The 114,875-nt window shown below is 63.4% G+C and carries 99 protein-coding genes and 2 pseudogenes (2 of these 101 only partly in view); 56 read left to right on the top strand and 45 right to left on the bottom strand.

Going from position 1 to position 114,875, the window contains the following annotated elements; all coding sequences use genetic code 11:
- The 4 genes from NKI96_RS07720 to NKI96_RS07705 all read right to left on the bottom strand — a co-directional run.
- Window positions 1-751, bottom strand: the 5' portion of a protein-coding gene (locus tag NKI96_RS07720) for an ATP-binding cassette domain-containing protein (protein WP_023712088.1). The gene continues 86 nt to the left of window position 1, outside the view; the window shows 751 of its 837 coding nt (coding positions 1-751); its start codon is at window positions 749-751; the stop codon falls past the left edge of the window.
- Window positions 748-1,863: an ABC transporter permease gene (locus tag NKI96_RS07715; protein WP_352803791.1), complete on the bottom strand. Its 1,116-nt coding sequence runs from the start codon at window positions 1,861-1,863 to the stop codon at window positions 748-750. The genes NKI96_RS07720 and NKI96_RS07715 overlap by 4 nt, the downstream gene beginning before the upstream one ends.
- 157 nt (window positions 1,864-2,020) lie before the next feature.
- Entirely contained in the window at window positions 2,021-2,989 is a 969-nt protein-coding gene (locus NKI96_RS07710) for a rhizopine catabolism ABC transporter substrate-binding protein (protein WP_352803615.1), read from the bottom strand.
- 63 nt (window positions 2,990-3,052) lie between these two features.
- A complete protein-coding gene (locus tag NKI96_RS07705; RefSeq protein ID WP_352803612.1) occupies window positions 3,053-3,964 on the bottom strand; it encodes a polysaccharide deacetylase family protein in 912 nt (303 codons plus the stop codon).
- A gap of 360 nt (window positions 3,965-4,324) precedes the next feature.
- Here NKI96_RS07705 and NKI96_RS07700 point away from each other — a divergent pair, with 360 nt between their 5' ends.
- A complete protein-coding gene (locus tag NKI96_RS07700; RefSeq protein ID WP_023690794.1) occupies window positions 4,325-5,569 on the top strand; it encodes a DegT/DnrJ/EryC1/StrS family aminotransferase in 1,245 nt (414 codons plus the stop codon).
- A gap of 19 nt (window positions 5,570-5,588) precedes the next feature.
- On the opposite strand, the gene mocR is transcribed toward NKI96_RS07700, so the two are convergent.
- From mocR to NKI96_RS07680, 4 genes are all read right to left on the bottom strand, one after another.
- Window positions 5,589-7,055 (bottom strand): rhizopine catabolism transcriptional regulator MocR, encoded by a 1,467-nt coding sequence (gene mocR, locus NKI96_RS07695; RefSeq protein WP_352803609.1) that lies wholly within the window; start codon window positions 7,053-7,055, stop codon window positions 5,589-5,591.
- A gap of 1 nt (window position 7,056) precedes the next feature.
- The gene (locus NKI96_RS07690; protein WP_023673063.1) at window positions 7,057-7,263 is read right to left on the bottom strand and encodes a LacI family DNA-binding transcriptional regulator; all 207 of its coding nucleotides are present in this window, start codon (window positions 7,261-7,263) and stop codon (window positions 7,057-7,059) included.
- 214 nt (window positions 7,264-7,477) lie between these two features.
- Window positions 7,478-8,389, bottom strand: a complete 912-nt coding sequence (gene iolE / locus NKI96_RS07685; RefSeq protein ID WP_023699662.1) for a myo-inosose-2 dehydratase — start codon at window positions 8,387-8,389, stop codon at window positions 7,478-7,480.
- A 216-nt stretch (window positions 8,390-8,605) separates the two neighbouring features.
- Entirely contained in the window at window positions 8,606-8,893 is a 288-nt protein-coding gene (locus NKI96_RS07680; RefSeq protein WP_352803606.1) for a DUF3175 domain-containing protein, read from the bottom strand.
- A gap of 231 nt (window positions 8,894-9,124) precedes the next feature.
- Between NKI96_RS07680 and NKI96_RS07675 the strand changes: the two genes are divergently transcribed.
- The 7 genes from NKI96_RS07675 (at window position 9,125) to NKI96_RS07645 (ending at window position 17,132) form a co-directional block, all read left to right on the top strand.
- On the top strand, window positions 9,125-10,297 hold the full coding sequence (locus NKI96_RS07675) for an MFS transporter (RefSeq protein WP_050588883.1): 1,173 nt from the start codon (window positions 9,125-9,127) through the stop codon (window positions 10,295-10,297).
- A 155-nt stretch (window positions 10,298-10,452) separates the two neighbouring features.
- Window positions 10,453-11,481 carry an HTH-type transcriptional regulator GntR gene (gntR, locus tag NKI96_RS07670; protein WP_023746968.1) on the top strand — a complete coding sequence of 343 codons (1,029 nt, stop codon included), beginning with the start codon at window positions 10,453-10,455 and terminating at the stop codon, window positions 11,479-11,481.
- A 349-nt stretch (window positions 11,482-11,830) separates the two neighbouring features.
- Window positions 11,831-12,955: a sugar ABC transporter substrate-binding protein gene (locus tag NKI96_RS07665; protein WP_023682221.1), complete on the top strand. Its 1,125-nt coding sequence runs from the start codon at window positions 11,831-11,833 to the stop codon at window positions 12,953-12,955.
- 94 nt (window positions 12,956-13,049) lie between these two features.
- A complete protein-coding gene (locus NKI96_RS07660; RefSeq protein ID WP_352803604.1) occupies window positions 13,050-14,615 on the top strand; it encodes a sugar ABC transporter ATP-binding protein in 1,566 nt (521 codons plus the stop codon).
- The gene (locus NKI96_RS07655) at window positions 14,612-15,592 is read left to right on the top strand and encodes an ABC transporter permease (protein WP_023725417.1); all 981 of its coding nucleotides are present in this window, start codon (window positions 14,612-14,614) and stop codon (window positions 15,590-15,592) included. Before NKI96_RS07660 ends, NKI96_RS07655 begins: the two co-directional genes overlap by 4 nt.
- The gene (locus NKI96_RS07650; RefSeq protein ID WP_023673071.1) at window positions 15,589-16,575 is read left to right on the top strand and encodes an ABC transporter permease; all 987 of its coding nucleotides are present in this window, start codon (window positions 15,589-15,591) and stop codon (window positions 16,573-16,575) included. The genes NKI96_RS07655 and NKI96_RS07650 overlap by 4 nt, the downstream gene beginning before the upstream one ends.
- 2 nt (window positions 16,576-16,577) lie before the next feature.
- Window positions 16,578-17,132 (top strand): gluconokinase, encoded by a 555-nt coding sequence (locus tag NKI96_RS07645; RefSeq protein WP_023673072.1) that lies wholly within the window; start codon window positions 16,578-16,580, stop codon window positions 17,130-17,132.
- Here NKI96_RS07645 and NKI96_RS07640 read toward each other — a convergent pair.
- Window positions 17,127-18,272: a hypothetical protein gene (locus NKI96_RS07640; RefSeq protein WP_023821809.1), complete on the bottom strand. Its 1,146-nt coding sequence runs from the start codon at window positions 18,270-18,272 to the stop codon at window positions 17,127-17,129. The genes NKI96_RS07645 and NKI96_RS07640 overlap by 6 nt on opposite strands.
- 113 nt (window positions 18,273-18,385) lie before the next feature.
- Between NKI96_RS07640 and NKI96_RS07635 the strand changes: the two genes are divergently transcribed.
- Entirely contained in the window at window positions 18,386-19,927 is a 1,542-nt protein-coding gene (locus NKI96_RS07635) for an acyl--CoA ligase (protein WP_352803600.1), read from the top strand.
- A gap of 62 nt (window positions 19,928-19,989) precedes the next feature.
- On the opposite strand, the gene NKI96_RS07630 is transcribed toward NKI96_RS07635, so the two are convergent.
- Together NKI96_RS07630 and NKI96_RS07625 are read right to left on the bottom strand one after the other, a co-directional pair.
- Window positions 19,990-20,439 carry an RrF2 family transcriptional regulator gene (locus tag NKI96_RS07630; protein WP_023673075.1) on the bottom strand — a complete coding sequence of 150 codons (450 nt, stop codon included), beginning with the start codon at window positions 20,437-20,439 and terminating at the stop codon, window positions 19,990-19,992.
- A gap of 260 nt (window positions 20,440-20,699) precedes the next feature.
- A complete protein-coding gene (locus tag NKI96_RS07625; protein ID WP_023690805.1) occupies window positions 20,700-21,686 on the bottom strand; it encodes a sulfate ABC transporter substrate-binding protein in 987 nt (328 codons plus the stop codon).
- A gap of 240 nt (window positions 21,687-21,926) precedes the next feature.
- On the opposite strand from NKI96_RS07625, the gene NKI96_RS07620 reads away from it, so the two are divergent.
- Both NKI96_RS07620 and NKI96_RS07615 read left to right on the top strand, forming a co-directional pair.
- Complete coding sequence (locus NKI96_RS07620) at window positions 21,927-22,199, top strand: AbrB/MazE/SpoVT family DNA-binding domain-containing protein (RefSeq protein ID WP_023690806.1); 273 nt, start codon at window positions 21,927-21,929, stop codon at window positions 22,197-22,199.
- Window positions 22,199-22,597, top strand: coding sequence for a type II toxin-antitoxin system VapC family toxin (locus tag NKI96_RS07615; protein ID WP_023690807.1), 399 nt, complete (start codon window positions 22,199-22,201; stop codon window positions 22,595-22,597). The genes NKI96_RS07620 and NKI96_RS07615 overlap by 1 nt, the downstream gene beginning before the upstream one ends.
- A gap of 14 nt (window positions 22,598-22,611) precedes the next feature.
- On the opposite strand, the gene NKI96_RS07610 is transcribed toward NKI96_RS07615, so the two are convergent.
- From NKI96_RS07610 to NKI96_RS07580, 7 genes are all read right to left on the bottom strand, one after another.
- Entirely contained in the window at window positions 22,612-23,652 is a 1,041-nt protein-coding gene (locus NKI96_RS07610; protein ID WP_023673079.1) for a sulfate/molybdate ABC transporter ATP-binding protein, read from the bottom strand.
- 69 nt (window positions 23,653-23,721) lie between these two features.
- Window positions 23,722-24,606: a sulfate ABC transporter permease subunit CysW gene (cysW, locus tag NKI96_RS07605; protein ID WP_023690809.1), complete on the bottom strand. Its 885-nt coding sequence runs from the start codon at window positions 24,604-24,606 to the stop codon at window positions 23,722-23,724.
- Window positions 24,599-25,450 carry a sulfate ABC transporter permease subunit CysT gene (gene cysT / locus NKI96_RS07600; RefSeq protein ID WP_023687973.1) on the bottom strand — a complete coding sequence of 284 codons (852 nt, stop codon included), beginning with the start codon at window positions 25,448-25,450 and terminating at the stop codon, window positions 24,599-24,601. Before cysT ends, cysW begins: the two co-directional genes overlap by 8 nt.
- A gap of 18 nt (window positions 25,451-25,468) precedes the next feature.
- Window positions 25,469-26,497 carry a sulfate ABC transporter substrate-binding protein gene (locus NKI96_RS07595; RefSeq protein WP_023673082.1) on the bottom strand — a complete coding sequence of 343 codons (1,029 nt, stop codon included), beginning with the start codon at window positions 26,495-26,497 and terminating at the stop codon, window positions 25,469-25,471.
- A 230-nt stretch (window positions 26,498-26,727) separates the two neighbouring features.
- Window positions 26,728-27,411 carry a M15 family metallopeptidase gene (locus NKI96_RS07590; RefSeq protein WP_023735998.1) on the bottom strand — a complete coding sequence of 228 codons (684 nt, stop codon included), beginning with the start codon at window positions 27,409-27,411 and terminating at the stop codon, window positions 26,728-26,730.
- Window positions 27,412-27,664: 253 nt separating this feature from the next.
- Complete coding sequence (gene pbpC / locus NKI96_RS07585; protein ID WP_031249190.1) at window positions 27,665-29,770, bottom strand: penicillin-binding protein 1C; 2,106 nt, start codon at window positions 29,768-29,770, stop codon at window positions 27,665-27,667.
- Between the two features lie 83 nt (window positions 29,771-29,853).
- Window positions 29,854-35,340, bottom strand: coding sequence for an alpha-2-macroglobulin family protein (locus tag NKI96_RS07580; protein ID WP_352803595.1), 5,487 nt, complete (start codon window positions 35,338-35,340; stop codon window positions 29,854-29,856).
- Window positions 35,341-35,617: 277 nt separating this feature from the next.
- On the opposite strand from NKI96_RS07580, the gene NKI96_RS07575 reads away from it, so the two are divergent.
- From NKI96_RS07575 to NKI96_RS07540, 8 genes are all read left to right on the top strand, one after another.
- Window positions 35,618-37,546, top strand: a complete 1,929-nt coding sequence (locus NKI96_RS07575; protein ID WP_023725409.1) for an autotransporter assembly complex protein TamA — start codon at window positions 35,618-35,620, stop codon at window positions 37,544-37,546.
- 2 nt (window positions 37,547-37,548) lie between these two features.
- Complete coding sequence (locus tag NKI96_RS07570) at window positions 37,549-43,596, top strand: translocation/assembly module TamB domain-containing protein (RefSeq protein WP_352803593.1); 6,048 nt, start codon at window positions 37,549-37,551, stop codon at window positions 43,594-43,596.
- A 252-nt stretch (window positions 43,597-43,848) separates the two neighbouring features.
- Complete coding sequence (locus NKI96_RS07565) at window positions 43,849-45,501, top strand: ABC transporter substrate-binding protein (protein ID WP_352803591.1); 1,653 nt, start codon at window positions 43,849-43,851, stop codon at window positions 45,499-45,501.
- Between the two features lie 223 nt (window positions 45,502-45,724).
- On the top strand, window positions 45,725-46,759 hold the full coding sequence (locus NKI96_RS07560) for an ABC transporter permease (protein ID WP_023668188.1): 1,035 nt from the start codon (window positions 45,725-45,727) through the stop codon (window positions 46,757-46,759).
- A 13-nt stretch (window positions 46,760-46,772) separates the two neighbouring features.
- Window positions 46,773-47,930: an ABC transporter permease gene (locus tag NKI96_RS07555; protein ID WP_352803588.1), complete on the top strand. Its 1,158-nt coding sequence runs from the start codon at window positions 46,773-46,775 to the stop codon at window positions 47,928-47,930.
- A 45-nt stretch (window positions 47,931-47,975) separates the two neighbouring features.
- The gene (locus NKI96_RS07550) at window positions 47,976-50,192 is read left to right on the top strand and encodes a dipeptide ABC transporter ATP-binding protein (RefSeq protein ID WP_023804942.1); all 2,217 of its coding nucleotides are present in this window, start codon (window positions 47,976-47,978) and stop codon (window positions 50,190-50,192) included.
- A 142-nt stretch (window positions 50,193-50,334) separates the two neighbouring features.
- A complete protein-coding gene (locus NKI96_RS07545) occupies window positions 50,335-50,562 on the top strand; it encodes a hypothetical protein (RefSeq protein WP_023668191.1) in 228 nt (75 codons plus the stop codon).
- The gene (locus tag NKI96_RS07540; RefSeq protein ID WP_023682204.1) at window positions 50,559-50,996 is read left to right on the top strand and encodes a TA system VapC family ribonuclease toxin; all 438 of its coding nucleotides are present in this window, start codon (window positions 50,559-50,561) and stop codon (window positions 50,994-50,996) included. Before NKI96_RS07545 ends, NKI96_RS07540 begins: the two co-directional genes overlap by 4 nt.
- Before the next feature lie 56 nt (window positions 50,997-51,052).
- On the opposite strand, the gene NKI96_RS07535 is transcribed toward NKI96_RS07540, so the two are convergent.
- On the bottom strand, window positions 51,053-51,643 hold the full coding sequence (locus NKI96_RS07535; protein ID WP_023707714.1) for a transglycosylase SLT domain-containing protein: 591 nt from the start codon (window positions 51,641-51,643) through the stop codon (window positions 51,053-51,055).
- 217 nt (window positions 51,644-51,860) lie between these two features.
- Between NKI96_RS07535 and NKI96_RS07530 the strand changes: the two genes are divergently transcribed.
- Window positions 51,861-53,399, top strand: coding sequence for a trimethylamine methyltransferase family protein (locus tag NKI96_RS07530; RefSeq protein WP_023707716.1), 1,539 nt, complete (start codon window positions 51,861-51,863; stop codon window positions 53,397-53,399).
- Between the two features lie 78 nt (window positions 53,400-53,477).
- Entirely contained in the window at window positions 53,478-55,919 is a 2,442-nt protein-coding gene (locus NKI96_RS07525) for a GcvT family protein (RefSeq protein WP_352803585.1), read from the top strand.
- Between the two features lie 92 nt (window positions 55,920-56,011).
- On the opposite strand, the gene NKI96_RS07520 is transcribed toward NKI96_RS07525, so the two are convergent.
- On the bottom strand, window positions 56,012-56,404 hold the full coding sequence (locus NKI96_RS07520) for a DoxX family protein (protein ID WP_023687981.1): 393 nt from the start codon (window positions 56,402-56,404) through the stop codon (window positions 56,012-56,014).
- Window positions 56,405-56,611: 207 nt separating this feature from the next.
- On the opposite strand from NKI96_RS07520, the gene NKI96_RS07515 reads away from it, so the two are divergent.
- Window positions 56,612-57,100 (top strand): hypothetical protein, encoded by a 489-nt coding sequence (locus NKI96_RS07515; RefSeq protein ID WP_023753560.1) that lies wholly within the window; start codon window positions 56,612-56,614, stop codon window positions 57,098-57,100.
- A gap of 75 nt (window positions 57,101-57,175) precedes the next feature.
- Here NKI96_RS07515 and NKI96_RS07510 read toward each other — a convergent pair whose 3' ends face one another.
- Window positions 57,176-57,952 carry a VOC family protein gene (locus NKI96_RS07510; protein ID WP_352803582.1) on the bottom strand — a complete coding sequence of 259 codons (777 nt, stop codon included), beginning with the start codon at window positions 57,950-57,952 and terminating at the stop codon, window positions 57,176-57,178.
- Window positions 57,953-58,145: 193 nt separating this feature from the next.
- Between NKI96_RS07510 and NKI96_RS07505 the strand changes: the two genes are divergently transcribed.
- The 7 genes from NKI96_RS07505 to NKI96_RS07475 all read left to right on the top strand — a co-directional run bounded on the left by NKI96_RS07505 (window position 58,146) and on the right by NKI96_RS07475 (window position 63,627).
- Entirely contained in the window at window positions 58,146-58,862 is a 717-nt protein-coding gene (locus NKI96_RS07505) for a gamma-glutamylcyclotransferase (RefSeq protein WP_352803580.1), read from the top strand.
- 127 nt (window positions 58,863-58,989) lie between these two features.
- On the top strand, window positions 58,990-60,339 hold the full coding sequence (locus tag NKI96_RS07500) for an NAD(P)-dependent oxidoreductase (RefSeq protein WP_352803579.1): 1,350 nt from the start codon (window positions 58,990-58,992) through the stop codon (window positions 60,337-60,339).
- Window positions 60,336-60,689: a hypothetical protein gene (locus tag NKI96_RS07495; protein WP_352803577.1), complete on the top strand. Its 354-nt coding sequence runs from the start codon at window positions 60,336-60,338 to the stop codon at window positions 60,687-60,689. Before NKI96_RS07500 ends, NKI96_RS07495 begins: the two co-directional genes overlap by 4 nt.
- Window positions 60,690-60,748: 59 nt before the next feature.
- Entirely contained in the window at window positions 60,749-62,062 is a 1,314-nt protein-coding gene (gene preA, locus NKI96_RS07490; protein ID WP_023699020.1) for an NAD-dependent dihydropyrimidine dehydrogenase subunit PreA, read from the top strand.
- A 109-nt stretch (window positions 62,063-62,171) separates the two neighbouring features.
- The gene (locus NKI96_RS07485; RefSeq protein WP_352803574.1) at window positions 62,172-62,690 is read left to right on the top strand and encodes an RrF2 family transcriptional regulator; all 519 of its coding nucleotides are present in this window, start codon (window positions 62,172-62,174) and stop codon (window positions 62,688-62,690) included.
- 31 nt (window positions 62,691-62,721) lie between these two features.
- Complete coding sequence (locus tag NKI96_RS07480; RefSeq protein ID WP_023668206.1) at window positions 62,722-63,180, top strand: carboxymuconolactone decarboxylase family protein; 459 nt, start codon at window positions 62,722-62,724, stop codon at window positions 63,178-63,180.
- A gap of 69 nt (window positions 63,181-63,249) precedes the next feature.
- Window positions 63,250-63,627, top strand: coding sequence for a DoxX family protein (locus NKI96_RS07475; protein WP_352803572.1), 378 nt, complete (start codon window positions 63,250-63,252; stop codon window positions 63,625-63,627).
- Between the two features lie 2 nt (window positions 63,628-63,629).
- On the opposite strand, the gene NKI96_RS07470 is transcribed toward NKI96_RS07475, so the two are convergent.
- Both NKI96_RS07470 and NKI96_RS07465 read right to left on the bottom strand, forming a co-directional pair.
- Window positions 63,630-64,352, bottom strand: a complete 723-nt coding sequence (locus NKI96_RS07470) for an SDR family oxidoreductase (RefSeq protein ID WP_352803570.1) — start codon at window positions 64,350-64,352, stop codon at window positions 63,630-63,632.
- Window positions 64,349-65,188 carry an SDR family oxidoreductase gene (locus tag NKI96_RS07465; RefSeq protein ID WP_352758091.1) on the bottom strand — a complete coding sequence of 280 codons (840 nt, stop codon included), beginning with the start codon at window positions 65,186-65,188 and terminating at the stop codon, window positions 64,349-64,351. The genes NKI96_RS07470 and NKI96_RS07465 overlap by 4 nt, the downstream gene beginning before the upstream one ends.
- A gap of 100 nt (window positions 65,189-65,288) precedes the next feature.
- Here NKI96_RS07465 and NKI96_RS07460 point away from each other — a divergent pair, with 100 nt between their 5' ends.
- Window positions 65,289-66,161, top strand: a complete 873-nt coding sequence (locus tag NKI96_RS07460; protein ID WP_023729382.1) for a helix-turn-helix transcriptional regulator — start codon at window positions 65,289-65,291, stop codon at window positions 66,159-66,161.
- Between the two features lie 9 nt (window positions 66,162-66,170).
- Here NKI96_RS07460 and NKI96_RS07455 read toward each other — a convergent pair whose 3' ends face one another.
- Window positions 66,171-66,800: a TetR family transcriptional regulator C-terminal domain-containing protein gene (locus NKI96_RS07455; protein WP_023697053.1), complete on the bottom strand. Its 630-nt coding sequence runs from the start codon at window positions 66,798-66,800 to the stop codon at window positions 66,171-66,173.
- A 255-nt stretch (window positions 66,801-67,055) separates the two neighbouring features.
- Between NKI96_RS07455 and aptA the strand changes: the two genes are divergently transcribed.
- The 5 genes from aptA (at window position 67,056) to NKI96_RS07430 (ending at window position 71,992) form a co-directional block, all read left to right on the top strand.
- On the top strand, window positions 67,056-68,384 hold the full coding sequence (gene aptA, locus NKI96_RS07450) for an omega-aminotransferase AptA (protein ID WP_352803567.1): 1,329 nt from the start codon (window positions 67,056-67,058) through the stop codon (window positions 68,382-68,384).
- Between the two features lie 69 nt (window positions 68,385-68,453).
- Window positions 68,454-69,704, top strand: coding sequence for a Zn-dependent hydrolase (locus NKI96_RS07445; RefSeq protein WP_023687995.1), 1,251 nt, complete (start codon window positions 68,454-68,456; stop codon window positions 69,702-69,704).
- A 62-nt stretch (window positions 69,705-69,766) separates the two neighbouring features.
- Window positions 69,767-71,218: a dihydropyrimidinase gene (gene hydA / locus NKI96_RS07440; protein ID WP_023712057.1), complete on the top strand. Its 1,452-nt coding sequence runs from the start codon at window positions 69,767-69,769 to the stop codon at window positions 71,216-71,218.
- A complete protein-coding gene (locus tag NKI96_RS07435; RefSeq protein WP_023668216.1) occupies window positions 71,215-71,592 on the top strand; it encodes a hypothetical protein in 378 nt (125 codons plus the stop codon). The genes hydA and NKI96_RS07435 overlap by 4 nt, the downstream gene beginning before the upstream one ends.
- Before the next feature lie 16 nt (window positions 71,593-71,608).
- Window positions 71,609-71,992 carry a hypothetical protein gene (locus tag NKI96_RS07430; protein ID WP_352803564.1) on the top strand — a complete coding sequence of 128 codons (384 nt, stop codon included), beginning with the start codon at window positions 71,609-71,611 and terminating at the stop codon, window positions 71,990-71,992.
- 17 nt (window positions 71,993-72,009) lie between these two features.
- On the opposite strand, the gene NKI96_RS07425 is transcribed toward NKI96_RS07430, so the two are convergent.
- Window positions 72,010-72,414, bottom strand: coding sequence for a cupin domain-containing protein (locus NKI96_RS07425; RefSeq protein WP_031193071.1), 405 nt, complete (start codon window positions 72,412-72,414; stop codon window positions 72,010-72,012).
- 110 nt (window positions 72,415-72,524) lie between these two features.
- Here NKI96_RS07425 and NKI96_RS07420 point away from each other — a divergent pair, with 110 nt between their 5' ends.
- The 4 genes from NKI96_RS07420 to NKI96_RS07405 all read left to right on the top strand — a co-directional run bounded on the left by NKI96_RS07420 (window position 72,525) and on the right by NKI96_RS07405 (window position 76,696).
- Window positions 72,525-73,316, top strand: coding sequence for an ABC transporter ATP-binding protein (locus NKI96_RS07420; RefSeq protein WP_352803562.1), 792 nt, complete (start codon window positions 72,525-72,527; stop codon window positions 73,314-73,316).
- A gap of 340 nt (window positions 73,317-73,656) precedes the next feature.
- The gene (locus NKI96_RS07415) at window positions 73,657-74,535 is read left to right on the top strand and encodes an ABC transporter permease (RefSeq protein ID WP_352803559.1); all 879 of its coding nucleotides are present in this window, start codon (window positions 73,657-73,659) and stop codon (window positions 74,533-74,535) included.
- On the top strand, window positions 74,532-75,686 hold the full coding sequence (locus NKI96_RS07410; protein WP_352803556.1) for an ABC transporter permease: 1,155 nt from the start codon (window positions 74,532-74,534) through the stop codon (window positions 75,684-75,686). Before NKI96_RS07415 ends, NKI96_RS07410 begins: the two co-directional genes overlap by 4 nt.
- A 38-nt stretch (window positions 75,687-75,724) precedes the next feature.
- The gene (locus NKI96_RS07405) at window positions 75,725-76,696 is read left to right on the top strand and encodes an ABC transporter substrate-binding protein (protein ID WP_023682178.1); all 972 of its coding nucleotides are present in this window, start codon (window positions 75,725-75,727) and stop codon (window positions 76,694-76,696) included.
- Window positions 76,697-76,744: 48 nt separating this feature from the next.
- On the opposite strand, the gene NKI96_RS07400 is transcribed toward NKI96_RS07405, so the two are convergent.
- Entirely contained in the window at window positions 76,745-77,203 is a 459-nt protein-coding gene (locus NKI96_RS07400) for an Lrp/AsnC family transcriptional regulator (RefSeq protein WP_023668224.1), read from the bottom strand.
- Window positions 77,204-77,325: 122 nt separating this feature from the next.
- Here NKI96_RS07400 and NKI96_RS07395 point away from each other — a divergent pair, with 122 nt between their 5' ends.
- Window positions 77,326-78,609 carry a cystathionine gamma-synthase family protein gene (locus NKI96_RS07395; RefSeq protein ID WP_023739888.1) on the top strand — a complete coding sequence of 428 codons (1,284 nt, stop codon included), beginning with the start codon at window positions 77,326-77,328 and terminating at the stop codon, window positions 78,607-78,609.
- 246 nt (window positions 78,610-78,855) lie between these two features.
- Here the strand turns inward: NKI96_RS07395 and NKI96_RS07390 are convergent, their stop codons facing one another.
- From NKI96_RS07390 to NKI96_RS07380, 3 genes are all read right to left on the bottom strand, one after another.
- Window positions 78,856-80,505, bottom strand: coding sequence for a thiamine pyrophosphate-binding protein (locus NKI96_RS07390; RefSeq protein WP_023714796.1), 1,650 nt, complete (start codon window positions 80,503-80,505; stop codon window positions 78,856-78,858).
- Entirely contained in the window at window positions 80,502-81,677 is a 1,176-nt protein-coding gene (locus NKI96_RS07385) for a CaiB/BaiF CoA transferase family protein (protein ID WP_352537765.1), read from the bottom strand. The genes NKI96_RS07390 and NKI96_RS07385 overlap by 4 nt, the downstream gene beginning before the upstream one ends.
- Before the next feature lie 82 nt (window positions 81,678-81,759).
- Entirely contained in the window at window positions 81,760-82,692 is a 933-nt protein-coding gene (locus NKI96_RS07380) for an alpha/beta fold hydrolase (protein WP_023739884.1), read from the bottom strand.
- 141 nt (window positions 82,693-82,833) lie between these two features.
- Here NKI96_RS07380 and NKI96_RS07375 point away from each other — a divergent pair, with 141 nt between their 5' ends.
- The 4 genes from NKI96_RS07375 to NKI96_RS07360 all read left to right on the top strand — a co-directional run bounded on the left by NKI96_RS07375 (window position 82,834) and on the right by NKI96_RS07360 (window position 85,958).
- On the top strand, window positions 82,834-83,715 hold the full coding sequence (locus NKI96_RS07375) for an alpha/beta fold hydrolase (protein WP_196814066.1): 882 nt from the start codon (window positions 82,834-82,836) through the stop codon (window positions 83,713-83,715).
- A gap of 23 nt (window positions 83,716-83,738) precedes the next feature.
- Entirely contained in the window at window positions 83,739-84,161 is a 423-nt protein-coding gene (locus tag NKI96_RS07370) for a MarR family winged helix-turn-helix transcriptional regulator (protein ID WP_245267064.1), read from the top strand.
- 98 nt (window positions 84,162-84,259) lie between these two features.
- Window positions 84,260-85,273 (top strand): ribonuclease T2 family protein, encoded by a 1,014-nt coding sequence (locus NKI96_RS07365; RefSeq protein ID WP_352803551.1) that lies wholly within the window; start codon window positions 84,260-84,262, stop codon window positions 85,271-85,273.
- 70 nt (window positions 85,274-85,343) lie between these two features.
- Window positions 85,344-85,958, top strand: coding sequence for a hypothetical protein (locus tag NKI96_RS07360; protein ID WP_155927127.1), 615 nt, complete (start codon window positions 85,344-85,346; stop codon window positions 85,956-85,958).
- Between the two features lie 5 nt (window positions 85,959-85,963).
- On the opposite strand, the gene NKI96_RS07355 is transcribed toward NKI96_RS07360, so the two are convergent.
- Window positions 85,964-87,250 carry a GGDEF domain-containing protein gene (locus tag NKI96_RS07355; RefSeq protein WP_023690848.1) on the bottom strand — a complete coding sequence of 429 codons (1,287 nt, stop codon included), beginning with the start codon at window positions 87,248-87,250 and terminating at the stop codon, window positions 85,964-85,966.
- Window positions 87,251-87,485: 235 nt separating this feature from the next.
- Between NKI96_RS07355 and ettA the strand changes: the two genes are divergently transcribed.
- The 3 genes from ettA (at window position 87,486) to NKI96_RS07340 (ending at window position 91,205) form a co-directional block, all read left to right on the top strand.
- Complete coding sequence (gene ettA / locus NKI96_RS07350) at window positions 87,486-89,135, top strand: energy-dependent translational throttle protein EttA (RefSeq protein WP_023688009.1); 1,650 nt, start codon at window positions 87,486-87,488, stop codon at window positions 89,133-89,135.
- 49 nt (window positions 89,136-89,184) lie between these two features.
- The gene (gene tam, locus NKI96_RS07345) at window positions 89,185-89,955 is read left to right on the top strand and encodes a trans-aconitate 2-methyltransferase (protein WP_352803547.1); all 771 of its coding nucleotides are present in this window, start codon (window positions 89,185-89,187) and stop codon (window positions 89,953-89,955) included.
- Window positions 89,956-90,083: 128 nt separating this feature from the next.
- Window positions 90,084-91,205 (top strand): beta-ketoacyl-ACP synthase III, encoded by a 1,122-nt coding sequence (locus NKI96_RS07340; protein ID WP_352803789.1) that lies wholly within the window; start codon window positions 90,084-90,086, stop codon window positions 91,203-91,205.
- On the opposite strand, the gene NKI96_RS07335 is transcribed toward NKI96_RS07340, so the two are convergent.
- The 3 genes from NKI96_RS07335 to NKI96_RS07325 form a co-directional block, all read right to left on the bottom strand.
- A complete protein-coding gene (locus NKI96_RS07335; RefSeq protein WP_352803544.1) occupies window positions 91,206-91,772 on the bottom strand; it encodes a methyltransferase family protein in 567 nt (188 codons plus the stop codon).
- Window positions 91,773-91,878: 106 nt separating this feature from the next.
- Window positions 91,879-92,271, bottom strand: coding sequence for a VOC family protein (locus NKI96_RS07330; RefSeq protein WP_352803541.1), 393 nt, complete (start codon window positions 92,269-92,271; stop codon window positions 91,879-91,881).
- A gap of 32 nt (window positions 92,272-92,303) precedes the next feature.
- On the bottom strand, window positions 92,304-92,726 hold the full coding sequence (locus NKI96_RS07325) for a tautomerase family protein (RefSeq protein ID WP_352803538.1): 423 nt from the start codon (window positions 92,724-92,726) through the stop codon (window positions 92,304-92,306).
- 112 nt (window positions 92,727-92,838) lie between these two features.
- Here NKI96_RS07325 and NKI96_RS07320 point away from each other — a divergent pair, with 112 nt between their 5' ends.
- Together NKI96_RS07320 and NKI96_RS07315 are read left to right on the top strand one after the other, a co-directional pair.
- Window positions 92,839-93,510 (top strand): TetR/AcrR family transcriptional regulator, encoded by a 672-nt coding sequence (locus NKI96_RS07320; RefSeq protein ID WP_352803535.1) that lies wholly within the window; start codon window positions 92,839-92,841, stop codon window positions 93,508-93,510.
- A pseudogene (locus tag NKI96_RS07315) lies at window positions 93,464-93,676 on the top strand (MOSC domain-containing protein); the annotation flags it as partial. The gene NKI96_RS07320 and the pseudogene NKI96_RS07315, both read left to right, overlap by 47 nt.
- An 894-nt stretch (window positions 93,677-94,570) precedes the next feature.
- Here NKI96_RS07315 and NKI96_RS07310 read toward each other — a convergent pair.
- Entirely contained in the window at window positions 94,571-95,155 is a 585-nt protein-coding gene (locus tag NKI96_RS07310; protein ID WP_023712417.1) for a hypothetical protein, read from the bottom strand.
- A gap of 273 nt (window positions 95,156-95,428) precedes the next feature.
- On the opposite strand from NKI96_RS07310, the gene NKI96_RS07305 reads away from it, so the two are divergent.
- On the top strand, window positions 95,429-96,046 hold the full coding sequence (locus NKI96_RS07305; RefSeq protein WP_023712418.1) for an MOSC domain-containing protein: 618 nt from the start codon (window positions 95,429-95,431) through the stop codon (window positions 96,044-96,046).
- 59 nt (window positions 96,047-96,105) lie between these two features.
- On the opposite strand, the gene NKI96_RS07300 is transcribed toward NKI96_RS07305, so the two are convergent.
- The gene (locus NKI96_RS07300; protein ID WP_352803532.1) at window positions 96,106-96,948 is read right to left on the bottom strand and encodes an SDR family oxidoreductase; all 843 of its coding nucleotides are present in this window, start codon (window positions 96,946-96,948) and stop codon (window positions 96,106-96,108) included.
- Between the two features lie 145 nt (window positions 96,949-97,093).
- Entirely contained in the window at window positions 97,094-98,056 is a 963-nt protein-coding gene (locus NKI96_RS07295; RefSeq protein ID WP_023668243.1) for a D-amino acid aminotransferase, read from the bottom strand.
- A 152-nt stretch (window positions 98,057-98,208) separates the two neighbouring features.
- Here NKI96_RS07295 and NKI96_RS07290 point away from each other — a divergent pair, with 152 nt between their 5' ends.
- Window positions 98,209-98,715 (top strand): hypothetical protein, encoded by a 507-nt coding sequence (locus NKI96_RS07290; RefSeq protein ID WP_352803530.1) that lies wholly within the window; start codon window positions 98,209-98,211, stop codon window positions 98,713-98,715.
- Between the two features lie 6 nt (window positions 98,716-98,721).
- Here NKI96_RS07290 and NKI96_RS07285 read toward each other — a convergent pair whose 3' ends face one another.
- Window positions 98,722-99,036, bottom strand: a complete 315-nt coding sequence (locus NKI96_RS07285) for a DUF2293 domain-containing protein (protein ID WP_023668245.1) — start codon at window positions 99,034-99,036, stop codon at window positions 98,722-98,724.
- Window positions 99,033-99,539, bottom strand: coding sequence for a tRNA (N6-threonylcarbamoyladenosine(37)-N6)-methyltransferase TrmO (tsaA, locus tag NKI96_RS07280; protein ID WP_027050634.1), 507 nt, complete (start codon window positions 99,537-99,539; stop codon window positions 99,033-99,035). Before tsaA ends, NKI96_RS07285 begins: the two co-directional genes overlap by 4 nt.
- 167 nt (window positions 99,540-99,706) lie before the next feature.
- Here tsaA and NKI96_RS07275 point away from each other — a divergent pair, with 167 nt between their 5' ends.
- Both NKI96_RS07275 and metF read left to right on the top strand, forming a co-directional pair.
- Window positions 99,707-100,729 carry an ArsR/SmtB family transcription factor gene (locus NKI96_RS07275; protein WP_023682157.1) on the top strand — a complete coding sequence of 341 codons (1,023 nt, stop codon included), beginning with the start codon at window positions 99,707-99,709 and terminating at the stop codon, window positions 100,727-100,729.
- On the top strand, window positions 100,729-101,646 hold the full coding sequence (metF, locus tag NKI96_RS07270) for a methylenetetrahydrofolate reductase [NAD(P)H] (RefSeq protein ID WP_023682156.1): 918 nt from the start codon (window positions 100,729-100,731) through the stop codon (window positions 101,644-101,646). Before NKI96_RS07275 ends, metF begins: the two co-directional genes overlap by 1 nt.
- A gap of 449 nt (window positions 101,647-102,095) precedes the next feature.
- On the opposite strand, the gene NKI96_RS07265 is transcribed toward metF, so the two are convergent.
- A complete protein-coding gene (locus tag NKI96_RS07265; RefSeq protein ID WP_352803528.1) occupies window positions 102,096-103,013 on the bottom strand; it encodes a DMT family transporter in 918 nt (305 codons plus the stop codon).
- A 209-nt stretch (window positions 103,014-103,222) separates the two neighbouring features.
- Here NKI96_RS07265 and NKI96_RS07260 point away from each other — a divergent pair, with 209 nt between their 5' ends.
- A complete protein-coding gene (locus NKI96_RS07260) occupies window positions 103,223-104,443 on the top strand; it encodes an alanine racemase (protein ID WP_023668250.1) in 1,221 nt (406 codons plus the stop codon).
- Here NKI96_RS07260 and NKI96_RS07255 read toward each other — a convergent pair.
- Window positions 104,440-105,171: an SDR family oxidoreductase gene (locus NKI96_RS07255; RefSeq protein WP_352595297.1), complete on the bottom strand. Its 732-nt coding sequence runs from the start codon at window positions 105,169-105,171 to the stop codon at window positions 104,440-104,442. The genes NKI96_RS07260 and NKI96_RS07255 overlap by 4 nt on opposite strands.
- Before the next feature lie 131 nt (window positions 105,172-105,302).
- Between NKI96_RS07255 and NKI96_RS07250 the strand changes: the two genes are divergently transcribed.
- The gene (locus NKI96_RS07250; protein WP_352595299.1) at window positions 105,303-106,202 is read left to right on the top strand and encodes a LysR family transcriptional regulator; all 900 of its coding nucleotides are present in this window, start codon (window positions 105,303-105,305) and stop codon (window positions 106,200-106,202) included.
- A gap of 53 nt (window positions 106,203-106,255) precedes the next feature.
- On the opposite strand, the gene NKI96_RS07245 is transcribed toward NKI96_RS07250, so the two are convergent.
- Complete coding sequence (locus tag NKI96_RS07245; protein WP_352803526.1) at window positions 106,256-107,485, bottom strand: lytic murein transglycosylase; 1,230 nt, start codon at window positions 107,483-107,485, stop codon at window positions 106,256-106,258.
- A gap of 32 nt (window positions 107,486-107,517) precedes the next feature.
- Window positions 107,518-108,315 (bottom strand): glycoside hydrolase family 25 protein, encoded by a 798-nt coding sequence (locus tag NKI96_RS07240; protein WP_023712425.1) that lies wholly within the window; start codon window positions 108,313-108,315, stop codon window positions 107,518-107,520.
- A gap of 283 nt (window positions 108,316-108,598) precedes the next feature.
- Here NKI96_RS07240 and NKI96_RS07235 point away from each other — a divergent pair, with 283 nt between their 5' ends.
- On the top strand, window positions 108,599-109,978 hold the full coding sequence (locus NKI96_RS07235; protein ID WP_352803523.1) for a serine hydrolase domain-containing protein: 1,380 nt from the start codon (window positions 108,599-108,601) through the stop codon (window positions 109,976-109,978).
- 112 nt (window positions 109,979-110,090) lie between these two features.
- On the opposite strand, the pseudogene NKI96_RS07230 reads toward NKI96_RS07235, so the two are convergent.
- The 3 genes and pseudogenes from NKI96_RS07230 to NKI96_RS07220 form a co-directional block, all read right to left on the bottom strand.
- Window positions 110,091-110,747 (bottom strand): annotated as a pseudogene (locus NKI96_RS07230) (class I SAM-dependent methyltransferase); the annotation flags it as partial.
- Window positions 110,744-112,042: a BtaA family protein gene (locus NKI96_RS07225; protein WP_352803520.1), complete on the bottom strand. Its 1,299-nt coding sequence runs from the start codon at window positions 112,040-112,042 to the stop codon at window positions 110,744-110,746. The pseudogene NKI96_RS07230 and the gene NKI96_RS07225, both read right to left, overlap by 4 nt.
- A gap of 31 nt (window positions 112,043-112,073) precedes the next feature.
- On the bottom strand, window positions 112,074-114,875 hold the 3' portion of the coding sequence (locus NKI96_RS07220) for a hydantoinase B/oxoprolinase family protein (RefSeq protein WP_352803518.1). 1,158 nt of this gene lie beyond the right edge of the window; only the last 2,802 of its 3,960 coding nucleotides appear in the window; its start codon lies off the right edge, out of view; it ends in the stop codon at window positions 112,074-112,076.

Here is a 114,875-nt window from a genome sequence, read left to right as displayed (position 1 = left end):
ACATGATGGAAATCACCTCGTCGCGCGAGATCTCGGACTTTGCGTATGTGCCGCGATTGCGGCCGCGGTTGAGCAGCGTGAAAGTGTCACCGACAGGGTAGGCGTGGTGGATGTTGTGGCTGATGAAGATCACCGCCAGCCCGCGCATGCGCGCCTCGATGATGAATTTCAGCACCATGGCCGCCTGATGCACGCCGAGCGCCGAGGTCGGCTCGTCAAGGATCAGCACCTTTGCGCCGAAGTGGACTGCGCGCGCGATTGCCACCGATTGGCGCTCGCCGCCCGACAGCGTGCCGACTGCCTGTGTCGGGTCGCGCACGTCGATGCCGATATCGGCCATCGCCTGGCGGGCAATTGTGTTGGCGCGCTCCTTGTCGAAGCGCGAGAAGGGCAGGCGGCTTCTGGTCGGCTCGCGGCCGAGGAAGAAGTTGCGCGTGATCGACATCAGCGAGATCATGCCGAGGTCCTGGAAGACCGTCGCGACGCCGAGGTCCTGCGCGTCGCGCGGGCTGCGGAACGTGACGGGCTTGCCGTCGACGAAAATCTCGCCCTTGGTCGGCCGGTGCACGCCCGACAGAACCTTGATCAGCGTCGACTTGCCGGCGCCGTTGTCGCCCAGCAAACAGTGCACCTCGCCGGGATAGACCTTGATGTCGATATCTTGGAGCGCGCGTACCGAGCCGAAATTGACCGACACACCACGCAATTCCATGGCTGGCTGGATGGCCGGGGACGGGTTTGGGTAGGTCATTTGCCGCCTCCGCGTCCGAGCGCCTTGAGGCGGATGTAGTTGTTGACCAGCACGGCCATCAAAATGACGATGCCGAGGAAGACCTTGAACCAGTCGGTGTCGATGCCGGTGTAGAAGATGCCCATCTGCACCAGGCCGAAGATCAGCGCGCCGAACAGCACGCCATAGACGGTGCCATAGCCGCCGGTGAGCAGCACGCCGCCGATGACCGCGGCGATAATTGCCTCGAATTCCTTGAGCAGGCCGCGCGTGGTGTCGGCGGAGCCGGCCTCCATCACCTGGATGGTGGCAAGCAAGGTCGCGGCACAGGCGGTGTAGATGAAGAGTGCGATCTTAACCCGGTCGACCGGCACGCCGACATTGCGGGCGGCATTGAGGTCGCCGCCGGTGGCGAATATCCAGTTGCCGTATTTGGTCTGGGTCAAGACATAGCCGGCAAGCGCTGTCAGGCCGAGCCACCAGACGATCGACATCGGAATGCCGACGACGAAGGGAATGCCGTCGGTGCGGGTGGCGATCCAGCCTTGAGTGCCCATCCATTGGAAGAAGCCGGTCAGGAGATGGCCGTTGAACAGGCTCGCGGTTGCCGGGTCCGGCGCGCCGTCGAGGATGTAGGGGATCTGCGTGCGGCCGGTGACGGCGCGGGTGATGCCGATCGACAGGCCGCGCAGGATGTAGAGCGACGCCAGCGTCACGATGAAGGACGGCAGGCGGGTCTTCACAACGATCAGGCCGTTGACGTAGCCGGTGAGGATGGCGACAGCGAAGGCGCAGGCGATGCCGCCCCACAGCGGCAGGTCCCAATATTTCACCGTCAGTCCGATGACGACGCCGGCGAAGCCGACCATCGAGCCGACGGAGAGATCGAACTCGCCGGCGATGATGAGAAGGGCTGCGGCCGTGGCGATGATGCCGAGTTCGGCCGCCAGCGTCAGGAAGGTCATCGACCCCTGCAGCGAATAGAGGTTCGACGCACCCGGCAGCAGGGCGAAGATGATGATGGTGGCGATGAGGCCGCCGGCGGCACCGGCTTCGGGCCGGCGCAGCCATTGAGTCAGCCGGCCGGTGCTGGCCAGCCGCTCGTCAGCACCGGCCGCCCGTTTCGACATCATGCCGAAACGGTCCTTGCCCAGTACCCCGGGGGCCGGCGCTTCTGGAGGTATCGCCTTGTCTTCCACAACAGCCATTAGGCTCCCCAATCGCTCACTTCGCAATCTCGACCAGAGACGGGGAGCGCATGGCGGCTCCCCGATCCGTTTTGGTCTTGCCTTAGCGGATGCCGTCCTTGGCGAGCGCCAGGATCGCCTTGGCCTTGTCGGGCGAGTCGATGAAGAGCGGGCCGGTGTAGGCGTTGTTCTGCGGCCAGAAGCCATGTGTGGCATGCTCGACCAGATAGATCACCGGCAGGTATCCCATCAGATATTGCTGGGCGTCCATGCCGAAGCCCATTTCGCCGGCGACGACGGAATCCAGGACTTCGGGGCTGATGTCGAAGGTGTAGAGCTTGATCTTGCCGAACAATTCCTTCTGCCGGAAGAACGGGATCAGCGGATTGGCGGCGGTGGCGCCGAGCGCAAACACCGCCTGGGTGTCGGGATGCGCCGACAGATAGGCCTCGGTGCGGCGCTGGATGTCGGCCGGATCGGGCGACACGGTAAGCACCTCGGTGCCGCCGCCTGACGGCTTCAGCCCGTCATTCAACCCCTGGCAGCGCTGGTCGAGGCTGACATTGCCGACCTCGTGGTTGATGCAGACGACTTTGAGCGTGCCTTCCTTGGCCAGCCGCTGGCCGGCCTTCTTGCCGGAATCATATTCGGAGACGGTGCCGACATAGAGAGAGGTGCCGAGTTCGGCGCCTTCCTTCTCGCCGGAATCCAGCACGACCATCGGAATGTTGGCGGCAAGTCCGGCCTTGACCGATTTGCCGAGCGCATTGGCGTCGGCAATGGAGACGGCGATGCCGTCGGGATTGGTGGCGATGGCCGCGTCGAGCAGGCGGGCCTGCTCGACCACGTCGAACACTTGCGGCGCATAATATTCGACCTTGGCGCCGGTGAGCGCCGCCGCATCGTCGACGCCGCGCTTGACCACCGACCAGTAGGGATCGGAGGCCGAGCCATGCACCACGAAGGTGATGCGGACATCCTTCGGGTCCTTCAGGCCCGCGGCTTGCACGACACCCGCCAGCATACTCATCGAGACAAGCGCGCCGAGCGCCAGTTTCAGAACAGTCTTCATGTCATTCTCCCATTGTCGTTGCAGTTCCAATTCCCTCTTTGCGCCTCGGCCGACCGGATCGGCTTACGGTGCTGCCCGGGTGGCCGCTTTGCGGGCCTTTGCCGGTGTCGATGCCCCGAGCCGTGCACGAAGCTCCTCGCGCAGCGGCTTCATGCCGATGATGTCGATGTCCTGCACGCCGAGCCAGTCGCGAAAACCCTGGTCCCGGAAGAGTTCATATTCCTCGGTGCGGACATAGGCGGAGCGCGGCTCGATCAGTTCGAGCTCGCCCGGCGCGTTGAAGTGCAGGCAAAAGAAGGTCAGGCCTTCGCGCACCCCTTCGACCAATGCCTTGTAGGCGGGCTCTATCGGCTTGGAGCGTGGACGGCCCCAGGTCGTCTGAATGGCGGCGTCGAAGATGACAAAGCCCTTAGCGCGGGCTTCAGTGACGCCGCGCTGGAACGCCGCTTCGGTGACGCCGACGAGATTGTCATTGGGCGAATAGGCCGACAGCGTTTTGGTCAACAGCACCGGCAGCCGATATTCCAGGCCGAGCTTGATGTAGACGTCGCAAAACTCGGGCGACAGCGCTGCCCCCATATGGGCGTCAAGATGAGTGACGTCGATGCCGGCGCGGTAGGCGGTGTCGATCTGCGCGCGAAGCTCGGTTTCCACCGCTTGCGGTGCTGCCTTGCGGCGGGTGGTCGCGACATCGGGCCAGAAATAGCCGAACTCGTCCGTCAGGCCGGCCGCGCGCGACGGCGACGTCAGCGGCCGCCATTTGTAGTGCTGCTTTTCGCTGTTCAGCGTCAGGTGGACGCCGAGATCGAGCCGGGGATCGGCGGCTGCCGCTTCGGCCATCTCAGGGAACCATGGACACGGCACCATCACGGCGCCGGAGCTGCAGGCGCCCAGTGCGGTCAGTTCGAGGAAGGCGCTGTTGGCGCCATGGCACATGCCGACATCGTCTTCGTGCAGGACGAGCTGTCGCGTCATGGACGGCCACCGTTTTGCCGGCCACCATCTTGCCGGCCACCATCTTGCCGGCAGGCCGGTTTCGAGGGTCTTCCAAAGTGTGTCCCGTGCTGCATGGAACCGACCGTTTGCCCAACTGGACGCGATGGAACGCCCAACGCGGGCTTTCCGACAGGGCCACTTCAGCGAATTCGGATGGGTACGATTTTTCCGCGGGCCTGCATTCTGGAATTTCGATTTCATCCGATATGCCCACAGTCGGCGCTAAACGCCGCTCCGACGTGAGCAGGATGGCTTGGTCCGATCGCAGCGGAGTGGTTCTTTCAAACAGCGGCCGCAGGCGTACTGCTTTCACACCATCAAGCGATGTGGAGACTTGCCATGTACACCGCCGGCGAAGAAGAGATCGAAGCCATTGCCAGGGTGATCCGCTCGGGCGCGCTGTTTCGCTATGGCGAGAACAGCGAGTGCAACCGCTTCGAGGCGCGCTATGCAAGGCATCTCGGCGTCGAGCATTTCGCGCTTGCCGCCAGCGGCACCTATGGGCTCGCCGCCGGCCTGATCGGCCTCGGCATCGGCCCGGGCGATGAGGTGCTGGTGCCGGCGCACACCTATATGGCGACCGCCACAGCAGTGCTGTCGGTCGGCGCCATTCCGGTCATTGTCGACGTCGACGAGAGCCTGACCATCGACCCGGCCGCTCTGCGCGACGCCGTCGGCCCGCGCACCAAGGCGGTCATCCCGGTACATATGTGGGGTGCGGCCTGCAACATGAACGCCATCATGGACATCGCTAAAAAACGCGGTCTGCTCGTGCTGGAAGATGTCTGCCAGGGCATTGGCGGCGGCTATGAGGGCAAGAAGCTCGGCTCCATCGGCCATGCCGGCGCCTACTCCTTCAACTACTTCAAGAACATGACGTCGGGCGAGGGCGGCGGCATCGCCACCAGCGATCCGAAAGTGGCGGAGCGGGCGCGCTGCGCCATCGACCCCTGCCACTTCTACTGGCAGGGCCGCAGCGACAGCATCAAGCCGTTCGCCGGCATCGGCGCGCGCGCCTCGGAATTAATGGGCGCGATGCTCAATGTCCAACTCGACCGTCTGGACGGCATCATCGAGGCGATGCGGGCGGAGAAGAAGAAGGTGCTGGCCGGCACGCGCCATCTCGGCAATCTCGGCCTGACGCCGTCGCCGATGAACAGCCCCAACGACGATTGCGCGGCACAGGTAATGTATCTGCTGCCCAGCGAACAGGCGGCGCAGACTTTTTCGAAGACCATTCCGAGCGTCATTGCCGGCAAGACCGGCCGCCACAATTTCACCCAGTGGGACCAGGTGCTGATGCATGAGGGCGCGCATCATCCGGCGCTCAATCCGTACACGCTGCCGGAAAACAAGGGCCTGCGGCTGACCTATGCCGACGACCTCGGCAAGGGTTCTCTCGACATCCTCAACCGCACGGTGATGATCGCGATGAATCCGGCGCATGGCGACGCCGACATCGACGACATGATCCATAACATCGATGCGGCGGCCCGTGTGGCGCTGGAGAATGCCTCGCTGGACGATGTCGAGGTGCGCAACGCAGCACCGGTGGACCTGCAGAAATTCGACAGCGTGAATTGAAGAGCCGCGTTGGACCGGCTTATTGCCGGTCCAGCCGCATAAAGGCGGCGCGCAGCGCCAGCACTGCGCGCAGGATCTGGCGTTCGTCCATCGCGGCATAGCCGAGCAGCAGGCCGTGTTCCGGCTCGCTCGAATGGTAGTTGATCGAGATGCCCTGCACGTCGAGGCCCTCCTTGACGGCAGCGGCGACGACTTCACTGTCCTTGTAGGGTCGGATAAAACTGGCCAGCAGCTGCATGCCGGAATCGTTCTCGGTCACAGTCAGCCATTCGGCCAGATGCTCCTGGCACAGTTTTACGAAATTGGCCTGCCGGCGCGCATAGAGCCGGCGCATACGCTTCAGATGCGTGGCGAAATAGCCTTGCGTGATGAAGTCGTTGACCGTCGCCTGCAGGATCAGCGGCGCGAACTGGCCGGTGATCGAGACGGCGCGGTCGAAGGGGACCGACAGTTCGCGCGGCACGATGAGATAGCCGATGCGGAGCGCCGGGATCAGCGTCTTGCCGAAGGAGCCGATATAGACGACCCGGTCGGCGTGATCGAGGCCGCGCAGCGCCGGCACCGGCCGGCCGCGATAACGATATTCGCCGTCATAATCGTCCTCGACGATCCAGGCGCCGTGGCGTTCCGCGATGTCAAGCAGCTGCAGTCGTTCCTCGATGCGCATGATGGTGCCGAACGGCCACTGGCAGGATGGCGTCACATAGATCAGGCGCGGCGGCGGCAGCTCTGGGTCTGCGAGATGCCATCCAAGGCGATCGACCTTCAAGGGCGCAAGCTGCGCGCCGCTGGCGAGAAAGGCGCTCTTGGCGCCGAGATAGCCGGGCTCCTCCATCCAGACATGGTCGCCTTCGTCCATCAGCACGCGCGAAGCGAGGTCGAGTGCTGCCTGCGCGCCGGTGACGATGATGACCTGGTCGGCGGTGCAATTGATGCCGCGCGACAGGCTTATGGTCGAGGCGATGGCCTGGCGCAGGCCGGGATGGCCGGCAAAGGAGATATAGCCGAGCAAATTCTCATCCCGGCTGCGCGCATTGCGCACCAGAAGGCTCGACCAGATGGTGAAGGGAAAGGATGCCGATTCCGGCACGCCCGGATGGAAGTTGATGACGCCGGCATTGCGTGGCGGCTGCGGGCCGTTGACGATGGTCTGACCGCGCCGCGAGAGTTTTTGCGGGGCGGCGAGGCCGGCGCGCAGCGCGGCCGGCGGGCGTTTCTGCTGGATCGGCGCCACCCAGGTGCCGGACCCGGCGCGCGCCTCTATAAACCCTTCGGCGAGCAGCTGGTCGTAGGCGGCGATCACCGTGTTGCGGCCGACCTTGAGATCCTCGGCCAGCGAGCGTGTCGAAGGAAGCAGCGTGTTCTGCTGGATCTGGCCGTCGAGGATGAAGCGCCGCAGGGCGCCGTAGATCTGCCGGTGCATCGGTTCGTCCGAGCCGCGGTCGACCGACATGATGTCGAGGGAAAGGCGCATATGGTCGGCCAAGCTAGTCTCCGACCAACCTGGCGGCGCGGGCGATCTTCTCTTCGTTAAGCAGGCAGACAGTCTCCAGCACCAGCCGTCTGGTTTCGGGACGGACCTCGCGGCTGTTCTTCAGCGCGCGGTGAACGGTTGCCGCGCCGAGTTCCGCCTTCTCGGCGATCTCACGGATGGTGCAAAGCCGTTCCATGCCGAGTGCCGCCTCGAATGCCATGTCGCTCCTCCATCTGCATCAAGGCATGCCTCGTCCCCAGCCTCAAGCTGGAAACGCCGGGCCGGCAACTCGGGGGCAAAAATTTCGATGCCAAGAACTGTGCGATCCGCGCCGCCAAGGGAGGGCGGCGGCGCGGATCGCCGGGCGCTTTCGCGTCGCTACCCCTACCGAGGCGCGCGCCCAACCGGCCCAACCACCAGCCCCCCGGCGGTGGTCAGGCCATGTCTCGTATTGCCACGTCGAACCCGGCCGCGCAGGCCGTTTTGAGAAGCGAAGCGTAACCTTTCGTGGCATAGGTCAAGGGGTGTGCCTTGGCCGGATCCTGCTCGGCCTCGACGACGATCCAGCCTTCGAATCCATGGCTGGCCAGAGGCTGCAGCAGCGACAGGAAATCGACGGAGCCATCGCCGGGCACGGTGAAGATTCCTTCCATCACTGCCGCCATGAAACTCATGTCCTCGCGCCGTGCCTTCTCCAGCACGGCCGCGCGGACGTCCTTGCAATGGAAATGCACGATGCGGTCGAGATGCCGGTTCAGGAGGGAGGCCGGGTCGCCGCCTGAGAACAGACAATGGCCGGTATCGAACAGCAGGCCGACGCTCTTGCCGGTTGCGGCCATCAGCCTGTCGACCTCGTCATCGCTCTCGACGATCGTGCCCATATGGTGATGGAAAGCCATGCCGACGCCGAAGGCAGCCATGCGGTCGGCGAGTTCGGTCAGCTTCTCGCCATAGGCGGTCCATTCGCCGTCAGCGAGGCGCGGACGCTGTGAGATCGGCGCGAAAATGCCGTCATGACGGCCGCGCGAGGTGTCGGCATAGACGACGACCTTGGCGCCGAGGTCGCGCAGCAGGGTCAGATGCGAGGTGATGGCGGCGAATTCCTCGTCGACCGTGCGGTCCAGAATGCGGCCGTCATACCAGCCGGAGACGAGCTCCAGTCCGTAAGAAGACAGGATCGGTCCAAGCTCGTCGCTTCGCCTGGGGAATTTGCCGCCGAGTTCGGTGCCGCGATAGCCGGCCTGCCTGGTTTCCGACAGGCATGTCGCGAGCGGCGTATCGCCGCCGAGTGCGGGAACATCGTCATTGCTCCAGGTGATGGGATTGATGCCGATCTTGACCGTCATGCCGCTACTTCAAAGGGCTCGGGGAAACACAAAGCCGAGGCCGGCAAACTGAGGGGAAAGAGGACCTGTCACTAGGTCCAGTTGAGGTGAATTTGGCAGAGCCAATCGGGAGCGCTAAAGCGCGTCCCGTTTGAACGGACTAAGTCGACGCGCTTTATGTCTTCGTTTTATGCATGTCGTTGTCTCAAAACCGGCGCCACTTTTGAGCGACATGCATTAATCCTGCTGCGGCCTTCCGAAGGCCGCGCGCAGTTCGTCCTTGGCGTCCTCGAGCACTTTCCGGCGCGCCTGCGGCAGGTTCTTGCCGGCGCGGTTGATGTAGAAATTCAGCATCGACATGGCCGACTGAAACGGCTCGGCCTTGCGGCGGTCGCTGTGCTCGGCCGAGCGCTTGAGCGAGGCCGCGATCTTCCTGGCGTCGTCGGCTTCGAAGATGTGGTCCTCGAGGTCCATCGCATCGCTGTACTCGGTCACCTCGGCCGACCATTTCTTTTTCGCGGTCATGACAAACTCCTTCCTGTCGCAAAAACTCGGGCAGGCCGCCGCCGGTTCCCGAGAAAGTCGCCGGGCCGCTGGAGCCACCGATCATGGCCCTGTGGCGCTGCCCGTCGCGGTGAATGCGCCGATAGTGGCGACACAACGGTCGACTTCCCAGGACCGTAGACAGGAAACGCCTTGACCCCGATCGTCGCCAATCAGGCGGATAGCCCCGGCATCGACAGCAGCTACGCCTGGATGCGGCTTGCCATCTCCATGCTGCTGGCGACGATCGGTGCGGTCGGCATGTGGGCCGTCGTCGTCGTGCTGCCGGCCGTGCAGGCCGAGTTCGGCGTTGACCGCGCCGCGGCATCGATGCCCTACACCGCAACCATGGTCGGCTTCGCCGCCGGCAATGTGCTGGTTGGCCGCGCGGTCGATCGCATGGGGTATTGGATCCCGGCACTGCTATCCTCGGTGGCTCTCGCCGCCGGCCTGCTGCTCGCCGCGCTGTCGACCTCTATCCTGCAATTCACCCTTGCCCAGGGCGTGCTGATTGGTGTCGGCACATCGGTGATCTTCGGGCCGCTGATCGCCGACATCTCGCACTGGTTCAACCGTCGGCGCGGCGTCGCCGTCACGGCGGCGGCTGCTGGCAACTATCTCGCCGGAGCGCTCTGGCCAACCATCATGCCGACGCTGATCAAGGCGGAGGGCTGGCGCTTCACCTATGCCGGCATCGGTGTCTTCTGCCTGGTCACCATGGTGCCACTGGTGCTGTTGTTGCGGCGCGCTGCTCCGGCGGCGGCTGCCGCCGGTTCACCCGGAAGCCGGACAGTGCAGTCGATTTCGCTGTCTCCGGCGGCGTTGCAGGTGCTGCTGATCGTTGCCGGTCTCGGCTGCTGCGTGGCGATGTCGATGCCGCAGGTGCACATCGTCGCCTATTGCATGGATCTTGGCTACGGCATTGCGCATGGCGCCGACATGCTGTCGATCATGATGGCGGCGGGCGTCGTCAGCCGGCTCGCCTCCGGCTTTGTCGCCGACCGCATCGGCGGCGTGAAAACCCTGCTTATCGGTTCCGTGCTGCAATGCCTGTCGCTTTTGTTTTACATCCCGTTCGACGGGCTTGCCTCGCTCTATGTCGTGTCGCTGGTGTTCGGCCTGTCGCAAGGCGGCATCGTGCCTTGCTATGCCATCATCGTGCGCGAATACCTGCCCGCCAGGGAGGCCGGCCAGCGTATCGGCATCGTCATGATGGCGACCATCTTCGGCATGGCGATCGGTGGCTGGATGTCGGGCTGGATCTACGACCTGACCGGCTCCTACGCCGCCGCGTTCCTCAACGGGATCGCGTGGAACTTGCTGAACATAGTGGCGATCGGGCTGCTGCTGTGGAAAGCAAAACGCAGTGCTGCCCTGATGGCTTAGGAAGGCAGGATTGCCCTGTTGCTTGACAAGGGCGATTGGCTGCGCGACGCCAGCAGGCGAGTGGGTGCGGCAGCAGCCGGCATGGTGGCAGTGGAAAAGCTGAACATGGTTTCGCAAGGGCGCAGCGGCCGGGGCCCGGCACGTGGAGGATGTCCATGACCAAGCCGCGCTCGCGTCGCGGCGGCGGCCGCCCGACCCTATCAGATGTGGCGCGCAAGGCCGGCGTCGGCGCCATCACCGTGTCGCGGGCGCTGCGCGAACCGGAACGCGTCAGCCAGGATCTGCGGCGCCAGATCCAGGCCGCCGTCGACGAACTCGGTTATGTCCCGGATCCCAATGCACGGGCGCTGGCCTCGGCGCGCGCCGATGTGTTCGGCGTGCTGGTGCCGTCGCTGACCAACAACGTCTTCGCCGAAGTGGTGCGCGGCATCTATGACAGCCTGTCCGACGGCCCGTTCCGCGTCCAGCTCGGCAACACCCATTATTCCGGCCTCGAGGAGGAGCGCCTGCTGCAGGTGTTCGCACCGCAGCGCCCGGCGGCGCTGATCGTGGCCGGCATCGACCAGACGCCGACCTCGCGAAAACTGCTGGAGAGCGCGGGCTGCCCGGTGGTGCAGGTGATGGAGACCGGGTCCGATCCGGTCGACATGCTGGTCGGCTTCTCGCATTTCGACGGCGGCCGCACCGCGACCGAGCATCTGATCGAGGCCGGCTACCGGCGGATCGGCTTCATCGGCGCACGCATGGACCCGCGCTCGCAGCGGCGGCTTGCCGGCTATCGCGCGGCAATGGAGAAGGCCGGCCTGTTCGACCCGCGGCTGGTCACCACCACGCCGCTACTGTCCAGCGTGACGCTCGGCCGCGAGCTGCTTCGCGATGCGTTGGCCAAGATGCCGGCGCTCGACGGCGTCTTCTGCAACAATGACGACATCGCGCTCGGCGTTTTGTTCGAATGCCATAGCGCCGCGCTCAACGTGCCGAAAACAATCGGCATTGTCGGCTTCAACGACCTCGAAATGATGCAGGCGGCGTTCCCGCCGCTCACCAGTATCCGCACCCCTCGCTATGAAATCGGCCGTCGGTCTGTCGCCATGGCGCTGGCGGCGATCGCAGGACGAAGGCCTGAGCAGCGGGTCGTCGATCTCGGTTTCGAACTCAAGCCCCGCGAGAGCACCGCACGCTGAACACGCTTTGGCTGCCTCAACAAATGGTGCTTTACACAACGTCATGGTAGCGCTACCATTTTCGTCGGGCAGACGTTTTGATGAAAGGCCGCCCCTGTTTATTATACATAAGCAACAGCTCATGCTTGTTTATTATGTATAATATGCTAGTTTCGTTTCTCGCCTGTGAAGCGGCGAGGGGGGAGGGGATCGGGCCGGCTTCGGGCCCTTGAGACGTGGCGCCGGCCAGGCTGGAGGGCCTTCGGCAGGCGTGGAAAACACACCACGACAAACAGCATCAAATTAACACGACAAACAGCATCAAATTAATAAGCAGCAGCAAATAAAACTACAACTGGGAGGAATATCGATGATCAAGTCACTTGTTGGTGGCATCGTTGCCGCCACTGCATTCGTCATGCTGAGTTCGTCGGCCATGGCCGACCCGGAAGTTGTCAAGGGCCCGTCGGCTGAGCCGGATTGCTTTGCGCCCTGGGCGGCCGATACGCAGTTCTTCAAGTTCCCCAAGAAAGACGGCCCATACCGCATCGCGCTCGCCAATGGCTATATCGCCAACACCTGGCGCATCCAGATGGTGCAGACCGCCAAGGCCTATGCGGCCCAGCCGGAGGTCGCCGCGAAACTGAAGGAATTCAAGGTCGTCTCGACCGGCGAGGACGTGCCGGCTCAGATTTCGGCGATCAACAACTTCATCGATTCCGGCTATGACGCGATCGTCGTCAACGCCCAGAACCCGACCGCTTTCGGGCCGGTCATCAAGCGCGCCAAGGAAGCTGGCGTCATCCTCGTCGCCTTCGACAATATTCTCGATACCAAGGACGCCATCAACGTCAATGTCGACCAGAAGGGCCTTGGCGAATTGTGGGGCAAATGGCTGGTCGGGCATGTGCCGAATGGCGGCAAGGTGCTCGAAGTGCGCGGCGTTGCCGGGACTTCCGTCGACACCGACCGTCACAACGGAATCCATGAAGCGCTCGATGCCTCCGGCAAGAAATGGGACGTCACCGAGGTGGTCGGCAAATGGGACGACGGCGTGGCGCAGAAAGCCACGGCCGACGCCATTGCCACCAACGGCCCATTCGACGGCATCACCGGGCAAGGCGGCGACACCGGCATCGTGCAGGCGATGATCGATGCCAAGCATGCTTTCGTGCCGTTCGGCGGCGAGACCGAGAACGGTTTCCGCAAGTTCTGCGCGGCACATGCCGGTGACGGGCTGAAATGCTCATCGGCTGGCACCGGTCCGGCGCAGGTCGCGGTCGCCATCAAGACGGCGATTGCCGCGCTCGAAGGCAACGTCGTGCCGCAGGCGGTGAAACTGCCGCTGGCGATCGTCGAGGATCCAAACTTCAAGGCCGGTCAGGATTTCTTCCCCGACCAGTCCGACAATTTCTTCGTCGGCAATTCCTTCCCGACCTGCGGCATCAATTTCACCGCGCAGGAAATTATGGGCCAGACCAAAGCTGACCAATAGGGGCTGACCAATAGGCGGCATATCCGGCGCCGCGGGATCTCCGCGGCGCCGGCCACTCGATATCCCTTGAAGTCAAACTGCCTCGGGAGGGCCGATGGACGGTGCGGTTCCGCTCTTCCGGATGGAAGGCATATCCAAGCGCTATGGTGGTGTGCGGGCGCTGGAAAAGGCCGAGCTTTCGGTCTCGTCCGGTAGCATCCACGCCATTCTCGGCGAAAACGGCGCCGGCAAATCGACGCTGATCAAGGTCATGGCGGGCGTCGTCGCGCCCGACGAAGGCCGCATGATGCTGAACGGCGGCGAGGTGACGTTCGCTTCGCCTGCTGCTGCAAACAAGTCCGGCATCGTCTGCATCTTCCAGGAGCTGTCGCTGGTTCCCGAACTCAGCGTTGCCGACAACATCGTCATCTCCGATCCGCCGAAGCGTTTCGGCATGATCGACCGCAAGGCGCAGCGCCGCATTGCCGAGGATGCGCTGGCACGCGCAGGTGCGGCCGATATCCATCCATTGGCGCTGGTCAAGGATCTTCCGCTTTCAAGAAGACAGATGGTCGAGATTGCCAAGGCATTGGCCAGGAAGCCGCGCATCCTGATCCTCGACGAGGCGACCTCGGCGCTGACCGCGGCGGACGTCGCCAGAATATTCAGCGTGCTCAAGCGGTTGCGCTCGGAAGGGCTGGCGCTGCTTTACATTTCGCACCGCATGAACGAGATCGCCGAGCTTGCCGACCACTGCACGGTGTTTCGCAACGGCCGCAATGTCGCCAGCTACAAGGCAGGCACAAAGAGCGACAACGAAGTCGTCGAACTGATGATCGGGCGCGAATACAGCCATATTTTCCCGCCGAAACCCGCGCGCGCTGCCGCCGCCGCCGTTCCTGTGCTGGAGGCGCGCAAGCTGTCCTGGACGGACCGGCTGGACGATGTCTCGCTGACGGTCGGGGCAGGCGAGGTCGTCGGCCTTGGCGGCCTGGACGGCCAGGGCCAGCGCGAATTGCTGCTTGCCTTTTTCGGTGTGCTGCGCGGTCTCGGCGGCCAGATCCTTATCGACGGCAAGCCGGTTTCGATTGCCAGCCCGCAAGCGGCGCGCGACGACCGCATCGGCATGGCGCTGATCCCGGAGGACCGCAAGACCGAAGGCCTGATGCTGCCGATGACGGTGCGCGAGAACCTCTCCTTTGCCGCCCTAGACCGGCTGTCCAAGGCCGGCATCATCGACCGCGCCGCCGAACAGCGGCTGATCGACGACATGGTCGGGCTGCTGGCGATCAAGACGGCCGGCCTCGACATTCCGGTCGGTGCGCTGTCGGGGGGCAACCAGCAGAAGGTGGTCATCGCCAAATGGCTGATGCGCCAGCCGCGCATCATCCTGCTCAACGATCCGACGCGCGGCATCGACGTCGGCACCAAGCAGGAACTCTATCAACTGATGCGCAAGCTGGCGGATGCGGGGGCGGCGATCCTGTTCTATTCGACCGACTATGACGAACTGATCGGCTGCTGCGACCGCGTGCTGGTGCTCTATGACGGCGCGGTCAAGCGCGAGCTGGTCGGGGCCGAGATCACCGAGCGGGCGCTCATTGCAAGCGCGCTCAACATTCACGGCGATGACGGCGGCGCGAGAGACGATGCCGGCGCAAGACAGGGAGCGGACGCGTGAAAGAGTGGCGCTACTGGCTGGCCGAGCAGCGCGGAACACTGATGGCACTCGGCATATTCATTGTCATGTTCGTCATCTACACCTCGAACCATCCGGCGGGCTTCACCGCCAATGTCGTGCAGACGGCGTCCAACAAGGGCGTGCTGCTCGCCTTCGTCGCCATGGCGCAGACACTGGTCGTGATCACCGCCGGCATCGACCTCTCCGTCGGCATGATCTTCACGCTGACCAATTGCCTCGCCTCCTGGCTGGTCATCGGCACCGGCCTCGAGACCGCTTTCGGCGTCATCGCCGTGCTCGGCACCGGGCTCCTGTGCGGGGCGATCAACGGCGCCATCGTCATCTACGGCCGCCTGCAGCCGATCGTCGCCACGATCGCCACGGGTGCGGTCTATTTCGGCATCGCGCTGCTGCTCAGGCCGTTTCCCGGCGGTTCGGTCAACGAAGGTCTCGCCGACGCGCTGACCGGACGCCTGTTCGGCGTGATGCCGGCGAGCCTGGTCGTGCTGCTCGCCGTCGTGCTCGTGGTCTGGGTACCGTTCAGCCGCTCGGTGCTCGGGCGGGCGGCCTATGCGGCCGGCTCGTCGGAGACGGCGGCCTACATGTCCGGTGTGCCGATAAGGCGCGGCAAGTTCGCTGCCTACGCGCTCGCAGGCCTGTTGGCCGCGATCGGCGGACTGTTCCTGACCTTCTTCACCTATACCGGCGATGCAGCCTATGCCAGCGGCAACGCCTATACGCTGTTTTCGATTGCCGCCGTGGTGCTGGGCGGCGTCTCGCTGTTTGGCGGCAAGGGCAGCGCCATCGGCGCCATCTTCGGCGCGCTGGCCTTCCGCACCATCGGCGACCTGTTGTTCGTTTTCGATTTCGATCCGCTATGGCAGCCGCTGTTCCAGGGCGTTATCCTGCTGGTCGCGGTCAGCCTTGGCGCCTTTGCGCTGTTTCGGGTCCGCAACCGGCTGGAGTGGTTCCTGTGAGCGAAACGACATTGGGCGGTATCGCCGGCCGCATGCCGAAATTCATCCGCCGCGCCGATCCGGCGGTGCTGACGGCCTTCGCCTGCATCGTGCTGTTGCTGTTCCTAGGCAGCCTCTATTCCAGGAGCTTTCTGTCGCCTGAATATCTCTTGCAGCAGCTCAAGGTGGCCTCGTTCCTCGGCGTCATCGCCACAGGCATGATGCTGGTCATCCTGCTAGGCCAGATCGACCTGTCGGTGCCGTGGGCGGTGGCGGCGGGCGCGATGATGGCGTGTGCGGCCGCGGCCTATGGCCCGATCGGTGTGGCGCTGGCCATCCCGTTCGGCATCTTCTGCGGGGTGCTGATCGGCATCGTCAACGGCTTTGGCGTCGCCTATTTGCGCATACCCTCGATGATCATCACGCTCGCCACCAACGCTGTCGCGCAAGGGCTCATGGTCGTTTATACCGGCGGCTACTCGCCACAGGATTCGGCCACCGGCGCCATGCGCTATCTTGCGACAGGTTTTACCATTCCTGGCGTGCCTAACGCCGTCATCATCTGGGCGCTGATTGGTGCCGCGATGGTGTTCGTGCTGTCCCGCACCAGCTTCGGCCGCACCGTCTACGGCATCGGCAACCGCGAGCGTGCCGCCTATCTCTCCGGCATCGATACAAGGCGCGTGGTGATGATCGCCTTCGCTATCTCAGGCGGGCTGTCCGCCTTTGGCGGAGTGCTTCTCGCCGGCTATGCCTCCAAGGCGGCGCAATCGATGGGCGATGCCTATCTCCTGCCGTCGATCGCCGCCGTGGTTCTGGGCGGCACCTCGATCCTGGGTGGCCGCGGCTCCTATCTCGGTACCGTCGCCGGTGTCATCCTGATCACGCTCCTGCAGTCCATCCTTTCGGTCATGCAGATGCCGGAGGCGGGGCGGCAGATCGTCTATGGCCTGGTCATCGTTGCCATGCTCCTGCTCTACGGCCGCGCGCCGGCAAGCCGCTGACCGTGGACGAAAAGACCGCAAAGGCGCCAATGGGCGCTACCGGCTCAGTGCCTCGGGCCATTGTGGTGATGGGCGTCGCCGGCTGCGGAAAATCGGCTGTCGGCAAAGCATTGGCAGCAGAGGAAGGGGCCGTCTTTGTCGAAGGCGACAGGCTGCACCCACCCGAAAACGTCGCCCGCATGGCGAGCGGTGAGCCGCTCACAGATCAACTGCGTGAGGGCTGGCTCGATGCCATTGGCGAGCGGATCGCGGACCTGACCGGCAGCGGCCAAAGCGTGGTTGCCGCCTGCTCGGCGCTGAAGCGCAGCTACCGCGATCGTCTGCGTGGCTTCCGCCGGGATATCGATTTCATCTATCTGAAGATCGATCCCGCAACCGCCAAGCAGCGTGTCGCCAACCGCAAGGGCCATTTCATGCCGGCAAGCCTGGTCGAAAGCCAGTTCGCCATCCTTGAGCCGCCTGGCGCCGACGAGCGGGCGCTGACGGCCGACGCCACACTTCCAGTGGCTGAAATCGTCACCGCCGTTGCCAGCCTGCTGGCCGGCGCAAAATCATGAACCACCCTCGTCGGGCAAGGCGGTTTCCGGCCGTTCGGTGAACCGGTCGGCGCCGGACCAGACCATCATTTGCTCGGGATAGAGTTTCAGCGCCTCCAGCAAGCGGTCGCGCTTGAGCAATATGTACTCGGCCTGCAGCGCCATGTTCTTGGCGCCGGCTCTGGCCGCGCGCTCGCCGGCCTCTGCCGGGGCCGGCACCAGTTCGGGACTTAGGACGGCGCGGTATTGGCGGAACGGATCGGTCTCAAAGGTCGACATGGAAAACAGCGCCGCCTTGCCTCTGGCAGCGAAATTCGTCGGCGCCGAGGCGAGGTGAGTCCAGCCGCTCTCGCCAAGGCCGACTTCGGTGAATGTCGAGCCGGCATGCACCGTGTTGGTCACCAATACGACGCCGTTGCTGCCAAGGATCTTCTGGATCCGGCCGGTGACCTGGTAGGCGTCGTTGCGGTCGAACACGATCCGGCTTTTCAGGAAACGGTTCTCGACCCGAACCATCGGCGGGTTCAGGAAGCGCAAGCCGAAGGTCGAATCGGATATGCCGTGAGCCCTGACGCTGAGCTGGTGTGTCTCGATGCCGGCTTCATGGAGAGCGCGTTTGCCGATGATGGTCTGGGTCGTGAACTGATCGCACCAGATGATAGCGCCGTGGCCGCGCTTCAGCGCCGCTTGCAGGCCTTCCCGGCCCTCCAGCCGGATATCAGGTGACCAGCGGCGGCCGATGAGATGCGCGGCAAGCAGCAGACGCCGGCGGTGGTTGGCGCAGAGCAAGGCCCTGAACTGCCTTTGCGCATCGATGCCATTGCCGAGCACGGCGCGCGTCGCGGCGGCGTAGCGCACGAAATCCTTGCGGATATGGCGCTTGAGGCGCAGCCCCGATACGCGGCTGCAGATCGCGGCCCACCAATTGACCGGCAGCAATGCCGCGACCCCGAGATAAAAGGCGGCCAGCAGCAGCTCGCGGAGATCCCTGTTGTTGAAGGTGCGCAACTTGCCGGCGCGGACCTGCTTGCGGCTGAAGAAGCGAACATTCTCGGCGCGTTCGGGCACCAGGATGTCGGCGATGATTTCCGTATGATAAATGACGGCGGAAGATGGTGTCCGGTCGGCTTTCCGGGATTTTCCCAACCACGGCAGCCTCATCCGATCGGTGTCCACCTGTTCTTGCGTGCGTCCGGAAATCGCTTTACTGCGTCTGCCACGGGCGCGCAATCGGCGCCGGCAAGGCCATGGTGAACGCCATTCAGGGTTCGAACTTGAAACAGGCCCTATCGGTAGCACTTCCTCAACTGGCGCCCTGGCAGCCGGCTGCTGTGGCGCTGATGGCGCCGGACCGGCCATCCCTGAGCTTTGCCGGCCTCGCCAATCTTGTCGACAAGCTCTGCGGCGATCTCGCCAGGCGTGGCGTTGCCCGCGGCACGGCCGTCGGCATCGTCTTGCCCAACGGCCCGGAAATGGCGGCCTGTTTCCTGGCTGTCTCGGCGTTGGCGACGGCTGCGCCGCTCAATCCGGCTTACGGCGAAGACGAATTCCGCTTCTATCTCGGCGATCTCGATGTGAAGCTGCTGCTGTGCGGACAAGGCATGGGCGATGCCGCGCGCAACGCCGCAAAGGGGCTCGGCATTGCGGTGCTCGACGTCGTCGTGACCGACGGCGCCAAGGCCGGCGAGTTTCTCCTGTTGGGCGACGCCGAACTTGCGGCTGCCGGCGAGGCACGCCGCGACAAGGTGCAGCTCAACGGGCCCGACGATTTCACGCTTGTCCTGCACACATCGGGAACCACGGCGCGGCCGAAGATCGTCGGCTTGCGGCAGCGCAATCTGAAGGCATCGATGGCCAACATCGCCAGCACCCTGGCGCTGTCGGCAGACGATATCTGCCTCACCGTGATGCCGCTGTTCCACATTCACGGGCTGATGGCGGCGCTCAGCGCGCAGCTGGCAGTCGGCGGCGCTGTTGTCTGCACGCCGGGCTTCAACCCGCTCAAATTCTACGGCTGGCTGGGCGACTTCAGGCCGAGCTGGTACAGCGCGGTGCCGACCATGCATCAGGCGATCCTGGCGCGCGCCGCGCGCAATGGCGACACCATCGCGGCTGCGAGGTTGCGCTTCATCCGCTCGTCTTCGGCCGCACTTCCGGACACCGTGTTCCGCGACCTCGAGCGCGTCTTCGGCTGTCCGGTGGTCGAGGCCTATGGCATGACCGAGGCGGCGCACCAGATGACATCCAATGGCCTGCCGCCGGCGCGCCGCAAGCCAGGCTCCGTCGGCCTGCCTGCGGGTCCGCAGGTGACGATCCTGGACGACAAGGGGACGATCCTGCCGGCGGGTGAAAAGGGCGAGATCGCGGTGCGCGGCGCCAACATCCATGATGGCTATCTCGACAATCCGGTGGCCAATGAAGCTGCCTTCAGCGATGGCTGGTTCCGCACCGGCGACCAGGGCCTCATCGACGAGGATGGCGATCTGAAGATCACCGGGCGGCTGAAGGAGATCATCAATCGCGGCGGCGAAAAGATCTCGCCGCTCGAGGTCGACAATGTGCTGCTCGATCATCCGCTGGTGGCGCAGGCGGTGACCTTCGCCGTGCCGCACGCCATGCTCGGCGAAGAGGTGGGTGCGGCCATCGTGCTGGCCGAGGGCGCCATCGCCGATGCCGAGCAGATTCGTGATTTCGCGCGCAGCCGGATCGTCGAGTTCAAGGTGCCGCGCCACATCCTGTTTCTCCAGGAGATACCCAAGGGTCCCACAGGCAAGATCCAGCGCGTCGGCCTGGCCGGCAAGCTCGGCCTGGTCTGAGGACTCTCATTTGAGCATGATCTTGTCCGAACCGGTTCCCACTTTCGGGATCATGCTCGAATTTAGATCTGCGACGTCAGCTCGACCGGAAAATCATCATTGTCGGCGTCGCGCATGGCGGCGAGGCTGCGATTGTCCAGCACTTCGGCGATCGCCTGGCGCACTTCCAGCATCATGTGCCGGACCTGGCAGGTCGCCTCGTCGCAATCCTCGCAGCGCTGGTATTGCGTGCGGCTGGCGCAGGGTATGGGAGCGAGCGGGCCGTCCAGCACGCGCACGACGTGGCCGATCTTGATTTCGGAAGCCGGCCGGGCGAGGCGATAACCGCCTTCCTTGCCCTTGCGGCTGAGGACGAAGCCGGCATTGCGCAGCTCGCCCAGAATGGCATCCAGGAATTTCTTCGGGATGTTGTTGGCGATCGCGATGTCGTTGACGAATGCAAGCTGGCCGACCGGCAGGCCGGAAAGATGCACGAGGGCCTTGAGGCCGTATTTGCCTTTTTTGGTAAGCATGCCCGCTTCAGTTCATGAAAACCCCAACCACCCGCATCTGGCGGTTGTTTGTGTGCAAATCATGACGTTTCGCCTGAACAACCCGGTTTCGCGTAGAACAAGCCGCCCGGTTGAGATGTTAGGCACAAAGGCGTTGATTCTTTGTAACGTTTTCGCCGATCGCGACAGATTCCGCCTGAAAGCCGTTTGTCGGCGCGCGAAATCAAAAAAGCCGGCAAAGCGCCGGCTTTCTTGTGAGGTGAGGTCGAACGCTGCTGATATCAGCGGCTGCCATAGGTCTGGTCGAGCAGACCGCCGGCGGCGAAGTGCTCCTTCTGTACCTTGTCCCAGCCGCCAAAGACGTCTTCCACCGTCAGCAGGCGGACATCGGGGAAGTCGGCCTTGTATTTTGCCGCGACTTCAGCGTTGCGGGCGCGCAGGCCATTTTCAGCCGCGATGGTCTGGCCCTCGGGCGTGTAGAGGAAATCGAGATAGGTCTTGGCGAGGTCACGGCTGCCGTGCTCGTCGGCGACCTTGTCGACGATCGCCACCGGGAATTCGGCGAGCAGGCTGACCGTTGGCGTGACCTGTTCGAACTTGTCGTTGCCATACTCCTTGCGGATGCCGCGCGTTTCCGACTCGAAGGTGATCAGTACGTCGCCGATCTCGCGCTGCACGAAGGTGGTGGTGGCGGCGCGCCCGCCGGTGTCGAAGATCGGCACGTTGTTGAACAGCTTGGTGACGAACTCCTTCACCTTGGCGTCGTCGCCCTTGAAGGCTTCCTTGGCGTAGGCGGTTGCGGCCAGATAGGTGTAGCGCGCATTGCCCGAGGTCTTGGGGTTGGGGAAGATCACCTGCACGTCGTCGCGCACGAGGTCGTTCCAGTCCTTGATGTGCTTGGGGTTGCCCGCGCGGACGAGAAAGGATGGGAGCGAATAGAAGGGCGAGGCGTTGTCGGGGAAATCCTTCTGCCAGTCGGCGGCGACGAGGCCTTTCTTGACCAGAAAGTCGATGTCGGTGACCTGGTTGAAGGTGACGACATCGGCGCCGAGGCCTTCGGCAATGGCGCGCGCCTGCGCCGAGGTGCCGGCGTGCGACTGGTCGACGGTGACGCCCGGATGGCCGGCGACGAAAGCCTTGTTCACCTGGGCGAACAATTCGCGGCCGACATCATAGGAAGCGTTGAGCAATTTGTCGGCCGACCAGGCCTGCGAACAGGCGAGGATCAGGCCGGCGACAGTGGCGACGCTGAGGAAAAATCGCTTCATGAAAACAGGCTCCGATGTGCAATGCGTTGCCAGAACATAGCCGGGCCGGAGGGTGTACTGCGAGGCACACGGGGCAGACGTATGGCGTTGCAGCGAAAAAGAAATCGCTGAAGCAGGTTATCGGCGAAATTTCATTCCAGCCGAAATGCCGATGCGTTGGGGTTTTCTGTGGTTTGCAATTCGAGGCCGAGTGGCATATACAAATGGCATATACAAGTGGAACAGACAGGGGAGGCTGCCATGCCGCAGCACCGTCACTCAATACCACCGTCCAGGGAGGCGAAGTTGTTTCGCAACAACCGCAGTCAGGCGGTTCGCATCCCTGTCGAATTCGAGCTGCCTGGCGAGAAGGTCCTGATCAGCCGCGATGGCGACCGGCTGATCATCGAGCCGGTCCGCCAACCAGGCCTCACCGCCTTGCTCACCCAATGGGCGAAAGAGCCGCCGCTTGGTCCTGAAGACGACTTTCCCGAGATCCATGATGCGCCCGTGGGGCCTGAGGATATCTTTTGATGCGGTTCATGCTGGACACCAACATTCTCAGCGACATGATCCGAAACCCTGCCGGCAAGGCTGCCAGTGCGGCGGTTCGCGCGGGAGACGGTGCCCTGTGCACCAGCATCGTTGTCGCCTCGGAGCTGCGTTATGGCTGCGCCCGCAAGAGATCGGCCAAGCTGCTCGCCAAGGTGGAGGAATTGCTCGCCGAGGTTCCTGTGTTGCCGCTCGATGTGCCGATGGATAACGAATACGGAGCACTTCGTGCCGAGCTGGAGGCCAGAGGCCAGCCAATCGGCCACAATGATCTTTTCATTGCTGTCCATGCCTGTGTGTTGGGGACGACACTGGTGACGGCCAACACCGCTGAGTTCCGTCGGATCAAGGGCCTGACGGTCGAGAACTGGCTGGAGTAGCGCCGGATCGATGTCTATGCCGCCGGGAAAAGCTTCCAGCGCCTCGGCCTGAACGCCACCCGGCTCTTCTGCGCCGCAGGATGGTCCACAGGCAGTTCGATCTCGACGCGCTGGCGCTCGCCGCCGATTTCCAGTTCGACGCGTCTTGTGCCGGCGACGCGGCGGCTGGCGGCGACCGTGCCGGCGATGCAGCCGCTGCAGCCGTCGAGCAGTTCGATATCGTGCGGGCGGAAGTACAGCGTCGCATCGCCCTCGGGTGCGTGCGGCGCCGACACGCCGATCGGACGGTCGGCGAGCCAGATCTCGCCATTCTCAACCTTGACCGGCAGCATGCTCGATTCACCGATGAAGGAGTAGACGAAGGGCGAGTTCGGCGTGTCGTAGATCTCGTCGGCGGAGCCGACCTGCTCGATGCGGCCCTGGCTCATCACCACGACGCGGTCGGCAAGCTCGAGCGCCTCTTCCTGGTCGTGGGTGACGAAGACGGTGGTGTGGCCGGTGCGGTCATGGATTTCGCGCAGCCAGCGGCGGAGTTCCCGGCGCACCTGCGCATCGAGGGCGCCGAACGGCTCGTCGAGCAACAGCACCTTGGGCTCGATGGCCATGGCGCGCGCCAGCGCCACGCGCTGGCGCTGGCCACCGGAAAGTTGCGCCGGATAGCGCTTTTCCAGGCCGGAAAGCTGAACGAGATCGAGCAGTTCGGAGGCGCGTCGGCGGATTTCGGCCGCCGGTGGTCGCGACGGTCCATGCCGGACCTTGAGGCCGAAGCCGATATTGTCGGCGACCGTCATGTGCCGGAAGAGCGCATAGTGCTGGAAGACGAAGCCGACATTGCGCTCCTGGATCGAGCGGTGCGAGGCGTCCTCGTCGCCGAAGAAGATCTTTCCGCGCGTCGGCCGCTCCAGGCCGGCGATAAGCCTCAGCAGCGTCGTCTTGCCGGAGCCGGATGGCCCAAGCAGCGCGATCAGCTCACCCGACTTGATGTCAAGCGATACGTCATGGAGGGCCGGAAACCGGTCAAACTCCTTGCGTACGTTGGCAACGCGAACTTCCATCAAATGTCCCTTTTTAGTGGATGCATGTCGTTATCCCAAAACCGCTTCACACTTTTGGGCGACATGCATCTAATGTCCGCGCGTCGCGGCGATCTCGGCGCCGTAGCGCATCTCGAGAAGTGTTTTCAAGACCAGCGTGACCAGCGCCAGGCCGGCAAGCAGCGAAGCGACGGCAAAAGCGCCGACGGCGTTGTACTCGTTGTAGAGGATTTCGACATGCAACGGCATGGTGTTGGTCAGCCCGCGTATGTGGCCCGACACGACCGAGACCGCGCCGAATTCGCCCATCGAGCGGGCGTTGCACAGAAGCACGCCGTAGAGCAATCCCCATTTGACGTTGGGCAGCGTCACGTACCAAAAGGTCTGCCAGCCATTGGCGCCGAGGGAGAGCGCGGCTTCCTCGTCGCCGTTGCCCTGTTCCTGCATCAGCGGGATCAGTTCGCGGGCAACGAAGGGGAAGGTGACGAAGATGGTCGCGAGCACGATGCCGGGCACGGCGAACAAGATCTGGATGCCGTGCGCCTTCAGCCATTCACCGAACAGTCCCTGAGCGCCAAACAAAAGCACATAGACCAGGCCGGAAATGACCGGCGAGACCGAGAAGGGCAGGTCGATCAGCGTGGTCAGAAAAGCCTTGCCCTTGAACTCGAACTTGGCGATCGCCCAGGCAGCCGAAATGCCGAAGACGACGTTAAGCGGCACGGCGATCACCGCCACCAGCAGCGTCAGCCGGATCGCCGAGCGCGTATCGGGATTGGAGAGCGATTCCGTGTAGGCGCCAATGCCTTTCGCCAGCGCCTCGTGGAAGACGATGATCAGCGGCAGCAGCAGGAAGATGGCGAGGAAGGCGAAGGCCACCGCCATCAGCAGCAGCCGCACCGGCCGGCTTTCGGTCACCGCCGCCGACCGGCTCTCGTGATGCGGTTCGTAGGATTTGATCTCGGGGTCAGCCATAGCGCTTGCGACTCCATGACTGCGCCAGGTTGATGACCAGCAGCATCACGAACGACAGCAAAAGCATGATCGCCGCGATCGCGGTGGCCGCCGGATAATTGTACTCCTCGAGCCGGATGACGATCAGAAGCGGTGCGATCTCCGACTTGTAGGGAAGGTTGCCGGCGATGAAGATGACCGAGCCGTATTCGCCGACGCCGCGCGCGAAGGCGAGTGAGAAGCCGGTGATGATGGCCGGCGCCAGGCCGGGAAACAGGATGCGGGTGATGATCTGGAAGCGGTTGGCGCCGAGCGTCGCGGCGGCTTCCTCCACTTCCTTGTCGATCTCCTCCATGATCGGCTGCACCGTGCGCACGACAAACGGCAGGCCGATGAAGACAAGCGCCACGACAATGCCGAGCGGCGTGTAGGCGACCTTGATGCCGAGCGGCGCCAGGAGATGGCCGATCCAGCCATTGGGCGCATAAAGAGTGGTCAGCGCGATACCGGCCACGGCCGTCGGCAGCGCGAAGGGCAGGTCGACCATGGCGTCGACGACGCGGCGGCCGGGGAAGCGGTAGCGCACCAGCACCCAGGCGACGAGCGTGCCGAAGACGACGTTGACGGCGGCTGCGATGAAGGCTGTGCCGAAGCTGATTTCGAGTGCGTTGATGGTCCGGCGGTCGGTGGCGATCGCCCAGAAATCGGTCCAGCCGAGGGCTGCCGAGCGCCAGATCAGGCCCGACAGGGGGATGAGGATGATGAGCGTGAGGTAGGCAAGCGAGAAGCCGAGCGTCAATCCGAAACCCGGAATGACACTCGGCTGTCTGAATCGCCACCCCGCCTTGGCGGGTGCTATGGTCATGTCGTCCTGATCTAAATTCTACTGGGCCGGCTTGTAGATCTGGTCGAATATACCACCATCGCCGAAATGATAAGGCTGTGCCTTCTTCCAGCCGCCAAAAAGCGGATCGTCGATGGAGATCAGCTTGATTTCGGGCGTCTTCGGAATGTCAGCCGCATCCACCAGCTCGGGCTTGGCCGGACGATAGTGGTTCTTGGCGATGATCGTCTGGGCTTCCTTGGAATAGAGCCAGCCGAGATAGGCTTCGGCGACCTTGCGGGTGCCCTTGGCATCGACATTGGCGTCGACGATCGCCACCGGCGGCTCGGCCAGGATCGAGGTCGGGGGATAGACGATCTCGAAATTGTCGGCTCCGAATTCATTGAGCGCCAGATAGGCGTCGTTTTCCCAGCCGATCAGCACGTCGCCGATGCCCTTTTGCGCGAAGGTGACCGTCGAGCCGCGCGCACCGGTGTCGAGCACCGGAGCATTGGCGTAGAGCTTGCCGACGAATTCCTTGTTCTTGGCCTCGTCGCCGCCATCATTGGCGTTGGCATAGGCCCAGGCGGCAAGGTAGTTCCAGCGGGCGCCACCCGACGTCTTCGGGTTCGGCGTGATCACCTGGACACCGTCCTTGACCAGATCGCTCCAGTCGTGGATGCCCTTCGGGTTGCCCTTGCGGACCAGGAAGATGATGGTCGAGGTGTAAGGCGCCGAATTGTTCTCGAACTTCTTGCGCCAGTCCGGGTTGATCTTCTTCGACTTGGTGACGATGGCGTTGATGTCGCCTTCGAGCGCCAGCGTGACCACATCGGCATCGAGGCCGTCGATCACGGCGCGGGCCTGGGCGCCGGAGCCGCCATGCGATTGCTGGATGGTGACCGTCTCGCCGGTCTCGGCCTTCCAGTGTGCGACGAAGGCTTCGTCATAGGCCTTGTAGAGTTCGCGTGTCGGGTCGTAGGACACGTTCAGAATGGTCGTATCGGCAAACGCGAAACCGAGCGTGCCGAACTGGATCGATGTGGCGACCAGTGCGCCGAGCAGTTTCTTGAAATGAGGTTTGGTCATTTCCGCCTCCGTTGATGACGGCTGAACTCTATCGAATTGATAGAAATTAGATGCATTCAACGTTGCATTTTTTGTCCCCCCGAAGGAAATTTTCGCCGATATTGGGTTTCGGAAGGAAATATTTTCCTCATATTGGTCTAACCCGAATCCGGCCGGTTTGACGCTATCTAGGAGCTGACAGCGCAGAAGCAAGGCCGAGCGAGGGAAGGCTCGGTGTAGCACCGGGCGGTTCAGCCCGCAGTGATGGGAAAATCGAAGCGCAGCTTTGGATACGGCTCATCCCGAAGCGTGTAGTGCCACCACTCGCGCGCATAATTCTTGAAGCCGCCGGCGCGCATGGCGTCGAGCAGCCTTTTGCGGTTTGCCGCCGCTTCTGCCGCCAATGGGCGATGGGCGGTTTCGCTTGCCGGGTCGAAACAGTCGAAGCTGGTGCCGAAACCGAGCGTGCCGGCGCCGGCCGCGCCGCAAGCGGCGGATGACTTGTTCTTGCCGTCGCTGCGGGCGATGGCTACATCGACGGTCGAGCCGCGCGAATGGGTTGACAATTCGCCGATATAGCCCTTGGCGATGAGGTCGCCGCGCTGCACCTGAGGGTACCATTGCGGATCGGGCGGGCCGCCCTCTCTGGTCCATTTGCCCATGTCGGCAACGGCGCGGGCCGGGCGGTAGCAGTCGAAGACGACCAGCGTCAGGCCATCGGCGGCGAGCGCTTTCTGCACACCGGACAGCGCTTGCGCAGCTTGCTTCGTGAGTATGCAGATTGGGGCGTCGTAGCCATCGGCCTTGCGATGCAGGAAATTTTCCAGGCCGGCATAGCGGATGTCCTGGCGGATCGAGGGATCGACATCGGCCAAGCGGACGAAGCCGGCGGGCAGGGGATCGGCGTCGGCGGGGGAGCAAGTCGAAACGAACATGGATAGGGCTAAGGCCAATCCTCGATGCAAGCGCTTCGGCACACCCCCCTCTGGCCTGCCGGCCATCTCCCCCGCAAGGGGGAAGATCAGATGTCGCTGCGGCTTTCGCCAATTTTCAACGTTGCTGAATGAGCGCGGCGCCGAAGCTGCCAATCTCCCTCCTTGCGGGGGAGATGGCCGGCAGGCCAGAGGGGGGTGCCTCGCGCCGGGCCTCGGGCGAAGAAGCCCAATCCCCTGAATCGCTTGGCGCCATCTATTCAACGAACACCTTCACGCTTGCCGCGCGTCCCACGGCGTCGATGACGGTGAGCGTCGAATAGCCGGCGCCGTCGGGCAGCCAGGTCGCGGTGCGGCGGCGGTCGATGCCGACGAGCGGCTTGCCATTGGCCAGCCAGCGGAACGGCGCGCGGCCGCCTTGCAGTTTCAGCACCAGCGGCGAGGCCTCGGCGGAATTGGTGGCGAGATCGACGCGGGCGCCGTTGGGCGGGAAAATGATCGTTGGCGCCGGTTCCGTCGGGCCTGCCTGCACCAGTCCGTCGGCGCCGGCGCCGAAGCGCCCCAATGTCACCGGCAGGTCTTCGCGCCTGGCCTTGAGGACACCGGCCGGCTGGCTGGGCAACGGGACGGCGGTGAGGCCGGAGCGGACGAAGCCCTCGAACAGGATGGGGGCGGCCGAGACATAGCCGGACAGGCCGGGCACCGCACCGGCATCGGCGCGGCCGACCCACACACCCAGCACGTAGCGGCCGTCGAAGCCGACCGACCAGGCGTCGCGGTAGCCGTAGGACGTCCCAGTCTTGTAGGCGATGCCGCGCTGCAAGGCGCCCTCGGGCGGCTTTACGCCCGACAATATGTCGGTGATCTGCCAGTTCGCCTGGGCGTCGAGGATCGTGGCGGTGGTGCGCTCGGCATTGGCCGGCTCGGTGCCGTCATGCAGCGTGTTTGCCTTGCCGCCATTGGCGAGGCCGGTATAGAGCTGGACGAGATCGCGCAGCGTTACGCCGACGCCTCCGAGGCCGATGGCGAGGCCCGGCGCCTCGTTGACCGGTAGCACCGGGCTGACGCCGGCCTGGCGGAAGCGCGCCATCAGCCGTGCCGGGCCGACCGAGTCGAGCACGCGGATCGCCGGAACGTTGAGCGACAGCTGCAGCGCCTGGCGGATCGAGACATCCCCCTGATAGCCCATGTCGAAATTCTTTGGCCGGTAGCCGCCGAAATCGACCGGACTGTCCTCGATCAGCATTTCCTGCGCCACCAGCCCTTGCTCGAAGGCGAGGCCATAGATGAACGGCTTCAGCGTCGAACCGGGCGAACGCACGATCCTGGTCATGTCGATCCAGCCGGAGCGGCTGGCATCGAAGAAATCGGCCGAGCCGACTTCGCCAAGAATGTCGCCGGTGCGCGCGTCCGCCATCACCATGGCGACCGACAGGCGCGGCCCAAGCTTGATCGCGGCATCTCGCGCCACCTGTTCCAGCCCTTGCTGGACGCTTTTGCGGATCGTCAGCTGCAATGGCTTGCCGGGTACGGCCTTGGGCAGCATGGCATAGGCGGCATGTGGCGCCAGTGCCGGCAGTTTGCGGCGCAAGCCCGAGACATCATCGAGCGCTGCGCGCGCGGCCTCGCGCTCGCCAAGCAGGTCAGCTGATACCATGCGGGTCAGCACGCGGTCGCGGGCTGCATGAGCGATGGTGAGATTGCGGTCGGGCCGGCGCTTTTCCGGCAATTGCGGCAGCGCAACCAGCAGGGCGGCTTCCGAGACCGTCAGCCGCTTCGGCTCCTTGCCGAAATAGGCGAGTGACGCGGCGCGCACGCCTTCGAGATTGCCGCCATAAGGCGCCAGCGTCAAATAGCGTTCGAGGATCTCCTGCTTAGACAGCCGCCGCTCGATCTGGATGGCACGCAGCATCTGCTTGATCTTCGAGCCGAGGCTGCGGTTTTCGCGTGGCTCGATCAGCCGGGCAAGCTGCATCGACAGGGTCGAGCCGCCGGAGACGATATGGCCGCTGGTGGCGAACTGGCCGGCGGCGCGCGCCAGCGCCAGCACATCGACGCCATCATGGTCCCAAAAGCGCTTGTCTTCATAGGTGACCAACATGTCGACGAACTGCTTGTCGACCTGGTCGAGATGAGTGTCGAGCCGCCAGTAACCGTCCGGCGTGGCGAAGGCGCGCAACAGCTGGCCGTCGCGGTCCTGGACCTCGGTGGAGACGGTGAGCCTTCCGGGCAGCGGCGGCGGAAAAGCGCGGTCGAGTTCCCAGAGAGAAGCGGCAGCGATCGCCGCAAAGCCGACGAGGGAGGCGGCGGCGATGCCTGTTCGACGGAGAAATTTTCTGGAGAGCATGGTGGTGCCCTTCATCCGCCTGCCGGCTCCTTCTCTCCGCATAGCGGGGAGAAGGAGATGGTCGCGGACATCGGCGTGTTCATCTTCGTCAAGGCGCCTTACGGCGCCTTGATCTCCATCATGCCGGTGGCGGTGCGGGCCGAATATTGCGGCCGGTACATGTCCTCCACCGTGGCTGCCGGATGGGCATAGGTGCCCGGCGTTACCGCACGCACGACGTAGGCCAGCATGATGTTGCGGTCGCCATCGCCGTCATTGGGATTGAATGCCGCGACGAAACGGTCGTCGCGGAATTCGAGATGGGCTGCGTCCGTTTGCGCCAGCCAGGTGAAGTTCGACAATTGGGCGCTGGAGACAAGGCCCGGATTGTCGATCTCGAAGCCGGCCGGCAACAGGTCGGTGATCAGCAGGCGCGAAGGCCAGCGGTTCTGCTCGTAAACCTTGAGCACGACCACGTAGCGTTCGTTCTGCGTCGCCTCGGTGACGTTGGCTTCGGTGCCATCGAGCTTGTAGTAGGTGCGGTCGATGGTGAAGCCGTCGCCGCCGGCCGGCAAGGGCTCTACCGGCGAGGCGACCGTGGTGACGACCGCCTGCAGCGGCGTGGCGCCGGTGTTGGCGATGGTCAGCGGGCTGTCGGCAATGTCGGTGCCGCTGAGGTGGTTGGAATATCCACCTGCATGCGGCGCGCCGTTGACCGAGAGCGTGATCGAGTCGTTGCCCGACTTCAGCGCGCGGGCCGCCAGAAGCATCCAGGACTCGTCCTGCGTGCTGGTCCAGCGGGCATCGGCGCGTTCCCTTGCCACCAGCCGGATCAGCTCCGGCACGATGGTCGGCACCGGCTTCGATTCGGCGGCGAGCGCCAGGATCGCGGCGCCATCACGCAGCCGCGAGCCATAGTCGGACCGGTAGTAGTCGTATTCGGTGGTCGACTTGGCCAGCTGCAGCGCCGTCTGGAAGGTTGCTTCCGAACGCTGCGCGTCGCCGTAGAGCGCCAGGCTCGCCGCCAACTGGGCGACGGCCATCGGGCTCGAGAAGGCTTCGAGCTTGGTGTCGGCGTAGTAGCGCAGATCGCCGACCGAGGCCTTCTTGTTGCGGGCCAGAACATAGAGCGCGTAGGCGATTTCGCTGCCGCGATCCTGGACGTCCTGGTCGTAACCGACCGAGTTTTGCAGATTGCTCAGCGCCTGGCTCATCGCCAGGGCCGGCACGTCGTAGTTCTGCTCGCGCGCCCGGGTCAGGAAGTCGGTGACGTAAGAGTCGAGCCACAGATCGCCGGAGCCCGGACCCCACAGGCCGAAGCTGCCGGCCGAAGCCTGGTAGCTCAGCACCTTGTAGATGGCGGCCTGCACGCGGCCGTGCAGTTCGGGATCGCTTTGCATGCCAACGCCGGACGCCAGATCGTTGACGTAGAGAAGCGGCATGGCGCGGCTGGTGGTCTGCTCGGCGCAACCATAGGGGTAGCGGTCGAGCGTCATCAGCAGTGACGGCACGTCGAAGGCCGCAGCCTGCGAAACGCCGACGCTGATCGAGGCGCCGTCGAGCAGGCTTGCCGCGAGCAGCTCCTTGTCGACGCGCAGCGAGCCGCCATTGCCCTTGAGGTCGACGACCAGACGGGTGGTGACCGGCAATTGCGCCGGACGCACCGGAACATACAGCGTCTGCTCGACGGCGGTGCCGTCGCCATGGGCGAGCTTGATGGTGATCGAGGCATTGCCCGCCGTCTGTGCAATCAGCGGCACGGTCAGCGTCTGGCGCTTGCCCTTGGCCAGCGTCAGCTTTTCGGGCAAGGGCTTGTCGCCGGTCGAGAGGTCGCCGGTCGTGGCGATCGACAGGGCATAGTCGCCCTCCGGACCGTCGGTGTCGGCGACGTCGAGCCGCATGATAGCTGCATCTCCAGGCGCCAGGAAGCGGGGCAGGCCGGCAGTGATCACCACCGGATCGCGCACGATGACATCGGTCGTGGCATGGCCGACGGCCTCCTTGGTCCAGGCGACGGCCATGACGCGCACGGTGCCGTTGAACTGCGGGATGTCGAAGTCGATCCTCGCCTTGCCGTCGGCGTCGAGCTGGACCGGGCCGGAGAAGAAGGCGACCAGCTTTTCGGTCGGCGGACTGCCTTGCGGCTGCATTGAGGCGCCGTCGCCGCCGGTCCTGAGCTTGCCGGTGGTGCCGAGGGAGCCGTCGATGAGACGGCCATAGATGTCGCGGACTTCGAGCCCGAGCATGCGCTGGCCGAAATACCAGCCCTCCGGATCCGGCGCCTTGTAGTTGGTGAGGTTCAAAATGCCGACATCGACGGCAGCGACCGTGACATAGGCATTGCTGCCCGGCGCTACGCCGGCGACCGAAACCGGGATCGACAGCTGCTGGCGCGGCATCGTCTTGTCCGGCGGCGTCAGGGTAACGGCGAGCTTTTTCGAGCCCGGGTCGACCGTCAGCCATTTTACGCCGATGGCGCGCGCCGGCATGCGGGTTTCCTGCGCATCGCCGGGCCGGAACAGGGTTGCAGTGATGTAGGCGCCGGCGCCCCAGTCGTCACCGACCGGGATGTCGACCGTGCTGCCGCCGGCCGGCACGGTTGCCGTGACGGTCTTGAGCAGCTTGTCGGCGCCGATGGTGACCAGCAGTTCGCCGGCAAAATGCGGCGACACCTTCAGCTTGGCCACGTCGCCGACGGCATAGCTGTCCTTGTCGAGAGCGATCTCGAGCCCATCAGGCGTTTCGGTGGAGGTCGAGGAGACATACCAGCCGGCGTCGAACTCATAGCTGGTCGCCGGGCCCTCGGGATCGGCAGTCTCGATCTCGAGCCGGTACTGGCCCCAGTCGACCGGCATCGTCACGGTCGCCTCGGCATCGGCGCTGAGATCGACCTGGCCGTTGGCGATCGACTTGGTGAAGGTGACCGGTTCGTAGTTCCACGAGTTGTTGTTGCGGTACCACTGGTAATTGCGTTCGACCTTGACCAGCGACCACTGCGCGCCCTTCAGCGTCTCGCGCTTGCCGTCGGGGTCGACCGCGATGAGGCTGAACTTGGCGGTGCCGCCCTGCGGCACCTCATTGTCGGCGAAATCCGGACGAATGCCGATCATGTGGCCTTGCGGTTGGATGCCGATGTTGAGCGAGCGTTCGATGGCGCGGCCGCCGGTTTCACGCATGCGAACCGTGACCTTGGCGTCGACCAGCTTGGTGGTCGCGGGCAACTGGTCGACCGTGACCGGGAAGGTCGCCTTGCCGTCGTCGCCGACCACCGGCAGACCGGTGAACGGGGTGACCGAAGGCTCGGCCGACTGCTCGTCGGCAAGGCCGAACGAATAGCCGGCGAAACGGTCCCAGTCGCGCGCCGTCGACAGCGTCAGCTCGCCTTCGAGCGCGAGGCCGGCGGCCGGCGCGCCATAGAGGAAGCGGCCGTCAATGTCGATGTTGGCGGTTTCGCCCTGGGCGATCTCCTGCTTGTCGGACTTCATGTCGAACTCGATGCGATCCGGCACGAAGTCTTCGACCAGGAACATCTGGCTGGAAACGGCCGCCTGCTTGGGATCGGTATAGATCGACACCGTCCAGGTGCCGCGCATGGCGTTGGCTTCCAGCGGCAGGTCGACGGCATAGCCGCCGGCCGAGACGCCATCGGCAACGATGCGGCGGTTCTCGACGCCGTCGGGACGGGTGAAGATGAAGGTCAGCGGCAGGTTTTCCACCGCTTTGGAGGCGCCGTCGCGGGCAAGGGCTGCGACATGCACATCCTCGCCGGCGCGGTAGATGCCGCGTTCGGTCCAGGCATAGACATCGAGCGCGCCCGGTGCGGCGCGTCCGGCGACGCCGCGATCGGACAGATCGAAGCCGGCGCGGCCCATGTCGAGGAAGACGAAATCGTTGTCGCCCTGCTTGGCCATCAGAACGGCCGGCACCATGCCGCCGTCGCCGCGCGTCAGGCCGGGGTTGAAGACAGCATGGCCTTCGGCGTCCGACGTGGCTGTGCCGAGGATTTCATTGTTCCTGGCCAGCAGCGTCAGTTCGGCGCCGGCCATCGGCTTGGCGGTTCCGAGCGAGCGGGCAAAGACATTGAGGCCATCCTGGCCGGTATAGGTCGACAGGCCGATGTCCGAGACGACGAACCACTGCGTGGCAAGCGAATTGTAATTGTCCTCGTCATTTTCATTTACCGCTTGCGCGGTCAGCACGTAGACGCCGGGCTTGCGCTGCGGCAAGGCTTCGTCGACCGGGAACGAAGTCGTGACGTCCTTGTTGAGGTCGTTGGCGATATCGAGCTGCCCCTGCCAGACCGGCTCACCCATCTGGTCGGAAATGCTGGAGATATCATAGCCGTCGAGCTGCTTTAGGAACTGATAGCCGGACAGAAGCTGCGCCAGCGAACGATCGCCGATGCGGTAGAGCTTCATCTGCGCGGCATTCATGTTGACGGTGACGACCGGGATGCCGCGGCGGGCGCCGGCGGGCAGCACGAAGCTGTCGCCGGTGAAGCGGGCGGACGGCGCGCGGTCCTGCACATAGATCGACAGCACGACCGGAGCGGCGGTGACCTCGCCGATGGCGGCCGGCAGGCCGGCGCGGAAGGTCACTTCGTAATGTTGGCCGTGCTCCAGGCCTTCGACGCAGATCTGCTTGTCCTTTGCCTCGACGCCCTTGGGCGGCTGGTTGTCGACGGTGACGAACTGGGCGTAGTCGACGCCGGTCTTGACCAGCTCCTCGGAAAACTGCGCGCAAATGCGCGGCGCGCTGGTGTCGGCGTCGATCGAGTGATCGATGACGCGGAAGCCCTTGCGGGCCTTGAGATCCTCATATTCGGCCTTGACCGCCGGCGAACTGACCAGCGCGAGGCTGGCTTCATAAGCCTGCAGGGCTGGACGGTAGAGATCGCGGCGGTCGAGGCCGTTGCCGAGCAGCGCCAGCACTTCGGCGCGGGTCTTGGTGGTGCGCAGCAACTTGTAGGCGTTGATGGCGGCGGAGGTGCCTTTGACCGGCAGATTGTAGGATTCGGAGGTGCCGCTGGCCGGCTGTATGGCAAGCGTTTCACGCGCCAGACCGAGCCAAAGCTGACCGTCGTCAGGCAGGACCGAGACCGCGGCCTCGTATTTGTTCATGGCCTGCCCATGGTCGCCGGTCAGTGCAGCCTGTTCGGCGGCGGCGCGGAGTGATTCCAGCCCGTCGGTCGGCTTGTCATAGGCCGGATCGGTCAGCTTGTTGCGGTATTGCTGGGCCTGGTCGGCCATCCAGTTGGGGAAGAAGGCGAGTTCCGGCGGGGCGCCGATATCGGGGTCGCCATCGACATTGACGACCTTGCCCGCGACCGCGCCGCTGAAGGGTTTCAACTGGTTATAGTCGGACTTTAGGAAGCACCATTTGGCCTTGTTGTTGTAAGTAAAGGCGCGGCAGGCGGGGTCGCCGAGGCATGTCGTCTTGCACTGATCGAGGCTGACATTCTGGTCCGATCTGAGATCGAAGCCGAAATAGTCGGAATTATTTGAGGTCACCACCCGGCGGGCTTCGGCCGCTTGCGCTACAGACCCCCAGGCGAAAATGAGAAGAATCAAGATCGACAGACCACGAGCCGCCGCGCGCATCGCCATAACACCCTCCAGACACTGCTACGTCCGCGGCATGTTCAAGCTTCAGTCAAGCTTGTCAACACGAGGACGGGCAGGTTTCCGCCCGCCAACGGTTCCCAAACCGGCCAATGACCGGTATGCCGATAGTTCATCCACGGGAAAGGGATCACGCTTTCTTGCGAAAACGCAGAAGGTGTGAATTCCAAGCCCTGCCTATTTCAGACAATTGGATTGTGGCCCCTTTACGAGCGCTTCAAAACTTCATTCCAATTTTAGTTTTGTAACCTAGGTTGTCCTGATGCCGGCGTATGAAGCGCAGATGTCGAAGGTAAGTGCGCCACGGCGCACGCTTTCGCGTGCGCTGATTGTGGCGTTGGCGTGCTCGACCGTGCTCGTTGCCGAATCGGGGTCGGCGGCCGCCTTCGAGCTCTTCGGCATCAAATTGTGGGGCTCTTCGAATGACGAGGACGCCGATATCGTCGACCCGCTGCGCTATGTGGTGACCATCGAAGCGCCCGATGCCGACAAGGACCTAGTCAAGAAGCTCGAAAACGCCTCGTCGCTGAAATCCGACGAAGACCGCCCGGTTTCCGGCTCGCTCGGCCTTTTGGCAAAGGCGCGTAGCGACCGCGAACAGCTGGTCGCCGCGCTTTATGCCGACGCCCGTTATGAAGGCGTCGTTACCATCACCATCCAGGGCAAGGCGCTCGACGATTTGCCGCCCGATGCCGAATTTACGGGTCCGCAGCCGATCCCGGTGGTGATCAGCATCTCGAGCGGGCCCAAATTCACGCTCGGCAATATTCGGCTGGAGGGCGATGCCGCCGGGCTGGCGAGCGCCGATTTCGGCCTGATAGCCGGCGGCGATGCCGGCTCGGGCGCCGTGCTCAAGGCCGAGGCGCTGATCGTGCGGGCGCTGAAGCAGGAGGGCCGGCCGCTGGCCCGGATCACCGACAGGCAGGTCGTGGCCGAGCACACCACCTCGACGCTCGACGTGACGCTGACGGTGGCCGCCGGGCCGGTTGCCGGTTATGGCGACACCACCGTCGATGGCACCGAGAAGGTCAATCGCGAGTTCACCGAATATATGACCGGGCTGAAACGCGGCCGGCAATATTCGCCCGACGAGATCGACGATGCCCGCGACCGGCTGCTGAGGCTCGAAGTGTTCAACAGCGTGACGCTGAAGGAAGCCGACAGTCTCGACGCCGACGGCAACATTCCGATCGGCGTTCAGGTCAGCGAGCGCAAACCGCGCTATTTCGGCGTCGGCGGCACTTTCTCCAACACCGAAGGGCTAGGCCTGGAAGGCTATTGGGGCCACCGAAATCTGTTCGGCCGGGCCGAAAAGCTGCGCATCGAGGGCAAGATCAGCGGCATCGGCAGCAACGATCTCAGCGAGCTCAACTACAATGCCGGCATCATGTTCGAGAAGCCGGGCGTGATCGGGCCGGCTTCGAAATTCATCGCCAGCGTCAAGACCGTCCTCGAACATCCCGATGCCTACGACCATTTCTCGGTCAAGGGCAGCACCGGCCTGTCCTATGAGATCGACAAGAAGCAGACGGTTTCGGCTGAAATCGCGCTGGACTATTCCAGGATCACCGACGCCTTCGGCAAGCACAAATACCTGATCGCCAGCATTCCGCTGCAATATGTCTATGACAACAGGGACAACCGGCTCAATCCGACCAGCGGCTTCAGGGTTCTGGCCTATGCCGAACCGAGCTACGACATTCTGAGCGGCGCCGCCTTCCTCAAGCTCAGGGGCGAGGGGTCGGCCTATCAGTCGCTCGACACGGCCTCGAAATTCGTGCTTGCCGAACGCGTCGCGCTGGGTTCGATCGTCGGCACCGGCCTTCAGAACGTTCCAGCCGACAGGCGCTTCTATTCCGGCGGTGGCGGCTCGGTGCGGGGCTATGCCTATCAGGGCATCGGACCGAAGGACATCGACAATCAGCCGATCGGCGGGCTTTCCTTCTTCGAAACATCGGTCGAAATGCGCATTGCGCTGACCGACACGATCGGCATCGTGCCGTTCGTCGACGCCGGCACTGTCTCGACCACAGCGACGCCGGACTTTTCCGACGTGAAGGTCGGCGCGGGCGTTGGCCTGCGCTACATCACGCCGTTCGGGCCGCTGCGCATCGACGCCGCCGTGCCGCTCAACCGCGACCGTGGCGACCCGCGTTTCGGCATCTATGCCGGGATCGGACAGGCGTTCTGACGATGAAGATTTTGAAACGCATCCTTCGCCTGTTTTTCTACACGCTGCTGATCGTGGCGGCGGCGGGCATCGGCGCGCTGGTCGTGCTGACCAAGACCGAGCGCGGCCGCGAAAATCTCGCCGGCATCATCTCTGACATGGCCTCGTCAAGGGACAGCAAAGTCACGGTCAGCGGCATTAACGGTATCTGGTCCGGCGCGCTGACGGTCGACCATGTCGTGCTGGAAGACCGCGAGGGCGCCTGGCTGGTGGCCCGCAAGGTGGCCATCGACTGGTCGCCGCTGGCGCTGCTGTCGAAGAATTTCAGCGCCGACCGCATAGCGGCCGAACGGATAGAATTGGCACGGCTGCCTGTGGCGAGCACCGAGCCGAGCAAGAGCGGGTCGGGCGGCCTGCCGGTTTCGCTTGATATCAGAGCGATCGATTTGCCGGAGATCGCGCTCGGCCAGCAACTTGCCGGCAGCGGTATTGCCGAACTTGCAGCCAAAGGATCGGCAAAAGTCGATGCGTCGCCGCTGGCGATCCAGACGGTGCTCAACGTTACCCGCCATGACGGCAAGCAAGGCAATGTCGACGCCAACATCCACTTCGCGCCGGATGAAAACAAGCTCGACCTCGATCTCAAGGCTTCCGAGCCGGCCGGCGGCATCATCGCCAACCTGCTCAAGCTACCCGGCGCGCCGCCGGTCAACATCGTCGTCTCGGGCACCGGGCCGCTGGCCAACTGGAGCGGCATCGGCACCTTCATGGTCGACGGTCAGATCGTTACCCAGCTCACCGGCCGGCACCAGCTCACCGACAAGGGCAACCGGATCGAGGCCAAGGGCGACGGTTCGTTCGAAGGCTTCCTGCCGGAACGGTTCAAGTCGCTGTTTGCCGGCAAGACCAGCTTCGACCTAGCCGGCACGGCGACCGCGGCCGGCGGCGTCGACATCGAGCGCGCTGCGATCGAGAGCGACGCAGTTCATGGTACCGCTGCCGGCATGGTCGACCCCAAGGGCGCCAGCGACCTTTCGGTCGAACTCGTGGCCAAAGCCAAGCCGGTCACGGTCAATGTCGGTACCCAGGCGCAGCCGATCATGGTGGCCATCAACAATGTGACCGCGCGCGCCTTCGGTGACGGCAAGGCGCCGATGATCGATGCCGGCGCTTCGCTCGTGTCGGTAGTTGCGGGCGGTTCTCAGGTGAACAATCTCGATGCGCGGATCCATTCCGACGGTTTCGACATCGAGAACCGCAGCGGCCCGGTCAGCGTGTCGCTGGCGGCGGCCGGGCTGAAGACCGACGTCGCGACACTGGCCCCGCTGGTCACCGGCAAGCTGACGGCCTCTCTTTCCGGCTCGATCAGCAAGGATGAGATCTCGCTCGATGAAGGCACGCTGCGCAGCGATGCTCTCAATGCCGGGCTGACGGCCAAGGTGACGCTGGCCGATCTCGCCATGACGCTGAAGATGAATGCGGATGCTGTGTCGACGGCGCTGCCGCCGCAGATCAGTTCGCTGCTTGGCGAACGGGTCAAATTCTCGGCGACCGCGACGCGCGATCCGCAGGGCTCTTTCGCCGCCAACTCGATCGAACTCACTTCCGGTTCGCTGAGCGCCAGCGGCACCGCCAGCGCGCAAGGCAGCGATATCCAGGCCGACATCAAGGGCAAGCTCGGCGACGTCTCGGTGCTGTCTTCGCTGGTCGGCGTGCCGATCGCCGGCGGGGTCGATTTCGCGCTGACGGCAAGCGGCGCGCGCAACGCACCGGATTTCTCGGTTTCGGCCGACAGTGCCAGCCTGACGGCCTCCGGCCGCACCGTCAAGGACATCAAGCTGACCGCATCGGGCAAGGCCGACATTGTGAGCCCGGCCGCAGATGTCTCGCTGACCGGCGCGGTCGACGAACAGCCGCTCGCCATCAAGGCGGCGCTGGTGACGAGCGATGGCAAGCGCTCCATCAAGGGGCTCAGCGTAGCGCTGGGCGACAACAAGGTGTCGGGCGACCTCACGCTCGATGAAAAATTCCTGCCGCTGGGGACGCTGACGATCTCCGCCCCCGATATCGCGCCGCTGGCGTCGCTGGCCGGGCAGACGGCGGCCGGCGATATCGGCGGCACCGTGGTGTTCGCCAAAGACGGCGAGGCTCCCACTGTCACCATCAATGCAGCCAGCGTGTCGATCGCGCGCGGTGATGTGGCAGCCAAGGCAGTCACCGTCAGCGCACTGATCGCCAACTATCTCAACAGCCCTGCGATCTCCGGCACGATCAAGGCCGAGAGCGTGACCTCGGGAACGACCGTCGTCAGTGGCATCGGCGTCGACCTCAAGCGTGACGGCGACTGGACGAATTTCACCGGCGGCGCAACCATATCAGGCATTCCGGCGACAGCTGCCGGGCGGGCGAAGATTGCCGGGGGCGCGACCAGCGTCGAGGTCGCGTCCGGCGAGGCGACGGTGCGCGGCATCAAGGTGGCGATCGCCGAGCCGTCGAGCCTGACCATTGCCGATGGCATAACCAACATTCAAAGGCTGGTAGTCGATCTCGGCGGCGGCTCAGTGACGCTGTCGGGCACGGCGGGCCAGACGCTCGATCTGGCGGCGACCTTCTCGGCGCTGCCGGCTGCGCTTGCCAATGGCTTTTCGCCCGGCCTCGATGCCGCGGGCACGCTCGACGGCACGGCGCAAATCACCGGGCCGTCAGCAAATCCCGACATTCGCTTTAATGCAAAACTGGCCGGCGCCGAGACCAGCCAGACCCGTCAGGCCGGGCTCGGACCGCTCGATGTCGATGCGGCCGGCAGCTATTCGACGGCCGGCGGCGTCGTGCTGGATAAGGCGACGCTGTCGGGCCAAAAAATCTCCGGCAAGGCCGCCGGCACCGTCAACCCGAACGGCGCCAGCGATTTCGCGCTCGATCTGACATCGTCGGGTCCGAGCCTGCCGTTGACGCTGGGCAGCGCGGAAAGCCCGATCAAGCTCGAATTGCAGGCGCTGTCGGTGAAGGCGGCCGGGCAGGCTGCGCAAGCCAAGCTCGACATCTCGGCGGTACTGCCTTCGGTGGCGACGGATGACGCCAAGGTCGAGGGCATTGCGCTTGCGCTGCATTCCGATGCATTTGATATGAAAAGCCGAACCGGTCCGATCTCGGGCACGGTGACGGCGGACAAGATCGGTCTAGACAATCCGACCATCGCGCCGCTGATCGTCGGCAAAATCACCGCCAAGGTCGCGGGCAGCCTGGCGGCCGATGCGATTACCATCGACAGCGGCTCGGTGCAGGGCGATGCGCTGGGCAGTGCCTTCAATGGCCGTGTCGGCATTGCCGATGGAGCAATCGACCTCAACCTCAACGCCGACGTGCTGTCGGCGGCATTGCCGGCTGCGGCGCGCAGCGTGCTGGCAGAGCGCACGGAGCTCAGCGCCACGCTGAAGCGGGATGCCAATGGCAATGTCAGCGCCAATCCGGTCACGCTGGCGTCGGGCGCACTGACCGCGGACGGTCAGGCCAGCCTCGCCGACAACAAGCTTAGCGCAGATATCAAGGGTGCACTGGCCGACATCTCGCTGTTGTCGAAAGATGCCAAAGGCGCGATCAGCTTTGCACTCAACGCGCAGGGGCCCAGCCTGGCGCCGGACCTGTCGCTGACGGTCAACAGCGACCGCCTGCTGGTGGCGGAACGCGAAATCACCGGACTTAAGCTGATTGCGACCGGCAAGGCCGATGCCGCGAACCCGGCAGCCAATGTGCAACTGACCGGCAATGTCGCGGGGCAGGCACTGCAAGGCAGCGCGGTGCTGGCGACTGCCGACGGCAAGAGCGCCATCAACGGCCTGCTGCTGTCACTCGGCAAGAACAGGATTTCCGGCGACCTTGCGCTCGACGAGGCTTTCGTGCCGGTCGGCACCATCGCGCTCGACCTGCCCGATATCGGACCGCTGGCGGCGCTGGCGCTGGAAAAGGCCGAAGGCGATGTGCGCGGCACTATTGCATTCTCCAAGACCGCGGATGGCCCGAACGTCGCCGTCAAGGCTGCGACCGCTTCGATTACGCGCGGCGACCTGCAGGCGAAGACGGTGTCGATCGATGCGCTGGTCGCCAACTATCTCGCCGCGCCGGTCATCTCGGGCAAAATTCGCGCCGACAGCGTCATTTCCGGCGGCACCGCCATCAGCGGCATCGATGTCGATTTGAAGCACGACGGCGACTGGACCGGGTTTTCCGGCGGCGCCACCGTCAAGGGCATTCCGGCGAAGGCTGCGGGCAGGGTAAAGGTGGCTGGCGGCACCACCACCATCGAACTCGCTTCCGGCCAGGCCACGGTGCAGGGCATCAAGGCGGCCATCGCCCAGGCCTCGACCGTCAGCATCGCCAACGGCACCACGACGCTGGACAAGCTGGTGCTCAATCTCGGTGGCGGCACGGCGACGGTGACCGGCAAGGTCGGGCAGGCACTCGACATCAGTGCCGCACTGTCGAAGGTGCCGGCCTCACTCGCCAACAGTTTTTCGCCGGGCCTCCAGGCCGCCGGTTCGATTTCGGGAACAGTCAAGGTAACCGGCGCGCCGGGCAATCCGACTGTCGCCTTCGATATCGATGCTGGTGGGGTGCAGACCTCGCAGACGCGCAGCGCCGGTCTTGGCGGCATGAATATCTCTTCGTCGGGAACATTCGCCGGCAAGAAGCTCACCTTCAACGCCGACATCAGCGACGGCGCCGGGCTTGGCCTCAAGGGCGGCGGTACGGTGACGACGGCCGGCACACCAGCGCTGGTGCTCGACTTCAACGGCAAGGTGCCATTTTCCTTCCTGGCCGCCAAGCTTGCGGCGCAAGGCCTGTCGCTCAGCGGCACCGCCAACGTCAATATCCAGATGCGCGGCCCGGCGGCGTCGCCGGTGATCGGCGGCACGGTCAGCACGTCGGGCGCCCGCCTGGTCGACGCGCGCTCCGGCCTTGCCGTCAATGACATTGCCGCCGACATTTCGATCGGCAACGGCGTTGCCCGGGTCAACCGGCTAACCGGCACGCTGTCGACACGCGGCAGCCTGTCGGCCTCCGGCACACTCGGCATCAATCCGGCGCAAGGTTTCCCAGCCGATTTGTCTATCAAGCTGGTTGACGGCCGCTATACCGACGGCAGGGTGGTGACAGCCAATCTCGGCGGCGACCTGACCATCAAGGGGCCGCTCACCTCGGCGCCGGTGATTTCGGGCACCGTCAACCTGGCCAAGACCGTCATCACCGTTCCCGATAAGCTGCCGGGCTCGCTGGCAGCGCTCGGTGTCAAGCACAAGAACGCCCCCGCCAGCGTGCGGGCGCAGGACAAGGCCTTGCGACCGGCGGCGGCCAGCGGTGGTGGCGGCAGTGGGCTTGTCCTCGACGTCACGGTCAATGCGCCGAACCAGATCTTCATCCAGGGCAGGGGTGTCGATGCCGAGTTCGGCGGTTCGCTGAGGCTGACCGGCCCGGCGGCTTCGCCGCAGGCGGTCGGCACCTTCACCTTGCAGCGTGGGCGGCTGTCGATCCTCGGCAAGCGGCTGACCTTTACCGAAGGCACGGTCGGCTTTTCGGGGTCGCTGGTACCCTACCTCAACTTGACCGCGACATCGACCACGACCAGCGCCACCGTCACCATCGTCGTCTCGGGCGAAGCGACCAATCCGAAATTCGACTTCTCATCGGTGCCGGCGCTGCCCGAGGACGAGGTGCTGGCGCAGCTGATTTTCGGCCGCTCTATGTCGAACCTGTCGCCGCTGCAGATCGCGCAACTGGCCGAGGCCGCCGGCCAACTGGCCGGCGTCGGCGGCTCGACCTCGCTGCTCGAAAACCTGCGCAGTGCAATCGGCGTCGACGACCTGGATGTGACCACCGATGACCAGGGCGGGACGGCCGTGTCGGCGGGCAAGTATCTCAATGACCGCACCTATGTGACGATCCAGAAAGGCGACAGGCCAGGATCGGGCAAGGCGACGATCGACCTCAATGTCGGGCGCGGCGTCAAGCTGCGTGGCGAGGCTAACGATGGCGGCGAGGCCAAGGGCGGCATATTCTACGAAAAGGAATATTGAGTTCCTGGCCCTTACCGCCGCCGGAACTGGCGCTGTCTCAACCCGCCCAAATGTATCAGTTACTCGCCTAAGCAGATTCCGGCGGAATCTGGGCGCGCTAGCACTTTTGCGCCAAGTCTGTCGTTATCACGCGAACCGCTCCCTTTTCAAAGTTGCACATTCCCTAACAGGTTCCGTAGCCATGCCGTCTTTGACATCACGGCAGGGATGCGGAATGTTAAAAGGCGGAAAGCCAACAATGGGAGTTAAGGTATGACAAATTACAAGAGTAATGGCGATCGCGTTCCCGATCACATCCTGGCCATGGCCGAAGAAGCCAAGGCAGGCAAAGTCGATCGCCGCGAGTTCCTCGCCTTGGCCAGCGTGTTCGGCGCGTCGACTGCGATGGCCTACGGCATGCTCGGCGTAGCCGTGCCGACCCAAGCCAGGGCCGAAGAGGTGCAGGGCAAGAAGGGCGGCATCCTGAAAGTCGCGCAATGGGTCAAGGATCCCAAGGATCCACGCAAGGCCGATTGGTCGGAAATCGCCAATGCCGAGCGCCAGGCGCTTGAGCCGCTGGTCAAGTACACCAGCGAATACACGTTCCGCCCGTACCTTCTGGAGAGCTGGGAGGTCAACGACGACGCCACCGAGTACACGCTGCATGTGCGCAAGGGTGTGACCTGGTCGAATGGCGATGCCTTCACCGCCGATGACGTCATCTTCAATCTCAAGCGCTGGGCCGACAAGAAGGCCGAGGGCAATTCGATGCCTGGCCGTCTCGGCACGCTGGTCAAGGACGACAAACTCGACGAAAGTGCCGTGACCAAGGTTGACGACCACACCGTCAAGCTGAAGCTCGGCAAGGCCGACATCGCGCTCATTCCGAACATGTGCGACTATCCCGGCCTCATCGTGCACAAGAGCTTCGACGAGAAGGGCGGCGACTTCAAAGCCTGCCCGATCGGTACCGGCCCGTTCGAGCTCGTCTCCTACGATGTCGGCCAGAAGGTGGTCTACAAGCGCCGCGAGGACAACAAGTGGTGGGACGGCGAGGTGTTCCTCGACGGCATCGAATTCGTCGACTACGGCACCGATCCGGCAGCCATGGTCAGTGCCTTCGAGGCCGGCGAAGTCCATACGAATTTCGAGACCTCGGCCGACTATGTGTCGATCCTCGACGGACTGGACCTGGTCAAGTCCGAAATCGTCACCGCGTCGACCATCGTGTGCCGCACCAACATCAACAACAAGCCTTACGGCGACCAGAAGGTACGCAACGCGCTGCAACTCGCGGTCGACAACAATGTCGTCCTGCAGCTTGGCTACGGAAATGCCGGCACGGTGGCTGAAAACCACCATGTCTGCCAAATCCACCCGGAATATTACGAGCTGCCCAAAGTCGCTCGCGATCCGGCCAAGGCCAAGGCGCTGATGGCGGAAGCCGGCCAGGCCGACTTCGAGCATGAGCTGATCACGGTCGACGAAGACTGGCACAAGAATACCGGCGACGCCATCGCCGCGCAGATGCGCGACGCCGGCCTCAAGGTAAAGCGCACGGTGCTGCCGGGCTCGACGTTCTGGAACGACTGGACCAAGTATCCGCTGTCCATGACCAACTGGAACATGCGCCCGCTCGGCGTCCAGGTTCTGGCGATCGGCTACCGCACCGGCGAGGCGTGGAACGAGTCGGCCTATTCCAACCCCGAATGGGATGCCAAGCTCAATGCAGCATTGGCCGTTGCCGATGCGGCCAAGCGCAAGGAGATGATGAAGGACATCGAGCAGATCCTGCAGGATTCCGGCATCATGATCCAGCCATACTGGCGCAAGCTCTACAGCCACTCGGTCAAGGCGGTGCAGAATTACAAGATGCATCCGACCTTCGAGCGCGATTACGGCAAGGTCTGGCTCGACCAGGCGTGATTGGAACGTCAGGGAAGGGGCGCTTCGCTCCTTCCCGTCACGCCTCGCATGGCCCAGAACCGGAAGCCGCCGCAGCAAAAAGTTGCGGACTTTCCTGAAAGACCGTTCAATAAAACTGGGTTGATTGCATCCGAGTGCCGATTTGACGGCCAACTCTGCCGGCAGCGGCAAAGCTGGTTTTTCGAACTGGCTCCAACCCCAACCAGACCGGCAGGGGACCGCCATGCTTTCTTTCGTAATCAGGCGTCTCGGCACCATGGCATTGACGATGCTGTGCCTGACGATGATCGTCTTCTTCCTGATCAACCTCGAGCCGAATTTGAAGAAGCTGGCGATCAGCCAGACCGAAATGCACACATCGGCCGAACAGCTCGAAAGCTGGCTGGTCAACCATGGCTACCGGCAGAACTTCTTCGTGCGCTACGGGCAATGGCTGGGCGTCGTCCCGAAGCAACCGGTGACCGATCCGGCGACCGGCAAGCCGACGCAGCGTTTCTCCTTCTGCAACGATCCGCTGGAGCCGAAATTCTCCGGCATCCTGGAAGGTGATTTCGGCTGCTCGACCAAGTTCAAAACCTCCGTTGCGTCAAAGCTCTTCCCCGCACTCGCCGCCACCGGTATCCTGATGCTCTGCGTGCTGTTGGTGATGGTGCCGATTTCGCTGCTGATCGGCATCCTGGCCGGCATGCGCGAGGGCTCGCGAACGGACCGAACGCTGTCCGTCGCATCAATCGCGTCGACGGCGACGCCCGAATATGTGTCCGGCGTCATCTTCACCGTCATCTTCGCCTCCTGGCTCGGCTGGCTGAACGGTTCGGCCGCCTCGGCAAGCCAGGGCATCACCTTCTACAATTTCACCCTGCCGGTGATGACGCTGGCGATCTACGGCATCGGCTACATCGCCCGCATGACACGCGCCTCGATGGTCGAGGTGATGACGCAGCAATATATCCGCACCGCCCGGCTGAAGGGGCTTTCCTTCGGCAGCGTCGTCGTCAAGCACGCGCTGCGCAATGCGCTGATTGCGCCCTTCACCGTCATCATGCTGCAATTTCCCTGGCTGCTTACCGGCGTCGTCATCGTCGAGGTGATGTTCCGCTACCAGGGCTTTGGCTACACGCTGGTCGAGGCCGCCGGCAACAACGACATCGATCTGCTGCTTGGCTGTTCACTGGTCTCGGTGTTCATCGTGCTGATCACGCAGCTCATCTCGGATGTCGGCTACGCGTTCCTCAATCCGCGTATCAGAGTTCAATAGGGGGCTGGGGCAGATGCAGGTCGAATATATCGGTGCCTTCAATGTCGTGCTCGGCGTGATTGGGCGTTTCTGGCCGGTCTGGTTAGGGCTTGCCCTGGTGATGGGGGTGAGCTCCACCTACAAGAAAAGGCTCGGCCTCTACGGCCAGCTGTTCGATAGCGGCGTCGGCATAGTCGGTGTCGGCATCTGCCTGTTCTGGCTGTTCACGGCAATCTTCGCGTCGACCGTCGCGCCCTTCGATCCGCTCGCCCAGGTCCCGATCATGAAGGATGCGCTGCCGGGCGCGCTCGAGCCGGTATCGAAACTCATCTACTATTTCGGCGGCGACAAGCTCGCCCGCGATGTCTTTTCGCGCATGGTCTATGGCAGCCAGATCGTGCTGATCATCGCACCGGCTGCGACCGGTTTCGCGCTGATGGTCGGCATCACGCTCGGTCTGCCCGCCGGTTACTATGGCGGCCGGATCGACACCGTGCTGTCCTTCCTGGCCAATCTGGTGCTGGCCTTCCCGGTGATCCTGCTGTTTTACCTGCTGGTGACGCCGGGCATCATGGATACGCCGATCCCCTACGCCATGGCCGGGCTGTTCTTCCTGTTCCCGATCATCTTCTTTTCGGTGCTGTTCTGGACGCGCTACAAGAACCGGCCGGACCGCCTCTATATATTGCTCGGGCTGACGCTGATCATCGGCGGCTGGGTCTATGCCGGCCTGGTGTTCGACGCCGATCCGTTCAAGATCATCCACATCGATCCCAACCAGCTCAACATCTTCGTGGCGGTGGTGTTCGCCTCCAGCCCCGGCGTATTCCGCATCGTGCGCGGCCTGGTGATGGACATCAAGACGCGCGACTATGTGGCGGCGGCGCAGACGCGCGGTGAATCGCCCTGGTACATCATGCTGTGGGAGATCCTGCCCAATGCGCGCGGGCCGCTGATCGTCGATGCCTGCCTGCGCATCGGCTACACCACGATCCTGCTCGGCACGCTCGGCTATTTCGGGCTGGGCCTGGCGCCGGAGAGCCCTGACTGGGGCACCGCAATCAAGGACGCCAGCCGCCTGCTGCGCTCCTTCATCCACCCGGCGCTGCCGCCGACCATCGCGCTGATGTCGTTCGTGCTGGGCTTGAACCTGCTTGCCGACTCGCTGCGCGAACAATCGATGAAAGACTGATCTGCGGGTCGGCCCGCGAGCATGAAAATAGGATTGGAGCGACCCATGAATGAGGCAGTTCGAAATCCCGGCAAGCCGACCCTTGGGCCAAGCGCTGCGCCGATCATCGAGATCGAGAACCTGTCGATCTCCTTCTTCACCCGCAAGGGCGAGATCCCCGCCGTCATGGACTTTTCCTGCACGGTGATGCCGGGCGAAGCCATGGGCATCGTCGGCGAGTCCGGCTGCGGCAAGTCGACCGTGTCGCTCGGCATCATGCGCGACCTCTCCAACATCGGAAAGATTGTCGGCGGCAAGATCAAGTTCCAGGGCAAGGACATGGGCGAGCTGTCCGACGAGGAGTTGCGCTCCATCCGCGGCAACAAGATCGCCATGATCTACCAGGAGCCGATGGCGAGCCTCAATCCGGCGATGAAGGTCGGCCAGCAATTGATGGAAGTGCCGCTGATCCACGACAAGGTGTCGAAGGAAGAGGCTTACAAAAGGGCGCTCGAAATGGTGCGCTCGGTGAGATTGCCCGATCCCGAACGGATGATGCGTTCCTATCCGCACCAGCTGTCCGGTGGCCAGCAGCAGCGCATCGTCATTGCCATGGCGCTGCTGTCGAAGCCGGCGCTGCTTCTGCTCGACGAACCGACGACGGCGCTCGACGTGACGGTGGAGGCCGGCATCGTCGAACTGGTCAAGGGGCTGGGCGAGAAGTTCGGCACGTCGATGATCTTCGTGTCGCACAATCTGGGCCTCATCCTCGAGACCTGCGACCGCATTACGGTGATGTATTCGGGCGAAGCGGTCGAGACCGGCAAGATCAAGGACGTGTTCGACCGGATGCGTCACCCCTATACGCAAGGGCTGTTCCGCTCGATCCCGCTGCCGGGCGCCGACAAGAATTCGCGGCCGCTGATCTCTATCCCCGGCCAGTTGCCGCTGCCGCATGAGCGGCCCAAGGGCTGCAATTTCGGGCCGCGCTGCCACCATTTCGTCGAGGGCGTCTGCAATGCCGCCGAAATCCCGATGATCGAAGTCGCCGGTCACGAAGGGCATTTCTCGCGCTGCGTGCGCTTCAACGAGATCGACTGGGAAGCGCTGCCGCCCGGCGCCAAGAAGGTCAATGAGAAGGTCGTGCCCGGCGCGCCGGTGCTCAAGATCGAGGATTTGAGAAAATACTACAAGGTCGGCGGCAGCGAAGTGTTCGGCTCCAGCGAAGGCCGCGTCGTCAAGGCCAATGAGACGATCTCGTTCATGGCGCGCGAATCCGAGACCGTCGCCATCGTCGGCGAGTCCGGCTGTGGAAAGTCGACACTGGCCAAGGTCCTGCTGGGGCTGGAGACGGCAAGTGCCGGCACAGTGACGCTGGGCAACAAGGAGATCCAGTCGACCGGCATCGAAAAGCGCAGCGTCGAAACGGTGTCGTCGATCCAGATGGTGTTCCAGAACCCGTTCGATACACTCAATCCCAGCCACTCCGTCGGTTCGCAGATCATCCGCACGCTGGAAAAATTCAAAGTCGGCAACAATGTCGCCGAGCGGCGCAAGCGCATGCTGGAATTGCTCGACCTGGTGAAGCTGCCGCGGGCCTTCGAGACACGCAAGCCGCGCCAGTTGTCGGGCGGCCAGAAGCAGCGCATCGGCGTGGCGCGTGCCTTTGCCGGCGATGCCAAGGTGGTGGTGGCCGACGAGCCGGTGTCGGCACTCGACGTCTCGGTGCAGGCGGCCGTGACCGAGCTGCTGATGGACATCCAGCGCAAGAACAAGACGACGATGCTGTTCATCAGCCACGATCTGTCCGTCGTGCGCTACATCGCCGACCGCGTCGTCGTCATGTATCTCGGCTACATCGTCGAGCAGGGCACGACCGACCAGATCTTCGCGCCACCCTATCACCCCTACACAGAGGCGCTGCTGTCGGCGATCCCGATCGCCGACACCAGCGTGGTCAAACGGCACATCGTGCTCGAAGGCGATATCCCGTCGGCGATGAACCCGCCGAGCGGCTGCCCGTTCCAGACGCGCTGCGGCTACAAGAGGCTGGTGCCGGACAATCTGTGCGAGACCAAGGTGCCGCCGGTGAAGCATCTCGGCGATGGCCATATGAGCCTGTGCTGGCTGTCGGACGATGTGCTGGCGACGATGGAGCCGGTGATCAAGTTCGACAGGGAACACGCAGCGCATGAGGGCGTGCCGGAAGACGCACCGGATGGGATCGGCCCCGGTTTCGCCGGCGAACCGCCGAAGCGCCCGCATGGCAAGAAGCCGAGCTGACCAGCCATAGAGGCAATGCCGCTCGTTGGCGCATTGCCGCAGCGTCGCCATAGCTCAAGGAACGACAGCTACGTTCGCTTGAATATTGCTGTCCATTGCTTTATGTGATGCGTGATGTTTGATGCGCGGTAGGGAGCATGTTGTGAGAACCACACTTGCAATCGATGACGATGTCCTACTTGCGGCCAAGGCCATGGCGCGACAGCAGGATCGCAGCGTTGGCGACGTCATTTCCGATCTGGCTCGCCGCTCACTGCGCAGGCCCCCGACCGGCGGTGAACGCAACGGCATCCCCTTGCTTGCATCGCGGCCCGACGGCCCGATGGTCGATCTCGAAATGGTCAATGCGCTTCGCGACGAATTGCCGTGACCTTCCTGCTCGACGTCAATGTGTTGATTGCGTTGATCGATCCGGCTCACGTCGCGCATGAAGATGCCCATCGGTGGTTCCAATCCACCGGGCATTTATCATGGGCAACATGTCCCATTACCGAGAATGGCGTCATCAGGATTGTAAGCAACCCGAAATACCCCAATTCTCCGGGTTCGCCCGCCGTGGTGGCGCAGATTGTCGGCAAGCTGCATGCCCTTTCAGGACATCAGTTCTGGCCTGACGAGATCAGCCTTGTCGGTTCCAACGACATCGATGCAGCCAGGATCCTCACCCCGGCACAGGTAACGGATAGCTATCTGTTGGGACTCGCCAAGGCGCGTGACGGCCAATTGGCGACGTTTGACCGAAAGCTGTCGACGGCAGCGGTAAAGGGAGGGAGGTCGATCCTCCACCTGATCCCAAGCGAATGAATGGCTGAGTTCCGCTTCGATCGCAAACTGCGTGGCTGCAAGACCGCTTGGCAACGTCAGCTGCCGCATTGCTGCAGCTGTTCGGCATAGTCGCGGGCCATCTTTTCGGTCGCCCTGGCATAGCCCTGCACGCCGGCATCGCCACGGTTGCCGCGGCCGTAGGCGGTCCAGCCGAGATAGTAGGCGAGATAGAGATTGTAGGTGTCGTTGCGGGCGACGCCGAACGTGTCTGATGTCTTGGAATGATACCAGCCGACGAAATCGACGGCATCGGCAAACTTGGTCCGCCGCGCCGCCCAGCTGCCGGTTTCGCTCTGATATTGCGACCAGGTGCCGTCGAGCGCCTGCGAGAAACCGGTGGCCGACGAGACATGTTTCCACGGAATGAAGCCGAGCAGTTTGGTACGCGGCGGCCTGGCATTGCTCTTGAAACCGGATTCCTTGCGCACCGTCGCCATCAGCACGGGGACAGGGACGCCGTATTTCTGCGAGGCGCGCTCGGCGGCCGACTGCCAGTTGTCGAACCAGCCGTCGTTCTGGTCGAAGACGGCGCAGACATTGTTGATATGGTTGGGCGGCGTCGCGCAGGCCGGCAAAGCCAGCAGCACGCCAACCGCTACAATTTTACTCAAACTCGAACTACGCATTGGAAAACGAATAGGCCGAAATCATAAAGGGAATCTTGCGGTGTTTCTTAACGGCTTGCCGGCCTGGCTGCGCTCGGTGGGCCTGTATCATTATTCCGACCTTTCGCGTCGCCTTTATCTCCATCAGAATTCAAAAATGCCGCCTTGGATAAAATCACGCCCGCGAAGGGCGGATTTCTGACAGCGATATCCGGATGCCGGCGCTCTGATGCCAGGCATGAATGAACCAAGACGAAAGCGCGGCGCGGAGCGAACCAGCAACCGGGGGCCCGCCGCCATCCCGCAACTTCCACTGCGGCGGGTGACCAATCCCTATCCGCCGATGGCGATGCTCTCAGTCGACCAGGTCGAAGCGATCCACCAGGCGTCGATGCACATTCTGGAAAATTTCGGCATCGAGGTGATGTCTCAGCGGGCGCTGGCGCTGTTCGAGAAGGCGGGCGCAAAAGTTGACCATGCGACCGCGAATGTCCGCATCGACCGGGGCCTTGTCGCCGAGGCGCTGAAGACCACGCAGTCCAGCTATCGGCTGACGCCGCGCAACCCCGCCAACACCATTCATCTCGGCGGCAACACGATCAATTTCACCCTCGTCGCCGGGCCGCCCAATGTGCACGACATGGAGCGCGGCCGGCGCGCTGGAAACTTGCACGACTATGCCGATCTGACCCGGCTGGCGCAGCATTTCAACTGCATCCACATGCTCGGCAACCAGGTCTGCGCGCCGGTGGAACTGCCGGCCAACACCAGGCACATGGATACCTATTTCACCAACCTGACGCTGACCGACAAATCGTTCCATGTCTCGGCGATTGGACGAGGCCGGGCGCTGGACGGCATCGAGATGATGGCAATCGCGCGCGGGCTGACGCTGGACGAGATGCGCGATGATCCCGGCATTGCCACCATCATCTCGGTCAACTCGCCGCGGCGTTTCGACGAGATGATGGCCGAAGGGCTGATGACCATGGCTGAGTTCGGCCAGTCGGTGGCGGTGACGCCGTTCACGCTGATGGGCGCGATGAGCCCGGTGACGCTCGCCGGCGCCCTGGCGCAGCAGAATGCCGAGGCGCTGTTCGGCGTGGTGCTGACGCAACTGGTGCGCCCCGGCGCGCCGGTGATGTACGGCGCCTTCACCTCCAACGTCGACATGAAGTCGGGCGCGCCGGCCTTCGGAACGCCGGAGAACACCAAGGCCAACATCGCCTCGGGGCAATTGGCGCGGCGCTACAATCTGCCCTACCGCACGACACCGGGGTCGGCATCGAATGCGGCGGACGCGCAAGGCGCCTACGAGACGCTGATGGCGCTGTGGGGCGCTGTGCTCGGCCACGGCAACCTCGTCTATCATGCCGCCGGCTGGCAGGAGGGCGGGCTGACGGCATCGTTCGAAAAGCTCATCATTGATGTCGAGATGATCCAGCACATGATGGAGTTCTTGCGCCCGATCGTCGTCGACGAGGCGGAGCTTGCGGTCGAGGCGCTGGGCGCGGTGCCGACCGGCGGCCATTTCTTCGGCGAACCGCACACGCTGGAACGCTATGCCACCGCCTTCTACCAGCCGATACTGTCCAACTGGCAGAATTACGAGGCATGGCAGGAGGCCGGCGGCCTCGACACGACGGCGCGCGCGACCCGGCTGTGGAAGAAGGCGCTGGAAGACTATGTCGAGCCGGTGATGGATATCGCCGTGCGCGAGGCGCTGGAGGCGTATGTGGCCAGGCGCAAGGAAGCGATCGGGCAGGGCGAGCCGTGACTTTTTCAGCGTCGGCGCGCGGCGCTGCCTTTCTGATTCACCTTATCTCCTCAACTCATTGATAACAGAGCAAAACTCATGAAATCGCATGCAAAGGTCGTGGTCATTGGCGGTGGCGTCGTCGGGTGCTCCGTGCTGTTCCATCTGGCGCGTCATGGCTGGACCGATGTCGTGCTTTTGGAGCGCGACGAGCTGACCTCCGGCTCGACCTGGCATGCGGCCGGCGGCATGCACACGATCAATGGCGACCCCAACGTCGCCAAGCTGCAGAAATACACGATCTCGCTCTACAAGGAGATCGAGGAGCTGTCGGGACAGGCGACCGGCGTACATCTGACCGGCGGCGTGCTTCTGGCGGCAACCGAGGCGCGGCTCGACTGGCTGCGCGGCGTCGTCGCCAAGGGGCGTTACCTCGGCATCGACCTCGAGGAGATATCGGCCAATGAAGCGGCCGAGCTGATGCCGCTGCTCGACCCGAAACAATTCGTCGGCGCCGTCCGCAACAAGGAGGACGGCCATCTCGATCCCTCCGGCGTGACGCATGCCTATGCCAAGGCCGCGCGGAAACTGGGCGCCGAGGTCGAGCGCTTCACCAAGGTCGAGGACATTGTGCGCCGGCCCGACGGCATGTGGCGCGTCATCACCAACAAGGGCGAAGTGGTGGCCGAGCATGTCGTCAATGCCGGCGGGTTATGGGCGCGCGAGGTCGGCCGCATGGTCGGGCTGGAGCTGCCGGTGCTGGCAATGGAGCACATGTACCTGATCACCGAGGATATGCCCGAGGTGGCGGCGTGGAACGCCAAGACGGGGACCGAGATCATCCATGCCGTCGATTTCGATGGTGAGCTGTACCTGCGCCAGGAGCGCGGCGGCATGCTGATGGGCACGTACGAGAAGGCCAATAAGGTCTGGTCCGAATTCCAGACGCCGTGGAATTTCGGTCATGAATTGCTGGAGCCGGACATCGACCGCATCGCGCCGTCGCTCGAAGTCGGCTTCCGCCATTTCCCGGCCTTCGAGAGGACCGGCATCAAGCAGATCATCAACGGGCCCTTCACCTTCGCGCCGGACGGCAATCCGCTGGTTGGGCCGGTGCGTGGCCTTCCCGGCTTCTGGGTCGCCTGCGGCGTCATGGCGGGCTTTTCACAAGGCGGCGGCGTCGGCCTGGCGCTGTCCAACTGGATGATCGAGGGCGATCCCGGCGCCGACATCTGGGCGATGGATGTCGCGCGCTACGGCGACTGGGCGACGATGGCCTACACCAATGCCAAGGTGCGCGAGAACTATTCGCGCCGCTTCTCGATCCGTTTCCCCAATGAGGAGCTGCCCGCCGGGCGGCAGCTGAAGACGACGCCGATCTATGATCTGCTGTCGGCCAAGGGCGCGCAATGGGGCGTGTCCTATGGGCTGGAAGTGCCGCTCTGGTTTGCGCCCGAGGGTGTCAAGGACGAGTTCTCGTGGCGGCGGTCCAGCGATTTCACCCATGTCGCCAATGAGGTCGCGACTGTTCGTGAGAGCGTCGGCCTGGCGGAGATTTCGAACTTCGCCAAATACAAGGTGACGGGAGGAGGGGCGGCCGCTTGGCTCGACCGGGTCTTTGCCTGCAAGTTGCCCAAGCCAGGCCGCATGACGCTGGCGCCGATGCTGAAGGATGACGGCAAGCTCATCGGCGATTTCACGCTGGCCAATATCGGTGCCACCAATTCCAACGGGACCGAGTGGTTCATCGCCGGCTCCGGTATCGCCGAGCAGTATCATATGCGCTGGTTCGAGGCGCATTTACCTGCGGATAGCTCAGTGCGCATGGAGGCGCTGGGGCAGAAACTGACCGGTCTGGCGATCGCCGGACCCAAGGCGAGGGAGGTGCTGGCGAAGGTCAGCCGCGCGGATGTCGCCAACACCGCATTCCCCTTCATGGCGGTCGCGAAAATGGACATCGGCACGGCGCCATGCCTGGTCGGCCGCGTCAGCTACACCGGCGATCTCGGCTACGAGATCTGGGTGGCGCCGGAATATCAGCGCGCTGCCTTCCAGGCGTTGATGGCGGCAGGCGAGGAATTCGGCCTCGGCCTGTTCGGCTCGCGCGCGCTCAATGCGCTGCGGCTGGAGAAAAACTACGGCTCATGGGCGCGCGAATACCGGCCGATCTACGGGCCGCTGGAGGCCGGGCTCGACCGTTTCGTCGCCTATGGCAAGGATGCCGATTTCGTCGGCAAGGCCGGCGCTCTTGCCGAGCGCAAGGAGGGCGGCAAGCTCAGGCTGCGCACATTTATCCTCGATGCCGACGATGCCGATGTCATCGGCGACGAGCCGATCTGGTACGATGGCGCGGTGCGCGGCTGGGTGACGTCGGGCGGCTATGCGCATCACTCGAAGAAATCCGTCGCCATCGGCTATGTGCCGAAGGAGATCGCAGACAAGAGCGACGGCTTCGAAATCGAACTTTTGGGCAAGCGCCACGCGGCGCGCGTTCAGGCAGCGCCGCTCTTTGACGCGAACTTCGAGCGAATGCGCGCCTGAAGCGCTTCGGCTTCGCCGAGGCGCTTCAGATTCCTTTGTGCATGTCGTTATCCCAAAACCGCTGCGCACCTTTGGGCGACATGCATTGCGCGTCAGACGTTGCGGCGGTTGTCGAGCGCGAAGGCGCCGGCGCCGGCAAACACCAGATAGAGGAAGATGAAGCAGAAGGAGATTGCCGCGTCGCCGCTGTTGTTGACCGGGAAGAAGTCGCGCGGGTAGTGCGCCATGAAATAGGCGATGGCCATCTCGCCGGCCAGAAGGAACGCGACCGGGCGGGTCAACAGACCGAGCGCCAGCAGGATGCCACCGGCGAATTCCAGGATGCCTGCCGTCGCCGTCAGGCCGCTAAGAGCGTGAGGCTCGGCGCTGACCGGAAAATTGAACAGTTTCTGCGAGCCATGCTCGAGGAACTGCAGGGCTGTGATGATGCGCAGGACGCCGAGTGCCTGCGGCTGAAATCTCGCGAGACCGTCAAAAAGCTTCATCTAAACTCCATTTTTCCAACCATGTGGCCCGGCCATAAATCATCACCCGGCGCTGGACCATTCACTTCCCATGGCCTGTCATCAACAATCGGTGATTGCAATTATTTCCAGTCTGACTTCGAAATTTGCTCTCGTTATGGTTGCATACATCTCGTTAAGGTTGTATATCTGCGAGTAGACACTCCAAACCAGACGGGTTCCTTCGCCATGAAAAAAGTCGCCATCAGCCTGTTCGCAATCCTCGCAAGCACCAGTTTCGCCGTGGCCGCTGATGCTGGCTGCGATGCCTTCAAATGGCCGGTAACACGCGAGCAGGAACTGTTTCCGGCAGCGCCCGCCGCGCAGTCCGGTGCCTCTCTTGCTTTCGGCGAAGCCGCGGATATGGCGCTGGAGCCGGTCGATGCGGTCAGCTTCATGGTCTCACCGCAACGCGCGCCGGCAGCCGGCACGTTCGGCGCGACGGCAAACGTGGCCGTGCCAACGGAAGGAGAGCTCCAGATCAGCCTGTCCGATGAGGCCTGGGTCGACGTCATTCAGGATGGCCAGGCCGTGAAATCAGCCGGTTTCAGCGGCGTGAAGACCTGCCTCGGCGTCCGCAAGAGCCTGCGCTTCAAGCTGACGCCTGGCGCAGCCACGATCCAGCTCAGCGGCGCCAGGAAAGAGAACCTCAAAGTTGCGGTGCTGGCGCCGGAGTGACCGCGCCCGGACGCGCCTCTCATCGCACCAGCGGCGCGATGAGAGCAGTTCCGTGCAGGCGAGTACCGGAGGGGATCAGCGGCCCGGCGCGATCAGCGCGAAATAAGCGCCTTGCGGATCGGTGAACTGGGCAATCCATTGGCCGGTCTGAACCGGCATCGGACCCATGACGATCTTGCCGCCATTGTCGGTGACGCGTTTGGCGGCTGCGTCGATGGCATCGACATTGAAGTAGAACAGCCACACCGGCACCGGCAGCTGTTGTGGCTTGTTCATGATGCCGCCGCCGGATTCAGGGCCGGCCGAGAAGGTCTGATAGATGCCCATCTCGCCGATGTCCATGCTACCGGCATCAGTCCAGCCGAACTGGCTGGAGTAGAAATCGAAGGCCTTCTGGCGGTCGGACGCATAAAGCTCGTGCCAGCCGACATGGCCCGGCGTCGTTGCCGGAAGGACGGGCTGGTGGGGGCCATTGGGCTGCAGGAACATGAAGGCGGCGCCTTGCGGGTCGGCGACGACGGAGAAGCGGCCGACGCCGGGAATGTCGTCGGGTTCGCGGTGAACAGCCCCGCCGGCGGCTTTCAGTGCCTCGGTCGAGGCATCGGTATCGCTGGTGTGGATATAGCCGAACCAGGCCGGCTTCAGACCCGTCCTGGCTGCTTCCTCGGGCAGGGTCATCAGCCCGCCGACGCCACGCCCGACGGAGTTCACCACGATATAGCGCGGCATGCCAGGCGCCTTGTCGAAGGGCTCGGCGCGCCAGCCGACCACGGTGGTGTAGAACGCTTGCGCCGCATCGAGGTCGCTGGTCATCAACTCGTACCAGAAGAAGCGCATTGGGGATCTCGGCATTCTCGGTCTCCTCACCTATGCATCGATCGTCGTCCGATCCATCAAAGGACGTTTTCAGCGACGCGAATCCGACAGCGAAGCGGAGAAAATTCAACGGCTGCGTTGACACATCGTTCCGCACTTCGCCCCACCGGCGGCTTGCACTTGGGGCGGTTTTCGACTTTCCTTGGGGCAAACGAGGGGTAGTAGTTTCATGCGCCTTATGTCGCTCACGCCTGAGCTTGTGTCACTGTGTCATCGCGAAGAGGTCGATCCCGGACCCGACTGCAGTTGGACGCAGCTGAACGATGAGGATTACCGGACATTAGCCTTGCGGCTGTCTGAAGAAGCAGACGAGGGGCCTTTGTGGGTGTTCGCCTATGGCTCGCTGATCTGGAAGCCGGCTTTCGAATCAGTCGAACGCCAGCGCGCCACCGCTTTCGGCTGGCACCGCTCCTTCTGCCTCGACATGGTGCGCTGGCGCGGCAGCGTCGCGCAGCCGGGGCTGATGATGGCGCTCGAACGCGGCGGCCGATGCGACGGCGTCATCTACCGCCTGCCCGACGGCGACAAGCCGCAGCAGATCGAAAGATTGTTGCGGCGCGAGATCGACGACCATGAGAGTGTCAGCTCGGTCCGGTGGGTTCCCGTGCGCACGGAGCAGGGCCGGATACGGGCGCTCGGCTTCTGGGTCGGGGTGACGGGCAGGGGAACCTCGCTCGGGCAGCCGCTGGATCGGGTGGCGAGGGTGCTTGCCAGAGCCTGCGGCCATGTCGGCTCAGGCGCGGAATATCTCTACAACACCGTCAGCCACCTTGAGGAATTCGGCATCCGCGACCGCAATCTGTGGCGGCTGCAGCAACTGGTTGCCAACGAGATCAGGTCGATCCATGGCGGCGCTACGAGCTCTGGCTTTTCGCCCGTGACATAGGCCATAACATGAGTGGTTCGATCATATTATCAGCTAGGCTTTTCAGTAACTTGCGGCGAAAATTGACCAATTGATAAAAAAATAAAACGTGCTAGCCTTCCCCAAAACGAAAACAGGGGAACTGACGATGCCAGAAGGCCAGTTCAAGGACGGCATTGCCGGCGGCCGGCTTGCCGCCGACCAGTACGCCGAGAATTTTTCCGACCTGCATCCGCCGCTCGATCACCACGAAGCGCTGGTCGAATCCGACCGCTGCTATTTCTGCTACGATGCGCCGTGCATGAATGCATGCCCGACCTCGATCGACATTCCGCTGTTCATCCGCCAGATCTCGACCGGCAACCCGATCGGTTCGGCCAAGACGATTTTCGACCAGAACATATTGGGTGGCATGTGCGCCCGCGTCTGCCCTACCGAGACGCTGTGCGAAGAGGTCTGCGTGCGCGAGGTGGCGGAAGGCAAGCCGGTGCAGATCGGCCGCCTGCAACGCTACGCCACCGATGTCGCCATGGCCAAGCACCAGCAGTTTTATTCGCGCGCTGAATCGACCGGCAAGTCGGTCGCCGTGGTCGGCGCCGGTCCGGCCGGCCTAGCCGCGGCGCACCGGCTCGCCCGCCATGGCCACGAGGTGACCATACTGGAAGCCCGCCCGAAGGCCGGCGGCCTCAATGAATATGGCATCGCCGCCTACAAGAGCATCGACAATTTCGCCCAGGCCGAGGTCGACTATGTCACGGGGATCGGCGGCATCGATATCCAGAACGGCAGGGCGCTCGGCCGCGACTACCGGCTGTCGGACCTGATCCGGAATTACGATGCCGTCTTCCTCGGCATGGGGCTTGGCGGCGTCAATGCGCTGCGCGCCGATGGCGAGGACGCCGGTGGCGTCGTCAATGCAGTGGAGTTCATCGCCGAACTGCGGCAGGCCAGCGATCTCGCGAGCCTGCCGGTCGGCCGGCGCGTCGTCGTCATTGGCGGCGGCATGACGGCGATCGACGCCGCGGTGCAATCGAAGCTGCTCGGCGCCGAGGAGGTGACGATCTGCTACCGGCGCGGCCAGGAACACATGAACGCTTCCGAGTTCGAGCAGGATCTGGCTGCCGCCAACGGCGTCACCATCCGCCATTGGCTGCAGCCGAAGCGGGTGATCGCTGAGGGTGGCAAGGTGTCGGGCATCGAACTCGAATACACCGCGATGAATGGCGACAAGCTCGCCGGCACCGGCGAGCGGCTGACGCTGGCCGCCGACCAGGTGTTCAAGGCGATCGGCCAGAGCTTCGTGCCGGCAGCACTGAATGGCAGCGGCGCTGCGATCGAACTCGAGGCCGGCCGCATCAAGGTCGATGCCGAAGGGCGCACCTCGCTTGCCAATGTCTGGGCCGGCGGCGACTGCATTTTTGGTGGCGACGACCTCACCGTCTCGGCAGTCGCGCAAGGCCGCGACGCGGCGGAGAGCATCAACAGGGCATTGCGATGATAGCGCAGATCCTTGCCGCCGTCATCGGCACCGCGGCAGTGCCGGCGGTTTCAGGGGATTATTGGCTCTATGCGCAATGGTGCGACCAGAAGGGTGAAGAGCGGATGTCGGTCGAAGCGTCCGGCGTCGGCTTCAGCGAGCACACGATCTGCCAATGGACAGCCGGGCCGCCAACTGGCGACCTGGTACAAACGACGGTTTCATGCGCGAGCGTCTATCTCAACGGAGAAGAGACCGTGCGCATGGATGAAAAAATGGTCGGGCTGGAAGCGCGCAAGGGCGATCCGGACCAGATCACGGTAACGGTCGAAGGCGAACCGCCATCGGTTTTTCTTCGATGCGAGGAATGATCCGATAGGCAACGCTTTAAGGTGGCGGTAAGCCCGCCACGGCCAGAGGAGAAAGACCCATGGCAGACATCCGCAACAATTTCGTCGGCATCAAATCGCCCAATCCGTTCTGGCTGGCTTCGGCGCCGCCGACCGACAAGGCCTACAACGTCATCCGCGCCTTCAAGGCGGGCTGGGGCGGCGTCGTGTGGAAGACGCTGGGCGAAGAAGGTCCGCCGGTGGTCAACGTCAACGGCCCGCGCTATGGCGCGATCTGGGGGGCGGACCGGCGCCTGCTCGGCCTCAACAATATCGAGCTGATCACCGACCGCGATTTGCAGGTCAATCTGCGCGAGATCAAGCAGGTCAAGAAGGACTGGCCCGACCGCGCCATCGTCGTCTCGCTGATGGTGCCATGCGTCGAGGAAAGCTGGAAGGCGATCCTGCCGGTGGTCGAGGAGACCGAAGCCGACGGCATCGAACTCAATTTCGGCTGCCCGCACGGCATGTCGGAACGCGGCATGGGCGCGGCTGTCGGCCAGGTGCCTGAATACATCGAAATGGTAGTGCGCTGGTGCAAGGCCAACACCCGCATGCCTGTCATCACCAAGCTGACGCCGAATATCACCGATGTGCGCAAGCCGGCGCGCGCCGCACTCTCCGGCGGAACCGACGCGGTGTCGCTGATCAACACCATCAACTCGATCACCGGCGTCGACCTCGATAGCTTCGCGCCGCAGCCGACCATCGACGGCAAGGGCTCGCATGGCGGCTATTGCGGCCCGGCGGTGAAGCCGATCGCCATGAACATGGTGGCCGAGATCGCCCGCGATCCGGAAACGCGCGGCCTGCCGATCTCCGGCATTGGCGGCATCACCACCTGGCGCGATGCGGCCGAATTCATGGCGCTCGGCGCCGGCAATGTGCAGGTGTGCACGGCGGCGATGACATACGGCTTCAAGATCGTGCAGGAGATGATCGCCGGTCTCGAAAACTGGATGGACGAGAAAGGCCACGCCTCGCTCAACGACATTGTCGGCCGCGCCACGCCCAACGTCACCGACTGGCAGTATCTCAACCTCAATTACATCGCCAAGGCGCATATCGACCAGGACGCCTGCATCAAATGCGGCCGCTGCCACATCGCCTGCGAGGACACTTCGCACCAGGCGATCACCAACATGGTCGACGGCGTCAGGCATTTCGAGGTGATCGAGGCCGAATGCGTCGGCTGCAATCTGTGCGTCAATGTCTGCCCGGTCGAGAACTGCATCACCATGGAGCCGCTGGCCGCCGGCGTGATGGACCAGCGCACCGGCAAGCCGGTGTCGCCGGTCTATGCCAACTGGACGACGCACCCGAACAACCCGATGGCCAAGGTGGCCGCGGAGTAGGGAACGGGTCGAAGAAAAAAGCGGCGCTTTCGAGCGCCGTTTTTCATTTTGCTATTGCAGATAAAAATTATCCACGATATAAGATATCCATGAATCGGAGATCAACATCATGAAGCTGGGCGAGGGCGTTGAAGCGGCCATCCATTGCGCGGCCACACTGGCCAGCGTGGAGGGCAACAGCACGATGCCGGGTGCTGCCTTGGCACAGTCCTTCGGCCTGTCGCCGACCTATCTGCTGAAACATCTGAACCAGCTGACGGCTGCGCGCATCCTGGAATCGGTGCCGGGACCGGCGGGCGGCTACCGGCTGGCGCGTCCGGCCGAGCGCATCACGCTGCTCGATATCGTGCTTGCGGTCGAGGGTCGCGAGCCGGCCTTCCGCTGCGGCGAGATCCGCCAGCGCGGCCCGGTCAAGATCGATGCTTCGGCCTATGTGAAGCCGTGCGGCATCAATGCCGCGATGCTGAAAGCCGAGCGCGCCTATCGCGCGGCCCTCGCGGAAACCCGGTTGTCCGACATCGTGGCTGATTACAAGGCCGAAGGCGATCCGCGATCGTTTGCCGCCAGCTGTGCCTTTGTCGCGCGCCATCAGCGGCCGCAGAAACCCGCTTCGACCAAACAGATTTAATCCCCGCCAAACAGATGTGAAAGGAAAGACGATGAAACAGAGACTGCAATTTTTCGCCAAGGCGCCTGAGATCATGAAAGCCGTGTCGGCGCTCAACAAGGCGGTCGACGAATGCGGGCTTGAAGTGAGCCTGCTGCATTTGATCAAGCTCCGCGCCTCGCAGATCAATGGCTGCTCCTACTGCGTCGAGATGCATAGCCGCGAGGCGAGGCGCGATGGCGAAACCGAGACACGGCTCTATCTGGTTTCGGCCTGGAAGGAATCGCCGCTGTTTTCCGAGCGCGAACGCGCGGCGCTTGCCTGGACCGAGGCAACGACCCTGATCGCCAACAATGGCGTTTCGGACGAACTCTATGCCCGCACGCTCGAGCACTTCTCGGAAGAGGAACTGGTCAAGCTGTCGGTCGCGATCGGCATGATCAACACCTGGAACCGGCTCTGCATCCCGTTCCACGCCATTCACCCGATGCCGGCTGCCAAAGCAGCCTGACCGTCCGGTTTAGTCATGGAGCGCCGCCCGCTCGACGGCGCTCCACCTGTTTTCAAAGGGGAGGATTTCATGCCTGTCGATTTGCCATCGACCCTATTGTTTCTCGGCCGCCTGCTGCTCGGCGGCGCCTTCGTTTTCGCCGGCCTGCGCAATGTTCAGAACGAGGCCTTCCTGACAGGGCTGATGGCCGCGCGCGGCGTGCCGCAGGCGAGATTGGCGTTGTGGGCCGGCATCGTCCTGCAGACCATTGCCGGCGCGCTGGTGATGGCCGGCCTGTGGACCGCGATCGCCAGTGCTGTGCTGGTGCTGTTTCTCATTGTCGCGACGCCGATGTTCCACAATTTCTGGGACCATCAGGGCCCGGACCGGGCGTCGCGCATCAACGGCTTCGTCGGCAACGTCGCACTGGCCGGAGGCTTTCTCACGCTGATCGCGCAGTCGCTGTAAGGTCACGCCGCGTAGCGCAGGCCGCCGTCGCAGGTCAGCACCTGGCCGGTCATGAAGCCGTTGGAGACTAGAAAGGCGATTGCGCCGGCGACGTCTTCGGCGCGGCCGACCCTGCCCACCGGGGTTTTGCCGGCATATTCGCTGAACACCGCCTGCCGCTGGTCTTCGGCCAGGAAATCCCACCACGGCGTGTCGATGACGCCGGGGGCAACGACATTGACGCGCAGCGGCTTCAGTTCGACCGCCAGGATCGGCACCACCGTCAACAGCATGCCGTTGACGGCGGCAATGCCGGCCACGCCGGGCGCCGACAATTGTGCCGACACCGCCGAGATGAAAGTGACCGATCCCGATCTGTTGAGCGTCGGCAAGGCAGCCTGCAGGCAGGACAGCTGCGGCCTGACTTTCTCGTCGACGCCGCCGGCGATGTCTGAGAGATCGAGGGTTTCGAACGGCCCAAGTCCCTTGCCGCCGCTGGCAGCCAGCACGAGGTGATCGAACGGTCCGAGTTCCCCAAAGAAATGGCGGACTTCGTCCGGCTTCGAAGCATCGAAGGCAGCTTTTTCGGCGGCGCCGCCGAGGCTCTTCCAGGCGCTGGTGAGCTTGTCCTGGCTTCGTCCGGTGATGGTCACCTTCATGCCTGGGCCCAGCAGTTTTCGCGCCGTTGCCAGGCCGATGCCGGATGAGCCGCCGATGACGACCGTGTGTTCGATCTTGCCGGTCATGAATGCTGTTCCTTCCATTTTGCGGAGGCTTGGCCGACGAGGTCGAGGCTCAGGGTTCGCAATTGCTGTCTGGCCTTGGCGTCATAGGCTTGTGCGTTGGCGCGGGATTCCTTTTGGCCATCGAAATAGAGGCCACTGCGGCCCTCCAGGGCGGGCGATGTCGCGAGGTTGAGAATGGCGTCGGCGCCGGTCTCGACCGAACTCCATGGCGTCACGCCGGCTTGGCGGACCATGGTGGTGTTCATGTAGCTCGCCGGATGCAGAGCGTTGACGGTGACGCCGCTGCCTTTCAACTCTCCGGCGAGGTCGATGGTGAACAGGATCTGCGCCAGCTTGCTCTGGCAATAGGCGCGCACGCCGGCATAGGAACGGGTCAGCATGACATCGCCGAAATCGATCGCCTGCTGGCCGGCCGAGGCGACGTTGACGATGCGCGCCGGCGAACTCGCCTTGAGCAGCGGCAGCAGTTCCGAGGTCAGCAGGAAACCGGCGAGATAGTTGACGGCAAAGCGCAGTTCGAAGCCGTCGGCGCTGAGCTGTCGCTTGGCGCCGGCCGTGCCGATGCCGGCATTGTTGATGAGGATGTCGAGCCGGTCGGTTTTTGCGCGTACGGCCTCGGCAAGGCGGCGGACCTCGGCTAGCGAGGCGAGGTCGGCGGCGAGGAACTCGGCTTTGCCGCCGGCGGATTCGATTTCTGCGACGGTTGCCTTGCCGCGAGCCGCGTCACGGCCATGCACCAGCACGCGCGCGCCGCCGGCGCCCAGCCTTTGCGCGACGACACGGCCGACGCCGTCGGTCGAACCGGTGATGAGGATTGTCTTGTCTTTCAGATCCATATTCAGAGCCTCCATCTCTTCTGGATGGAAGATGGGGCGCCTGACCCAGCCCAAACAGTTCAAACTTTATCCTGGTATCAATACTGCTATAATAGCTCTCATGGATGCCCCCACGCACTCCGCTGAAGACAGCCGCCGGCGCGAGCTTGGCGCCTTCCTGCGCTCGCGCCGCGAAAGATTGACGCCGTCCGCCACCGGCATCGCGACCGGCCTGCGGAGACGCACGCCAGGCTTGCGTCGCGAGGAAGTGGCGATGATCGCCGGCGTCGGCACCACCTGGTACACATGGCTAGAGCAGGGGCGCGAGGTCAGACCCTCGGTGGAGGTGCTAGCTGCGCTCAGCGAAGCGCTGCGCCTCGACGCCGTTGAAAGGCGGCATCTGTTCATCCTGGCAGGCCGCCAGCAACCGGAGAACCGCGTGGCTGCGCCGGAAAAGGTCGATGGCCCGCTAATGCATATGCTGGAGAGCCTGGTGCTGCAGCCGGCCTATGTCGTCGGGCGGCGCTGGGATGTGCTGGCCTGGAATCCGGCGGCGGTAGCGGTGTTCGGTGATTATGGCCTGCTAGAGGGCGACGCCCGCAACATCGTCCACATGGTGTTCACCAATCCGCATCACCGGCGCCTGCTGGTTGACTGGGAGCAATTGGCGCGCACCGTGCTGGCCTCGTTCCGGGCGGAAAGCGCCCGCTATGTGGGCGATGCGGATTTCGAGCGGCTGATCGTGCTTATGACGCGCTCAAGTCCGGAGTTTCGCGACTGGTGGCCGCAACGCGACGTGGCACGCCGATTGTCGGGGGTGAAACATGTCCGACATCCGAGAGCCGGCGCCATGACGTTCGAGCATATGAGCCTGTCGATCGACGACGGCTCGGACATGAAGCTGATCGTCTACACGCCGCTGGCCGAACAGAATTCGATCGAGAAGCTGCAGAATTTGCTTGAGGCGATGCCGGCGGAGCGCCGCAGCGCCTGACGCCCAAGGTCAGCCCTTCGGCTTCAGCCCATCAATGAACAACTGCTCCAGAAACCGCGCCGCATCCTCGAAGCGGCCGTCGCCGCCGCGATCGGCGCCGAGCACGGCACGGACCTGGACATCGAAATCGGCATAGTGCTGCGTCGTCGCCCAGATCGAAAAGATCAGGTGCCAGGGATCGGTGCGGGCGATTTTTCCCGCGCGCATCCAGCCCTTGATGACGTTGGCCTTCTCGTCGACCAGCGTTTTCAGCTCACCCGCCAGCAGCGGCATGATGCGCGGCGCGCCTTGCAGGATCTCGTTGGCGAACAGCCGGCTTTCCCTGGGAAAATCACGCGCCATTTCGAGCTTGCGCCGGATGTAGCTCCTGAGCTCGGTCAGGGGGTCGCCGATGTCGTCGAGTTCACGTAGCGGCGCCAGCCACGTCGCCAGCAGCCGCTCCATCAGCGTTTCGTGGATGTCTTCCTTGCGGCGGAAATAGTAGAGCAGGTTCGGCTTCGACATCCCCGCGGCCTCGGCGATCTGGTCGATGGTCGAACCGCGAAAGCCGTTGGCGGAGAAGACTTCGAGGGCTGCCTCCAGGATCAGTTCGCGCTTTTCCTGCTGGATGCGGGTGCGGCGAGGGGCTGAGCCTTCCATGGCGCCGCTCACCCCTGCAAGCCTTGGCCGCAGGGTTCATCTGGACCAATTCTCTGGACCAGTTTTTCTCTTACCCGTGGAGCGCACTTCGCAGGCCGCATTTCCGCTAGTAATCCCTTGACCGCCGACAGGGCGGTGCTAACGTTTGTCCAATCGGTCAAAAATTTGCGTAGCATGAAAACGCAGCAAAGACCAAGCTTTGGAAAGACCAAGCGTTAGCCGCACAGAAACAGGTTACAAGGGGAAGTCTTGGTCATGTCCAACCGGCTGAAAGTCACGCCGAACGATCTCAGCGCATTCTGGATGCCGTTCACCGCGAACCGGCAGTTCAAACAGGCGCCACGCATGTTCGTGTCCGCCAAGGACATGCACTACACCACCAGCGACGGCCGCAAGGTGCTCGACGGCACCGCCGGCCTGTGGTGCGTCAATGCTGGCCATTGCCGTCCCAAGATCACGGAAGCGATCCAGCATCAGGCGGCCGAACTCGACTATGCGCCGGCCTTCCAGATGGGACACCCGATCGTGTTCGAACTGGCAAACCGCCTGGTCGATCTCGCGCCCAAGGGCATGGACCATGTCTTCTTCACCAATTCCGGTTCGGAATCGGTCGAAACGGCGCTGAAGATGGCGATCGCCTATCACCGTGTGAAGGGCGAGGGCGCGCGCACCCGCCTGATCGGCCGCGAACGCGGCTATCACGGCGTCAATTTCGGCGGCATCTCGGTCGGCGGCATCGTCACCAACCGCAAGATGTTCGGCACGCTGCTCGGCGGCGTCGACCACATGCCGCACACGCATCTGCCGGAAAAGAACGCCTTCTCCAAGGGCGTGCCGGAATATGGCGCGGAACTCGCCAACGAGCTGGAGCGCATCGTTGCCCTGCATGACGCCTCGACCATCGCCGCCGTCATCGTCGAACCGGTCGCCGGCTCCACCGGCGTCATCCTGCCGCCGAAGGGCTATCTGCAGAAACTGCGCGAGATCTGCACCAAGCACGGCATTTTGCTGATCTTCGACGAGGTCATCACCGGTTTCGGCCGTCTCGGCGCGCCGTTCGCAGCGGATTATTTCGGCGTCACGCCCGACATCATGACCACCGCCAAGGGCGTCTCCAACGGCGTCATCCCGATGGGCGCGGTGTTCGTGAAGAAGGAAATCCACGACGCCTTCATGACCGGCCCCGAGCACATGATCGAGTTCTTCCACGGCTACACCTATTCGGGCAATCCGATTGCGTGCGCCGCGGCACTCGGCACGCTCGACACCTACAAGGAAGAGGGCCTGCTGACCCGCGGCGAGGAACTGGCGCCCTACTGGGAAGATGCGCTGCATTCGCTGAAGGACGAGCCGCATGTCATCGACATCAGGAATATCGGCCTGATCGGCGCGATCGAACTGGCGCCGATCGCCGGCAGCCCGACCAAGCGGGCCTTCTCGGCCTTCGTCAAGGCGTTCGAGCGCGGCGCGCTGATCCGCACCACCGGCGACATCATCGCGCTGTCGCCGCCACTGATCATCACCAAGGGCCAGATCAACGAATTGCTCGACCATGTCAGAGAAGTGCTGAGGGCGATCGACTAATCTATCCAGCCAGTCGGGCGGCGGCGGGAACCGCCGCCCGGTTGGTTATATGAAATGAGAGGACTTTGAATGGCCGCCCCAGGCGAGAATCTGCGAATCAATTCAGACCGTTTGTGGGATTCCATCATGGAGATGGCGAAGATCGGCCCCGGTATTGCCGGCGGCAACAATCGCCAGACCGTGACCGACGAGGACGGCGAGGGACGGCATCTGTTCAAGCGCTGGTGCGAGGCGGCCGGGCTCGAAATGGGGCTCGACGAAATGGGCACCATGTTTGCCCGCCGGGAAGGCGCTGATCCCAGCCTGCCGCCGGTTTATGTCGGCAGCCATCTCGACACGCAGCCGACCGGCGGCAAATATGACGGCGTGCTCGGCGTGCTCGGCGGGCTGGAGATTATTCGCTCGCTTAACGATCTCGGCATCCAGACCAGGCATCCGATCGTCGTTACCAACTGGACCAATGAGGAAGGCTCGCGCTTTGCCCCGGCTATGATGGCGTCCGGCGTGTTCGCCGGTGTGCTCGATCAGGCGGACGTGTATCAGCACACTGATAAACAGGGCAGGAAATTTGGCGAGGAGCTGGAGCGCATTGGCTGGAAGGGAACCGAGAAGGTCGGCGACCGCAAGATCCACGCCTTCTTCGAACTGCATATCGAGCAGGGGCCGATCCTCGAGGACGAAGGCATCGACATTGGCGTCGTCACCCACGGCCAGGGCCTGAAATGGCTGCAGGTAACGCTGACCGGCAAGGAGGCGCATACCGGCTCGACGCCGATGCCCAAGCGCCGTAATGCCGGTCTAGGCATGGCGCGCGTGATCGAGCTGGTGCATGAGATCGCCATGGACTACCAGCCCGACGCCGTCGGCGCGGTCGGCCACATGGAGGTGTTTCCGAACTCGCGCAACATCATTGCGGGACGCACCGTCTTCACCATCGACATCCGTTCGCCCGAGAAGGAAGTGCTGGACGCTATGGATGGGCGCATACGCGAAGGCATCGACACGATCTGTGAGGCGCTCGACATCCAGTACAAGGTCGAGCAGGTCGGCGCTTTCGATCCGGTCACCTTCGATGCCGGCTGCGTCAAGGCGATCCGCGACGCAGCCGAACGGCTCGGCTATTCCCACCGCAACCTCGTCTCCGGCGCCGGCCACGACGCCTGCTGGATCAACCGCGTCGCGCCGACCGCTATGGTGATGTGCCCCTGCGTTGACGGGTTGTCACACAACGAGGCCGAGGAAATCACCAAGGAATGGGCCGGCGCCGGCGCCGACGTGCTGTTCCATGCGGTGGTAGAGACAGCGGGGATCGTGGCGTGAACTAAGATCTGTATTCAAAACGACGCTCACAAGAAGCGCGAAGAGAACAAGGGAACACGACAATGACCAAAGTCATCCGAAACGGCACCATCGTCACCGCCGACCGCACCTGGAAGGCCGATGTGCTGATGCAGCACGGCAAGATCGTCGCCATTGGCTCGAACCTGCATGGCGACCATGAGTTCGACGCCAGCGGCTGTTACGTCATGCCGGGCGGCATCGATCCGCACACCCATCTCGAAATGCCGTTCATGGGCACCTATTCGGCCGACGATTTCGAGTCCGGGACGCGTGCGGCCCTTTCCGGTGGCACCACGATGGTGGTCGATTTCTGCCTGCCGGCGCCGCAGCAATCGCTGCTGGAAGCGTTGCAGATGTGGGACAACAAGACCTCGAAGGCTGCCTGCGACTACTCCTTCCACATGGCGATCACCTGGTGGGGCAAGCAGGTGTTCGACGAGATGGCCACCGTCGTCGACAGAGGCATTACCTCGTTCAAGCATTTCATGGCCTACAAGGGCGCGCTGATGGTGGACGACGACGAGATGTACGCGTCGTTCCAGCGCTGCGCCGATCTCGGCGCGCTGCCGCTCGTTCATGCCGAGAATGGCGACGTGGTTGCGGCGCTGTCGCAAAAGCTGCTCGCTGCCGGCAATAATGGTCCCGAGGGACACGCCTATTCGCGGCCGCCGGAAGTGGAAGGCGAGGCGACCAACCGCGCCATCATGATCGCCGACATGGCCGGCGTGCCGCTCTATGTCGTGCATGTGTCCTGCGAGCAGAGCCACGAAGCGATCCGCCGCGCCCGCCAGAAGGGCATGCGGGTTTTCGGCGAGCCGCTGATCCAGCATTTGACGCTGGACGAGAGCGAGTATTTCGACAAGGATTGGGATCATGCGGCGCGCCGCGTCATGAGCCCGCCCTTCCGCAACAAGCTGCACCAGGATTCGCTGTGGGCCGGCCTGCAGGCGGGATCGCTGCAGGTGGTGGCGACCGACCACTGCGCCTTCACCACCAAGCAGAAGCGCAACGGCCTCGGCGATTTCACCAAGATCCCGAACGGCACCGGCGGGCTCGAAGACCGCTTGCCCGTGCTGTGGACGACGGGCGTCAACACCGGGCGGCTGACGATGAACGAGTTCGTCGCGGTGACTTCGACCAACATCGCCAAGATCCTCAACATGTATCCTAGGAAGGGCGCCATCGTCGAAGGCGCGGACGCCGACATCGTGGTGTGGGACCCCAGCGCCAAGAAGACCATCACCTCGAAGAAGCAGCAATCGGTGATCGACTACAACGTCTTCGAAGGTTTTGAGGTGACCGGCCTGCCGCGCTTCGTCTTTTCGCGCGGCGAATTGTCGGTCGAGGAAGCGGAGGTCAAGGCCAAGCCCGGCCATGGCGAATTCGTCGCCCGCGAGCCGAACGCGGCGGTCAACCGGGCTCTGTCGACCTGGAAGGACATTACCGCGCCGCGCAAGGTGGAACGCACCGGCATTCCGGCGACAGGCGTTTGACGTTGCGGAGCCCGGGGGCGCTCATTTCACTGGTCGTGGCGATGGTGGTCGCTGGTCCGGCAACAGGGGCCGAGAGGCTGGCCGGCTCCTGGGGCAACGATGCCGGCTGTGTCTTTGCAAAGGCCGGTTTTCAGGGCCGGGACGATTATATCGTGCTGACCGCCGAAGGCATCGAGACCTATGGCAGCGGCTGCCGGTTCGCGCAGCAATTGACGTGGGCGCCGGGCACGCAATCGCTTGATGCGACCTGTTCCGCCGAAGGCGAGGCGGGGACGACGGCTGAAACCGTTGTGGTCACCAACAAGGGCGAGGGTGGGTTCTTCGTGACCATTCCCGGTCTTGAAGAAATGGGGCCGTTGCAACCGTGTTCGTGACGTTGGAGCTGGGGGAATGAGCGCGCGCGGTTTGGGGCCGTCTGTTGCGATGATAGTCGTTCTGGCTGCGGGTCAGGCCCTTGCGGCAGGCATCGACCTGACGAAACCCTATGGGGACAAATATGGCTGCATCAACCGCAACGGCCAGGAAGTCGCCGCCGATCGGATGCTGCTTTTGACCGACGAGGCATTGGTCACCGCCGCCAGCGCCTGCACCTTCACGGAGAAGCAAGCTCAGGCTGATGGGTCGCTGGTGGTGACGGCAAGATGCGAGGCGGAAGGCGAAGAGGGACAGGAGCCGGCCAAATTCACCATCAAGCGCAGCGCCAAGAACGCCAAGAAGCTGACGGTCGCCGACGACGACGGCAATGTCATGGGCGAAGTGGCGCGGTGCAAATGACGGCAGTCCCGTCAGCGTCAGGCCACCAGCGCATCCAGTTCCGGCAACAGGACGACGCTTTCCTGTTCATTGGGATCGGTGCGGGCGATGACGGCCGAGGACGGGGCGTTGCTCAGATTGGCCGGCAGATGCGGTACGCCGGCCGGGATGTAGAAGAGGTCGCCGGCCTTGACGACGATGTGGTTCTCGAGCCTGTCGCCATACCATGTGTGGACCTCGCCCGAGAGCACATAGATCGCCGTCTCATGGCTTTCATGCAGATGCGCCTTGGCGCGGGCGCCAGGCGGCAGGGTGAGCAGATGCATGCAGATGCCGGACGAGCCGACCGTCTCGGCTGCAATGCCGGCAAAATAGGTCAATCCCTGCTTGCCTTCATAAGTGCTTTCAGGACGGATAAGGTGACAAGTGGGTTTGGGCGACATCGGCAAGGCTCCGGGCGTCGATTGGGTGGGATTGGACGAGTGGAAAGCAACATCAACGCGAATGCAACGGCATTTCATCCTGGGCGGCTGCGAGAGGCAGGCAGCAAGCGATGACGGGACAATTGCCAGCCGTCGTCTCGGCAAGCAGACTTGGCCTTACCTTTCAGACCAATGACGGTCCGGTAGAGGCGCTCTCCAATGTCGACCTGACCATCGGCAAGGGCGAGTTCGTCTCCTTCATCGGCCCATCGGGCTGCGGCAAGACCACCTTGCTGCGCGTCATCGCCGATCTGGAAAAACCGACATCGGGCACGATCTCGGTCAACGGCATGACGCCGGAACAGGCGCGCGAGAAACGCGCTTATGGCTACGTCTTCCAGGCGGCAGCCCTTTTCCCGTGGCGCACGATCGAGCGTAACGTGGCGCTGCCGCTGGAGATCATCGGCCTTTCGAGAGCGGAGCAGGCCGAGCGCATCAAGCGCACGATGGAGCTCGTCAACCTCTCCGGCTTCGAGAAGAAATACCCCTGGCAGCTTTCCGGCGGCATGCAGCAGCGCGCTTCGATCGCCCGCGCGCTCGCCTTCGACGCCGACCTGTTGCTGATGGACGAGCCCTTCGGCGCGCTGGACGAGATCGTGCGCGATCATCTCAATGAACAGCTTCTGGAATTGTGGGCGCGCACCAACAAGACGATCTGCTTCGTCACCCATTCCATCCCCGAGGCGGTGTATCTGTCGACGCGCATCGTCGTCATGTCGCCGCGCCCAGGTCGGGTTACCGACATCATCGAATCGACGCTGCCAAAGGAGCGGCCACTGGACATCCGCGAGACACCGGAGTTTTTGGCGATCGCGGCCCGCGTGCGCGATGGCTTGAGGGCAGGGCACAGCTATGATGATTGAGGGGGTAGCGAATGAGTGCGGACGTCGCCGCCACGCCTTCGTCATCCTAGGGCGAAGCAAGGAGCGAAGCGACGCGGCGCAGACCCTAGGATCCATACCGTTACCTATACGGTCCGCAACGGTGCAAAACGGTGCACACGCCGCTGCGCCCGCGAAGGCGAACATTCTCAACCGCTTATACCCCTCGGCCAACGTCACGGAATGGATCCTAGGGTCTGCACGACGCTTCGCGTCGCTCCGCCCTAGGATGACGAACGCGGAGGTGGTCGGCCTCCGCTTCGCTCCGGCCACCCTCGCCCCGTTGGGGAGAGGAGGGCGCCCCGCTGGCGAGGCGCGATAGATGGACACCTTCCGCGAAAAATTCATCCCCGTGACCTCCATCCTCCTGGGCGTGGTGGTGCTCTGGTATGTCTTCGCCGTCATCCTAAACGCGCCCTTCCAGCGCGACCTCGACCGGCGCGCCGGGGAAACCCACGACACCGTCGAATTAATCAGCAAGACGCTGTCGCAGCCCAAGCCGACGCTGCCGGCGCCGCATCAGGTGGCGGTGAACTTCTTCGAGAACACCTTCCTGCGGCCCATCACATCGAGCCGAAGCCTCGTCTACAATGCTTGGGTGACCCTGTCGTCGACGTTGCTCGGCTTTGCCTTCGGCACGGCGCTCGGCATCGTCATCGCGGTTGGCATCGTGCATGTGGCGACGCTCGACCGCAGCCTGATGCCGTGGATCATCGCCTCCCAGACGATTCCCATTCTGGCGGTGGCGCCGATGATCATCGTCGTGCTGGGGGCGATCGGCATCAGCGGTCTGATCCCAAAGGCGATGATCTCGACCTACCTGTCGTTCTTCCCGGTGACGGTTGGCATGGTGAAGGGCCTGCGCTCGCCCGAACTCATGCATCTCGACCTGATGCACACCTACAATGCCAGTGTCTCGCAGACCTTCTGGAAGCTGCGGGTGCCGGCCTCGGTGCCGTTCCTGTTCACCTCGATGAAGGTGGCGGTGGCGGCGAGCCTGGTCGGCGCCATTGTCGGCGAACTGCCGACCGGTGCTGTCGCCGGCATCGGCGCCAAGCTTTTGGCAGGCGCCTATTACAGCCAGTCCATCGACATCTGGTCCGCCCTTGTGGCGGGCTCGGTGGTGGCGGCCCTTCTGGTCATGGTGGTCGGCATAGCCGGGCGCCTCGTTGACCGCGCGATGGGCGGGAGGCCGGCATGAACTGGCTGAAGCCCTCCTGGCAAGCCGTGCTGGCCATTGCGCTGTGCCTCGTCGCCGTCGCGCTCGGCGCGATGTCGAAGCCGGAAGCGGCCACCCTTGCAGACCCGACGGCAAGTTTCGACTACCCCTATTTCGGTATAAAGACCCCGATGATCGGCCTGGCCGTGCTGGCGGGGCTGATCTCGATGATCAGAATTTCGGCGGTGGCCGAGGCTGCGGTGCTGTTTATCGGCGCTCACCTTGTCGCCTGGATGCTGATCTCGGGCATTACAGGGTTCGAAGGCACGGCAATGGCGCCTTATTTCCTGCTGCTCGCCGCTGCCTGGCTGCTGGCCTGGCGCTGTGTGGCGGTGCTGTCGGGGCTTCGCCCGATGGCAAAAGGGGCGCGGATGGCGCTGCGCCTCATCATCCCGGCGATCTTCGGCGCCTGGATCCTGATCATATGGGAAGCGGTGACGCGTGGCGCCGGCATTCCCTTCATCCTTTTGCCGCCGCCGAGCGCCATCGGTGTGCGCATCGCCAGTTCCCTGCCGGTGCTCGGCGCCGATATCAGGCAGACCATCTTCAAGGCGGTGATCTTCGGTTATGTCATCGGCAGCGGCGCCGGCTTCCTGGTGGCGATTGCGGCCGACCGCGTGCCGTTCCTGCGCCGCGGTCTGCTGCCGATCGGCAATATGGTCTCGGCGCTGCCGATCATCGGTGTGGCGCCGATCATGGTGATGTGGTTCGGCTTCGACTGGCCGTCCAAGGCCGCGGTCGTCATCATCATGACCTTCTTCCCGATGCTGGTGAACACGGTTGCCGGTCTTGCCGCCTCCGGCCATATGGAGCGCGACCTGATGCGCACCTATGCGTCGGGCTACTGGCCAACACTCTTGAAGCTCCGGCTGCCGGCGGCAGCGCCCTTCATCTTCAACGCGCTGAAGATCAACTCGACGCTGGCGCTGATCGGCGCCATCGTCGCCGAGTTCTTCGGCACGCCTGTGGTCGGCATGGGCTTTCGCATCTCGACCGAGGTCGGGCGGATGAACATCGATATGGTCTGGGCCGAAATCGCTGTTGCAGCACTGGCGGGTTCGGTCTTTTATGGCGTGGTCGCTCTCGTCGAGAGAGCCGTCACGTTTTGGCATCCCTCTGTCCGTGGTGGATAGGGCGGTGGGTTCGGGTGTTAACTTCAGAGGGTAAAAACATGAAAAGACTGATCATTCCGATGCTGGCCGGCGCGATGTCGCTGGCCGCGTTCCAGGCAATGGCCGCCGACAAGGTGACCTTGCAGCTGAAATGGGTCACGCAGGCGCAGTTTGCCGGCTACTATGTCGCCAAGGCCAAGGGTTTTTATGAAGCAGAAGGCCTCGACGTCGACATCAAGCCGGGCGGTCCCGATATCGCACCCGAGCAGGTGATCGCCGGCGGTGGCGCCGACGTCATCGTCGACTGGATGGGCGGGGCGCTCGCCGCGCGCGAAAAGGGCGTGCCGCTGGTCAACATCGCCCAGCCGTTCAAGAAGGCCGGTATGGAGCTGGTCTGCCCGAAGGACGGCCCGATCAAGACCGAAGCCGATTTCAAGGGTCACACGCTCGGCGTCTGGTTCTTCGGCAACGAATATCCTTTCTACGCCTGGATGAACAAGCTCGGCCTGAAGACCGAAGGCGGCCCGGATGGCGTCACGGTTCTGAAGCAGAGCTTCGACGTCCAGCCGCTGATCCAGAAGCAGGCGGATTGCATTTCGGTCATGACCTACAACGAGTACTGGCAGCTGATCGATGCCGGCTACAAGCCGGACCAGCTCACCGTGTTCAACTACTCGGCGATGGGCAACGACCTGCTTGAGGACGGGCTCTATGCCTCGGAAGACAAGCTCAAGGATCCGGCTTTCGAAGACAAGATGGTGCGTTTCGTGCGCGCCTCGATGAAGGGCTGGAAATATGCCATCGACAACAATGACGAGGCCGCGGGCATTGTCATGGACGGCGGTGGCCAGGACGAAAACCACCAGAAGCGGATGATGAGCGAAGTCGCCAAGCTGATCGACAATGCCGACGGCAAGCTCGACCCGGCGACCTACGAGCGCACCGCCAAGGCGCTGCTCGACCAGAAGATCATCACCAAGGCGCCGACCGGCGCCTACACCACGGCCATCACCGACAAGGCGATCAAATAAGCCTGGCCAGGCAATTTCGACCTCGAGAGCGGCGCCTTTGACCAAATGTCAGAGGCGCCGTTCCTTTATGGTGTTCATGACGAAGCTGGTCTCGATCGAAGCGACGCATTTCAGCCGCGCGATCTTTTCCTTGATGAAGCGCTCGTACTGTTCGAGGCTGCCGGTCACCACCTTCAGCACATAGTCGCGCGCCCCGGTGACGAGGTGGCATTCCAGCACCTCTTCCCACCCGCGGATGGCGTCCTCGAACATGACGATCTCGTCCTCGTTCTGGCGGCTGAGCCGGACGGTGGCGATGGCGACCATGTTCCAGCCGAAGGCGGCCGGGTCGACCAGCGTGGTATAGCCCCGGATAATGCCGGCCTCCTCCAGCCGGCGTACCCTCCTCAAACATGGCGACGGCGACAGGCCGATGCGCTCCGCCAGCTCATTGTTGGTGATGCGGGCGTCGGCCTGCAGCTCGCGCAGGATCTTGCGGTCGAAATCGTCGGCTATCTTCTGCTGCACTTTTGCTCTCGCTCGGCAATTTGTTGCCGGGATGCAGCCATGCGAGGCCGAAAATAGCAAGGACTGGCGGACCGGGATCGCATAAATTGCTGGACGAGACTCCTCCAGATGCAGGAAAAGCCATGACCGCGCCGCGCCCGTCGAAAACCCACATCGGCAACCACAAGCTCCATCCGGAAACGTTGATGTTGAGCTATGGCTTCGATCCGCAACTGTCGGAAGGCGCCGTCAAGCCGCCGGTGTTCCTGACCTCGACGTTCGTGTTCAAATCGGCGGAGGAGGGACGCGACTTCTTCGACTACACATCCGGCCGCAAGGAGCCGCCGAGCGGCACGGCGTCCGGCCTGGTCTATTCGCGCTTCAACCATCCGAACTCAGAGATCGTCGAGGACCGGCTGGCGGTCTATGAGGGAACGGACGCCTGCATCCTGTTCTCGTCCGGCATGTCGGCGATCGCCACGACGCTGCTCGCCTATGCCCGCCCCGGCGATGTCATCCTGCATTCGCAGCCGCTTTACGGCGGCACCGAGACGCTCTTGACGCGCACGCTGTCCGGCTTCGGCATCGGCGCTGTCGGCTTTGCCGACGGCGTCGACGAGAAGGCGGTGCGCTCGGCTGCGGATGCTGCGGTGGCAAAGGGGCGTGTGTCGGTCATCCTCATCGAGACGCCGTCAAATCCGACCAACAGCCTGGTCGATATCGCGCTGATCAGGAAGATTGCCGACGAGATCGGCGCAAGCCAAGGATCAACGCCGATCATCGTCTGCGACAACACGCTGCTCGGCCCGGTGTTCCAGCGGCCGATCGAACATGGCGCCGATGTCTCCGTCTATTCGCTGACCAAATATGTCGGCGGCCATTCCGACCTGATCGCCGGTGCGGCGATGGGCAGCAAGGCGGTGACCAAGCCGATCAAGGCGCTGCGCGGCGCCATCGGCACGCAGCTCGACCCGCATTCCTGCTGGATGCTCGGCCGCTCGCTGGAGACGCTGTCCATCCGCATGGAGCGCGCCAACGACAATGCGCGGCTCGTGGCCGAATTCCTGCGCGATCACGCCAAGGTCGAGAAGGTGCATTACCTGCCGTTCCTGGGCGAGGACACCGCAGCGGGACGGGCCTACAAGGCGCAATGCAGCGGCGCCGGGTCGACATTTTCTTTCGATATCAAAGGCGGAGAGAAGGCGGCCTTCGCATTTCTCAACGGGCTGCAAATATTCAAGCTGGCGGTGAGCCTCGGCGGCACGGAGTCACTCGCCAGCCACCCGGCGGCGATGACGCACTCCGGCATTCCCTTCGACGTGCGCCAGCGCATCGGCGTGCTGGAGACCACGGTCAGGCTGTCGATCGGCGTCGAGCATCCGGACGATCTTATCGCCGACCTGACGCAGGCGCTGGCAGCGGTCTGATAGCTCGCTTGTAGATATCAGGAAAGGGGCGATCGTCTTGGCAGCGTCGGCGGGACAGCACCCCCCTCTGTCCTGCCGGACATCTCCCCCTCAAGGGGGGAGATCAGCAGCTCTGACCATAGCGCCCTGTCTGCAACGCTGCAGATTGGCGAAGGGCGACATGACATCCAATCTCCCCCCTTGAGGGGGAGATGTCCGGCAGGACAGAGGGGGGTGTGACGGAACTCGGCTTTCGCTGCCAACTTCTCAGCTCTTGTCGCGGATCTGCGTCATCGTCCGCGTCGGCGTGATCGCCTCGGGGTCGAGCCTGATTTCGACGATCGCCGGCTTGCCGCTGGCGCGGGCACGCTCGAAGGCAGGGGCAAAATCTGCCGTGTTCTCGACCGTCTCGCCGTGGCCGCCATAGGCGCGGGCAAGAGCGGCAAAGTCAGGGTTCTTCAGATCGGTGGCGACGACACGGCCGGGATAGTCGCGCTCCTGGTGCATGCGGATGGTGCCGTAGATGCCGTTGTTCACGACGATAACGATGATCGGCAGGTCGTATTGCACGGCGGTAGCGAATTCCTGTCCGTTCATCAGGAAGCAGCCGTCGCCGGCAAAGGCGATCACGGTGCGGTCGGGATGGAGCGCCTTGGCGGCGACCGCAGCCGGGGTGCCGTAACCCATCGAACCGGAGGTCGGCGCGCCTTGGGTGGCGAAGCGGCGGAAGCGGTGGAAGCGGTGCACCCAGGTGGCGTAATTGCCGGCGCCGTTGGTGAAAATGGCGTCATCGGGCAAAATCTTTTCCAGATAGTTCATGATCGGCCCCATCTGGACCGGGCCGGGGCCGGTCTCAGGCGGCGTCGACCAGTCGAGGTAGGCAGCGTGTGCTTTCGCTGTCTCATCCGCCCAGGCTGGCGTGGAGGTTGGCTTGCGCTTGGCAAAAGCCTCGACGAAGGCCGAAGGCGAAGCGTTGATCGCCAGGGTCGGCCGGTAGACGCGGCCGAGTTCGCCGGCATCGGCATGGACATGGACCAGCGTCTGGTCGGGGTAAGGGCTCTTCAGCAACGTATAGTCGGAGGACGGCATCTCGCCCATGCGGCCGCCGATCAGCAGCACCAGGTCGGCCTGCTTGATGGCGGTGGCCAGCTTCGGGTTGATGCCGATGCCGACATCGCCGGCATAGTTCGGGTGCAGATGGTCGAACAGCATCTGGCGGCGGAAGGAGCAGCCGACCGGCAGCGACCAGGCCTCGGCAATGGTGCGCATACGTGCCACCGCTTCCTCGTCCCAGCGTGTGCCGCCGAGGATGACGAAGGGACGCTTGGCTTTGGCCAGAAGCTTTTCCAAAGCATCGAGTTCGGCTTCGCCGGGCCGGGTTTCGACCGGCGTGTGCGGCAAGGCCGCGGGCGCGTCGACAAGACTGGTCAGCATGTCCTCCGGCAGCGAGACGACGACGGGGCCGGGGCGGCCCGATGTCGCGACAGCAAAGGCGCGGGTGACGAGTTCGGGGATGCGCGCGGCATCGTCGATCTCCACCACCCATTTGGCGATGTCGCCGAAGAAGCGCTTGTAGTTGACCTCCTGGAAAGCCTCGCGCTCCTTGGCGTGGCTGGCGACCTGGCCGATGAACAGGATGACGGGTATCGAATCCTGCATGGCAATGTGAATGCCGGCCGACGCATTGGTGGCGCCGGGGCCGCGGGTGACGAAGCAGATGCCGGGCTGGCCGGTCAGCCGCCCCTGGCAGTCGGCCATCATGGCGGCGCCGCCTTCCTGTCGGCAGACAATGGTGCGGATGGGCGAGTCATGCAATGCGTCGAGCACCGCGAGATAGGATTCGCCGGGCACGCAGAAGATGCGGTCGGTGCCGTTCGCCTCGAGTGCGTCGACAATCAGTTGTCCACCGGTCTTCATCGTCCAGACTTCTCCAGTTCGGCAAGAATTTCTTCGGTATGTTCGCCAAGGCGTGGCGAAGGGCGTTCATAGACCAGCGGTGTGCCGGACATCACCATCGGCGCGCGCACCGAGGGCAGACGATTGCCATGGCCATCGTCGAGGTCGAGCCGCATGCCGCGTGCGATCGTCTGCGGGTCGGCAAACATCTGGCCGATATTGTTGATCGGGCTCGCCGGCACGCTTGCCGCTTCGAGCTTGGCCAGCAACGGGTCTCGGTCCCAGTTCTTCAGCGTCTCGATCATGTGCTCGCGCAATTTCACCCGGTTGGCGACGCGGGCCGGATTGGTGGCGAAATCGGGATTCGCTGAGAGATGGTCGAGTCCGACGGCGGCGCAGAATTTGGCGAACTGGCCGTCATTGCCGACCGCCAGGATGATATGGCCGTCCCTGACCGGGACAACCTCATAGGGCGCAATGTTCATATGCGCATTGCCCATCTGCACCGGCGCCTTGCCGGAGACGAGATAGTTGAGGTTCTGGTTGCCGAGTGCGGAAATCTGCGTGTCGAACAGCGCCATGTCGATATGCTGTCCCTGGCCGGTCTTTTCGGCATGGCGAAGCGCTGCCTGGATGGCGATCACCGAATAGAGGCCGGTGAAGATGTCCGATATGGCGACGCCGGCTTTTTGCGGCTCGCGCCCGACCTCGCCGGTGATCGACATCATGCCGGCCATGGCCTGGATGATGAAATCATAGCCGGCGCGGGGTGCGTAAGGCCCATCCTGGCCGAAGCCGGTGATCGAGCAGTAGACGAGCTTTGGATTGATCGCCTTCAGGCTCTCGTAATCGAGCCCGTATTTCTTGAGGCCGCCGAGCTTGAAGTTCTCGATCAGAATGTCGGCCGTGGCAACCAGCCGGCGCACCGTCTCGGCCCCTTCCGATGTCGAGAAATCGACGGCGATGGAACGCTTGCCGCGATTGCAGGAATGGTAATAGGCGGCCGACAGGTTCTCGCCATCATGGCTCATGACGAAGGGCGGACCCCATTTGCGGGTATCGTCGCCGCCGTCGGGGCTCTCGACCTTGATGACATCGGCGCCGAGATCGGCCAGCAATTGTCCTGCCCAGGGGCCGGCCAGGATGCGGGCGAGTTCGACGACGCGGACGCCTTTCAGCGGAGGTTCAGCCATAAATCACCAAAAACGGGTCGGAACCGCAGCCTCTATCAACCCGGGATGCCGCTGTCACGGGCCTTGCGGTAGGCCAGCGATGTCACTCTTTGAGCACGCTATCGGCCCAGGCAGCGAAATCGTCCATAACGGTGTCGCGGTTCACCTCGTTCAGGCTTTCGTGGCGGGTGTCGGCGTAAACCTTTGAAACCAGATTCGAAAAGCCCATCGCGCGCATCCGCTTGGTGAGATGATCGATGCCTTTGCCATAGTCGGAGGCCGGATCCTTCTCGCCGCCGACGATGCTGACGGGCAGGTCGCGCCTGATGCCGGCAAAGCCCGCATCCTTGCCGCCTTTCTGCGCCATCTCCACGACATCGCGCCACATCGAGATCGAGGCATCCCAGCCGCACAGCGGGTCGGCAATGTACTTGGCCACTTCAGCCTCGTCGCGCGACAGCCAGTCGAACGGCGTCTTGTGGTTGGGCACCGCCTTGCCCCAGGCCTGGAAGGTCAGTTTGGGCAAGACGCGTGAGGGAACATCGGAGCCGAGCCTGAAGCGCTCATAAGCGAGGATGGCGAGTGCAAGCTGACCAAGCAGGCCTTGTGAGAAATTGCCGTTCCAGATCGCCGCGGCGTGGACGCGCGGCGAGTGCGCCAGCAGGTAGTTGAGCGCCACCGACGCACCCATCGAATGGCCGAACAGGATGACCGGCAGGCCGGGCTGCTCCTTCGCAATCAAATCGTGGACTGCGTCGACATCGGAGATCACCTTGGCCGGGCCGCTTGTGCCGGCGAATCTGCCGAGCGGGGCATCGGGCGCCTTGGTCGCGCCATGGCCGCGATGGTCGTGGACGTAGACATGAAAGCCGCGGGTGCTGAGGTAATCGGCGAAGCGGGCATAGCGCGCGGCGTGTTCGGCCAGGCCGTGATTGACCTGGACTACCGCGCGTGGAGAGCCCCCCGCGTGCTTCACATAGAGATTGAGCGTGGCCCCGGTCGGTGAGGCCAGCGTCGTCTGCTTGTCAAATGCCATGTCTCGCTCCCTTGGCGACTGTTGGGCGACCGCGTGACCGACGTCAAGGGGAGGTCGAAATCAGCCGGCGTCACTATTGACAGTGTGCTGTCAATTTGGCTATATGACAGCATGCTGTCAAATTACATCGGGAACATGAGCATGAAAACCGTTTCGCGCCGCGCGTTTCTGCTGGCGAGCCTTTCATCCGCAATGCTCCTGCCCGGCATTGCTTCCAGCCAGACCAGGGAGACGACCATGAAGACCTCAACCATTGCCGGCCCGCAGGGCCAGCTTGCCGGCTACGACATCAAATCCGGCGGCGGCCTGCCGATCCTGTTCGCGCATGGCGATTGCAGCCGCGCCACACAGTGGAACCGGGTGATGCAGCTCACCGCAGGTGGCCGTGAGGCGGTCGCCTTCGATTTTCGCGGCCATGGCGCATCGGCGCCTGCAGCTGATGCCGACTACGGCTATGACGGCCGTGCCGACGATATTGGTGCGGTGGCCGATGCGTTCGGCCTGAAGCGGTTTGTCCTCGTTGCACATAGCGGCGGCAGTGGGGCCGCGCTCGCCTATGCCTCCGGCCATCCCGACCGTGTTGCCGGCATCCTGCTGGTCGATCCGGCGACCGATCCGCGCGCCCTGCCCAAAGAGATTCGCGACGGGTTCGTGCACGATCTCGCGGGGCCAAACGGCGGCGATGTCCTGAGCGCTTATTACATCTCGATCGCCGGCTCCAACCCAGATGTCCGCAAACAGGTCATCGCCGATGCGGCGGTGGTCGATCCGGCGGCTCGGGCAGGCGTCGGCAAGGCGCTGGCGGAATGGAATCCCGAGCCGACGCTCGACGCCTATCATGGGCCGATCTTCGTGCTGGCCACGGAGGCCAATGACAATGCGGCGGCTCTGTTTCGGCTGCGCAGCCGAATTGGCCACAGAACCGTCGCCGGTTCCGGCCATTGGGTGATGCTTGACAAGCCGGAGGCGGTGGCTGAAGCCGTCAACACTTTCGTTTCCACCATCGAGGCCGGCCAGAAATGACAAGCAGGACCGAAGCCGGAGATGTGCTCACCGAACTGGTGCTTGCCGTGTTCCGGCTGAATGGCGGGTTTCTCGACGCGGCCGACCGGCTGGCGGAGCCTGCCGGGTTGACGGCGGCGCGCTGGCAGGTTCTGGGCGCGGTGCTGAAGGAGCCGAAATCGGTGGCCGACATTGCCCGCGACATGGGGCTTGCGCGCCAGAGCGTGCAGCGCCTGGCCGATATTCTGGCCGCCGAAGGGCTTGCCGCCTATGCGGACAACCCGGCGCACCGCCGCGCGAAGCTCCTGGCGATGACCGATGCCGGCCGGGCCGCGATCCGGGATATCGGCACGCGCCAGCATGTCTGGGCCAACCGCATCAGCGAGGGCATCGAGGCTCGCGCGCTCGAGACAGCGCTTGATCTGCTGCGTATGTTGACGAAGCGGGTCGAGGAGGGCGGGGTCTGATCGACCGAGCGATTGTTTTTTGCGGCGGACGAAAGAAATCGTAATTCTGACATGTCACACGTTTCTAGCTTGCGCTATGAAACGCTAGGAGTGCTGGAATGCGGATATCGGCGATATGGGGTGCGGTGTTGGTGGCGCTGGCCGGTGTCGGCCTAGCGCGTGCCGATGTGAAGATGAGCGGCTCCTTCGTGGCCGATGCCGCCTGTCCAGCGACCCAGGCGATCAAGAGCGGCAAGAACCCCGGCAATATCGCGACAACGGCTGGACTGAGCTACGACCTTCTGGCCGGCAACAAGGATGCGCCGACGCATTACCTCATCCGCGTGCCGGGCGCCGATCCTGAGCGTCGCTGGGTCAAGATCAGCTGCGGTCATGTCGCCGGCGGCAGCGCAGCCGCCCAGCCGGCCGCGCCCTCCGATCAGGGCAAGCCTGCGGCGCCGGCTTCAGGAAAACCCGAATATGTTTTCGCGCTGAGCTGGCAGCCGGCCTTCTGCGAAACCAAGGCAAGCAAGCCCGAATGCCAGGCGCAGACGGCGGGCGGTTTCGACGCGTCGCATTTCACTTTGCATGGTCTGTGGCCGCAACCGAACGGCAATTTCTATTGCCAGGTGCCGGCGAGCGACAAGGCCAATGATAATCCGGCCCATTGGGCCGACCTGCCGCCGGTCAACCTCGATGCCAATACGCGCGCCGAACTCGACCAGGTGATGCCTGGCACCGCCTCCAAGCTCGAACGGCATGAATGGATCAAGCACGGCACCTGCTACGGCAAGAGCCAGCAGGAGTATTTTGCCGAGGCGTTGAACCTGATGCGGGCGGTGAATGCCTCGCCGGTGCGCCAACTCTTCACCAGGAATGTCGGCAAGCAGCTGACTTCGGACCAGATCCGCAGCACCTTCGACAGCGCCTTCGGCGCCGGGGCGGGCGCGCGGGTGCGTGTCTCCTGCCTGGTCGATCCGTCGAGCGGCAGGCGGCTGATCGGCGAGCTGACGCTGGGCCTGACCGGCCCGATCGGCCCCGACAGTTCGCTGGGCTCTCTCATGCTCGCCTCGGCGCCGACGACCAAGGCGGGCTGTCCGAAGGGTTCGGTCGATGCGGCCGGGTTCCAGTAGGATATCCGTCTGTCGCTTAGCAGTGACGCGGTGATATGGTCTGGATGTGTTTCATTCGGCGGGGGTGGCGATGAGTGGCATGACATCAGGCGGGCTGGCGCGGCTGGCTTTCTGGGCCAGGGGAATGACAGCCATAAAAGACGGCCGCATGGAATGGCCGGGCTTTTCCTATACCGATGCCGAGTGGGCGCGCATGCGCGTGCTTGCCGCGCCGATCGGGGCAGGCCGCTACCAGCTGTTCACTTGGGTCAATGCCGCGATCTTCATCGCCATTGCCGCGCTTGGCATCGTCTGTGTCTTCCTGCCGCTGGCGACACTTTTGTTTCCGGTGCCGGCCGACACCAGCGCGCTCAAATTCTCGGCTCTGCTGGCGGCGTGTGCCTTCCTCATAATCGGGCTCGGCTTGCCGATCTCCATGCGCCTGTCGAGCGCGTTGGCCATCTCCCGGGAGATGCGCGCCGGTCTTGTCGGCGAAGCCGGTGACGAAGCGCTGGCGGCAAAAGTGTCTTGGCAGATCAACCGCATCATGCTGGTCATGTGCGGCCTGCTGGTGCCCGGCATTCTGTTGTTCATCGCTTATGACATCGATGCCAGTCCGATCATCACCGTGCTGAAATGGCTGGCCATCGCGCTGATAGCCGTTTCAGTTGCGGTCGGCGCGTTGCAGCAGCGCAAGCGGAGCTGACAGCCTTATCCGCTGACGCCACGCGTGGGCAATGTCCACGCGGTTAGGTCTTCGGCATCGTCATGCGCTTCGCCGACGACGCGGTCACGCCCGGTGGACTTGGCCCTGTAGAGACGCTCGTCGGCAAGGGCGAAGAGATCGGCAAGCGAGCCTACGGTCTCATCGACAGTGGCGATGCCGGCGCTGACGCTGATGTCGAACCGGTTTACGCACGCCTTGACGGCCTGGCGGAGGTTTTCTCCGAGCAACCTGGCGACCGCATGCGGTTGCGAGCAAAGGATGGCGAACTCCTCGCCGCCGATCCTGAAAACCTGATCGTGCGCGCCGGCCGCCTGGGTCAGCACCTGGGCGATCGATCTCAGCACCCTGTCGCCCTCGGCATGGCCGAAGCGATCGTTGATCGACTTGAAATGGTCGACGTCGACGATCAGCAGGCTGAGCGGTTGGGCCGTGCGCAGGCTGACAGCGACCAGACGTTCGCCGTCGCTGTCAAAGCGTCCCCTGTGCAACAGGCCGGTGAGGCCGTCGCGGCCGACATGTTCGACCAGGGCTTCGTAGCGCTCGCGATAGGTCAAGGTGTCGAAGACGTCGGACAACCCACGTGGTGCCACGACCTGACGCGTTTCGAACCATCTGAGGTAGGCGACAAGCATGGCGCTGTAGGCAAAAGCGGCACCCATCTTGGCGAACCAGCCGCCGAAGAAGACCGCAATCGGCGCGCCGGCGACGAAATGCAGGGCGCTGAAAAATCCGGCCTGGTCGAAGGTGAGCACGCAGGCGACGCAAATCAGGATGCGGGAGAACGGCGCCCTGCGCAGATAACGCCCGAGCTTTTCGTAAAGCAGGATGATCAGGATGGCGTCGATGAAGAGCAGCGTCGTGCCCCACACCATCAGCCAGCCCAACTGGTCGATGAAACCGATATCGGGAAGCTTGCCGTCGGAAAGGGCTGAAATATCGTGCAGGCGCAGGATCAGGACCAGCCCGATCATCAAGGCGTTGCCGAGCAAAAGACCATAGATCGGCTGGCGCACCGTGGCCGCATCTTCCTTCATGTAGAGCAGAAGCAGCATCACCAGCTTGCCGGAAAACAGCACCGCCGAGCCTGGCGAGACCATGCCGAAGGGCAGGGCGACGTAGAAGACACTGGCGAGATAGGTTTCGAGGAAATGCATGGCGCCGAGCGCGCAGACGAAGACGCCGAGGCCGATGCGATCCCTGAAGCGGAACAGCGTGACCATGACGCTGAAGTAGACGACCGCTTCGGCAAGGAGCAGGAAACTGTTCAGCACTACCTTCGGTCCGATCTTTACTTTCGATCGCGACAGGTCAGCGATCGATCCTGTTTTGACGCTGAAGGGTTAACCGGGGATTTCAACGCGCCCTACAACCGGCGGAAAACTTAACGTGCGGTGTACACCCGGCTTGAAATGGCAAAAGCGATTGCCGTTCGGCCCGGCATCGCCTACATAGCGGCCAACCTCCATTCAATCCGACATTTTCGGTCAATCATCAAGGAAAGCGCGCGTGGCACGCCAGTTCATCTATCACATGGCCGGCCTCAACAAGGCCTATGGCACCAAGAAGGTGCTTGAGAATGTCCATCTCTCCTTCTATCCCGACGCCAAGATCGGCATCCTCGGCCCCAACGGCTCGGGCAAGTCGACGATCCTCAAGATCATGGCCGGGCTCGACAAGGAGTGGAACGGCGAAGCCTGGCTCGCCGAAGGCGCCACCGTCGGCTATCTCGCGCAGGAGCCGGCGCTCGATGCCAACAAGACGGTGTTCGAGAACATCATGGAAGGTGTCGCCGCCAAGACCGCCATCATCGAGCGCTACAACGAATTGATGATGAATTATTCCGACGAGACAGCTGACGAGTCGGCCAAGCTCCAGGACGAGATGGACCGGCTGAACCTGTGGGATCTCGAACAGCAGGTCGAAATGGCGATGGAAGCTCTGGGCTGCCCGCCCAAGGATTCCGAGGTCACCAAGCTTTCAGGCGGCGAGCGCCGACGCGTCGCGCTCTGCCAGTTGCTGCTGCGTCAGCCCGACCTCTTGCTGCTCGACGAACCGACCAACCATCTCGACGCCGAAACCACGGCGTGGCTGGAAAAGCATCTGCGCGCCTATCCGGGCGCCGTGATGATCATCACCCACGATCGCTACTTCCTCGACAATGTCACGGGATGGATCCTCGAGCTCGATCGCGGCCGCGGCATTCCCTATGAGGGCAACTACACCAAATACCTCGAAGCCAAGGCCAAGCGCCTCAAGCAGGAAGGTCGCGAGGACGACGCCCGCCAGCGCGCTATCGGCCGCGAGCGCGAGTGGATCCAGTCCAGCCCGAAAGCCCGCCAGACCAAGTCCAAGGCGCGTATCCAGGCGTTCCAGGACCTGCTGGATGCAGCCGACAAGCGGCGGCCGAGCGATACGCAGATCGTCATTCCGCATGGCGAGCGGCTCGGCAATGTGGTGATCGAGGCGGAAGGCCTGTCGAAGGGCTTTGGCGACACGCTGTTGATCGAGGGTCTGGAATTCAAGCTGCCGCCAGGCGGCATCGTCGGCGTCATCGGCCCGAACGGCGCCGGCAAGACGACGCTGTTCCGCATGATCACCGGCCAGGAAACGCCGGATGCCGGCTCTGTCCGCATCGGCGAAACGGTGAAGCTCGGCTATGTCGATCAGAGCCGCGATGCGCTCGATCCGTCAAAGACCGTCTGGGAAGAAATCTCGGGCGGCGCCGAAGTGGTCAAGCTCGGCAAGTTCGAAGCCAACACCCGCGCCTATTGCGCATCGTTCAACTTCCGTGGCGGCGACCAGCAGCAGAAGGTCGGCAACCTCTCCGGCGGCCAGCGCAACCGCGTGCATCTGGCAAAAATGCTGAAGACCGGCGGCAATGTGCTGCTGCTCGACGAACCGACCAACGATCTCGACACCGAAACGCTGGCGGCGCTCGAAGACGCGCTGGAAAATTTTGGTGGCTGCGCCGTCATCATCTCGCACGATCGTATGTTCCTCGACCGGCTGGCCACCCACATCCTGGCCTTTGAAGGTGACAGTCATGTCGAATGGTTCGAGGGCAATTTCGAGGACTACGAGCAGGACAAGATCCGTCGTCTCGGCCCCGAAGCCGTCAACCCGCACAGGATGACCTACAAGAGGCTGACGCGGTAAGGGAGCAACCGGGGCGGCGAATTTCTCAACTGATACGAGGAAAGCTTGAATGACCGACTGGTCAGCCGCCCAATATCTGAAATTCGAGGATGAGCGCACACGGCCGGCGCGCGATCTTGTTGCGCAGGTGCCGGTGGATTTCCCGCGCCGGGTGGTCGACATCGGCTGCGGCCCGGGTAATTCGACCGAGCTGCTGGTCGAGCGCTGGCCGGATGCTGATGTCAGCGGCTTCGACACCTCTCCCGACATGATCGAGAAGGCGAGGGCGCGCCTGCCCAGCGTCAATTTCGATCTTACCGATGCCTCGACCTGGCAGCCGGCCGAGCCGGTCAATGTCATCTTCGCCAATGCGGTGTTCCAGTGGCTGCCGACCCACCCGGCAGTGTTCCAGCGGCTGATGGGCTTTCTCGCGCCCGGCGGCGCGCTCGCCGTCCAGATGCCCGACAATCTGCTTGAGCCCTCGCATCAGCTGATGCGCGACACCGCAGCCGAAATGCCGTTCGCCGCCAAGATGGCGGGGGCCGCGCGCGGGCCGTTGCCGCCGGTGTCGTTCTACTACGATCTCTTGTCGCCGCTCGCCGACCGGGTGGACATCTGGCACACGGCCTACAATCATCCGCTGGCCGACGCCGAGGCGATCGTCGAATGGGTGAAGTCGACGGGGCTGAAGCCTTTCCTCGATCCGCTCGACGCCGGCGAGCGCAAGCTGTTCCTCGACAGCTACACGACAAAGATCGCCAAGGCCTATCCGAAGACCGCAAACGGCAAGGTGCTGCTGCGCTTTCCGCGCATCTTCATCGTCGCCAAGCGGGCTGGCTAGGGCTCTGGTGAACGCCGGCCAATTCTCGGCTTAAGCCGGCGTAAACCGACTGGGTGAGAAAAGTGTTGCGTCGCGCCCCTTCGTCGCCCACATGAGAACGACAACGCCTGCGCATGGACGGACTGGATATGCATCGCGTCATCATCAGCGGCATTGGCGTTGAAATCCCTGAAGCCAAGATCACCAACGAAGAACTGGTCGCCAGCTTCAATGCCTGGGTCGACACCGAGAATGCGCGCCGGCAAGGCACGGATGAGACGCTGCTTCAGAAATCCGACAGCGCCTTCATCGTCCACGCTTCCGGTGTCCAGACCCGCCATGTCATCGAGCGGGAAGGCATTCTCGACCCGACCCGCATGGCGCCGCGCATTCCGGCACGGCCCGATGATGCGCTGTCCCTGCAGGCCGAGTTCGGCGTCGCTTCGGCGAAAAAGGCGCTCGACCATGCCGGCCTGAAGCCATCCGACATCGACCTGGTGATCTGTTCGTCCTCGCACCAGCAGCGGCCCTATCCGGCGATCGCCATCGAAATGCAGGAGGCGCTGGGCACCAAAGGCGCCGGCTTCGACATGGGGCTCGGCTGCTCTTCGGCCGCGGCCGCCTTGCACATCGCGGTCAATCTGGTGCGGACGGGCGCACACAAACGTGTGCTGGTGGTCACCCCTGAGATCATCACCGGCCATCTCAATTTCCGCGACCGGCAGACGCATTTCATCTTCGGCGACGCGTCGGTGGCGATGGTGGTCGAGGGGCTGGCCAAGGGCGAGAAGCGGCCGGGGCGTTTCGAGGTGCTGGACACGCGCACCTGGACGCAGATGTCGAACAACATCCGCACCAATCTGGGCTATCACACCCGCACCGCCCAGGACGATCCCTACATGATCAACCTCGAGGGCAATCTGATCAAACAGGTCGGCAACAAGGTGTTCAAGGAAGTCACCGTCGCCGGCCACAAATTCATCGTCGAGTTCCTCGCCGAGCACGGGCTGACGCCGCAGGCCGTCAGGCGTTTCTGGCTGCATCAGGCCAATGCGCGGATGAACGCCATGATCCTGAAGCTGGCTTTCGGCCACGAGGTCGACCATGACCGTGCGCCGATGGTGCTGGAGCGGCTCGGCAACACCGCCGGCGCCGGCGCCATCATCGCGCTTTCGGAAAACCATGCCGACATGAAGCCCGGCGATTTCGGCGTGCTGTGCGCCTTCGGCGCCGGCTATTCGATTGGCGGCGCCCTGCTCAGGATGCTGTAATCAAGCTGGCGTGAACGGCACCAGCATCGGCACCCGCCCGGCATAGTCGTCATAGGCGCTGCCCAGTTCGCCGCGCAGAAAACGCTCCTCAAGCCTTGCCTTGACGACGATGCCGACGGTGAGAAAGACCGCGCCGGCGATGCCCCAGACCGTGCCTTTGGCCGCCATGGTGGCCAGGATCGCCAAAAGCAGTCCGGTGTAGATCGGATGGCGGACCAGCCCGTAAGGGCCGGTGTCGACGACACGATGTTCGGCCTTGGCCGTCACCGAAGCCGACCAGAGACGGCCGAGATGCAGCCGCGCCCACCATGCGAATATCAAGCCAATGGCGATGAGCCCTGCGCAGATCCACGCTTCGGCAAGGGTCGGAAGCCAGAACCGCAGCCGGCCGGCATAGCCATGCGCGGGAACGAACAGCAGCACCGCGCCGATCAACCACAAAGCGCGATAGCGAAGCTCCGCCTGGATGCCGGCGCGCTTTTTCGCCGGATCGGACCAGAAAGCGGCTAGAAACCAGGACACGACCCAGATCAGCCAGAGCAATGCGATTGCCGTACCGGGACGCATGGGAGATCTCCACCGACTGTCTACCATGAAGCCGGTGCGGCGCGGCGGCAATGCGGCGCAATACGGAACCTGTGCTGTTTTCAGGTAAGAAGATCGTGATCGGCGCTCATTTGCCGGAAAACATCCACTGTACGCCAAACGCATCGACCAGCATGCCGAAACTTGTTCCCCAAACTTGCCGCGCCAAAGGCACGGTGATCCGCCCGCCTGAGGCCATGCGGTCGAAAAGTTCCCGCATTTTGGCCTGGTCGTCGAACTCCAGCATCAATGCGGAGCCTTTCATCGGCTCCGCATCGTCATTGTCGGAAGCGTGAAACAGCACGCCCGGACCTTCGAACCGCGCATGCAGCACCTTGCCGCGCATGGCTTCGGTTCGCACCGGCATGCCGTTGTCGCCCCAGCGCAGCAGGATGGTTCCCCGGCCAAGCCCGCATTGCTCGTAGAAAGCCAGCGCTGGTTCGCAGTTGGTGGTGAAGAACAGCGAAGGGGAGAGCCGCATCGGTTTGCTCCTGGCCGGTGCCGTTTGCTGTATTACTGCGCCGCTGCGGTGGCCGCAGCGATAAGGGCCTCACCTGTATATTGCTTGCCACCGATGCCCCAGCCGCCGTCGGGCGCATTGACGATGTTGATCCAGGTGTTTTCCGGCTTATGACCGGGCACGCATAGATCGGCAACGATTGCGACGGCATCGGTGATGAAGGCCCTGCGGGCTTCGAGCGAGCCGAGGCCGATGTTGGGCAGCTTCAGTTCGACCATGACGACGGGCCGGTTGGCCCCGCCGGCATAGATGTGGTGCGGCGGCAGGATGTGTACCGTGCCGCCGACGATGGCGTTGAAGAACGAATTGCCGGTGGCTCCGGAAGCCTCGATGAGGGCGGCGCTGAGACGCGGCAGAATCTCGCGCTCTCCGGCTTGGGTCAGTACGCCTTGCGGTGCGGTCACGGTGATGGGCATTTGCTGTCCTTTTCTTGGTGTCACATGGCTTTGCATTTGCTGCTTGCCATGTTTCGTATCGATTGTTACGATATAAGAGAAAGACGAGTCAACAGGTTTCGTATCGATCGCTATGGATAAATTGGAAAAGCCGCGCGGCGGCCGCCCACGTGCCTTCGACCCCGGCCGGGCACTGGATGCGGCGATGCATCTGTTCTGGGAGCATGGTTATGAAGCGACGTCGCTGGCGATGCTGCGCGAGGCGATGGGGTTGACGCCACCGCAGATCTACAACGCCTTCACCGACAAGGAGACCTTGTTCCGCAAGGCGCTTGAACGCTACCACCAGACCGAGATCGGCTTTGCGCTGGAAGCGCTGAGCGCGCCGGTGTCGACCGGCGAGGCGATCCGGTTGCTGCTGCTGGGGGCGGCGGAGGCCTATTCCAGGCCCGGCAAGCCCGGCGGCTGCCTGTTCGTCAGCGGCGCGCTGGCGACCTCGCCGCAGGCGCAAGCCATTGCCGATGAGCTTAAAGGCTATCGCAAGGCGAGCGAGGCGGCGATCGCGGCGCGGCTGGTGGCGGGCAAGGCGGCAGGTGATTTGCCTGAGGAGCTCTCCGCCGAAAGTCTCGCCAAATATATTGCGGGTGTCATGAACGGCATGTCGATCCAGGCGCGGGACGGCGCGTCCGTCGAAGAGTTGCGCGACCTAGCTGAAGCCGCTCTTGCGGCCCTGCCGGCCGGGGCGAAAAACCAAGGGCATGATTCAAAAACAGAACGCCACACCGGACCTCTTCCCGGAGTCTGAGAAGCCGGTCGAAATCATCCCCGCCAGGAAGCTGTCCGCCAAGGTGGCGGCGCTCTACGTCGCCCCGTCAGATCATTTCCAGAGGCGCCCGGTGGAAGCATTGCAGCTCGGCTTCGAGGGCATAGCGGGCGACTTCCACGCCGGCGCCACGCGGCGTTCGGGCGGCCTATGCGTAGAACGGACCTTGCGTTCACGCTGTAGTGTTAGACCCACCACTAAGTGACGTCACACTTCGAGCGAAGCACGATCCGGTCTTCGGCGACACCTGAAGTTCTGTGTGCTACCCTAATCTGGAAATGTGGCAGGCGCACTCCATCGGTTGGCAGGCAGCACTCCGAATAGTGAAGCTTTGAGCCGCATGGACATGGCCCTTCATGTGGTCGGTCCTCGAAATGCTTATGTGATTGCCTCTTGTGCGTCCATTCGCCGTCCCATTCGTCGAAAGGGCCGGCGAGATGATCCAGCACATATCGAACTACGCTGTAGTCATAGTCGAGCTGGAGGACCGAGTACTTCTGGACGGGATCGGTGACGATTGACATCTCCTGGGGCTCGAACTCGAGAATCTTGCGAAAGCAGAATTCTCCAGCATAAACTCGATTGGGAGTATGCCCACATGGCTCGACCGGCGTGCTCTGCTTCCCGCAAATCGAGCATGCCCAGCGCTTCAATATCATTCCTGGGCTGATAAAGTGTCGATAGGGAAAAGTAGACTGCCAAAGGGCAATCAAGTTTGCCCGTTGCTTCACGTAAGGTAACAGCTCCGGGACGTACGGATTGTCCTCCTGGCGTGCAAACGCTAGCTCTGCTTGCTCCAAGGTGCACCATCCGTCGAGATAATGGCCTCGTCTGAGCTGACGGTATGCTTCAAGATAAAGGCCCGTGCCGTCTATGAATGCGCCGATAAACCAAAGCCGGTTCTTTTCCTCAGGATCATTAGTGATCGCCTTCGGTCTTCCTGCGCTTTTGGCTAGCTCGCGCCAGTAAATTCGACTTGACCGATCCCGGTGAGCTATTACCTGGGCAGCCAAATTGGCTGAACTGAGCTGGGCCGACATGGCTAGTGAGCAGAGTGGCGAGCCCGCTTGCGCGGATGAACCTGATGGGGCGCGGCTTGGGGCTCATTTAGTTCCTCGATGAAGCGTGGGATGGCGGTGTTCAACATCGGCCCTAGCTGGTGAGAATCGCCTTTGTAGTAAAGTTTTAGGGCTTTGTTGTTCGGGCCTTCGACAATCAACGTTAATTCCGCTGTGTCACCCGACTTGTGTCCAGGCAGTAGTTCGTCGAGCCGATTCGAGAAAATATTAAGGGCAACTGGCAAGACCCCAACTGTCAAGAGTAAGGTCGGTATGCGCCAAGCTTTTGAGTGGAGGGCGAGTTCCTGGTATTCGTCATTTCGTATGGCGACAGCCAACGTCGCCTCGGTGCCCAATGCGTTGCGGAACCGTTCGACAAAGTCGCCAGTCCCAATGGGAAAGACGGGCTTCTCATCTCCGTCGGTTAGGGGAAGAGCAAGGATCGACGCTTTAATCAAGCCTGGGCGCTGGCCGCTCTCGATCCACGGCTGATCTAGCCAGTATCCCCTGGTATCAGAGGTTTCCGATACTTCAAATTTTAAGAACTCGCGAGCGAATCTGTCAACCATAAACCCCTCCTGTTGTAGAACATGTAAGGAGCGACGTGAGTCCATTCAAGCGAGAGACATTCCACCACAGGCAGGGATAGTCCGCTGTTCAGCAGTTATCACAGCTGCCCGTGCACGCGGCAATTTTCGATTTCCCAAAGGATTCGGGGATACAGCGCCCCGCTTCGAGACGAGAGCGGGCACTGGACGACACGCGACTCTGCCTACGAACTGCTCTTGCGGCTTTGGCGACCGGAGAGCAGGATTTAGGGCTTGATTCAAGGACAGACGGCGATGCTGGATCTCTTCCCCGAGGCCGAAAGTCCGGTCGAAATCATTCCTGCAAGAAAACTCGCCGCTAAGGTCGCTGCCCTCTACGTGGCGTCGTTCGATCATTTTCAGACGCGCTCGGTGGAAGAATTACAGCTCGGTTTCGAAGGCATCGACGGCGACTTCCACGCCGGCGCCACCCGTCGTTCCGGCGGTCGCGAACCCTGGTATCCGCGCGGCACCGAAATCCGCAACGAGCGGCAGATATCAATCGTAGCAGCGGATGAACTCGCCGTCGTTGCCGAGCGGATGGGGCTGGCCGAGATCAAGCCGGAATGGATCGGCGCCAATCTGCTGATCGAAGGCGTGCCGCATCTCTCGATGCTGCCGTCAGGCACGCTGCTGTTCTTTAGAGGTGGCGTGACGATCAAGGTCGATGCGCAGAACGGGCCTTGCCGGCTTGCTGGACGTTCGATCGCCGAAAACGCCGGGATGGCCGATCGGGAGGCCGGCGCGCTGGCCTTCCCGAAGGCGGCGAAACGGCTGCGCGGCCTCGTTGCCTGGGTCGAGAAACCGGGTCGTATGACAACAGGGGAAGAGATCTCGGTGCGCGTGCCCGAGCAGTGGATTTATCGATCCTAGTACCGGGCTAGGGCACGGGCTGCGCCGCCGGGGCGACGCAGCCGGATTTCAAGACGCGCTCAGGCCGCCTTGCGGTTCTTCTTGGCGCCCTGCGCCTCGACGGAAACGTGGTCCCACTTTTCCCACAGCGCGATGCGGTTGGCGTATTCCTGCTTGATCATCGGCAGGCCGCCATCGCCGAAGAAGACGCGCAGCGGCGGCTCGGCCGCGTCGACGATTTCAAGCATCGCCGGTCCGGTGGCCTCGGGGTCGCCGGCGACCGAGTTGGCGCGGCGTTCCGCCATCTTGGCGCGGGCCGGCGCGTAAGCCTCGATCGCTTTGGAGACCTTGGCCGAGGCGCCGGACCAATCGGTGGAGAAGCCGCCCGGTTCGACAAGCGTCACATGGATGCCGAATTCGGCGACCTCGATGCTGAGCGACTGGCTGAAGGCTTCGAGCGCCCATTTCGAGGCATGGTAAAGGCCGAGCGAGGCGAAGGCGTTGACGCCGCCGATCGACGAGATCTGGATGATATGGCCGGAGCCCTGCGCCCGCATGATCGGCAAAGCCGCCTGTGTGACCCAGAGCGCGCCGAACACATTGGTTTCGATCTGGTCGCGAGCTTCCTGTTCGCTGACTTCCTCGATGGCGCCGAAATGGCCATAGCCGGCATTGTTGATGACGACGTCGAGCCGGCCAAAGCGCTTGTGCGCCTCGGCGATGGCCGCATCGACAGCCTCCTTGTCGGTGACGTCGAGCTTGATCGCGGCGACATTATCGCCATATTTCGCGACGAGATCGGCGAGCGTGCCGGCATCGCGCGCGGTTGCGGCGACACGGTCGCCGCGAGCGAGTGCGGCCTCGGCCCAGACTCGGCCAAAGCCTTTCGACGATCCGGTGATGAACCAAACCTTGCTTGTCATGACGTGGAATCCTTGCCCATGCGGGCCGTGAACTGGGAAGCGGAGGCTTCTCCGCTTCCGCGATATACGGTGCGTCGAGCGATTTTCCAGAGGCGAGGGGGAATCTTTTTGGTCACGTCATCGTGTGGAGCAGGACCTTCGCCGGTCAGGGATAGCGCACCGGGCTCGACCAGGCCGGGTCGTCATGCTTTTGCCAGTAGAGCGCCATCAAGCGCTTTGTGATCCCGCCTATCTTGCCGTCGGCGACAGCAGCGCCGTCGATCACTGTCACCGGCATGATGCCGCCGGCGGTGGAAGTGATGAAGACTTCGTCGGCAGCCTTCAGCGCGGCAACGCTGACGTCGACGGCCGTGGTGGGAAGCGCTGCCTCGGCGCAGAGGTCGAAGACGGTGCGCCTGGTGATGCCGGGCAGCACGCCGGCGGCTGGCGTCGACAGCCTGCCGTCCTTGACGCAGAACACGTTGAAGCCGGGGCCTTCGGCGACATTGCCGTTGAAGTCGAGAATCAATGCGGTTTCGGCCCCACGGTCATAAGCGTCGTAGAGGCCGCGCACGAGGTCGAGCCAGTGGTAGTTCTTGATCGCCGGATCGATCGAGACCGGCGGAATGCGCACCTTGTCGCTAATGGCGACATGCAGGCCGCGCCGCAACTGCTCGGCATTGGCGACCGAGCCGAAGGGAACTGCGAAGGCCATGAAGCGGTTGACCGCCTGGCGCGGATCGCGGCTGAAGGTCGGCGAGGCGCCGCGTGTGCACAGCATTTCGACATAGGCGGCGCGATGGCCCGACAGCGCCACGCAATTGTGCAGAATCTCGGCCACACCATCGCGGTCGGACGGGATCGTCATGCGCAGTTTTTGCAAGCCGGCGAAGAAGCGGTCGAGATGCAGGTCGAGTCGGAAGAAGCTCCCGTCCCAGACATGCACGGTGTCGTAGGTGGCGTCGGAATGCAGAAAGCCCCAATCCAGCACCGAGATCTTGGCTTGCGACATCGGCAGATACTGACCATCGAGAAAGGCGATGCCGTCGGGATAGGAATGCGGATCGATATGGCGATCCGACAAAGCCGGCAATGGCACAATGCTACCGGCTGCTGCGCTTCGGTTCATGGCGATTGGTCCCTTCGGCTTGATGCGGCAGATTCAAGCTAGTGGTCCCCTGCAGGCGGCATAGGGCCACCCAACCATCGCTGTTTGTCCTAGGTAGCACATTCGATATGCCCTATGGTCCGGCTTGAAAATATCCGGCCGGGAGGGGCAAAATGGGCAGATCTTTTCGGACCATCAGCTTTGCAATTTTCCTCGTCTTCGTCACTGGCCATGCCTTCGCGCAATGCGCTCGCGAGGGCGAGGCGCTGTGCCAGAACGGCCAGACCTATCGTTGCGAGAAGACGGGCAGCGAGCTGACGCCGATCTTTCAGAACGTGCCTTGCGTGGTCAACGCGGCGGGGCTCAACGGCGTCTGGACCGGCAGCGGTCATCAAAGTCCGGCCGGTGCTGCCGGCGCCGATTGGGCGATCGCAATGACAATCGGCGATGGCGCCGCGTCGATCGACTATCCGTCGCTCGGCTGCGGCGGATCGTTGACCCAGATTTCTCGCGACGACAGTTCGGCGGAATACCGGGAAAACATCAGCTACGGCCAGGACAAGTGCATCGACGGTGGCGGCATCGCCGTCCGATTTTTCAAAGGGAACCTGTCCTGGACCTGGGTTGGCCAGGCCGACGGCCAGCCCTACAATGCGGTTGCCGTATTGAAGCGACGGTAGCTGAAGTTATTCCTCTTCGTCCTCTGCATCGAGCAGGCGCGTGGCGCGCCAACGGGTCAGCACCATGTTTGTTTGCTCGATGACGAAGAACCGCGCCGAGTCGCGGTCATAGCCCTCGGCCAGCAGCTTTTCATAGTCGGTATGGCCGTGCCTGATATGGGCGATCGTCGCCAGCCAGACCGCGATGCCCGGCGGCAGCGTCTTCATGTGCACGGCGCCGGCCTCGGTGCGAATTTTCTCCATATCGGCATAGGGCGCCAGGGGCAGCAGTGCGGTCAGCGCCTTGGCGATGGCGCGGCGGCGGCCGGTGGGCGCGCTCATTTTTCGTCACGCCCGGCAATGGTCGCCTCGGGAAAGGCGTCGGTCGAGGCGAAATAGGGCTTGATGTCGATCACCGGGGTGCCGTCGAGCACATCGATGGCGTCGATGGCGATGCGGCCGTGGTCGATGTCGACGGCGATCAGGCCGGCGATATGCAGCCCGACTGGGTTCGGCCGGGCAGGGGAGCGCAGCGAGAAAACGCCTTTCGGCTCAGCCGCATGGCGGGGTCTCTGGACAATCAGTGCCCGCGGCGCGTGATGCAGCCAGGACAGGATGACGATGTGGCTGGCCCGCTCCAGCGCAAGCAGGCCGTCGCGATAGGGTGGGTCGATGAGAACGGTGGCCGCCTGTCCTGTCTCGCGCGCCGCGCGCATGTTCTTCGGGCAGGTTTGCCTGGATGTCCATGGCGAGGCGATGCGGCCGATGAACACGATATGGCCATCCGCCGGCATGTCAGCCGGGTCGGTCTGCAGGAGCTTTTCGCCGTCGCGCGTCTCGAACATGGCTTTCGCCCTAGCACAAGTTTCCAGCCGATCGTCAGGGAAAAGCGGTTCTCTCAGGCGGGGACCATGTGTGCGGCATTTTCTTGTCAGGAAGCGACATAGGCCTTGCCATGTCGTCAAAGCTGACATAAACATATGTTTATATCTTTTTCAACGAGAACGCGCCGATGCATGTTTCGCTCGATACGATGGTGGATACGTTGAAGGCTGCGGCCGAATCGAGCCGGCTGCGCATCCTGGCGCTGCTGTCGCGCGGCGATCTCACCGTGTCCGACCTCACCGAGATCCTCAGCCAGTCGCAACCGCGGGTGTCGCGGCATTTGAAGCTGCTGCTGGAGGCCGGGTTGATCGGCCGCTACCAGGAGGGCTCCTGGGCCTTCTTCCGGCTGTCGGATACGGATTCCGCGCGCGACTTCGTCATGGGGCTGGTCTCTGGCATTCGCGGCGCCGATCCACAGGTCGAGCGCGATCTCGAGCGGTTGGCATCGGTCAAGCGCAAGCGCCAGGACCGTGCCGCCGAGTATTTCTCCGAGAACGCCGCCAGCTGGGATCACATCCGCTCGCTGCATGTGCCGGACCGCGCGGTGGAAGCCGCACTCCTCAAGCTGGTCGGCAAGCGGCCATTCCAGTCGATGCTAGACCTCGGCACCGGTACCGGGCGGCTGCTGGAGATATTTTCGCCGCTCTACCGGCGCGGTGTCGGCATCGACATGTCGCGCGAAATGCTGACGGTGGCGCGGGCCAATCTCGACAAGGCAGGCATCGCCAATGCCCAGGTCCGCCAAGGCGACATTTTCGCGCCGCCGGTCGAGCGCGACGCCTTCGACCTCGTCACCATCCATCAGGTGCTGCACTATCTGGACGATCCCGCCCGCGCCATCCGCGAGGCGGCAAGGCTGCTGCGCCCGTCGGGCCGGCTGGTGATCGTCGATTTCGCGCCGCATGCACTGGAATTCCTGCGCGACCAGCATGCGCATGTCAGGCTGGGCTTTTCCGACCGCCAGATCTCCGAATGGTTTGCCGATGCCGGGCTCGATCTCGAGGATGCCCAGGAATTCGAGCCGCGCGGCGGCAACGAAGCCAGGCTCACCGTCAAGCTGTGGCTCGGCCGCGACCGCCGCATGCTGATCGCCGAGCCTTCAAATGACACCCAACCCACCAAAGCGTACCCTATGGGGGAAATCGCCTGATGAACCAGTTCCGCTTTTCCCGCCGTCCCGACATTGGCGACAAGGTCCGCGTCTCCTTCGAGTTCTTCCCGCCGAAGACCGACGAGATGGAAGCCAGGCTCTGGGACACCGTCACCAGGCTGGAGCCGCTGAAGCCGAGATTCGTCTCGGTGACCTATGGCGCCGGCGGTTCGACGCGTGAGCGCACGGCCCGCACGATCAAGCGCATCCTGAACGAGACGACGCTGACGCCGGCGGCGCACATGACCTGCGTCGACGCCGCCCGCCATGAGGTCGACGCCGTCGTCCGCGAATTCGCCGACATGGGCGTGAAGCGCTTCGTTGCGTTGCGCGGCGATCCGGCGGCGGGTGTCGGTACGGCCTACCGGCCGCATCCCGATGGCTATGCCAATGGCGCCGAACTTGTCGGAGCGCTGAAGGACGCCGGCGATTTCGACATCTCGGTCTCGGCCTATCCCGAAAAGCATCCGGAAAGCCCCGACTTCGCCACCGACTTCGACATGCTGAAGCGCAAGGCCGACAATGGCGCGACGCGGGCGATCACCCAGTTCTTCTTCGACAACGATCTCTACGAGCGTTATGTCGAGAAGGCGCGCCGTGCCGGCATCTACATCCCGATCGTGCCCGGCATCCTGCCGGTGCACAATTTCACCCAGGTCGCCAATTTCTCGGCGCGCTGCGGCGCGCTGGTGCCGGCATGGCTGGCCGAGCGTTTCGAAGGGCTGCACAACGATCCGCAGACGCATGCGCTCGTGGCGTCTGCCGTGGCGGCCGAGCAGGTGCTCGATCTCGTCGAGCGCGGCGTCAGCGACTTCCATTTCTACACCATGAACCGGGCCGACCTGGTGTTTGCCATCTGCCATATGATCGGCATCCGCTCCCACGAAACAGAGGCAGCTGGATCCGCCGCCGCCTGAGCTTCATCGTGGTATGAAATCTGAAATGCAAAAGGCCGGGCGAAACACCCGGCCTTTCGAATTTGTGGGCTATTGCTGCTGTTCTTCCGCTCCGGCGGTTACGGAAGAACACCTATGATAAGGGCGCCAATGAAGGCAAATGCAGCACAGATCATCAATGCGTTGATTGGCCTCGTAAGTCCCATGTCATAGTCTCCTCTTCAAGAGCTATGGGTGGAGTCTAGGGGCATTTGTGCCACAGGCAAGCGGAAAATATGCTGCAATGCGACGCGATTGTGGAATTTGCGACCTGCCACCTGTCGTTAAGCGTTGAAACTCTTCGGCAAAAGCCGCTGGCAGCCTGTGAATAAATTGTGACGCCGCCGTGGCGAAAGCGAGGCATGGCAGCGCTACCAGACCTAAAGCGCGTCGTTGTCCCAAAACCGCTGCGCACTTTTGGTCGACAGGCATTAGCGCCGACCAAACAACCGCCCGTCGATCGTCACCAGGCCAAGCGCGATCAGTGCCATGCCGCAGAACTCGAACAGAGCGAGCCGCTCGCCGAGGAACAGGAGGCCGAGCAGGATGGCGCTGGCCGGGACGATGAGCGTGACCAGCGAGGCGTTGGTGGCGCCGGCCGAGGCGACGAGGTTGAAATAGAGGATGTAGGCGAAGGCGGTGGAGAGCAGCGCCAGCGCCAGCACCGCCGTCCAGACCGGCGGCGAGGCCGAGAACAGGCCGGCCGGGCCATAGGTGAGCAGCACCACCGGGATCATGATGATGGTCGACGCCGTCAATTGTCCGGTGGCGATGACCGGCGAGGGCACGCCCTTGAAGCGGCGGGCAATCATCAGCGCGACGGCGTAAGACAGCGAGGCGCCGATCAGCGCGAATTTCGCCCAGACCGGGCCGCCGAGCCCGGCCAGCAGGCCGGGGCCGATCATGACAGCGGTGCCGGCGATGCCGAACCCGATGCCGGCAAGCTTGTTCCAGGAGAGCTTTTCGTCCGCCGTCAGCGCGTTGGCGAGGATCAGCGTCCAGAACGGCGTCGTCGCGTTGAGCACCGAGGCGACGCCGGCGCCAAGCGCGGTCTGGCCGGCAAAGATCAGCGAGAACGGGACGACATTGTTGGCGAGCGCCAAAAGGAAAAACAGGCCGGCATGCGGGAAGGCGAGGCGGAAGGACGGACCGCGAATGCCGAGATAGAGCTGCAGTGCAATGGCCGCAATGGCAACGCGAAACAGAACCAGCACCAGCGGGTGCATTTCGGCAACGGCGATGCGGGCAAAGAAGAACGAGCCGCCCCAGATGGCGCCGAGCAGCAGAAGCTGTCCCCAGTCCCTCAGCGTCATCGGTCCGCGCTGCACGGCTGTCGTGGCTATTGCCATTGTGAACGTCCTTCCCCGCGGCATCAATGCCAGCCACTCAGGCAGAAGGCATATCGGGTCCGGCGACAAGAGCCACCCGAAACCTGATTGCTGGCAACAGTGCTGCCAGGAGGGTGTGCCGCTGGGTCAGTGCCGCCAGACACAGAATTGTTTTCTTTGGCCGCTAGCTTGGATAATTGTGCGCAGCCGAGAAGTCAGGGGATTCGTCCATGCAGCGATTCGAGAATGCCCGCGAGGCGGCGCTGGCGCTTCGGCCGGACGATCCGGTCTACTGCTTTCGCCCGCAGGTGCTGAAGGCGGATGCCAAACAGTTCATGGGCATGTTTCCCGGCAAGACCGCCTACGCAGTCAAGACCAATGGCGAGCAGATCGTGCTGAAGGCGCTGGTCGAAGCCGGCGTCACCGCTTTCGATGTGGCCTCGCCCGGCGAGTTCGCCGCAGTTCGCGCCGTCTCACCCGACGCCGAGATGCTCTACATGCATCCGGTCAAGGCGCAGTCGGACATCAAGCTTGCGCTGGAAAAATACGCCATCCGCGTCATTTCGCTCGACCATGAGGACGAGATCACCAAGCTGACGCGGGTGGTGCGGGCGCTTGACATCGATCCGGGCTCCATCAGCGTGTTCGTGCGCATCCAGACCAAGGGCTCGGCGGCCTATGAACTGTCAAAGAAATTCGGCGCCGGGCCGGCCTATGCTGTGGAACTCGCCGAGCGACTCAACCGCACCGGCTACAAGGTCGGCCTGTGCTTCCATGTCGGCAGCCAGATCGAGGATCCCGACACCTATGAGCGGGCGCTGGCCTCCGCCGATTGGGTGCGCAACCGGCTGACCTTCGACATTGCGGGCCTCGATGTCGGCGGCGGCTTTCCCGCCGAGTACGGCCATGACCCCAATCGCAAGCAGATCGAGATGCCGTCGCTCGGCCAGATCATGTCGCGGCTGTCGGGCGACCTGAGGGAATACCAGTTCGACCAGATCCCGTTGGTGGCCGAGCCCGGCCGGGTGATCGTGGCGCGCTGCCTGTCGCTGATCGTGCGGGTGCTGCTGCGCAAGGGCAAGCGGCTCTACATCAATGACGGCATCTGGGCGTCGCTGTCGGATTCTTGGACCGGCAAGATCACACTGCCGGCCCGCTTCATCCCCGATCCGGCGATCCGCTCGCGCAATGGCGAGGAGAAGAACATCGTGCCGTTCAAGGTCTGCGGCGCGACCTGCGATTCCGTCGACATCCTGTCGCGGCCGTTCTGGCTGCCGGAAACCGTCGACACCGGCGACTGGATCGAGATCGGCCATATCGGCGCCTATTCGCTGTCGCTGAGAACCCGCTTCAACGGCTTTTATCCCGATACCTTCGTCGAGGTGACGACGCCGTTTGACGAAGGCGATGCGCCGCAGGGATTCGCCAGCCTGGAGACGATGGCGGACTAAGCGACCCCGCCACCGGCCTGGATATTCTCGCCGGTCAGCCAGCGGGCCTCGTCGCTGGCCAGGAAGACCGCGACATCGGCAACGTCGCGGGGCGCGCCGATCCTGCCAAATGGAGACATGCCGGCCGCCACGGCGCGATCGCGCTCGGGAAGCAGGTCCGTGTCGGTGAAGCCAGGCGACAGCGCATTCACCGTGATGCCGCGCGGTCCGAGTTCACGCGAGAGCACACGGACGAATTGTTCGACGGCGCCCTTGCTGCCGAGATACAGCGCCGTTTGCGTGAAGAACATCTTGGTGCCGCCGGTGGAGACCGCGATGATGCGGCCGCCGTTTCGCACACGGCGCGCTGCTTCCTGAAGCACGAAGAACGTGCCCTTGGCATTGGTGCCGAAGACATGGTCGAAATCGGCTTCGGTTGCCTCGGTCAGAGGCTTGATGACGGCGACGCCGACATTGGCAACCACGATGTCGACCGCGCCGAACTCACTCTCAGCCTCGTCAAACAGGCGATGAATATCCGAGACGCTTGATATGTCGGCCTGGACGGCGATCGCCTTTCCTCCCTTGCCGGCGATGGCGGCCACGACCTCGTCAGCGGCTTCGTGGTTGCCGACATAGTTGACGACGACGGCAGCGCCCTTGGAGGCGAGTCCTTCGGCGATGGCTCGCCCAATGCCGCGCGAACTGCCGGTGACGAGTGCGGTTTTGCCTTGCAAGGACTTGGGCATGATACGTTTCCTTCAATCATTCAGGCCCGTGCCGGTTTCATCTGACGGGTCCGCTAGTCGAGAAATAGGGCCCTGCAACTGATCAGATAATGGCCTATTATCTGACTAGCTTGTTAATCTAGGGATACACAATGCGCGGTTCTGAATTCACCGAGTTCAAGGCATTCGCCGCAATCGTGGAAGAGCGTAGTTTCGTCCGCGCCGCCGCCCGGCTGCGTGTTTCCCCGCCGGCGCTCAGCCAGTCGATCCGGCAACTGGAGGCTCGCATCGGCGTCAGGTTGCTGAATCGGACGACGCGTAGTGTTTCACCCACTGGTGCTGGCGAGACGCTGTTTGCGCGCCTTGCCGTTGCGTTCGAAGAGCTGGAGGGCGCCGTAGCGGACATTCATGCCGCGCGTGATCGGCCGGCGGGTTCGCTACGAATAAACGTGCCGCGTGTTGCCGCGGTGCGGTTCATCGGCCCGATCCTTGGCGACTTCCAACGCGCCTATCCTGATATCGCGCTGACCGTCATCGTCGACGATACCCTGACCGATATCGTCGAGGGCCGGTTCGACGCCGGGATCCGTCTCGGCGAGCGGCTGCAGAAGGACATGGTGGCGGTCAAGCTCAGCGACGATTTGCAGATGGCGGCGGTGGCCGCCCCGGCCTACCTTGAGGGCCGCGCAACTCCCCGTCATCCCCAGGATCTGCACCAGCACCAATGCATCAACTTCCAATGGCCGGGCGGCGGCAACCTCTACCGGTGGGAGTTTTCTCGCGGCAAGCGGGTTTTGGAAATTGCTGTTCAGGGCAGCCTGACTGTCAACGACACCGAGCTGATGCTGAAGGCGGCGCTGGGTGGAGCAGGCGTCGCCTACATGATCGACTATCAGGTCCAGTCGTGGATCGATGCGGGCAGGCTGATGAGATTTCTAGAGCCCTGGTCGCCCAGCTTTCCAGGCTTCTTCCTGTATCACCCGAGTTCGAGGCACGTCCCCCCGGCTTTGCGGGCATTTGTCGACTTCGTCCGGGCAAGGAGTAGGGAATAGGGAATTCGGCTTGGGGAGCTTCTACTCCCAACCCCAACGCCTACTCACTCTCTTCACAACTTCCCCAAAAGCTCCGGCGTTGGCCAGCCGTCGACCGGCATGCTGAGCCGCATCTGTTCCTTGCGGATGGCTTCGCGGGTGTTGGTGCCCAGAATGCCGTCGACGGTGCCGACGTCATAGCCCCTGGCTTCGAGCTTGGTCTGCAATTCCTTCATCTGGTCGCCATTGAGACCGGTTTCGGGATTGCGCGGGTCGAACTGCTTTGCCCCGGCCAGCCGGCTGGCGAAGTTGGCGGCGGTCAGCGCGTAGGTGAAGGACTGGTTCCATTCGAGATAGACGTCGAAATTGTCATAGGCGAGGAAGGCCGGACCTTTGCGGCCCATCGGCAGTGCCAGGCCGGCCTTCAGGCCATTGTCGATCAGCGGCGTGCCATCGGGGTTGGTGACGCCCCAGGCGGCCCATTGCGACAGCGGCAGCTTGTTGGTGCGGCCGGTCTGCTCCCAGGGCATGTCCTCGGGCACGCGCACTTCCTCGATCCAGGGCTGGTCGCGTTTCCAGCCGCGCGACAGCACCTTGTTGGCCGTGGTCATGATTACGTCGGGTACGCTGCGCCTGAGGTCGACGATGCCGTCGCCGTCGCCGTCGACGCCGCGCGCCAGATAGTCGGAAGGCAGGATCTGCGTCTGGCCGATCTCGCCGGCCCAGGCGCCGGTGACGTCGGCCGGAACGACACCGCGATCGATCAGCGTCAACAGCGGCACCAGTTGCGGCCGAAACAGCTGCGGGCGGCGGCAGTCATGCGACAGCGTCACCAAGGCGCTCAGCGTGTGGAAATCGCCCTGTACGGCGCCGAAATCGGTCTCCAGCCCCCAGAAGGCGGTGATGATCGGCGCCTGGACACCGAACTGCTGGTCGGCGCGCGCAAAGATTTCGGCGTATTTCTTCAGATTGGCCGCGCCCTGCTTCAGCCGGTAGGCCGAGATCATGCGGTTGGAGAACTGGATGAAGGTCTGTGCGAAGACGCCCTGGGCGCGGTCACGCGCCAGCACCTTGTCGTCGACGGTGGCGGCTTCCAGTGCGTCAAGGCCCACAGCGCCGACACCGGCCGCCTTGGCTTCCGCCGCCACGCCTTGCTTCCAGGTTTCGAAGTCGCCGCCGCATTCCTGCGCCCCCGCCGGCATCGCCGTAGCGCCGAGCAGCAGGGCCGCGAGCAGCCCGGAGCGCAGGCGGCTCTTCGACTGTTTCCGGCGTAAATATCCCAGTGGTTGCAGGTAGGTGCGCATGGGACGTCGAAAAGCAGGCGGCAGAGCCGGTGTCAACGGGTGTTCTGCCGCAGCCACTTTTTCCAGGCTGACTCAGTGCCGTTGAAGACGTTGATATCGGACTTGCCGGTCATGCCGGGAACGATACCGGTTCCGGTGTATTGCCAGAAGGCGAAGGGGTGGCTGCCGTACTTCTGGCGGGGGTGGCCGGCGACCGAGCGCAGCCAGTAGGGATAGCCGCGGAAGGTCGAAAGGTCGTTATCGTCGAAGAAGTCGACCGAGGTGTAGATGATCGGCTTCTTGCCATAGTGCCGCTCGATCATCTCGAGAAAGGTGGTCATTTCGGCCCGCACCGTTGCCGAATCCGGGCGCAGCCGGCAGGTCGGCGATTGCGGGTTCCACTCCATGTCGAGCACCGGCGGCATGGCCGAGCGGTCGACGGGCACGTTCTGGATGAACCAGCGCGCCTGGGTGGCGGCCGGCGTGCAGAAATAGAAGAAATGGTAGGCCGCGCGCGGAATGCCATTGGCCTTGGTGCGCGACCAATGCTCGTTGAAATACTCGTCGAAACGGTCGCCGCCCTCGGTCGCCTTGATGAAGGCGAAGGAGATGCCGCTGGCCTTGGCCGTCGGCCAGTCGACCGAGGTCTGGTATTTGGAGACGTCGGTGCCGTGAACGGCATAGTTCCAGGGCGCGCCGCTATCCCATTCATGCGGCTTGGAGTCTTCGAAACGCGGTGCGCGCACGGCAACCGTCGGGCTGCTGGATGGCGACATCGAGGGCACGAGATCGCTGGCGGTCGAGCAGGCGGCCAGCAGCGTCAACGTGATGAGGGCCGCAAAACGGCGCATCGCATTTCCCGAGCCGGAATCAGCCGGTCGCTGTTGGGTTGTCGTTGCAGGTGCCCCTCAGGCGATCGCCCCACAGCATCGCCTGATACGCTATTTTCGTGCATGTCGTTGTCCCAAAACCGCTGCGCACTTTTGGGCGACATGCATCAGTGATCGCCGATCATGGTTGATAACAGGTTGACGGCGCTCGACAAGAACACCGATTGTGCGGAAGCAATGGCGGCAAATCGATGACATAAATCGGGCCGCAAGCCACGGCCAGCGGAAAAGCAGGGACGGAAAGATGCGGATCGCCGTGAAGATCATCAAATGGCTGCTCGGCCTGGTCGTGTTGGCCATAGCCGCCCTGTTTACCTGGCTCTACATCGCGCCGCCCGACCTGATCCGGGTCGGTTCCGGTTATTCCGCCAAGATTGTCTGCTCCAATGTTTTTATCGCCGGCCGTGATCCCAATGAGGTGCTTGCCATCGACGTGCAGGCGCCTGGCCATCCGCTTCTCAGGCTGATGAAGGTGTCGGTCGACAAGAACAGGGGGACCGTCTCGGCCGGGCTGCTTGGCTTCCTCGGCAAGAGCGTTGCCGTTGCGCGCGCCGGCCTGGGTTGCGCGTCGGTTCCCGATGGCGACGTCGGCAAGGCACGGCGCACGTCAATCCCTGCCGAGGCGTCGGCGGCCACCAAGGGCGATCTGTGGCCCGAGGCAGATCGAGTCGACGCCTCGCAAAATCCCGAAATCAACAAGATCCTCGACGGTGCGGCAATGACCGGCATCGGCATGCGCGCCGTGGTGGTGGTCAAAAACGGCCGCATTGTTGCCGAGCGTTATGGCGACGGCTTTTCGGCGAAAACGCCGCTGCTGGGCTGGTCGATGACCAAGGCGGTCAACGCCGCGCTCGTCGGCACGCTGGTCAAGGACGGCAAGATGGCGGTGACCAATCAGGGTCTGTTCGGCTCATGGAAGGCGGACGGCCGCGCCGCCATCAGCCTTGCCGATATGATGGCGATGTCGAGCGGACTCGAGTTCAACGAGGATTATGGCGACGTTGCCGATGTGACGCGCATGCTCTACCTCGAACCGGATATGGCGGGCTTCGCCGAGGCCAAGCCGCTGACCGGCGACGTCGGCAAGGTCTTTTCCTATTCGAGCGGCACGGCGGTGATGCTGTCGCGGCTGTGGCAGGATGCTATCGGCGACAAGGACAAGGCGCTGATGTGGCCAAGGACAGCGCTGTTCGGGCCGCTCGGCATGCAGAGCGCGGTGCTCGAAACCGACGAGGAGGGTACCTTTGTCGGCTCATCCTACCTCTATGCCACGGGGCATGACTGGGCGCGGTTCGGCCAATTCCTGCTGCAGGGCGGCGTCTGGAACGGCAACCAGATCCTGCCGGCCGGTTTCGTCGACTGGATGTGCGAACCGGCACCGGCCTCGAAAGTCTACGGCAAGGGGCAACTTTGGATCGAAGCCCCGGGGGACGAAGGAAATCCCGGCGCCGGCGTCGCCGCCGGACTGCCCAACGATACCTACTGGATGGAGGGCCATGACGGCCAGACGATCGCCATCATCCCGTCGGAGCAACTGGTGGTGGTGCGGCTGGGGTTGACGCCGGCCAAGCTCGGCTACCGGCCGCAGGTGATGGTCGGCGCGCTGATGAAGGCACTGCGCTAGCTCCCTTACCCTCCCTTGATGGGGAGGGTCGGCGCGTAGCGCCGGGGCGGGGTGCCTGGCCACCCGCGCCTTCGGCGCGACCTCCCCCATCGGGGGGGAGGTAAGAGTGCGCGATCTTGACGACCGCCAGCCAGGCATAGCCGCGATAAAGCGCGCGGAAACAGAAGCTTGCGCCGGTTCGCCGAGATTCCGATTCCAAGACTTCGCGCAATGATTCACGTGGCGTGACATGGAATTTCTTGAGCCAGCCGCGCAGCAATGTCCGGAACCAGTTGGGCAAGCCTTCCTGCTGGCCGAAATCGACGACATGCAGCGAGCCGCCGGGCGCGAGTGCCGCAAGGGCTGCCGAAACCGTCTTTTCCCAACCGGGGATCATCGACAGCGAATAGGACACGAAGATGCGGTCGAAGCGCTCGACGCCGAACAGCGTCTTGGCGTCGAAATCGGTGGCGTCGCCGCGCGCCAGCACGGCGCGGCCGGACAGGCCGTCGCGGCCGATCGCCTTGCTCGCCGTCTCCAGCATCTCGGCCGAGATGTCGAGGCCGTAGAGGCGGGCGTCGGGATAGCGGCGGGCGGCAAGCGCGATGTTGCGGCCGGTGCCGCAGCCAAGTTCGAGCACTCTGCCATTCGCCGGCACATCCAGCCCGGATATCATCTGGTCGCGGCCAAGCAGATAGTATTTGCGGGTCAGGTCGTAGATATGGCGTTGCCAGCGATAGACGCCGTCCATCAGTTCGGCATGGTCGGCCGGCAGCTCGCTCGCGCTCATGCCGCGCGCTTCACATAGAGGTGGAAGCCGCCATAGATGGCCGAGCGGTCGCGGGCCGAACAGTCGCGCGAGGCCTCGTCCTCGTAGGTCCACTGGTCGAGCAGCGAGATCGAGACGCGGCCCGGCAGCAGGCTGGGCTCGGCGGCGGTACGGAAGATGACTCGGGCGCCGACCGAGGCGGTGCGGGTGATCTCCGACCAAAGGGCATTGAGCTGGTCGTTCGTCATCCAGTCCTGCGCGTCGAGCAGGACGAAACGGTCGACGGTGCCTGCGTCCTTGCCGGCCAGAAATTCGATCAGATTGGCGTGGTGGATGCCGACGCGATCGACATTGTTGCGGATCGCCTTGTAGTTGGCCTCGTCTAGATAGGCGGGCAGGGCGGCCTCACCCGGATTGGGATAGCGACGGGCGAAGGCTTGCCAAGCGAAGTAGTTGTTCTTCAGCGGAAAATCGCAAGCGAGCTTTTCCAGCCGGGCCTTCAGCACGCTGGCCATCGAACCATCGCCCGAGGTGATCAGCGAATCGTACTGCGCCGGCGGAATGCCGAGGCCGAACAGCGAAGCCTTGCGCGAGGTAGCCCAGCGCAACAGCTTCTTGTCGAAGACCGGCGCCAGCTCTTCGTTGAAGAAGCGGCGCTGGTCGGCGAGGCTCTTCGACGCCATGATACCGGCGGGATCGACGCCGAAGAATTTGGCGATGCGGTGGCCCATGGCGATGAACAGGCCGAGCAGGCCGGTCTGGTAGAAATTGCGGTCGAAGACGGTGATGCGCCGGCGGCCGCGCCAGCTGCGACGCTCCCAATAGTGGCGGCTGACCGGGTCGAGATGCGGCGCGATGAAGCGGTCATAGGCTTGCGAATTGTGGTTGGTGTCGGCGGCGCCGAAGAAACGGAACAGATCGCCCTGCGAGGGCAGATGCCGCACCGCCTCCAGCTTCATCCGGTTCAAGGCGATGTGGGCGGCGTTGAGGTCGACCGCATCGACGCGTTCAGGCGAGCGGGTGAGGTAGGCGAGGATGTTGCAGCCGCCCGACGCTATGGTGACGACGCGGTGGCCCTGGCCAAGCTGCATGGCCTCCATGTCGACTTCAGGGTCTTCCCAGATCTGCGGATAGACGAGACCGGAAAACAAGAGGGCGAACAGCCGCTCCGAGATGCCGGCCTTCGACAGCGGGCGGTTCTGGTAGACGGCTTTTCCAACTTCCTTGCCGCGGCGAAAAACGAGATCCGAGGAGACGTCCGTCATGGCAAAGTGATTCCCCATTTGCTTTGCCGCAAGCGGGTAACTCACGGGCATGACAGGCGGGTGACAGGCTGTTGACGCGAGTTCAGGCCTTGCCAAATCCCCCCGGTGTCGGCGTTGTCAGGATGACGGCGTCGCAGGCGTCGAGCACGGTCTGGTCGCAGGCCTTCAGCGTCTCGACGCTGCCGTCCTGGCGGCGGACCTTGGTCGAGCCGACCTCGCCGTCACTGCCGCCGTCGAGGCCTTGCGGCGGGCGGTTGCGGTGCGAGGACAGGATGGCGCATTCCATCTTTTCGAGGAAACGGATCGTCCGCCTGGTGCCGTCGCCGGCGCTCCATTCGCCTTTGCCGCCGGAGCCTTCGCGAATGTGAAAATCCTCGAGCAGCACGGGAAAGCGCAATTCCAGCACCTCCGGGTCGGTCAGGCGCGAATTGGTCATGTGGGTGTGGACGCCGGATGTCCCGGCAAAGCCGCGGCCGGAGTTCATCCGGCCTGACGGCGAGCCGGAGCAGATGGTCTCGTAATACTGGTACTGCTTGTTGCCGAAGGTCAGGTTGTTCATCGTGCCTTGCGCATTGGCCATGGCGCCCATGGCTCCGAACAGCGCGTTGGTGACATGCTGCGAGGTCTCGACATTGCCGGCGACGACTGCTGCGGGGTAGGCCGGCTTCAGCATCGAGCCGTCGGGGATGATGATGTTGATGGGCCTGAGGCACCCGGCATTCATCGGGATCATGTCCTCGACCATGACGCGGAAGGCATAGAGCACGGCGGCGCGGGCGACGGGCTCGGGCGCGTTGAAATTGTTCTTCATGACAGGCGAGGTGCCGGTGAAGTCGACGGTCGCTTCGCTCTTTTGCCGGTCGACCGTGATCTTCACCTTGATCACCTGGCCGGTGTCGGTCGGGTATTCGTACTCGGAACTATCGGGCAGCCGCTCCAGCACGCGGCGCACGCTTTCGGCGGCGTTGTCCTGGACGTGACCCATATAGGCTTCGACGACGTCGAGGCCGAAATGGGAGACCATTTTGCGCAGTTCCGCCACGCCCTTTTCATTGGCGGCGATCTGCGCCTTTAGGTCGGCGATGTTCTGGTGCGGGTTGCGGGCGGGGTAGGGGTGGTCGGTGAGCAGCGTTTGCAGCTCCGCCTCGCGGAATTTTCCGCGATCGACGACGCGGAAATTGTCGAACAGCACGCCTTCCTCGTCGACCGTGGTGGCAAGCGGCGTCATCGAGCCGGGGGCAGTGCCGCCGATATCGGCATGATGGCCGCGTGAGGCTACGTAGAAGATTACTTCCTCCCCCCTTGAGGGGGAGGTGGCGGCGGAGCCGCCGGAGGGGGTCGTTGCGGCAGTGCACGACGCTCTTGTGGTGCCTTCTGAGAGGACCCCCCCCGGCCGCTGCGCGGCCACCCTCCCCTCAAGGGGGAGGGAAAACACCGGCGTCACCACGGTGATGTCGGGCAGATGCGTGCCGCCATTGTAAGGTGCGTTCAGCGCAAAGACGTCGCCGGGGTGGATGTCGCCGGAGTTCAGCCGGATGATGGTTTCGACTGAGCGATCCATTGAGCCGAGATGCACCGGCATGTGCGGCGCGTTGGCGACCAGCGCGCCGTGGCGGTCGAAGACGGCGCAGGAGAAATCCAGCCTTTCCTTGATGTTGACGGAATAGGCGGTGTTCTGCAGCGTAACGCCCATCTGTTCGGCGATCGACATGAAGAGGTTGTTGAAGACCTCCAGCATCACCGGATCGGCTTCGGTACCGAGGGCAGCCGTGCGAACTTTCCGTTCGGTGCGGCGGATGACGACGTGATTGAGGTTGGTGATTTCGGCCCGCCAGCCCGGCTCGACGACGATGGTCTGGTTCGGCTCGATGATCAAAGCGGGGCCTGCGATTAGGTTGGATGGGCGCAGATTTTCGCGACGATGGATGCCGGCCTCATGCCAGCGGCCCTCGGTGTAGATGCGCCGCGTTCCGGACGCACCCGCTTCAACCCTTGCCGGTCCGGCGGGCGCAACGGCTTCGGCCGTGGTCTCGACGATCTCGGCGCCTTCCACGCCAACGGTCTCGACGATCATCGGCTTGTCATCATAGACGAACCCGAACTGCGCCTTGTGGGCGATTTCGAAATCGCGCCTGGCCTGGAAGATCGAGTCGCCTTCGAAATTCACCGGCAGCGTGGTGTCGGTGCCGTCATAGCGGATGTGCAGCACCGGCTTTGCCGCAATCTTGTCCTCGGCGATGCCTTGCGCTACCAATTCGGCGATGACGGCTTTTTTCAACGTGCCGATGAGGCTGCCCATCTGGGTCCTGGATTCTTCGGCAAGCGGCTTCAGGAGCGCCTGCTGGCGCGACGCGAAAACCGACGACAGGCCGATACCATAGGCTGAGAGCAGACCGGAGAAGGGGTGGATCAGTACCGCCTCCATGCCGAGCGCGTCGGCAACCAGGCAGGCATGCTGGCCGCCGGCGCCGCCAAAACAGTTCAAGAGATATTCAGTGACGTCATAGCCGCGCTGCACGGAGATCTTCTTGATGGCATTGGCCATGTTTTCCACCGCGATGGTGACGAAGCCTTCGGCGACGGCTTCCGGCGTGCGGCCATCGCCGATTTCGACGGCCAGCGCAGCGAATTTTTTGCGCACGGCGGCCACATCGAGCGGCTGGTCCTGGCCTGGGCCGAAAATTGCCGGGAAGAAATCGGGCTGCAGCTTGCCCAGCATGACATTGGCGTCGGTGACGGCCAGCGGGCCGCCGCGCCGGTAGGCGGCGGGGCCAGGATTGGCGCCGGCGGAATCCGGGCCGGCGCGGAAACGGCCGGCTTCGTAGTGCAGGATCGAGCCGCCGCCGGCAGCGACGGTATGGATGCGCATCATCGGCGCACGGAT

This window comes from Mesorhizobium sp. M0292, from assembly GCF_040321695.1.
Lineage (GTDB): Bacteria > Pseudomonadota > Alphaproteobacteria > Rhizobiales > Rhizobiaceae > Mesorhizobium.
Note: the sequence above shows the minus strand (reverse complement) of the source record. Positions and strands in the feature narration are given on the sequence as shown.

Bases quoted from the DNA above. Each gene is read 5' to 3' on its own strand.
- NKI96_RS07715 (WP_352803791.1), bottom strand. From the start codon at position 1,863: ATGATGTCGAAACGGGCGGCCGGTGCTGACGAGCGGCTGGCCAGCACC.
- NKI96_RS07710 (WP_352803615.1), bottom strand. From the start codon at position 2,989: ATGAAGACTGTTCTGAAACTGGCGCTCGGCGCGCTTGTCTCGATGAGT.
- NKI96_RS07705 (WP_352803612.1), bottom strand. From the start codon at position 3,964: ATGACGCGACAGCTCGTCCTGCACGAAGACGATGTCGGCATGTGCCAT.
- NKI96_RS07700 (WP_023690794.1), top strand. From the start codon at position 4,325: ATGTACACCGCCGGCGAAGAAGAGATCGAAGCCATTGCCAGGGTGATC.
- NKI96_RS07690 (WP_023673063.1), bottom strand. From the start codon at position 7,263: ATGGCATTCGAGGCGGCACTCGGCATGGAACGGCTTTGCACCATCCGT.
- iolE (WP_023699662.1), bottom strand. From the start codon at position 8,389: ATGACGGTCAAGATCGGCATCAATCCCATCACCTGGAGCAATGACGAT.
- NKI96_RS07680 (WP_352803606.1), bottom strand. From the start codon at position 8,893: ATGACCGCGAAAAAGAAATGGTCGGCCGAGGTGACCGAGTACAGCGAT.
- NKI96_RS07675 (WP_050588883.1), top strand. From the start codon at position 9,125: ATGCGGCTTGCCATCTCCATGCTGCTGGCGACGATCGGTGCGGTCGGC.
- gntR (WP_023746968.1), top strand. From the start codon at position 10,453: ATGACCAAGCCGCGCTCGCGTCGCGGCGGCGGCCGCCCGACCCTATCA.
- NKI96_RS07665 (WP_023682221.1), top strand. From the start codon at position 11,831: ATGATCAAGTCACTTGTTGGTGGCATCGTTGCCGCCACTGCATTCGTC.
- NKI96_RS07660 (WP_352803604.1), top strand. From the start codon at position 13,050: ATGGACGGTGCGGTTCCGCTCTTCCGGATGGAAGGCATATCCAAGCGC.
- NKI96_RS07640 (WP_023821809.1), bottom strand. From the start codon at position 18,272: ATGAGGCTGCCGTGGTTGGGAAAATCCCGGAAAGCCGACCGGACACCA.
- NKI96_RS07630 (WP_023673075.1), bottom strand. From the start codon at position 20,439: ATGCTTACCAAAAAAGGCAAATACGGCCTCAAGGCCCTCGTGCATCTT.
- NKI96_RS07625 (WP_023690805.1), bottom strand. From the start codon at position 21,686: ATGAAGCGATTTTTCCTCAGCGTCGCCACTGTCGCCGGCCTGATCCTC.
- NKI96_RS07620 (WP_023690806.1), top strand. From the start codon at position 21,927: ATGCCGCAGCACCGTCACTCAATACCACCGTCCAGGGAGGCGAAGTTG.
- NKI96_RS07615 (WP_023690807.1), top strand. From the start codon at position 22,199: ATGCGGTTCATGCTGGACACCAACATTCTCAGCGACATGATCCGAAAC.
- NKI96_RS07610 (WP_023673079.1), bottom strand. From the start codon at position 23,652: ATGGAAGTTCGCGTTGCCAACGTACGCAAGGAGTTTGACCGGTTTCCG.
- cysW (WP_023690809.1), bottom strand. From the start codon at position 24,606: ATGGCTGACCCCGAGATCAAATCCTACGAACCGCATCACGAGAGCCGG.
- cysT (WP_023687973.1), bottom strand. From the start codon at position 25,450: ATGACCATAGCACCCGCCAAGGCGGGGTGGCGATTCAGACAGCCGAGT.
- NKI96_RS07595 (WP_023673082.1), bottom strand. From the start codon at position 26,497: ATGACCAAACCTCATTTCAAGAAACTGCTCGGCGCACTGGTCGCCACA.
- NKI96_RS07590 (WP_023735998.1), bottom strand. From the start codon at position 27,411: ATGTTCGTTTCGACTTGCTCCCCCGCCGACGCCGATCCCCTGCCCGCC.
- pbpC (WP_031249190.1), bottom strand. From the start codon at position 29,770: ATGAAGGGCACCACCATGCTCTCCAGAAAATTTCTCCGTCGAACAGGC.
- NKI96_RS07580 (WP_352803595.1), bottom strand. From the start codon at position 35,340: ATGGCGATGCGCGCGGCGGCTCGTGGTCTGTCGATCTTGATTCTTCTC.
- NKI96_RS07575 (WP_023725409.1), top strand. From the start codon at position 35,618: ATGCCGGCGTATGAAGCGCAGATGTCGAAGGTAAGTGCGCCACGGCGC.
- NKI96_RS07570 (WP_352803593.1), top strand. From the start codon at position 37,549: ATGAAGATTTTGAAACGCATCCTTCGCCTGTTTTTCTACACGCTGCTG.
- NKI96_RS07565 (WP_352803591.1), top strand. From the start codon at position 43,849: ATGACAAATTACAAGAGTAATGGCGATCGCGTTCCCGATCACATCCTG.
- NKI96_RS07560 (WP_023668188.1), top strand. From the start codon at position 45,725: ATGCTTTCTTTCGTAATCAGGCGTCTCGGCACCATGGCATTGACGATG.
- NKI96_RS07555 (WP_352803588.1), top strand. From the start codon at position 46,773: ATGCAGGTCGAATATATCGGTGCCTTCAATGTCGTGCTCGGCGTGATT.
- NKI96_RS07550 (WP_023804942.1), top strand. From the start codon at position 47,976: ATGAATGAGGCAGTTCGAAATCCCGGCAAGCCGACCCTTGGGCCAAGC.
- NKI96_RS07535 (WP_023707714.1), bottom strand. From the start codon at position 51,643: ATGCGTAGTTCGAGTTTGAGTAAAATTGTAGCGGTTGGCGTGCTGCTG.
- NKI96_RS07530 (WP_023707716.1), top strand. From the start codon at position 51,861: ATGAATGAACCAAGACGAAAGCGCGGCGCGGAGCGAACCAGCAACCGG.
- NKI96_RS07525 (WP_352803585.1), top strand. From the start codon at position 53,478: ATGAAATCGCATGCAAAGGTCGTGGTCATTGGCGGTGGCGTCGTCGGG.
- NKI96_RS07520 (WP_023687981.1), bottom strand. From the start codon at position 56,404: ATGAAGCTTTTTGACGGTCTCGCGAGATTTCAGCCGCAGGCACTCGGC.
- NKI96_RS07515 (WP_023753560.1), top strand. From the start codon at position 56,612: ATGAAAAAAGTCGCCATCAGCCTGTTCGCAATCCTCGCAAGCACCAGT.
- NKI96_RS07510 (WP_352803582.1), bottom strand. From the start codon at position 57,952: ATGCCGAGATCCCCAATGCGCTTCTTCTGGTACGAGTTGATGACCAGC.
- NKI96_RS07505 (WP_352803580.1), top strand. From the start codon at position 58,146: ATGCGCCTTATGTCGCTCACGCCTGAGCTTGTGTCACTGTGTCATCGC.
- NKI96_RS07500 (WP_352803579.1), top strand. From the start codon at position 58,990: ATGCCAGAAGGCCAGTTCAAGGACGGCATTGCCGGCGGCCGGCTTGCC.
- NKI96_RS07495 (WP_352803577.1), top strand. From the start codon at position 60,336: ATGATAGCGCAGATCCTTGCCGCCGTCATCGGCACCGCGGCAGTGCCG.
- preA (WP_023699020.1), top strand. From the start codon at position 60,749: ATGGCAGACATCCGCAACAATTTCGTCGGCATCAAATCGCCCAATCCG.
- NKI96_RS07485 (WP_352803574.1), top strand. From the start codon at position 62,172: ATGAAGCTGGGCGAGGGCGTTGAAGCGGCCATCCATTGCGCGGCCACA.
- NKI96_RS07480 (WP_023668206.1), top strand. From the start codon at position 62,722: ATGAAACAGAGACTGCAATTTTTCGCCAAGGCGCCTGAGATCATGAAA.
- NKI96_RS07475 (WP_352803572.1), top strand. From the start codon at position 63,250: ATGCCTGTCGATTTGCCATCGACCCTATTGTTTCTCGGCCGCCTGCTG.
- NKI96_RS07470 (WP_352803570.1), bottom strand. From the start codon at position 64,352: ATGACCGGCAAGATCGAACACACGGTCGTCATCGGCGGCTCATCCGGC.
- NKI96_RS07465 (WP_352758091.1), bottom strand. From the start codon at position 65,188: ATGGATCTGAAAGACAAGACAATCCTCATCACCGGTTCGACCGACGGC.
- NKI96_RS07460 (WP_023729382.1), top strand. From the start codon at position 65,289: ATGGATGCCCCCACGCACTCCGCTGAAGACAGCCGCCGGCGCGAGCTT.
- NKI96_RS07455 (WP_023697053.1), bottom strand. From the start codon at position 66,800: ATGGAAGGCTCAGCCCCTCGCCGCACCCGCATCCAGCAGGAAAAGCGC.
- aptA (WP_352803567.1), top strand. From the start codon at position 67,056: ATGTCCAACCGGCTGAAAGTCACGCCGAACGATCTCAGCGCATTCTGG.
- NKI96_RS07445 (WP_023687995.1), top strand. From the start codon at position 68,454: ATGGCCGCCCCAGGCGAGAATCTGCGAATCAATTCAGACCGTTTGTGG.
- hydA (WP_023712057.1), top strand. From the start codon at position 69,767: ATGACCAAAGTCATCCGAAACGGCACCATCGTCACCGCCGACCGCACC.
- NKI96_RS07430 (WP_352803564.1), top strand. From the start codon at position 71,609: ATGAGCGCGCGCGGTTTGGGGCCGTCTGTTGCGATGATAGTCGTTCTG.
- NKI96_RS07425 (WP_031193071.1), bottom strand. From the start codon at position 72,414: ATGTCGCCCAAACCCACTTGTCACCTTATCCGTCCTGAAAGCACTTAT.
- NKI96_RS07420 (WP_352803562.1), top strand. From the start codon at position 72,525: ATGACGGGACAATTGCCAGCCGTCGTCTCGGCAAGCAGACTTGGCCTT.
- NKI96_RS07415 (WP_352803559.1), top strand. From the start codon at position 73,657: ATGGACACCTTCCGCGAAAAATTCATCCCCGTGACCTCCATCCTCCTG.
- NKI96_RS07410 (WP_352803556.1), top strand. From the start codon at position 74,532: ATGAACTGGCTGAAGCCCTCCTGGCAAGCCGTGCTGGCCATTGCGCTG.
- NKI96_RS07405 (WP_023682178.1), top strand. From the start codon at position 75,725: ATGAAAAGACTGATCATTCCGATGCTGGCCGGCGCGATGTCGCTGGCC.
- NKI96_RS07395 (WP_023739888.1), top strand. From the start codon at position 77,326: ATGACCGCGCCGCGCCCGTCGAAAACCCACATCGGCAACCACAAGCTC.
- NKI96_RS07390 (WP_023714796.1), bottom strand. From the start codon at position 80,505: ATGAAGACCGGTGGACAACTGATTGTCGACGCACTCGAGGCGAACGGC.
- NKI96_RS07385 (WP_352537765.1), bottom strand. From the start codon at position 81,677: ATGGCTGAACCTCCGCTGAAAGGCGTCCGCGTCGTCGAACTCGCCCGC.
- NKI96_RS07380 (WP_023739884.1), bottom strand. From the start codon at position 82,692: ATGGCATTTGACAAGCAGACGACGCTGGCCTCACCGACCGGGGCCACG.
- NKI96_RS07375 (WP_196814066.1), top strand. From the start codon at position 82,834: ATGAAAACCGTTTCGCGCCGCGCGTTTCTGCTGGCGAGCCTTTCATCC.
- NKI96_RS07365 (WP_352803551.1), top strand. From the start codon at position 84,260: ATGCGGATATCGGCGATATGGGGTGCGGTGTTGGTGGCGCTGGCCGGT.
- NKI96_RS07360 (WP_155927127.1), top strand. From the start codon at position 85,344: ATGAGTGGCATGACATCAGGCGGGCTGGCGCGGCTGGCTTTCTGGGCC.
- tam (WP_352803547.1), top strand. From the start codon at position 89,185: ATGACCGACTGGTCAGCCGCCCAATATCTGAAATTCGAGGATGAGCGC.
- NKI96_RS07340 (WP_352803789.1), top strand. From the start codon at position 90,084: ATGCATCGCGTCATCATCAGCGGCATTGGCGTTGAAATCCCTGAAGCC.
- NKI96_RS07335 (WP_352803544.1), bottom strand. From the start codon at position 91,772: ATGCGTCCCGGTACGGCAATCGCATTGCTCTGGCTGATCTGGGTCGTG.
- NKI96_RS07330 (WP_352803541.1), bottom strand. From the start codon at position 92,271: ATGCGGCTCTCCCCTTCGCTGTTCTTCACCACCAACTGCGAACCAGCG.
- NKI96_RS07325 (WP_352803538.1), bottom strand. From the start codon at position 92,726: ATGCCCATCACCGTGACCGCACCGCAAGGCGTACTGACCCAAGCCGGA.
- NKI96_RS07320 (WP_352803535.1), top strand. From the start codon at position 92,839: ATGGATAAATTGGAAAAGCCGCGCGGCGGCCGCCCACGTGCCTTCGAC.
- NKI96_RS07310 (WP_023712417.1), bottom strand. From the start codon at position 95,155: ATGGTTGACAGATTCGCTCGCGAGTTCTTAAAATTTGAAGTATCGGAA.
- NKI96_RS07305 (WP_023712418.1), top strand. From the start codon at position 95,429: ATGCTGGATCTCTTCCCCGAGGCCGAAAGTCCGGTCGAAATCATTCCT.
- NKI96_RS07300 (WP_352803532.1), bottom strand. From the start codon at position 96,948: ATGACAAGCAAGGTTTGGTTCATCACCGGATCGTCGAAAGGCTTTGGC.
- NKI96_RS07295 (WP_023668243.1), bottom strand. From the start codon at position 98,056: ATGAACCGAAGCGCAGCAGCCGGTAGCATTGTGCCATTGCCGGCTTTG.
- NKI96_RS07290 (WP_352803530.1), top strand. From the start codon at position 98,209: ATGGGCAGATCTTTTCGGACCATCAGCTTTGCAATTTTCCTCGTCTTC.
- NKI96_RS07285 (WP_023668245.1), bottom strand. From the start codon at position 99,036: ATGAGCGCGCCCACCGGCCGCCGCCGCGCCATCGCCAAGGCGCTGACC.
- tsaA (WP_027050634.1), bottom strand. From the start codon at position 99,539: ATGTTCGAGACGCGCGACGGCGAAAAGCTCCTGCAGACCGACCCGGCT.
- NKI96_RS07275 (WP_023682157.1), top strand. From the start codon at position 99,707: ATGCATGTTTCGCTCGATACGATGGTGGATACGTTGAAGGCTGCGGCC.
- metF (WP_023682156.1), top strand. From the start codon at position 100,729: ATGAACCAGTTCCGCTTTTCCCGCCGTCCCGACATTGGCGACAAGGTC.
- NKI96_RS07265 (WP_352803528.1), bottom strand. From the start codon at position 103,013: ATGGCAATAGCCACGACAGCCGTGCAGCGCGGACCGATGACGCTGAGG.
- NKI96_RS07260 (WP_023668250.1), top strand. From the start codon at position 103,223: ATGCAGCGATTCGAGAATGCCCGCGAGGCGGCGCTGGCGCTTCGGCCG.
- NKI96_RS07255 (WP_352595297.1), bottom strand. From the start codon at position 105,171: ATGCCCAAGTCCTTGCAAGGCAAAACCGCACTCGTCACCGGCAGTTCG.
- NKI96_RS07250 (WP_352595299.1), top strand. From the start codon at position 105,303: ATGCGCGGTTCTGAATTCACCGAGTTCAAGGCATTCGCCGCAATCGTG.
- NKI96_RS07245 (WP_352803526.1), bottom strand. From the start codon at position 107,485: ATGCGCACCTACCTGCAACCACTGGGATATTTACGCCGGAAACAGTCG.
- NKI96_RS07240 (WP_023712425.1), bottom strand. From the start codon at position 108,315: ATGCGCCGTTTTGCGGCCCTCATCACGTTGACGCTGCTGGCCGCCTGC.
- NKI96_RS07235 (WP_352803523.1), top strand. From the start codon at position 108,599: ATGCGGATCGCCGTGAAGATCATCAAATGGCTGCTCGGCCTGGTCGTG.
- NKI96_RS07225 (WP_352803520.1), bottom strand. From the start codon at position 112,042: ATGCCCGTGAGTTACCCGCTTGCGGCAAAGCAAATGGGGAATCACTTT.